We start from the raw sequence: 112,679 nt of genomic DNA on the forward strand, positions 1-112,679 counted from the left end.
TGTTTTTTACTGATACGGCGACCCCCTCGTTCTTCAGTTGCCTCTTCGGCGGCAGCGGCCGATGTGTATAAGACACAGCGCCGCGCCCCCTTCCCTATCGATATTTATCGCCCGCCGAGCTTTAGCATCGAACCGCCAAGGCACCTTGATGGGCGCCCCACTAAAACTTCGAATGGATTCGAATATGTTCAATCCTACCGTCGGCCCGATTGTCGGGCACACGACCACGGACCATGCCCGGATATTCCTGCGCGGCGATCATGGCAACAGCCAGGTATTTGCCGGCATCCGCCACCGACGCCGAGGGGATACAAGCTGGTCGATGGGGCAATTTGTCCAACTGAAGGCCTACCGCGACATGTCCGATGTCATCGTGTTGAAAGGCCTTCAACCCGACACCGCCTACGAATACCAGGCCGGCTGGTTCAGCCCCCTGAGCCCGACCCATACCGTGGAAACTATCCAGGAGCTGCCCTTGCAATGGCCCAGGAACACCTATTGCTTGCGCACGCCGACCGATAAAACCGATGCGCCGCGGGCTTATATCGTGGGCTCGTGTCGCTACTTGCGGATCGTCGCCAACACCCCGCTGCTACCCGCCCTTGGGGATCGCACCTTCGCCGGCATCAATCGCGTCGTCGAACAAGCCGACCCGCCGATCAGCGCGGTATTGATGACCGGCGACCAGGTTTACCTCGATGACTTGAATGTCATCGGCCCGGACCGAGCCTATAAAAACATCCTCTTCAGATACCGAACGGTATTTGCGCAGCCGCAGATCAGCAAGCTGATGGCTGGCACCCCGACCTACATGATCCTCGACGACCATGAAATCGAAGACAACTGGCCCGCCAGGAGAACCGCCCAGGACGACCTCCTGTATGCCAATGCCATGAGCGCTTATCGGCTTTACCAGGCCAGCCACGGGCCCGTCCATGAACTGTCGGGCGACGGAACATTGAACAAGGCGTTGACCCGCTACTGGTACACCTTTGCCCACGGGGATATCCATTGGTTCGTTACCGACAGCCGGACGCAACGCAACCTGTCGGCGGACGACCGGCGCATCCTCGACCATGAACAGGAACAGGCCCTGCTTGAATGGCTCGTCAACAGCCCCGCCCGGGTCAAGCTCGTCGTCACCAGTGTGATGTTTTTCCCAGACAGCAAGCGCAATGACGGCGATGCCTGGCAGGCGTTTCCGGCACAACGGCTGCGACTGCTGGACAGCATCCGCCGTCAGCGGATCAAAAACGTAGTGTTCATTTCGGGTGACGTCCACGGTTCCATGACCAGCCGGCTGCGGCACAGCGAGGATCCTGATTTCGAGGTCAACACCGTCGTTTCCTCGCCGTTCTACAACAGCAAACTGCTGCCTTTTGCAAAAGCCGCGGATTTTATTTTCCACCGGCCCATGGCCCGCACGGACAGCGGTGAGTACCGCTATGAACTGACCAGCGAAGTGGTGAGCCAGGACAACTTCGCCCGCCTGCAGGTCACGGCGCAGAGCCTCCAAGTCACCTTCCACGACCGTGACGGCAGGCCCTTGCAGACGGTCGATATCCCGCTGCGATGAACCTCCATGCCCTCTGATCGGCTGGCGACTGGAGAAATCCCATTGTCGGCCGATATAAGGTTTATAGCACTTGGCCTTCATCTCTCTTGTCAGCCAGTGCCGCAATGATGCAACCTTGCGCCAATCCGTAATAACGAGGGCGTCAGCCCGGCGCGATCAGCATTTTCGAAGCGAGTTTCCCCATGAAAAGCCAACCCGATGCCGCCAGCCGTATGGCGGCCGAGGTAGTGACGCAGTTACCGGTGCCCGCGCGGCTCGGTATGCTGCGTTTCGAACGGCTGAATGAAGCTAGCTGGGCGCTGTTGTTCCTCGATCCCAATTGCGAGCGACACTTTGGCCTGCCGGCGGTAGAGCTGTGCTCGCTGGTCAGTTCGCCCTATGCCAGCCTGATGGAACCCGAAGCGCGCTATCAACTGCATGACGCCATCCAGCAGCAACTGGCCCAGGCCGCGCATTACCAGATTCGCTACACGCTCCACACCGCCAAGGGGCCGATGAATGTGCTGGAGACGGGCGAAGCCTATAAACAGCACAATCGCCATCTGCTGCGCGGCTACCTGCTGGTGGTGGACGATTTGCTGCAAAGCGAACCCTCCATGCCGGCCCTGGACCTGGAAACCCAGAACTCGCGCCTGCAGATCGCCCTGGAACTGAACCAGCGCGCCCAGCAAGAGCAGCTCCAGCATCTGGACCGCGTACGTGCCCAACAGGACCTGATCCTGCTACTGACCCGCCAACGCTACAGCGCCAACAATTCCCTGCTCGAAGCGGCCGAACTCATCACCCGCAGCGCCTGCGACATCTACCAGATCGATTGCGCCAGTATCTGGAACCTCGACGATGGCAAGCTGGTGCCGATTTCCGCCTATAACCGCGCGTCCCAGGAATATTTCCTGCCAGCGGTGATCGCCGCCAACGAGTTTCCCGACTACATGGAGGCGCTGCAGACCTGCCGCGCCATCGACGCCCACAATGCGATGCGCGACCCGCGTACCCGGGAAATGGCCGGGAACCTGCGCGCTCGCGACGTCAACGACATTCTCGACGCCAGCGTGCGTATCGACGGCCAAGTGGTGGGCGTGCTGTGCCTGGAACAAGTGGGCGCCACCCGCGCCTGGCAGTCGGATGAGATCGCCTTTGCCGGCGAGCTGGCGGACCAGTTCGCCCAAGTCATCAACAACCACAACCGACGCACCGCCACCAGCGCCCTGCACCTGTTCCAGCGGGCCGTGGAGCAGAGCGCCAACGCGTTCCTGCTGGTCAATTGCGACGGCGTGGTGGAGTACGTCAACCCAAGCTTCACCGCGATCACCCAGTACACCACCGAGGAAGTCCACGGCCAGCGCCTCTCGGAACTGCCGGCCCTGGAAAACCTCAGCGAACTGCTGTTCGATGCGCCCTCGGCGCTGGCCCAGAGCAATAGCTGGCAGGGCGAGTTCAAGAGCCGTCGCAAGAACCTGGAACCCTACTGGGGCCAGTTGTCGATTTCCAAGGTCTACGGCGACAACCGCGAGTTGACCCACTATATCGGCATCTACGAAGACATCACCCAGACCAAGCTGGCCCAGCAGCGCATCGAGCGCCTGGCCTACACCGACAACCTGACCAACCTGGGCAACCGCCCAGCGTTCATCCGCAACCTCGATGAACGCTTCGCCCGGGACAGTGACTCGCCCATCAGCCTGCTGCTGGTGGACATCGACAACTTCAAGCGCATCAACGACAGTCTCGGCCACCAGACCGGCGACAAACTGTTGATCAGCCTGGCCCGGCGCCTGCGCAACAGCTTGAGCCCCAGTGGCAGCCTGGCGCGCTTCGCCAGTAACGAATTCGCGGTGCTGCTGGACGACACCGATCTGGAGGCCGGGCAGCAGATCGCCAGCCAGTTGCTGATGACCCTCGACAAACCGATGTTCGTCGACAACCAGTTGATCAGCGTGACCGGCTCCGTGGGCCTCGCCTGCGCGCCGCTGCACGGTCGCGACCCGCAGACGCTGATGCGCAACGCCGGCCTCGCCCTGCACAAGGCCAAGGCCAACGGCAAGCACCAGGTCCAAGTGTTCACCGAAGCACTGAATGCCGAGGCCAGCTACAAGCTGTTCGTGGAAAACAACCTGCGACGCGCCTTGCCCCAGAACGAACTGGACGTGTTCTACCAGCCCAAGCTGTGCCTGCGCAGCGGCCGCCTGCTGGGCATGGAAGCGCTGCTGCGCTGGAACCATCCGGAAAAGGGCATGATCCGCCCGGACCAGTTCATCAGCGTGGCCGAAGAAACCGGCCTGATCATCCCCATTGGCAAATGGCTCGCCCGCCAGGCCTGCCGGATGAGCAAACAGCTGACCGCCGCCGGCCTGGGTAATCTGCAAGTGGCGATCAACTTGTCACCCAAGCAGTTCTCCGACCCGGACCTGGTCGCCTCCATCGCCAGCATCCTCAAGGAGGATCAACTGCCGGCTCGGCTGCTGGAACTGGAGCTGACCGAAGGCCTGCTGCTGGAAGCCACCGAAGACACCCACTTGCAGCTCGACCAGCTCAAGCGCCTGGGCCTGACCCTGGCCATGGACGACTTCGGCACCGGTTATTCGTCCCTCAGCTACCTGAAGAAATTCCCGATCGACATCATCAAGATCGATCGCAGCTTCATCCATGAGATCCCCGACAACCAGGACGACATGGAAATCACCTCGGCGGTGATCGCCATGGCCCACAACCTGAAACTCAAGGTCGTGGCCGAAGGCATCGAAACCGCCCAGCAACTGAAGTTCCTGCGGCGTCATCGTTGCGACGTCGGCCAGGGCTACCTGTTCGACCGGCCAATCCCTGGCGCGGAGCTGATCGAAAAGCTCAAGCGCTACCCGCGCGGGCCTCTGGTCTGACAGCTGCGTATAGCTTGCGGCGGCTTTTCTGAGGCACACTGACGGTCTATTTCGCTCAACTCCATCTGACTGAGAGGACTGATCATGGTCTTGCGCTCGGAAATCCTGGTGAATAAAAACGTGCTTCCTACTCCTGATCAAGCTCTGCCTGGCCGTGAAACCCCGATGACCGTGCCGGAAAAACACTTCGTCCACGACGCGCCCCTGCTGGGCCCGTTTGCCATGGACGTGGACTTCGCGATCTTCGGCCTCGGTTGCTTCTGGGGCGCAGAGCGCAAGTTCTGGCAGCGTGAAGGCGTGGTCAGTACCGCGGTGGGTTACGCCGGCGGTTTCACGCCGAACCCGACGTATGAAGAGGTCTGCTCGGGCCTTACCGGCCACAGCGAAGTGGTCCTGGTGGTCTACGAGCCAGCGAAAGTCAGCTACGAAGAGCTGCTGAAGATGTTCTGGGAACTGCACAACCCGACCCAGGGCATGCGCCAGGGGAACGACATCGGCACCCAGTACCGTTCGGTGATCTATGCCACGAACCCGGCTCAACTGGCAGCGGCCAGACACAGCGAGCAAGTCTTCCAGGCTGAGCTGACCAAGGCCGGCAAAGGCACCATCACCACCGAAATCGAAGAAGCGCCGACGTTCTACTTCGCCGAGGCCTATCACCAGCAGTACCTGGCGAAGAACCCTGAAGGCTATTGCGGGATCGGCGGCACCGGCGTGACCTGCCCGATCTGACTACAAGCTTCGCGAGCAGGCTCGCTCCCACAGGTCCAGCGGCATACCCAAAGGTTGCATGCACACCAGGGCCAATGTGGGAGCGAGCCTGCTCGCGATAGCGGTGGGTCTGGAGCGGTAATGCTGAATGTGCCGCCGCCATCGCGAGCAAGCTCGCTCCCACAGGGTTCGGGGCGAACAGAAATACTGGGCACACCTCAGAACCCGTGTGTGGGAGCGAGCTTGCTCGCGATGGCGCCCTTCCAGACACCATCAAACCATCAGCTCTCAGCGATCAACCAATCCATCTGCCACCCACCTTGGGTCTGCCCGAGCTTTTTCGACAGCCACGGCAGCAGCTCACGCAACTCTTCTTCCAGTCCCCACGGCGGGTTGGCAATCGCCAGGCCGGAACCGTTCAGGCTGTTGGGCGTCGCCAGCGGGTGCACCAACAGTTCCACCCGCAACAGCTTCGGCGCGCCCGTGCCAGCCAGGTCCTGGTAGAAGCGGCGTAACATCCGCTGGTCCTTCACCGGGTACCAGATGGCCGCCACCGTCTGGCGCATCCGGCCAATCGCCTCCTTGAGCGAGGCGGCACAGCGCTGCATTTCGTCAAGCTGTTCGAAGGGCGGATCGATCAGCATCAGCGCACGTTTTTCCGCCACCGGCAGCAACGCCCGCGGCACATGCCAGCCTTCACCCAGGTGCACCGCCACGCGACGGTCGCCTTTCATGTTGTCCTTGAGCAACACGCCGTCTTCCGGGTGTTTCTCATTAAGCAGCACACGGTCCTGCGGACGGGTCAGGCGCCGCGCCAGTTCCGGCGAGCCCGGGTAGTAGCGCAATTGCCCGTCCGGGTTCATCTCGTGCAGCACTTGCATGTAGTCGGCAGTCAACGGCGGCAGGTCGCCCTCGCCCCACAACCGCGCGATGCCTTCCAAGTACTCACCGGTACGATTGGCCTGGTCGCCCTGCAAGTCATACAGCCCGATGCCCGCGTGGGTATCGAGGTAGGCGAAGGGCTGTTCCTTGCGCGACATCAGCGCGATGAGGCGGGTCAAGGTCAGGTGTTTGAACACGTCGGCGTGATTGCCGGCGTGGAAGGCGTGGCGATAGTTCATGGCGGCTCCTGCGAAGGGCGACGAGTTTACCTTGAAGCGCGTCGAACGTCAGGGGTTGGCAGCCCGGCGGACACGCCACGATCAGCAAGCTCGCGCAGCAAGTACGCCTGCAAGGGCGCCTTGGGCGCGGCAAGCGGCTTCGATCGCTCAAGAAAGTGGGCAATCTTGCACCGCAGGATGCGCTGGTCGACCCGCTCACACAGAGACGGATGCTCTTCGCCCAGCCATGTAAGCAAGTTATCCACCAGGCAATCCATCGGCCCCTCGGCCATGGTCTCCAGCAGCGCCACCGGTACTTCCCACCAAGGAAAAATCCGGGCCGGCCGCTGGACATCTCCCACGAACTCAAGGGACTGACCGTTGATCAAGCAACGATTGATCACCGGCAAGAGCTGCCCGGCGTCCACCGCCGTCGAATGCAGGATCGGCCCCATGAAGCGCCCATCCCAAAAGCGCAGGAAAACCGCCTTGCCACCCGGCAGCAACACCTGGGTGAGCCCACGTAGATGCTCGGCAAGGTCTTCTTGGCCGGCACGCGACACCGCCAGCCACCCCCAATCGAGTGAGTCGGTGGCTGCTATCCAATCAAGGAACTCACTGTCTGCGCGAACAAGCCCCACATAAGGCATGACCGCTTCCCACCCGGCGTACGGCGTGTCGGCCCAGATCGGCGTGGGCGTCGTGGCCATCGAGCGCCGCCAGGCCGATAACGCCCCGGCGCTGCTGGCGTTGCTGAAAATGGCGAACAGTTGCTCGGACGCCTGCAACGGATGGTGCTCAAGCCATGCTCGGGGAGATGGGTCGCCGTTCATGCACGCCTCCGGCCATTGACAGGTTTATGAATAACCGGCGGCACTGCGCAGACGCCGTTTCTACAACGTTCACATTCCTCACAGAATGGCGCCGAGCCTTGGAAACTGAGGACTTGCGCCACGGAAAGCCGAGGCGCCGCCGCTGGGACCGGTTTCCCGGCGCCGCCCGGCGAACCCGCTGCCGCGTCCATCACCGCCATCGGCGCCCCACCGACCTCGATCGGCACACTGCTGAAAATCCCACCGGCACCGATGTTGATCCAATGGCCGCCAGCCTGGAGGGTCACACTCGCGCCACCGTCCAAAACCACTTGCTGGCCGGCGCTGACATGCAACTGCTGACCGGCATTCAAGACCTGGCTGGTCACACGAATATGCCGCTCGCCACTCACCACCAAGTGATCGTCCTGGCGGACTTCAGCGTGGCGCCTACCGTGGGTGACGCGCTGCTCATCGGCCTTGAGCTCGTGCCGCGCCGTGCCGGTGACAACGATGCTACGCTCGTGATCGACCTGCACGTGCTGGTCGTGCAACACATGCTGGGTCCAGTTTCGCTGGGCCCGCAGGTAGATCTCCTCGGCCCCCTTGCGGTCCTCGATGCGCAGTTCGTTATAGCCTTCGCCACCAGGGCTGCTCTGGCTGCGCCAGATACTGCGGGTCTTGTCCGCCGGCAGTTCCAGCGGCACCGGGTTGGCGCCATTGGGCAGGCAACCGACCACCAACGGCTTGTCCACGTCGCCATCGATGAACCCCACCAGCACTTCCATGCCGACCCGGGGAATCATCACCGCACCGTAGCGATCATGGGCCCAACCCGCGGCCACTCGCAGCCAGCAACTGGAATGCTCATCGCGCTGGCCGTGACGATCCCAGACCAGTTGCACCTTGACCCGCCCGAATTCATCGCAATGGATCTCGCTGCCCTGCGGCCCGGTCACCACCGCTGATTGATAGCCGTGGGCATGGGGCTTTTCGTGCTGCAAGGACGGCCGAAAGCACACGTCCCATGGCGTGGCGAGGAAGGTATTTCTATAACCATGGAATTCATCCGGACTGGAGGAGACTGTTTCTTCCAGCACCTGGGGTTGACGGCCATGATGGTTGATCTGGGTCAGGAGCCACAGATCGTTCCACTGTTCCCGGGGATGGTCCTTGATGCGCATGAAATGCCCACTGACGAAGGCGCTGTCATCGCTGTCGCCCTGTGCCACGCGATAATCGGCGCCGTGACGCTCAAGGGCGCGTCGGGTCAGGTGCTTGCCATCGTCACGGTCGCAGAACCCACCGGGGTAGCGATAGTCCTCAAGGACAGGACGTTGCCGATTGTAGAGCTCGGCTTGCAATGTCACGCCAGGCTTGCGGAAGTCGTAGTCGCGCAACGTCACGGCCGTGGTATGGGTCTGGATTCGCACCGCCAAGCGCTTGATGGCCGGCGCGTCGGCAGCCATGCCGCTGTCGGGAAGGTACAGCGTCGATTCGGGCAGGCAAGGAAACACGGTCTGGTCATCACCGAACACCAGCAGATGACCGTCAGGGCGGTGGCGAAAATGGTAGTGGATACCGACTTCAGCGCAGATCCGCTCAATGAACGCCAGGTCGCTTTCACCGTACTGCACACAGTATTCACGCTCGGGGTATTGCCCTGCGAGGGTGAATTCGTAGGCACCCGCCAGGATCCCGTGATCCTTCAAGACCTGGGCGACGATAGCGGGCACGCTCAAGTGCTGGAAGATCCGCTGGTTGATACGATGGCGCAAGTAGGCCAGGCGCGGCACCAAGGTGACTTGGTAGCGAGTCAGGCGCTTGCCCGAGTCGCCTTGGGCGACGCTATAGAGCTGACCGTGTATGCCACCGTCCCGGTCGTCGAACCCCAGGAATGCCTGACGGTGCAGAAGCTCTTCCAGTGCCAGGTCGGACCGTTCGCTGACCAGTTCCAGGTCAAAGCGATAGGGCTGGCTGATGGCTTCCGTACCCTTGAATTCGAGCACCTTGAGCGCGCTCGGCGGGTTGTCGAGCGTCAGCGTGAATCGCGGCGGGAACATCCTATGTGCCTCTGCTGAATGGAGGCGGATGATTCTGCACGAGCACCAGGGACGTGTATTGGAGGCGCAAAAAAACAGATTTGCCCTACATCCAAGAAGCTAAAAGCTGCTAAGCGTGATGCATTTTCCGATAGACATTCGAAGCATCACGACCAACCGCTACCGTCCTACAAACGAATCAGCAGTTTCTTGCAACGTGCTCGATCTCTGGCCAACAGTGGGCGTGATAACGTGCGCCGGTCGCAAAAAAGCAAAGGACGCAGGACATGACGACACGCTACGCAAAAATCGCAATGACCCTGGCACTCGCTGCATTCGCCTTCCTGACGGTGTTCAACAACCTCACGGACTACCGCTCCAATTTCAATTTCGTCCAGCATGTACTGAGCATGGACACCACCTTCCCCGACAATGCCGCCCGGTATCGCGCCCTCGATAAACCGTGGATGTGGCACGGCGCCTATTGGCTGATCATCTTCGGCGAGGCATTGACGGCGGGGCTGCTGGGCTACGGCGCAGTGAAACTGTGGCAGGCACGCCGGGCCGAGGCCGAGGTATTTGCCCGCGCCAAACGATGGGCCGTGGCCGGCTTGACGGTCGGTTTCTTCGTCTGGTTCTTTGGTTTCATGGTGGTCGGCGGCGAATGGTTCCTGATGTGGCAATCAGAAATCTGGAATGGCCAGGACGCTGCGTTCAGGTTCTACATGGCGATCCTGGGCGTGTTGATCTTTCTCAACCAGCCTGATGCCGAGATGAAGTGATATCCGTGGCGAGGGAGCTTGCTCCCGCTGGACTGCGTAGCAGTCCCTTTTTGTGAGCGCTTCGCACTCAAGCGGGAGCAAGCTCCCTCGCCACATTGGATCACCTGCGGGCTCAAGGCCGCGCAGAAAGTCTTACTGGTTCAGGCGGAAATCTTTCTCGGCTGCTTCGAAGCGCTGCACCATACCGGTGGTAGGCGCGCCCATCTTGCTGACGAAATAGATAGCCAGGCTGGCGAAGATGAAGCCTGGGATGATTTCGTACAGACCCAGCAGCTCGAAATGCTTCCAGACAACGACGGTGATCGCGCCGACCAGGATACCGGCCAGGGCGCCGTTGCGAGTCATGTTCTTCCAGATCACGGAGATGAGGACCACCGGACCGAAGGCGGCACCGAAGCCGGCCCAGGCGTAGCTCACCAGGCCCAGTACACGGTTTTCCGGGTTGGCGGCCAGGGCAATGGCAACCAAGGCCACCAGCAGCACCATGGCGCGACCGACCCAGACCAGTTCCAGCTGGGAAGCGCTCTTGCGCAGGAAGGTCTTGTAGAAGTCTTCGGTCAGGGCACTGGAGCACACCAGCAACTGGCAGCTCAGGGTACTCATCACCGCCGCCAGAATCGCCGACAGCAACACGCCGGCAACCCAAGGGTTGAACAGCAACTTCGCCAGCTCGATGAACACGCGCTCAGGGTTTTCGGTCACGGGACCGGCCACTTCAGGGTGCGCCGAGAAGTAGGCGATACCGAAGAAGCCGACCGCCACGGTGCCGCCCAGGCACAGGATCATCCAGGTCATGGAGATGCGACGGGCATTGGCGATCGACTTGACCGAATCCGCAGCCATGAAGCGCGCCAGGATGTGCGGTTGGCCGAAGTAACCCAGGCCCCAGCCCATCAGCGAGATGATGCCGATGAAGGTGGTGTTCTTCAGCATGTCGAAGGACGAAGGATCTTTCGCTTCGATCGCCAGGAACGTGGTGTCCACGCCACCGGTGGCCAACAGTACGATAATCGGCGTGAGGATCAGCGCGAAGAGCATCAGGGTGGCTTGTACGGTGTCGGTCCAGCTCACCGCCAGGAAACCACCGACGAAGGTGTAGGCGATGGTCGCGGCAGCACCGGCCCACAGCGCGGTCTCGTAGGACATGCCGAAGGTGCTTTCGAACAGACGGGCGCCGGCCACGATGCCGGAAGCGCAGTAGATGGTGAAGAACACCAGGATCACCACCGCCGAGATGATCCGCAGCAGGCCGCTCGTGTCTTCGAAACGGCTGGAGAAGTAATCCGGCAGCGTCAGGGCGTCACCGTTGTGCTCGGTCTGCACCCGCAGGCGGCCGGCTACGAACAACCAGTTCAGGTAGGCACCGACGATCAGGCCGATGGCGATCCAGCTTTCCGACAGGCCGGACATGTAGATGGCACCCGGCAAACCCATCAACAGCCAGCCGCTCATGTCGGAGGCACCGGCGGACAACGCCGTGACCACGCTGCCGAGGCTGCGACCGCCCAGAATGTAATCGGAAAGGTTATTGGTGGAGCGGTAAGCCATCAGACCGATCAGGACCATGGCTGCGATGTAGATCACGAAAGTGATCAAGGTGGGATTACTAACACTCATGAGTTACGCCCTGGCTTTGTTTTTATGATGCGGTGGCAGTTGAAAGCGTCGACAACGCTGAAGTTGTAGCAACGATTTGCAGTCCCGCGAATTTATGACTGATGTTTCCCCAGGAAAGCCATCAGCCGATGCCCCTCGGCTTGGAACCGGTTGCACCTTGGCCGCGAATGCTATTCAACAAATCAAATAAGGTGCAACCAGTTTCGCTCGAATAAGTTGCACCTGATCGGTTTTGTTGCAAAATCGCTGTTTTTTGCTCCCTTTTAGTGCAGTAAACGGCCCTTCTCTAGAAGCCAAAGCACTAAGGCGGTGCAGGAATGGCGGGGCAGTATTTACTTCCAGATGAGCTGCCGGTCATTTCGAGAAAAAAAGGGTTGCACCCGGTTGCACCTCAATCAGCGCGCAGCTAATCTTGCCGCCAGCTGATGCCACGCCACACGTGGTAAACATGAGGATAAAAATATGGCTACCACCACCCTTGGGGTCAAACTCGACGACCCGACCCGCGAACGCCTCAAGGCGGCCGCAACCTCGATTGATCGCACGCCGCACTGGCTGATCAAGCAGGCAATTTTCAATTACCTGGAAAAACTCGAGGGTGGTGCAACCCTGACCGAGCTGAACGGTTCCCCTCGTGCCGACAGCGACGACGCTGGCGATGTACAGGTCGACCACGCTCACCAATGCTTCCTCGAGTTTGCCGAGAGCATCCTGCCGCAGTCGGTCCTGCGCGCCTCCATCACCGCCGCTTACCGCCGCCCGGAGCCGGAAGTGGTGCCGATGCTGATGGAGCAGGCCCGACTGCCGGCCGAAATGGCCGAAGCCACCAATAAGCTGGCGGCGTCGATTGCTGAAAAACTGCGTAACCAGAAGAGTGCCGGCGGCCGTGCCGGTATCGTTCAGGGCCTGCTGCAGGAATTTTCCCTGTCTTCCCAGGAAGGCGTGGCGCTGATGTGCCTGGCCGAGGCGCTGCTGCGCATCCCGGACAAAGGTACCCGCGATGCCCTGATCCGCGACAAGATCAGCACCGGTAACTGGCACCCACACCTGGGCAACAGCCCGTCGCTGTTCGTCAACGCCGCCACCTGGGGCTTGTTGCTGACCGGCAAGCTGGTCGCCACCCACAATGAAGCAGGCCTGACTTCGTCCCTGAGCCGCATCATCGGCAAGAGCGGCGAGCCGATGATCCGCAAGGGCGTCGACATGGCCATGCGCTTGATGGGCGAGCAATTCGTCACCGGCGAAACCATCGCCGAAGCCCTGGCCAACGCCAGCAAGTTCGAATCCAAGGGTTTCCGCTATTCCTACGACATGCTGGGTGAAGCCGCGCTCACCGAACATGACGCTCAGAAATACCTGGCCTCGTACGAACAAGCCAGTCACTCGATCGGCAAAGCCTCCCATGGTCGTGGGATTTATGAAGGCCCGGGCATTTCCATCAAGCTCTCGGCCCTGCACCCGCGCTACAGCCGCGCCCAGTACGAGCGCGTCATGGACGAGCTGTACCCGCGCCTGCTGTCGCTGACCCTGCTGGCCAAGCAATACGACATCGGCCTGAACATCGACGCCGAAGAAGCCGACCGCCTCGAACTGTCCCTGGACCTGCTGGAGCGCCTGTGCTTCGAGCCGCAACTGACCGGCTGGAACGGCATCGGCTTCGTGATCCAGGCGTACCAGAAGCGCTGCCCGTACGTGATCGACTACGTCATCGACCTGGCCCGTCGCAGCCGCCACCGCCTGATGATTCGCCTGGTAAAAGGCGCGTACTGGGACAGCGAGATCAAGCGCGCCCAGGTCGAGGGCCTGGAAGGCTATCCGGTCTATACCCGCAAGGTGTACACCGACGTGTCCTACATCGCTTGCGCGCGCAAGCTGCTGTCGGTGCCGGAAGTCATCTACCCGCAGTTCGCCACGCACAACGCCCATACCCTGGCGGCCATTTACCACATCGCCGGTCAGAACTATTACCCGGGCCAGTATGAATTCCAGTGCCTGCACGGCATGGGTGAACCGCTGTACGAACAGGTTGTAGGCAAGGTCTCCGAAGGCAAGCTGAACCGTCCGTGCCGTGTGTACGCCCCGGTCGGCACCCACGAAACACTGCTGGCCTACCTCGTACGCCGCTTGCTGGAAAACGGCGCGAACACTTCGTTCGTCAACCGCATCGCCGACCAGTCGATTTCCATCCAGGAACTGGTCGCCGATCCAGTGGCCAGCATCGAGCAGATGGCAACCCTGGAAGGCGGTTTCGGCCTGCCGCACCCGCGCATCCCACTGCCACGCGACCTGTACGGCAGCGACCGCGCCAACTCCAGCGGCATCGACCTGGCCAACGAACATCGCCTGGCATCGCTGTCTTGCGCCCTGCTGGCGACCGCCCATAACGACTGGAAAGCCGTGCCGATGCTCGGTTGCGCCGCTAGCGAAGAAAGCCCGGCAGCGGTGCTGAACCCGTCCGATCACCGCGATGTGGTTGGCCATGTGCAGGAAGCCACGGTTGCCGACGTCGACAACGCCATTCCGTGCGCCCTCAACGCCGCACCGATCTGGCAGGCCACGCCACCGGCCGAGCGCGCTGCGATCCGCGCGCGCGCCGCCGACCTGATGGAAGGCGAAATCCAGCCGCTGATGGGCCTGCTGGCCCGCGAAGCCGGCAAGACCTTCGCCAACGCAATTGCTGAAGTACGTGAAGCCGTGGACTTCCTACGCTACTACGCAGTGCAGGCGCGCAACGATTTCACCAACGACGCCCACCGCCCATTGGGCCCGGTGGTCTGCATCAGCCCGTGGAACTTCCCGCTGGCGATTTTCAGCGGCCAGGTCGCTGCCGCTCTGGCCGCCGGCAACCCGGTTCTGGCCAAGCCCGCCGAACAGACGCCACTGGTGGCGGCCCAGGCGGTGCGCCTGATGCGCGAAGCCGGTATTCCGCAAGGCGTCCTGCAACTGCTGCCGGGTCGCGGCGAAACCGTCGGTCCCCGCCTGGTGGGTGCCGAGCGCGTCAAGGGCGTGATGTTCACCGGTTCCACCGAAGTTGCCCGCCTGCTGCAACGCAACATCGCCGGTCGCCTGGACAACCAGGGCCGGCCGATCCCGCTGATCGCCGAAACCGGCGGCCAGAACGCGATGATCGTCGATTCCTCGGCGTTGACCGAACAAGTGGTCATCGATGTGGTGTCGTCGGCCTTCGACAGCGCTGGCCAGCGTTGCTCGGCCCTGCGGGTCCTGTGCTTGCAGGAAGATTCCGCCGACCGCGTCATCGAAATGCTCAAGGGTGCCATGGCCGAATCGCGCCTCGGCAATCCTGAGCGCCTGTCCGTGGACATCGGCCCGGTGATCGACGCCGAAGCCAAGGCCGGCATCGAGAAACACATCCAGGCCATGCGCGACAAGGGTCGCGCCGTGTACCAGATGGCAATCGCCGACAGTGACGAGTGCAAGCGCGGCACCTTCGTGATGCCGACCTTGATCGAACTGGAAAGCTTCGACGAGTTGCAGCGTGAAATCTTCGGCCCGGTGCTGCACGTGGTGCGCTACAAGCGCAAGGAGCTGGATCAGTTGATCAACCAGATCAACGCTTCCGGCTATGGCCTGACCCTGGGCGTGCATACCCGCATCGACGAGACCATCGCCAAGGTCATCGACAATGTGCATGCGGGCAACGTGTACGTGAACCGCAACATTGTCGGCGCCGTGGTCGGTGTCCAGCCGTTTGGTGGCGAAGGCCTGTCGGGCACCGGCCCCAAGGCCGGTGGTCCGCTGTATCTGTACCGCCTGCTGTCGATGCGTCCTACCGATGCGATCCAGCAATCCTTCGTCCGTGGCGATGCGCTGGCGGCACCGGACCTGCGTTTGCGCGAGGCCATGGGCAAACCGCTGGCGGCGCTGCAAGCCTGGGCTGACAGCCAGAAGCTCGCCGAACTGAGCGCCCTGTGCGTGCAGTTCGCGGCTCAGTCGCAAAGCGGTATTACCCGTCAGTTGACTGGCCCGACCGGTGAACGCAACAGCTACGCCATCCTGCCGCGCGAGCACGTGCTGTGCCTGGCCGACGTGGAAGGCGACCTGCTGACGCAACTGGCGGCCGTACTGGCCGTGGGCGGCTCGGCCGTGTGGCCGGAAACCGACACCAGCAAGGCTGTGTTCGCACGTTTGCCGAAGGATATTCAGGCGCGCATCCAGCGAGTGGCGGACTGGACCAAGGACGATGTGCTGTTCGACGCGGTCCTGCATCACGGCGACTCGGATCAATTGCGCGGTGTTTGCCAGCAAGTGGCCAAGCGCGCTGGCGCCATCGTCGGTGTGCACGGGTTGTCCCAGGGCGAAACCAATATTGCCTTGGAACGCTTGGTTATCGAACGTGCGCTGAGCGTCAACACCGCTGCGGCGGGTGGCAACGCCAGCCTGATGACCATCGGCTAAATGCTGTAAGCCAGGCACCTGCAATAGGTGCTTGGCAATAGCAAGCTCGCTCCCACACTTTTTTGATTAGCGTCACCCTCGCTCCTCCATCACCCAAATCAATCATCCTGTTCAGCCTCCATCCCCACGCCTAGACTCGGCCCATTCCAAAAAAAGGTAGGCCGCCATGTCCGAGACGTTGCTCAGTTCCCGCAATCTGGCTTTCGAGCTGTACGAAGTCCTCGATGCCGAGGGCCTGACTCCGCGCGAGCGGTTTGCCGAGCACATTCGCGAAACCTTCGCCGCAGCCCTCGGCACGGCCCGCAGCATCGCCGAGAAATTTTTCGCGCCTCACAACCGCAAGCATGATGAAAACGAACCGCGCTACGAGAACGGCCAGGCGATCCTGATTCCCGAGGTGAAGCCGGCGGTGGATGCGTTTCTTGAGGCCGGCTTCCTCAACGCTGCACGCAGCTTCGAGGCCGGCGGCATGCAACTCCCTACGTTACTGTCCCAGGCGTGTTTTGCGCACTTCCAGTCGGCCAATGCCGCATCGACCTCTTACCCGTTCCTGACCATGGGCGCGGCGAACCTGATCGAAAGCTTCGGCAGCGACGAGCAGAAGCAACGCTTCCTGCAACCGATGATCGACGGCCGCTTCTTCGGCACCATGGCCCTGACCGAGCCCCATGCCGGTTCCTCGCTGTCGGATATTCGCACACGCGCAGAGCCGGCGCCTGACGGCACCTATCGACTCAAAGGCAACAAGCTCTTCATCTCCGGTGGCGATCATCCGCTGTCGGAAAACATCGTGCACATGGTCCTGGCGAAATTGCCGGATGCACCGCCGGGCGTGAAAGGCATTTCGTTGTTTATCGTGCCCAAGTTCCTGGTCAACGACGACGGCAGCCTCGGCCCGCGTAACGACGTGCTGCTGGCCGGGTTGTTCCACAAGATGGGCTGGCGCGGCACCACGTCCACGGCGCTGAACTTCGGCGACAACGGCGAATGTGTTGGTTACCTCGTCGGCAAACCGCACCACGGCCTGAGCTACATGTTCCAGATGATGAACGAGGCGCGGATCGGCGTCGGCATGGGCGCGGTGATGATGGGTTACGCCGGCTATCTCTACTCCCTCGACTATGCCCGAGAACGCCCGCAGGGCCGCGTGCCCGACAGCAAGGACCCGACCACCGCCCCGGTGGCGATCATCCAGCACGCCGACGTGCGACGCATGCTGCTGACCCAGAAGGCCTACGTCGAGGGTTCGTTTGACCTGGGCCTTTATGCAGCCCGGCTGTTCGACGACACCACCACCCTGGACAGCGAAGCCGAGCGACGGCGTGCCCATGAATTGCTCGACCTGCTGACCCCCATCGTCAAATCCTGGCCCTCGGAGTTCTGCCTGAAAGCCAACGAACTGGCGATCCAGATTCTCGGCGGCCACGGCTACACCCGCGAATACCCGGTGGAGCAGTACTACCGCGACAACCGCTTGAATCCGATCCATGAAGGCACCCACGGCATCCAATCCCTGGACCTGCTGGGACGCAAGCTGGCGCAGAACGGCGGTGCCGGTCTCAAGCAGTTGATTCGCCTGGTAGCCGACACCACCGAACGGGCCCAGGCGCACCCATCGCTGACGCCGCTGCGCCAGCCGCTGGAAGCGTTGGTGGCGCGCCTGCAAACCGTCACCCTCGGTTTGCTGACGGACCTGGCCCAGGGCAAGGTCAACGGCAGCCTCGCCAACTCGGCGCTGTACCTGAAGGTGTTTGGACACATGGTGATTGGCTGGCGCTGGCTGGAACAGGCGATTCGTGCCGAGGAAGGCCTGGCCAAGGGCAACGCGGCGGACAGCGACTTCTATAGAGGCAAGCTGCAAGCGGCGCGCTACTTCCTGACCTGGGAAGTGCCGGGGTGTCACCATGAGCTGGCGATTCTTGAGGCGCGGGATGATACGTGCCTGGGGATGCGGGATGAGTGGGGCTGAGCCAGATTTTGCTGCGCTGCTGAATTCATTCGCGAGCAGGCTCGCTCCCACAATTAGCTCACTGCCAGCCCTTGGTCAGACCTGCTGAATCGTCTTGGCAATCACCTCGACCGTGGCGCTGACTTGCTCTTGGTAACGGTCGAGTTCCGCTTGATGCTGCTTCTGCATTTCCATCTGCTGCGAACACAGGTTCATGGCCGCCAATACCAGCAGGCGATCACCGATCAGTGTCGGGTATTTCCTTTTGGTATCGGCCAGTGCGGCCTTGAGCATCGAAGCGGCGTCCAGCAGGGCCTGTTCCTGCCCGGCCGGCGCTTTGATCGAATAGTCTTCTCCCAGGATCGAGATGACCGTCACCCCATCGGCGCCGTGCTTCATGCGCTGACAGGACCGGCGCTGGCGCGCTCGATCAGGGCCTGGATGCGGGCCGCGGTGGCGCCGTGCAGTTCTTCCTGTTCCATCAGGCTCAGTTGCAGGCTTTCGTTTTCATCCTTGGCCTTGGCAAGTTCGGCGCTCAGGGTTTCGTTCAGGCCGGTGAGTTGCAGATTCTGTTGCACCAGGTCGTTGACCAGTTGCTCCAGTTGGCTGAGGGATGCTTCCAACATATTGATTTCCAGGCTTTTCCAAGGGGCGCGTACGATAAAGAAAAGTCACCGCCGATGCCACGCTTTACGCAGTGGCGGCGCTTCGCTCGCGAGCTGTAGAGACTGCGATTCAAGCATCTGGTTCCTACCCTTCGTCGCACAGCGACTGCTGCACTGCGACAAAAGCACGCACGGCACTCAAGACTTCGGTCGCTAGACCGATAAGTCAGTGAAACCAGTCACAGCCCCGCACGGACGCGCTTCTTCACGGTAACTTCCATGTCCCTACGTAATATGAACATCGCGCCGCGGGCGTTCCTGGGGTTTGCCCTGATCGGCGCCCTGATGCTGGCCCTCGGCGTGTTTGCCCTGAGCCAGATGAGCAAGATTCGCGTATCTGGCGACAACATCGCCCAGAACAGCGTCCCCAGTATCAAGGCCCTGAACGACTTCACCCAGCTCACCCTGCGTTTGCGCGTGTTGTCCTATCGCCTGCTGACCAACCGCGAAGCGGATACCCAGCAAAAAACCCTGGATCTGTTCGAGCAACGCAACCAGCAGGTCCGCGCCGCACAGACGGCCTATGAAAAACTCATCAGCGCGCCTGAAGAACGGGCCGCGTATGAGCAGTACGTGCAGCTGCTCAATCAGTACCGCCAGCTCGAAGAGCGGATGAAAACCCTGTCGCGCAACAATCAGGTCAACGAACTGCAAGCGCTGCTCAACACCGAGCTGATGAGCAATTCCGACGCCGTCAACGCCGTGCTGGCTCGCTTGACGGACATCAATAACCAGCAAGCGGAAGCATTCAATAAAAACGCGGCGCAACAATATTCCACCGCGTTCAACTGGGTCGTCACCCTGCTGGTCATCGCCACTTGCCTGACCGTGCTGTTCGCCTGGCTGCTGACCAACAGCATCACCAAGCCGATCGCCAACGCATTGGATGCCGCCGAGGAAATCGCCAAGGGCAACCTGACCCGGCCGATCACCGTTGATGGCAGCGACGAAGCCGGCCGCCTGCTGCGGGCGATGTCGACCATGCAGGAAAAACTGCGCGACACCCTGCAGCGGATCTCTGGCTCGGCCACACAGTTGGCCTCCGCCGCCGAAGAGCTCAACAGCGTCACCGACGAAAGCGCCCGTGGCCTGACCCAGCAGAACAACGAAATCGAACAGGCCGCCACGGCGGTCAACGAAATGACCAGCGCCGTGGAAGAAGTCGCCCGCAATGCGGTCAGCACGTCGGAAGCGTCCAGGAACGCCACTACGTCCGCTGGCGACGGCCGCGACCTGGTGCAGGAAACCGTCGGCGCCATTGAACGCATGAGTGCCGACGTACAAAGCACTGCCTCGTTGATCGGCAACCTGGCCAACGAGTCCCGGGATATCGGCAAGGTTCTGGATGTGATCCGCGGCCTGGCCGACCAGACCAACCTGCTGGCCCTGAACGCCGCCATCGAAGCCGCCCGCGCCGGTGAGGCCGGACGAGGCTTTGCCGTGGTCGCCGACGAAGTCCGTGCCCTGGCCCATCGCACCCAGCAGTCGACCAGCGAAATCGAACGCATGATCGGCAGCATCCAGAGCGGCACCGAACAGGCCGTGGATTCGATGCGCAACAGCACCGAACGCGCCGAATCGACGCTGAACATCGCCCGCGGCGCCGGCATGTCCCTGGACACGATCAACAGCGCCATCGTCGAGATCAACGAACGCAACCTGGTGATCGCCAGCGCCGCCGAGGAACAGGCCCAGGTGGCCCGTGAAGTGGACCGCAACCTGGTGAACATCCGCGACCTGTCGGTGCAATCGGCCACCGGCGCCAACCAGACCAGTGCCGCCAGCGCCGAACTGTCGCGCCTGGCCGTGGACCTGAACAGCATGGTTGGGCGGTTCAGCCTTTAACCGCAAACCCATTGATCGCTCACACTCCGCGAGCGATCAATGCTGTTGTGGCGAGGGAGCTTGCTCCCGCTGGGCTGCGAAGCGGCCCCAAAACCTCAAAAGCGACGACTGCTTCGCAGTCGAGCGGGAGCAAGCTCCCTCGCCACAAGGGCTGCACCCAGAACCCGATCTCCCAACCTTTTTTGACAGCATCACATTTCAACAGGTTAGAATCGCTGGCACGCAGACTGCATGGTCAGTTTGCGCCCGTCCTTCAGTTCTTCCGGAGTAACGCCTTTGACTGCAACGACCATCAACAGCCTGTTCTTGATCGGCGCGTTGCTGGTAGGTGCGAGCATCCTGGTGAGTTCTCTTTCGTCCCGCCTGGGCATCCCGATCCTGGTGATCATCCTGGCCGTGGGCATGGTGGCCGGTGTCGACGGCGCCGGTATTCTTTTCGATAACTACGCCACGGCCTATCTGGTCGGCAACCTCGCATTGGCGGTCATCCTGCTCGATGGCGGCTTGCGCACGCGGGTGTCGAGCTTTCGCGTGGCGCTGTGGCCGGCGTTGTCGCTGGCGACGGTCGGGGTGTTGATCACCACCGGACTGACCGGCCTGGCGGCGGCATGGCTGTTCAACCTCAACCTGATCCAAGGCCTGCTGATCGGCGCCATCGTCGGCTCCACCGACGCCGCGGCGGTGTTCTCGCTGCTGGGCGGCAAAGGCCTGAACGAACGGGTCAGCGCCACCCTGGAAATCGAGTCCGGCAGCAACGACCCCATGGCGGTGTTCCTCACCGTCACCTTGATCGGCATGCTGGCCAGCGGTGAAACCGGCCTGCACTGGAGCCTGTTGGGGCATCTGGTGCAAGAGTTCGGGATTGGCGCCGTGATCGGCCTGGGCGGTGGCTGGCTCATGCTGCAGATGGTCACCCGCATCAACCTGGCCAACGGGCTCTACCCGATCCTGGTCATCAGCGGCGGCCTGGCCGTGTTCGCCCTGACCAACGCCCTGCACGGCAGTGGTTTCCTGGCGGTGTACCTGTGTGGCCTGGTGCTGGGCAACCGTCCGGTGCGCAGCCGCCATGGCATCCTGCACATGCTCGATGGCATGGCGTGGCTGGCGCAGATCGGCATGTTCCTGGTGCTGGGGCTGCTGGTCACGCCCCACGACCTGTTGCCGATCGCCCTGCCGGCCCTGGGGCTGGCGTTGTGGATGATCCTGTTTGCCCGTCCGCTGTCAGTCATGGTCGGCCTGCTGCCGTTCAAGGCGTTCCATGGTCGTGAAAAAGCGTTTATCTCCTGGGTCGGGCTGCGCGGCGCGGTGCCGATCATCCTGGCCGTGTTCCCGCTGATGGCCGGCCTGCCCCAGGCGCAGCTCTATTTCAACCTGGCATTTTTTATCGTGCTGGTCTCGCTGCTGGTGCAGGGCACGAGCTTGCCGTGGGTCGCCAAGTTGTTGCATGTGACCGTCCCGCCCGAGCCACTGCCGATTTCCCGGGCCGCGCTGGAAGTGCACGTCACCAGCGAATGGGAGCTGTTCATCTATCGCCTGGGCAAGGAAAAATGGTGCATCGGTTCGCCCCTGCGGGACCTGAAAATGCCCGATGGAACCCGCATCGCGGCCCTGTTCCGTGGCCAGCAATTGCTCCATCCGTCGGGTAGTACGGTGCTGGAAGTCGATGATTTGCTGTGTGTTATCGGCCATGAACACGATTTGCCAGCCCTTGGAAAACTGTTCAGCCAGGCACCGCAACGAGGCTTGGATTTGCGCTTCTTCGGCGACTTCGTACTCGAAGGAGACGCCCAGCTGGCCGCGGTTGCCGCACTCTACGGGTTGAAGCTGGACGGCATCGATCCAGACATGACCCTGGGCCGCTTCATTGCCCAGAAAGTGGGCGGTGCGCCAGTAGTCGGCGACCAAGTGGACTGGAACAATACCCTGTGGACCGTCGCGGCCATGGACGGGAACAAGATCGGCAAAGTGGGCGTCAGATTCCCCGAAGGAAGTCGCCCGGGTCCCGGCTTGTTCCTCTAAACTGCTCCCACTCTCACTTGCTTGACCGGTCTCTATGCCTACCCTGCGCTCCTTTTTCGCCATTGCCCTGCTCGGCCTGAGTCTTTCCATCTGCACGGTGCACGCCGCCGAGCCGCCCACCAGTGCCTCGGTACAGGCCAGCCTGGACAAGATCGGCGACCGCAAACTGCCGGAGGCTGACCAGAAAGCCCTGCAGGCCGTCTTGCAGAACACGCTGCCCCAGCTCAACAACAAGGCTGATTACGAACAGAAGCTGCAGGCGCTCAAACAGCAACTGGCCCCGGCGCCCAAGCAGAACATCGAGAACCAGCGCGAACTGGCGCGGCTCAAGGGCACCACGGTGGTGCCGGTGGCGCAACGCTATGCCAACCTGCCGATTCCCCAGCTCGCACAAATGCTCACGGAGCGCTCCACCCAGCAGAGCGACCTGCAAAAAGCCCTGGCCGATGCCAACAGCCTGGTCATCACCGCCCAGACCCGCCCCGAGCGTGCCCAGGCGGAAATCTCCCCCAGCCAGACCCGCATCCAGCAGATCAACACGATTCTCAAGGCCGGTCGAGATGCCGGCAAGGCCCTCAGCGCCGAGCAGCGCGACCAGCTCAACGCCGAGTTGGCGGCACTCAATGCGCTGATCCCACTGCGCCGCCAGGAACTGGCCGGCAACAGCCAACTGCAGGACCTGGGCAACGGCCAGCACGACCTGCTGATGGAAAAAATCGCCCGCATGGAGCAGGAAATCCAGGACCTGCAGAACCTGATCAACCAGAAGCGCCTGGCCCAGTCCCAGGAGACAGTGACCCAGCAATCCATCGAAGCCCAGAAGGCCGGTGGCAGCAGCTTGCTGGCGACCGAAAGCTCAGCCAACCTGAAGCTCTCCGACTACCTGCTCAAGAGCACCGACCGCCTCAACGAGGTCACCCAGCAGAACCTGCAGACCAAGCAATTGCTGGACAGCGTGACCCAGACCGACGCCGCCCTGGACGAACAGATCAGCGTGCTCAAGGGCAGCCTGCTGCTCTCCAAGATTCTTTACAAGCAGCGCCAGACCCTGCCGCGCCTGAAGCTGGACCAGACCCTGGCCGACCAGATCGCCGACATCCGCCTGTACCAGTTCGAAGTCAGCCAACAACGTGAGCTGTTGAACAACCCCAGTGCCTATGTCGACAACCTGCTGGCCTCGCAACCCTCGGAACAAGCCACGCCGCAACTGCGCAAGACCTTGCTGGAGCTGGCACTGACCCGCGTCGACCTGCTGGAGCGCCTGAACCGGGAGTTGAGCGCGGTACTCAACGAATCCATCACCTTGCAGCTCAACCAGAAGCAACTGCTCAGCACCGCCCAGAACCTGCGGGCGACGCTTGAAGAGCAGATGTTCTGGATTCCCAGCAACAAGCCGCTGGATTTCGAATGGATGCGTGCCGTGCCGACGCGCCTGGAGAAACAGATCGACTCGCTGCCTTGGGCGTCGAGCCTCAGTGAGCTGGCCGATGGCCTGACCCAGCGGCCCTTGCTGTTCCTGCCCCTGGTGCTGCTGATCGGCGTGCTGCTGTGGCGGCGCAAGAACCTCTACGCCCGCTTGAACAAGGTTCACCAGGACGTTGGCCACTTCAAGCGCGACAGCCAGTGGCACACCCCCCAGGCGATCCTGATCAATATCCTGCTGGCAATGCCGGTCGCCCTGGCGCTGACTCTCTGCGGCTATGCCTTGCAGATCGACGCCCGCGGCCAGAACGCCAACCTCGGCGCGGCGCTGCTGCAGATCGGCCAGGCCTGGCTGGTGTTCTACACAGCCTATCGGGTGCTGGCGCCAGGCGGCGTGGCCGAGTTGCATTTCCGCTGGGAGAAACCCCAGGTCGAATTCCTCCAAGGCTGGATTCGCCGGCTCGGGCTGGTGGTACTGGCGCTGGTGGCCGTGGTGGCCGTGGCCGAGTTGCAACCTTCGACCCTGGCCGATGACGTGCTCGGCATGCCGGTAGTGCTGACCTGCTATGCGCTGATGGCGTGGCTGCTCAGTCGCCTGTTGCTGAGCAGCCCGACGCACAAGAACACTTCACTGTTCCGCAAGGCCGTCGGGGTGCTGTTCACCGCACTGCCGATCGCGCTATTCGTGGCGGTATGCTTCGGCTACTACTACACCGCGCTGAAACTCAGCGACCGACTGATCAATACCCTGTACCTGCTGATGTTCTGGCTGGTGATCGAAGCCACCTTCGTGCGCGGCCTGTCGGTGGCGGCGCGGCGCCTGGCCTACCAGCGCGCCCTGGCCAAGCGCCAGGCGGCCAAGGAAGCCGGCGACGGCGAAGCGGTGGTCGAAGAGCCGACCCTGGATATCGAGAAGGTCAACGAGCAATCCCTGCGCCTGATCCGCCTCGCCCTGCTCGGCGGCTTCATGGCCGCGTTGTATTGGGTCTGGTCGGACTTGATCAGCGTGTTCTCGTACCTGGACAACATCACGCTCTACGAGTACACCAGCGGCACCGGCGTCAACATGAGCATGGTCCCCATCAGCATTGGTGACATGCTCGGCGCGCTGATCATCATCGGCATTACCTTTGCCCTGGCACGCAACCTGCCGGGCCTGCTGGAAGTGTTCGTGCTGTCAAAGCTCAACCTTGCCCAAGGCAGCGCTTACGCGACCACCACGCTGTTGTCCTACGTCATCGCCGGCGTCGGTTTCGTCACTACGCTCTCTACCCTGGGCGTGAGCTGGGACAAGCTGCAATGGTTGGTGGCGGCACTGTCGGTTGGCCTGGGTTTCGGCATGCAGGAGATCTTCGCCAACTTCATCTCCGGCATCATGATCCTGTTCGAACGCCCGGTGCGCATCGGCGACACCATCACCATCGGCAACCTGTCGGGCACGGGCAGCAAGATCCGCATTCGCGCGACCAACATCACCGACTTCGATCGCAAGGACATCATTGTCCCGAACAAGACCTTCATCACCGGGCAACTGATCAACTGGTCGCTGACCGACACCGTGACCCGCGTGACCCTGAAACTGGGTGTGGATTATGGTTCGGACCTGGATCGGGTGCGCGAGCTGCTGCTCAAGGCGGCCCGCGATAACCCGCGCGTGCTAAAGGAGCCAGAGCCGATCGTGTACTTCCTGAACTTCGGTGAAAGCACACTGGACCATGAACTGCGCATGCACGTACGCGACCTGGGCGACCGCAACCCGGTGCTGGACGAGATCAACCGCTTCATCAACCGGGAATTCAAGAAGGAACATATCAATATTTCGTTCCGTCAGATGGAGATCTATCTGAAGAACATGCAAGGCCAGGAATACAAACTGGTGCCTGCAGAGCCCGACAAAAAGACCATTCCGCCCGTGCCTTCGGCGGTCGCCAGCATCAAACCGGTGTCCGAACCTCCGCAGGGTAAACTCGACTGACTTGGGTTGCCTACGGGCGGTCCCGCTGGAGACGGCCATGAAATCGCTGGAAACGCTGACCTTCGATAACCGTTTCGCCCGCCTGGGCGACGGTTTCTCGGCCCACGTGCTGCCCGAGCCCATCGACAATCCCCGGTTGGTGGTCGCCAGCCCGGCGGCCATGGCGCTGCTGGACCTGGATCCTGCAGAAGCCGAGACAGCGCTGTTCGCCGAGATCTTCGGCGGCCACAAGCTCTGGGCTGAAACCGAGCCCCGGGCGATGATCTATTCAGGTCATCAGTTTGGCCACTACAACCCACAACTGGGCGATGGCCGCGGGTTGCTGCTGGGCGAGGTGTACAACGAGGCCGGCGAGCACTGGGACCTGCACCTCAAGGGCGCCGGCCAGACGCCGTTCTCACGCATGGGCGACGGGCGCGCGGTGCTGCGCTCCTCGATCCGCGAATTCCTCGCCTCCGAGGCCTTGCACGCCCTGGGCATCCCCACCACCCGCGCCTTGTGCGTGATCGGCTCGGACACCCCGGTGTGGCGCGAAAAACAGGAACGCGCCGCCATGGTGCTGCGCCTGGCGCCGAGCCATGTGCGTTTCGGCCATTTCGAATATTTCTACTACACCAAGAAACCCGAACTGCACGCGACCCTCGCCGAGCACGTCTTGAACCTGCATTTTGCCGAGTGCCGTGAGCAGCCGGAGCCGTACCTGGCGATGTACCGCGAAATCGTCGAGCGCACCGCCGAGCTGATTGCCAAATGGCAGGCCTACGGTTTCTGCCACGGCGTGATGAACACCGACACCCTGTCGATCCTGGGCATCACCTTCGACTTCGGGCCGTTCGCCTTCCTCGATGACTTCGACGCCAACTTCATCTGCAACCACTCCGATGACCAGGGCCGCTATTCGTTCAGCAACCAGGTGCCCATCGGCCAGTGGAACCTCAGCGCCCTGGCCCAGGCCTTGACCCCCTTCATCAGCGTCGACGCGCTGCGCGAGACCCTCGGGTTGTACTTGCCGCTGTACCAGGCTCACTACCTGGACTTGATGCGCCGCCGCCTCGGTTTGACCGTCGCCGAAGAGGATGACCAGAAACTGGTGGAGCGCCTGCTGCAACTGATGCAGAACAGCGGCGTCGACTACAGCCTGTTCTTCCGTCGACTCGGCGACCAGGCGCCCGAGCACGCCATCGCCACCCTGCGCGACGACTTCGTCGACCTCAAGGGCTTCGACGCCTGGGGCGAACTCTATATCGCCCGCGTCAACCGCGAAGGCCCCGTCGATCAAGACCAACGGCGCGCCCGCATGCACGCCGTCAACCCGCTGTACGTGCTGCGCAATTACCTGGCACAGAAAGCCATCGACGCCGCCGAATCAGGCGACTACGACGAAGTCCGCCGCCTGCACACCGTCTTGAGTCACCCATTCGAAGAACAACCGGGCATGGACAGTTACGCCGAGCGCCCGCCGGAATGGGGCAAGCATCTGGAGATCAGTTGCTCGTCGTAGCGCAGGCCCTGGCTAAAACAGACCTGCCACCAAACACATAACCCCGTGACGAGGGAGCTTGCTCCCGTTGGGCTGCGTAGCGGCCCCAAGCCCTCAAAAGCGACGACTGCTTCGCAGCCGAGCGGGAGCAAGCTCCCTCGCCACAAGAGCTTTGCAACCAGCGCGTTTATTTCGATGTAGGACCATTCAGGAGCAGGCTACGCCGCCTTGCGCCATTGCCTACAACTACGCCAGAATCCGCCGGCTTGTGCGCCTTGGGGTCGGGCTTTATCGTTTCCCCGTCGCTGAAAATCAGCGATCGGGTTTAGCAGCTCGAACAACATCAAGGCACGCCAGTGTCGCCATTCGAACAGTTGATCACCATCGACTTGTCAGCATTATGGCGGCTATGCGTGGGGCACTTCGGTGCGCCGGGTTCCTTGATGCCTGGTCTGCTAACCCGCGTACAGCCGCCACCCTCTTCGTTTAGCAGCGACGGGTGACGACTCCACTCATCAAGGAGTTTCATCTATGTTCAAAGCAACCCCCAACCCGCCAGATACCGACCCAGCCAACCCGAACTCAAAAGAATTCGACGAAACAGCTGACCGCGTCCTCGACTACTACCTCAACCCAAAACCCAGCAAACCCGAGGCCGATCCAAGCCAACTGTTCACCGTCGTCAATGGCGTCGACACCGAAACCCTGCTCGCCAACCTCAGCGAAAACCTGGCCTCGGCCAACGCCATGGTCAGCGACCTGGCATTCGACCTGAAAGGCTCCAGGCGACACATTGCCATGGGCATTCAGCAACTGATTGAACTGAGCAGCTTATTGGCGAACCGGGCACTGGACAACGTCGCGCCCCGCCAGTCGACATAGCGCATCCCCCTGTGGCGAGGGAGCTTGCTCCCGCTGGGCTGCGCAGCGGCCCCAAGCCCTCAAAAGCGACGACTGCTTCGCAGCCGAGCGGGAGCAAGCTCCCTCGCCACAGTTAGTGCGCCAAGCCATCAAATAAAGGTCTCAACCGATACGCCGAAGCGCTCCGCCAGCCAGCGGATCTGCCTTAAATTGAGCTGACGCTTGCCGCTCAATATCTCCGATACCACCGACTGGGTACCGACACCCGGCAAGTCGCTCTGGCTCTTCCCATGCTCGCGCATCAGATAACGAAGCGCCTCAACGCCAGTGGCCTTGGGCATCGGCCGGTGTGGATGATCCCAGGCCTCGATCCATTCACCGATAATGTCCACCAGGCTCATCAGCGGATGGGCTTCTTCTTCGCCAACCAACTCCAACAATTCATCGAGCGCTGCGACCAACCGGTCGTAATCCTCTTCGCTCCTGGGCTTACGCAGCAAGGGAGACACAAACTCCCAATGGGCGGCGACTTGTTCGATCAGTGCACTCATCCCTTTTCCTCCTTCCACTTGCCTCTGTCGTATTCCCGATGGTCAAGCACGCATTTGATATACAGACGCTGCGCTCGGTATCGAATCACCGCAATCAGCCGCAACTTGTTTCCACCGATGTCAAACACATGCAGCGGACCGACCTTATCAGTCGCCGGAAATATGGATTTCATCGCTGCAAAATCAGCCGGGCTATTGCGCTTGATCAGCCGATACCATTGATCCAACGCATTCGCTGAATGTGGCCATTTCTCCTTGGCCTCCCAAATGCGTTTCTCGGTGATCACATGCATGCAACGTCCTTATCGCATTTTGCTATGGGAAAGTTAAACACAAATCTGGCACATCGCAAATTGCGATATAGCCAGATAGACAAATGGTTAGCTCTTGCTGGTTTCCAGCCTAGTCGCCAAGAGCTTTAGGTCTCGGTAAGAAATGTGAGCAGATATGAGTCCTGCTCACCCAACCTTATCGTTCCCCTGCTCAGGCGTCTCGATCCCCGGCTCTGCCTCTTCAACCCCCTTCTCCCTGGGTTTTGCCGGCGGCTTTTCCTCGGGATAACCGGGCATGCCCCGGGCGTCTTCAGGGGTCAGTTCGTCCCGGTCGTGGCGGCGGTCGGTGGCGTAGGACGGGGCGGCGTGGGGGTCCTCGTCGCGGCCGGCGGTGCCGAGGACGAAGCCGTCGTCGTTGGGGTTGTCCACTGCCTGGGGAGTGGCTGGGTCTTGAGGATGGCTCATGGGACCTCCTGAGTCTGCAAACAGGTACGTGGTGTCTTTTTTGAGGCCGTGACAGCGTTTCAGTGCGGCGCACCTGATGAATGGCCCCCTTGATAAATGTCCTTGGAAAAGCCTGGAGTGTGAGTTCCTGTGGGAGCGGGCTTGCTCGCGAAGGCGGCGTATCAGACACATAGATGTTGACTGACACACCGTCTTCGCGAGCAAGCCCGCTCCCACAAGGAGAATCCGGTGGCATTACTGTCTCCGTCCTATGCCATATCACTGTGGCTGAATTCTTCGGCCAGAAAGTCGATCAGCGTACGCACCGACGGCAGCAACCCGCGGCGTGAGGCAAAGATCGCATGGACGATCCCGCATTTCGGCGTCCAGCCCGGCACCAGTTCCACCAGCCGGCCGGCCGCGATGTCTTCGCGCACCACCACGGTGGGCAGGTGGGCGATGCCGATGCCTGCCAGCACCGCATGACGCAGGGCCAGCAGGTCGTCGGTGACCATGCGTGGCGCGTGACGGATCAGCGCGCGGGTGCCATCCGGGCCGAACAACTCCCACTGGTATTCCCGCTGCGCCGCGCCCCAGTGCACGCTGGGCAAGCCGTTGAGGTCCGCCGGGGAGGCCGGTGAAGACAAGCGCTCAAGGAACGCCGGGCTGCCCACCAGGCACTGGGTGCTGTTGCTCAGCACCTTCATGACCATGTCGGTGTTTTCCAGCGGCGGAAAGCGCACCCGCAAGGCGATATCGAACCCTTCATGGATCAAGTCGACCCGGCGGTTGGTGCTCTCGATGAACAACTCCACCCGCGGGTACTTGAGCATGTAGCGGGTCAACATCGGCCCGACCCAACTGTTGAGCAGCGCCGTCGGGCAACTGATGCGCACCAGCCCCTGGGGTTCGGAGCGGTTGCGCTCGATCACTTCCGCCGCGCTCTCGGCCTCGACCCGCATCGCCAGGCAACGCTGGTAATAAGCCTGGCCGATCTCCGTTAGCGTGCAATGGCGGCTGGTGCGATGGAGCAAGCGCACCCCGAGCCGCTCTTCCAACTGGGCGATACGCCGGCTGAGCTTTGACTTCGGCATGTCCAGCGCCCGGCCGGCCGCGGCGAACCCACGGTGCTCGACCACCTGGGTGAAATAGTAAAGCGTGTTGAGGTCTTCGATGATCGTTCTCCAAATAGAACGCTAAGGCTGATTTCCGCAGTCTAGCGCTTCAAAGGTGCCAGTTTTAATCTACACCCATCGAAACGCAACACGGATTCAAACCGGCGCTTCGGCCAGATGAGTCACCCAATAATCGCTGCACCGAATTCAAAACCTTAACCACGCCGAAACCTTCGGCAAACAAAACTTAATGAGGGCTACGCCATGACTGCTTCCTACAACCGTCTCGACAAAGATAACGCCGCCGTTCTGCTGGTCGATCACCAAGCCGGTCTGCTGTCGCTGGTACGCGACATCGACCCGGACCGTTTCAAGAACAACGTACTGGCCCTGGCTGATCTGGCGAAGTACTTCCAACTGCCGACCATCCTCACCACCAGCTTCGAAACCGGCCCCAACGGCCCGTTGATGCCAGAACTCAAGACGCTGTTCCCGGATGCGCCGTACATCGCCCGTCCTGGCCAGATCAACGCCTGGGACAACGAAGATTTCGTCAAGGCAATCAAGGCCACTGGCAAGAAACAACTGATCATCGCCGGCGTCGTCACCGAAGTCTGCGTAGCCTTCCCGGCCCTGTCAGCCCTGGCTGAAGGTTTCGAAGTGTTCGTGGTCACCGATGCGTCTGGCACGTTCAACGAACTGACCCGTCAATCGGCCTGGGACCGCATGTCTTCCTCCGGTGCGCAATTGATGACCTGGTTCGGCCTGGCCTGTGAACTGCACCGCGACTGGCGCAACGACGTGGAAGGCCTGGCGACCCTGTTCTCCAACCACATCCCGGACTACCGCAACCTGATGACCAGCTACAACACGCTGACCAACGGCAAATAACAGCCACACCGATACACCCCTGTGGGAGCGAGCTTGCTCGCGATAGCGGTCTGACAGTCGAGGCAATATTGACTGACACACCGCCATCGCGAGCAAGCTCGCTCCCACAGGGGCTTTGTGGTGGTTTCTATATAGTGTTCAATCTGTGCCAATGATTTTCTGGAGACTGATCTGATGCTGATCCCCTGCCCCCATTGCAACGGGCTCAATCGCATACCCGCCGAACGCCTGGGCGACCAGCCCAAGTGCGGACGCTGCAAGGCCCAGGTGTTATTGAGCAAGCCGTTCGAACTCAAGCAAGGCGACTATGCCAGCCAGATCAAAGGCGATCTGCCGTTGCTGGTGGATGTGTGGGCCGATTGGTGTGGGCCATGCAAGTCCTTCGCGCCCGTGTTCGAACAGGCCGCCGCGCAATTGGCGGGTAAATGTCGGCTGGCCAAGCTCGACAGCGAGGCCAACCAGCAGTTGTCGGCGCAGTTGGGGATCCGCTCGATTCCCAGCCTGATTCTGTTCAAGGATGGCCGGGAGGTGGCGCGCCAGAGTGGGGCGGTTCCCTTGCCTCAATTGATGAGCTGGTTGCGCAGCCAGGGGATTTGAAGCCATGAGAAAAATGTGGGAGCGAGCTTGCTCGCGATAGCGGTGTACCCGTCAATACTGTATCGACTGACAGGCAGCTATCGCGAGCAAGCTCGCTCCCACAGTGATTCTTTCACAGTGGATTCCAATCAGGCACTTTCCAGCAGGCTATGCAACTCCATGAACTGTTGGGTCAGTTTGTGCCGCGGGTCGAGGTGGATCAGCGGCAGGCTGGCCTGGTGGGATTCGCGCATGCGCACCGAACTGCTCAGGTACACCGGCAACACCGGCAGGCCTTCGGCGATCAGTTCGTCGAGGATCTGCTGCGGCAGGCTGGCGCGGGCCTGGAACTGGTTGACCACGATACCTTCGACTTCCAGGCCTTCGTTATGGTCGTCCTTGAGTTCTTCGATTTCCGCCAGCAGGCCGTACAGGGCCTGACGGGAAAAACTGTCGCAGTCAAAAGGGATCAACACCCGATCAGCGGCGATCAGCGCCGAAACCGCATAAAAATTCAAGGCTGGCGGGGTGTCCAGGTAAATCCGGTCGTAATCCTCCTCCAGCTCTTCGAGCAATTTGCGCAGCTTGTTGATCTTGTGCTTGGCCTCGAGCTTGGGCTGCAGGTCCGTCAGCTCCGCCGTGGCGGTGATGACATGCAGGTTGTCGAAGGGCGTTTCGTAGATATCCACCTTGTTCTTTTTCGAGAAAGGCCCGGACGACAGGGTCTGCTTGAAGAAATCGGCAATGCCCATGGGGATGTCATCGCCGGTCAGGCCAGTCAGGTATTGAGTGGAGTTGGCCTGGGCATCCAGGTCTATCAATAGCGTGCGATAGCCTTCGCTGGCGCTGACCGCCGCCAGATTGCAGGCGATGCTGGACTTGCCCACGCCACCTTTCTGATTGAACACCACACGCCGCATGTCAAAACCTCCGTGTATCAAAGATTCCCGAGTGTAGTAGGGCGCGACACCGCTTAGCTACCTTCTGCGTAGAAGGACTACAGCGACGGTGGCTTTTCCAACGATTCAAGCGTCAATTAAGGCCAGTCAATGACAGGAACAACCGACAGACAAACTCGCGATGAGCGCGACAATGGTCTTGCCTGGCATTGAGCGGACCAACCCGTATATTTTGCTGGGCAAAATGTAACCAGTATTTGCTACAAGCCAACCGCACCGGGATAATGCGCGCCACTTGGGTCGCAAGGCCATGCAGGGTTGGACGCGGGTCAAACCACTGAACCGTGACAATAAAAGCCCGCAGGGGTGGGGTGAAGTTTGTGATCAATTTCAATATCGCCCAATGGCGCGCATGGGCCCCTGGGCTCGAAAGCGTGGATGATTGGCAGGCATGGAGCCGACAGCCGGTCGTATTGCCAGCCAGCGATGCCGCCCCTGACGTCTCGTTCCTGCCCGCCATGCAACGCCGGCGCCTCAGTCGCCTGGCGCGGATGGCCTTCAGCGTCGGCTGGCCACTGGCCGAGGGCCGTCCGGCCCTACCGTTGGTCTTTATTTCCCGTCACGGTGAAACCCCGCGCACTTTCGAGATTCTGAAGGACCTGGCGGCCGACCTGCCCTTGTCGCCGACACAATTCAGCCTGTCGGTCCATAACGCGGTGATCGGCCTGTGGTCGATCATGCGCGGCGAAACCAGCGAAATGACCGCCCTGGCCGCCACGGGCGATGGGTTGGAGCACGGCGTGCTGGAAGCCGCAGCGCTGTTGAACGAAGGCTCGCCGGCGGTGTTGCTGGTCATCACCGAGGAACAACCGCCGCAGGTCTACGCTCCGTGGGTCGATGACGTGCCTTTTCCCTATGCCGTGGGCCTGCTGTTGACCCCGGGCGACGATTGGCAACTGGACCTGTCCGCAGAGGCCGACCACTCGCCTGGCAGCGACTGGCCCCATGCCCTGGATCTGTTGCGTACCCTGCTGAACAACGAAACCACCTGCCAACATGTCTGGAAGAATCGTGTATGGACCTGGCAACGCAACCGGTGACCGGCAAACATCGCGACGCCTATTACTGGCGCCTGGTCGCGACCGCCGCCAGCTTCGCCCTGTTCGGGCTGGGCGGGCTGTGCCTGCGTTTGCTGGTGTTCCCGTTGCTGGCCTGGTTGCCCGGGGATGCCAAGGCCCACCGACAAAGGGCCCGTCGCACCGTCGGGCGGTTGTTCTGGTTCTTTATCCGATTCATGGCCCGCACCGGGGTGCTTACCTACCAGATCGATGGCGCCGAACGGCTCGGGCGTCCCGGGCAGATGATCATTGCCAATCACCCGTCGCTGATCGACGTGGTGTTCCTGATCGGGCTGGTGCGCGACGCCAACTGCGTGGTCAAGCAAAGCCTGTGGGCGAATCCTTTCACTCGGGGCCCATTGCGTTCTACCCAATACATCAGCAACGCCGGCAGCATGGACATGCTCGATGCCGCCAGCGATGCCTTGCAAAATGGCCAGACGCTGATCGTTTTTCCCGCAGGGACGCGCACCCAGCCAGGCCAGGCGCCGGCCTTTCATCGGGGGGCCGCGGCCATTGCCCTGCGGGGTGCGAAAATCCTCACGCCCGTCACGATCAAGGTCAACCCCACGACCCTGACCAAGGCCGAACCCTGGTATCGCATCCCTCGGTGTCGCGTGCACTTCAGTTTTCACGTCGGGGCCGATATAGACCCACAGGCGTTCGCTGCGCTCGGCCCGCCACCCCAGGCTTCGCGCAGGCTCAACGATTTCTTGCATCACTATTACATCAAGGAGCTCGCCGAAGATGAGCGATCTGCACCGTGACATCAAACAGCTGATCATCGAAGCCCTTGGCCTGGAAGACATCGGCATCGACGACATCGGCGACGATCAGACCCTGTTCGGCGAAGGCCTGGGCCTGGACTCGGTGGATGCCCTGGAGCTTGGCCTGGCGCTCCAGAAAAAATATGGCATCAAGATCGACGCCGACGCCAAGGACACCCGTAACCATTTCAGCAATGTGGCAAGCCTTGCGGCCTTCGTCCCTGCAAAAAGCGCCTGAGACCGACCATGCAAACTCGTGACGACATTTTCAACACCCTGCGTGATGCCCTGGTCGAACTCTTCGAACTGGACCCAGCACGCGTGACGCTGGAATCGAACCTGTACCAGGACCTGGAAATCGACAGCATCGATGCGGTCGACCTGATCGATCACATCAAGCGCCAGACCGGCAAGAAAATCGCAGCCGAAGAATTCAAGTCGGTGCGCACCGTCAATGACGTGGTCGAGGCGGTCTATCGACTGGTCCAACCGGCCGCATGACCCGGCTGATTGGCCTCGGCCTGCTACTGGCAGGCCTGTTGTACCCCTTTGCGGTGTATTTCGGCATGGAGCATTTCGCCCCGTGGCAGTTCGGGCTGCTGCTGGGGAGCCTGTGGCTGGCCCGGGCGTTGCTTGGCAAGGGCGGCGCCGGCAGCCGTTGGATGGCTGTCACGGCGATCGGTTTTTGTGTGTTGCTCGCGCTGTTCGACAGCCCGCTCCTGCTGCGCTGGTACCCGGTGCTGATCAGCGGGTTCATGCTCGGGCTGTTCGCCCTGAGCCTGAAATACGGCCCGCCGATGATTGAACGCCTGGCCCGCCTGCGCGAACCGCAGCTGCCGGCCAAGGCCGTGGTGTATACCCGCCAGGTCACGGTGGCCTGGTGTGTGTTTTTCCTGTGTAACGGTTTGCTCGCCGCCGCCCTGACCCTCTGGGCGCCGCTGAGCTGGTGGATGTTGTACACCGGCCTGATTTCCTACGGATTGATGGGGCTGCTGTTTGCCATTGAATGGCTCATACGACAACGGGTAAGAGGCCGCCCATGAATTGGATAACACTTGAGCAGATGTTGCTCAGGGCTCAACCGGAACGCACCGTTACGGTCGCTCCGGCGCTGGATCACTCGCAACTGCGGGAGGCGGCGTTGTGCCTGGCGGCGGGCCTGCAAGCCCGGGGCGCGCGGCATGTGGCGGTGCACCTGGACGATGCCGCCGACCTGGCCATCGCCCTGCTCGGCGCTTGGCGTGCCGGAGCGCGGGTCCTGCTGCCCGCCGACCTGCAAGCGCAGACACGCCAGCGCTGGGCGGCGGACGTGGACCTGTGGTTGACCGACCAGCCCGGGGACACCCATCCCGGCGATGTGCGACACGCGCCGATGGATGGCGCCGAACTGAACCTCGATCACTGTTGGCTGAGCCTGTGCACCTCCGGCTCCAGCGGCGAGCCCAAGCGCATCGAGAAAACCCTGCGGCAGTTGAGTAACGAAGTCCAGGCCCTGGAACAACTGTGGGGCGCCGACCTCGGCCCGGCCTGCATGATCGGCAGCGTGGCCGCCCAGCACATCTACGGACTACTGTTCCGGATGCTTTGGCCGCTGTGCGCCGGGCGTCCATTCATGCGTCGGCAACTGGCATTTCCCGAAGACCTGCAACGGGCCAGCCGCGAACAACCGGCGTTCGCCTGGGTTGCCAGCCCGGCATTGCTCAAGCGCATGGGCGACAACCTCGATTGGCCGGCCCTGAGCAGCGTGCGCCGAGTGTTTTCCTCTGGCGGCGCCTTGCCCTCCGAGGCTGCACAAAGCTTGCAGCGACGCCTGGGACAATGGCCGACGGAAATTTTCGGCAGTTCGGAAACCGGCGGCATCGCCTGGCGCCAGGGCGGCGGATTGTGGCAACCCTTTGCCGGCGTCGAGTTGAGCCAGGACAGCGACGGCGCCTTGCTGATTGCTTCGCCCTATCTGCCGGCCGGGCATGTGGAACATACCGCTGACGCAGCGCGGATCGCCGACGACGGGCGCTTCGAGCTGCTCGGGCGATTGGACCGTATCGTCAAGCTTGAAGAAAAACGCATCTCCCTGCCGATGCTGGAACAAGCACTGGTGGCCCACGACTGGGTCAGCGAAGCGCGATTGGGCGTGGTGCAGGAGAATCGCGCCTCCCTTGGCGCGCTGGTGGTGCTGAGTGATGCCGGCCTGCATGCCTTGCGCAACCAGGGCAGACGCGCCGTTACCGAGGGCCTGCGCCGGCACCTGAGCGCCCACTGCGAACCCCTCGCCCTGCCACGGCGCTGGCGCTGGCTGCGGCAGTTGCCGCTCAACGCCCAGGGCAAGTTGTCCCAGGCCGAGGTCGAAGCGCTGCTGCTGGCGCCACGTCCAAAAGGCCCCGAAGTCCTGGAGCGAGTCGAAACCGATGGGGAATGGAGCCTGCATTTGATCGTGCCGCCAGACCTGGCGTACTTCAGCGGTCATTTTCCCACCGCGCCGGTGTTGCCGGGCGTGGTGCAGGTCGCCTGGGGCTTGAGCCTCGGCCGACATCTGCTGGACCTGCCGCCCCGATTTGTCGGCATGGAAGTGCTGAAATTCCTGCAACTGGTGCGCCCCGGCGATGAAATCCAACTGCACCTGCGTTTCGACCGCGAGCGCGGCAAGCTGTACTTTGCCTTCCGCAATGACACGGCGGCGTGCTCCAGTGGGCGGATTGTGTTGGGGGAAAACAATGCCTAGGCAACTGCACAGATCACTGTGGCGAGGGAGCTTGCTCCCGCTGGGCTGCGAAGCAGCCCCTGGTTTTGCAAGAGCGAGCGCTTCGCACTCGAGCGGGAGCAAGATCCCTCGCCACAATGGATTTGTGGAGGGCAGAAAACATGCATAACCCCTGCGCCGTCATCCCGGTCTACAACCACGCAACCGCCATCTCGGCGGTGGTCACGGCGTTGCTCGCCAACGGCTTGCCCTGTGTGCTGGTGGATGACGCCAGCAGCCCGGCGTGTGCCGCGGTGCTGGAACGGCTGGCCGAAGGCGAGCAGGTGCATCTGCTCAGGCTGGCCGTCAACCAGGGCAAGGGCGGTGCAGTGATGGCCGGCCTGCGCGAAGCCTCGCGCCTGGGTTTCAGCCATGCGCTGCAGGTGGACGCCGACGGACAGCACGATCTTGGCGATGTGAAGACGTTCATCGAGCAATCCCGGGCCCACCCGGACGCGGTGATCTGCGGGTATCCGCACTACGACGCCAGCGTGCCGAAAGGCCGCCTGTATGCGCGCTACCTCACCCACGTCATGGTCTGGATCAACAGCCTGTCCCTGCAAATCCGCGACTCGATGTGCGGCTTTCGGGTCTATCCCTTGGCACCGACCCTGGCCGTGATCGACTCGGCCAACATCGGCAAGCGCATGGATTTCGACTCGGACATCCTCGTGCGCCTGGCCTGGCGCAATCAGCCGATGCACTGGCTGCACACCCGGGTCCATTACCCCCAGGATGGGGTTTCGCACTTTCGCCTGTTCCACGACAACGTGCTGATTTCCAGCATGCACACCCGGTTGTTCTTCGGCATGCTGGTGCGCTTTCCCCTGATTCTCTGGCGACGGTGGCGGGCATGAGTCTTCAGGCAGACAAACAGCATTGGGCCGACCGCCAGGAGCGCGGCAGTTACTGGCTGATGAAACTCACCGCCCTCGCCGCCAAGGTGCTCGGCCGGCGCTTGCTGACCCCGGTGCTGTACGGCATCGTCCTGTACTTCTTCATTTTCGGCCGTAGCGCCCGGCAGGCAGCCTGGCAATATCAGCAACGCCTGGCCGACTGGAGCGCACGTCCCGAATTGCGCCCGACCCGCTGGCGGGTGTTCGGGCAGTTCATGGCCTTTGCCGACTCCCTGCTCGATAAACTCGACGTCTGGAACGGCAAGCTGAGCATCGACCAGATCGAGATCGTCGACCCGGCGCTGTTGCGCAATCACCTGCGCGATGCCCGCGGACAAATGCTGGTGGGCGCGCACCTGGGCAACCTGGAGATGTGCCGGGCCCTGGCCGAGCTGGGCGAGAAAGTCACCATGAACGTGCTGGTGCACACCAAGCACGCCGAGCAGTTCAACCGCTTGCTGGGCGAGGCCGGCGCCACGCACCTGCGGCTGATCCAGGTCAGCGAACTGGACCCGGTGATCATGTTGCAGCTGAGCGAACGCCTGGAGCGCGGCGAATGGCTGGCGATTGCCGGCGACCGCGTGCCGCTGCACGGCGGGCGCAGCGTGACCGTGGATTTCATGGGCCACCCGGCGGCATTCCCGCAAGGCCCGTGGTTGCTGGCCGGCCTGCTTAAATGCCCGGTCAACCTGCTGATGTGCCTCAAGCACGAGGGGCGCTATCGCGTCACCCTCGAACCCTTCGCCGATGCCGTGACGTGGAAGCGCAACGAGCGTGAGCAAGTGATCGCCCACTGGGCCGCCCGCTACGCCGAGCGCCTGGCGCAGTACTGCCTCCAGGGCCCGCAACAGTGGTTCAACTTTTACCCTTTCTGGAAGACCGATGACGATGCCCACTCTTGAGCCGGTAACCTTCGGCGAACGCCCCATGCGCATTGAAGACGTGCTGGCCCTGGCCAACCGTCAGGCGCCGACGCAGTTGCAAGATGACCCGGCGTTCCGCCTGCGCATCGCCAAGGGTGCGCAATTCCTCGATTCCCTGCTGGACAAGGAAGGCGTGCTCTACGGCGTGACCACCGGTTACGGCGACTCTTGCGTGGTGGCCGTGCCGCTGCACCACGTCGAGGCCCTGCCCCGTCACCTGTACACGTTCCACGGCTGCGGCTTGGGCAAGCTGCTCGACGCCCAGGCCACTCGCGCCGTGCTCGCGGCGCGTTTGCAGTCGCTGTGCCACGGCGTGTCGGGGGTGCGGGTGGAACTGCTGGAACGCCTCCAGGCCTTTCTCGAACACGACATCCTGCCGCTGATTCCGGAAGAGGGTTCGGTGGGCGCCAGCGGCGATTTGACGCCGCTGTCCTACGTCGCCGCCACGCTTTCCGGCGAACGGGAGGTCATGTTCCGTGGCGAGCGCCGCCTGGCCGCCGACGTGCACCTTGAACTGGGCTGGACGCCGCTGGTGCTGCGGCCCAAGGAAGCCCTGGCGCTGATGAATGGCACCGCGGTGATGACCGGCCTGGCCTGCCTGGCCTTCGCCCGCGCCGACTACCTGCTGCAACTGGCGACCCGCATCACCGCGCTGAACGTGGTCGCCCTGCAAGGCAACCCGGAACATTTCGATGAACGCCTGTTCGCCGCCAAACCACATCCGGGGCAGATGCAAGTCGCCGCGTGGCTGCGCAAGGACCTGGCAATCGACGCGCCGACCGCGCCACTGCATCGCCTGCAAGATCGCTATTCCCTGCGCTGCGCGCCCCATGTGCTCGGGGTATTGGCCGACAGCCTGGGCTGGCTGCGCGGGTTCATCGAAACCGAACTCAACAGCGCCAACGACAACCCGATCATCGACGCCGAAGCCGAGCGCGTGCTCCATGGCGGGCATTTCTACGGCGGGCATATCGCCTTCGCCATGGACAGTCTGAAGAACTTGGTGGCCAACGTCGCCGACCTGCTGGACCGGCAACTCGCGCTGCTGGTGGACGAGCGCTACAACCATGGCCTGCCGAGCAACCTTTCCGGCGCCAGTGCCGAGCGAGCGATGCTCAACCACGGTTTCAAGGCCGTGCAGATCGGCACCAGCGCCTGGACCGCCGAAGCCCTGAAAAATACGATGCCGGCCAGCGTGTTCTCGCGCTCCACCGAGTGCCACAACCAGGACAAGGTGAGCATGGGCACCATCGCAGCCCGGGACGCGATCCGCGTGCTGGAACTGACCGAACAAGTGGCCGCCGCGACCTTGCTCGCCGCCAACCAGGGCGTCTGGCTGCGCAGCCGTGCCGAAGACGCACGTCCACTGCCACCGGCCCTGGCCGCCATGCACCAGCAACTGGCCGAGGATTTCCCGCCGGTCATCGAAGACCGCGCCCTGGAAGGCGAACTGCGCCTGTGCCTGCAACGCATCGCCGAGCAACACTGGAGGCTGCATGCGTAGCCAAGGTGTTTTGCACGTCGACACGCAGATCGTGGTGCCATTTTTCGACGTCGATTCGATGAACGTGGTCTGGCACGGCCATTACGTCAAATACCTGGAAGTGGCCCGCTGTGCCCTGCTCGACCTGATCGGCCACAACTACAACGACATGCTCGAATCCGGCCATGCGTGGCCGGTGATCGACCTGCAGTTGCGCTACGTACGCGGTGCCGTGTTCGGCCAGGCCCTGACCGTGCGCGCCAGCCTGGTGGAGTGGGAAAACCGGCTGAAGATCAACTACCTGATCAGTGACGCCGCGACAGGCGAACGCTTCACCCGGGCCAGTTCAGTGCAAGTGGCCGTGGACATGGCCACTCGCGAGATGCTGCTGGCTTCGCCACGGGTCTTTGTCGAAGCCGTCGAGAGGAAACTGTCATGAAGCGCCTGTTCATCTGGCTGCTGCTGTGCAGCCTGTCGCCGCTGGCCCAGGCGTTCGATCTACAGCAATTAAGTGACCAACTGGCCCGCCCGGAGGTGATCCACGGCCAGTTCATCCAGGAAAAACACCTGCGCGCCCTGCCCCAGCCCCTCACCAGCAGGGGCCACTTCGTGCTGGCGCAAAACCAAGGGCTGCTGTGGTTGCTGCAAACCCCGCTGCAACAGGACTACCGCATCACCGCCCAAGGCATCGCCCGGCGGGACGGCAATGCCTGGCAAATGCTGCCGAACAAGAGCGCCGGCGCCGAGCAGAACCGGCTGTTCCTAGCGGTATTACAGGGCGACAGCAGTGGCCTGCAACGGGATTTCGAGCTGAGCCTGTCGGGCGAGCCGCAGCAGTGGAAGCTCACCTTGACCCCGCGCTCGGTGCTGCTCAAGCAAGTCTTCAACCAGATCAACATTGACGGCGGCGAACTGGTCCAGCGCATCGAACTGCTGGAAACCCAGGGCGACAGCACCGTGCTGCGCATGCTGGACGCTACCGCCGCGCAACCTTTGAGCGAAGCGGAGCAACATGATTTTGCCGAGTGAACGGATGCTGCCCCGGCTGTTCCTGATCCTGCTGCTGGCGGTGCTCGCGCTCGCCGGCTGGCAATGGCGCAACGGCGCGCCCCTGTCGGCCAACCTCATGGAGCTGGTACCGGGCACATCGCCCGATGCCCTGGAGCTGATCGCCGAGCAGCGCATGCAAGAGCCGCTCAACCGCGAGGTGCTGGTGCTGGTCGGCCATACCGATCGCCAGCACGCCATCGCCCTGGCGCAAACCCTGGGCGAGCAATGGCAGGCCAGCGGCCTGTTCGACAAGGTGCAGTGGACGCTGCAGGCCGACTTGCCGGCGCTGCGCGCGCAACTGCTCAACGGCCGGCTGGCGATGCTCTCGGCGGCGGACCGGGCGCAATTGATCGAGCAGCCCCAGGCGTTCATCCAACAGCGGGTGCAAGCCCTGTTCGATCCGTTCAGCGGCTTCAGCCTGGTGCCGAACCAGGACGATTGGCTGGGCCTGACCGGGCGTATCCAGAACAGCCAGCCACAACGCGGCGCAATCAAATTCGACATCGGCAGCGGTGCATTGGTCGCCGATGCCGACGGTAAAAGCTGGGTGATGCTGCGGGCTCGCGCCCAGGGTAACGCCTTCGACATGGACCTGCCGCTGCAAGTGGCCGAACTGCTGCAACTCAGCCGCGACCAGGCTAGCCAGGCCCAAGGGCAACTGCTGGCCGCCAGCGGCCTGCTGTACGCCGCCAGCGGCCAGCAACAGGCATCGCGGGATATCACCTGGGTTGGCGGTGGTGCAAGCATCGGCATCTTGCTGCTGCTGTTGCGCGCCTTCCGGCGCCTGCGTGTGTGGCTGGCGTTCGTGCCGGTGCTGGTGGGCATGCTGTTCGGCGCGGTGGCGTGCGTGGCGTTGTTCGGACGCATGCATGTGATGACGTTGGTACTGGGTTCGAGCCTGATCGGTGTCGCGGTGGATTATCCGCTGCACTACCTGTCCAAGAGCTGGAGCCTCAAGCCATGGCGCAGTTGGCCGGCCTTGCGCCTGACCCTGCCGGGGCTGAGCCTGAGCCTGGCGACCACCTGCATCGGCTACCTGGCCCTGGCCTGGACGCCGTTCCCGGCCCTGACCCAGATCGCGATATTTTCCGCCGCTGGGCTGGTCGGCGCCTACTTGACCGCGGTCTGCCTGTTGCCGGCGCTGCTCAAAGGCACAGACCTGCGTCCGGCCCAGTGGCCGCTGCGGCTGTGCGAATGCCTGCTCCAGATCCGCCAAGCGTTATTGGCGAGGGAGCCCACGCCGGTGCTGCTGGTGCTGTTGCTGCGCTTCTGCGCGGGCGGCCTCTGGCACCTGACCACGAAAAACGACATCCGCCAATGGATCGGCACACCCCAGCACCTCACCGACGAAGCCCGCGACATCGCGCGCATCACCGGCTTCCAGCCCACCAGCCAGTTCTTCCTGATTCGCGCCGATGATCAGCCCCAACTGCTGGAGCGCCAGACCGCCCTCAACGAGCGACTGGACCAGTTGATCGCCCTGGAAAAACTCCAGGGCTACCTGTCGCTGAACCAACTGGTAAGCCCGCCCGCCGACCAGCAGAAAGTGCGCCAAGCACTGGCCCGATTGCCGGACTTCTGGCAACCGCTGCTCGACCTGGGCGTGCCGCTCGCCGCACTGCAAGGGGAGCTGGCGCAATTGCAGGCCTTGCCGGCGACAGACATCAATGCCGCGCTGGCCGGCCCCCTGGCCGAGCCGTACCGCACACTCTGGCTCGGCCCCACGGGGCAAGGCGTGGCCGCCATGATCAGCCTGCAAGGCTTGAACGATGCCGCGCTGCTGCGCGTGCAAGCCTTGGACCTGCCGGGCGTGCAACTGGTGGATCGCCTGGGTGACCTGAACCGGGTCTTCGCCGCCACGCAGGTCAGCGCCGCCGAGTTGAACCTGGCCTCCTGCGTGCTGATTGTGCTGCTGCTGATCTGGCCTTTCGGGGTCAGCGCGGCCTTGCGCATCGTTGCCCTGCCGTTGCTGGCCGCGCTGTGCAGCCTGGCGAGCCTCGGCTGGCTGGGACAACCACTGACGTTGTTCAGCCTGTTCGGCCTGTTGCTGGTGACGGCCATCGGCGTCGATTACGCGATCCTGATGCGCGAACAGATCGGCGGTGCCGCCGTGAGCCTGCTGGGCACCCTGCTGGCAGCGGTCACCACCTGGCTGTCGTTCGGCCTGCTGGCATTGTCCAGCACACCGGCGGTGAGTAACTTCGGCCTGGCGGTGAGCCTGGGGCTGGCCTTCAGTTTCATGCTGGCGCCATGGGCCGGGCGCCAGGAACACCCTATACCTGCTCAAGAAGATCAACGATGACCCAGGATATTCAAGGAATCCCCATGCCTGTCACTGAAACGGAATATCGCCAGGTCGTCATCATCGGTGCCGGCCCCTCCGGTGCCATCGCCGCCGCCCTGCTCAAGCGCAAGGGCCACGATGTGCTGGTCATCGAGCGCCAGCATTTCCCACGGTTCTCCATCGGTGAGAGCCTGTTGTCCCATTGTCTGGATTTCGTTGAAGAAGCCGGCATGCTCGATGCGGTGAATGCCGCCGGGTTCCAGCGCAAGAACGGCGCCGCGTTTGCCTGGGGCGAACGCTACAGCGCCTTCGATTTTGGCGAGACCTTCAGCAACGGCAAGCCCACGACTTTCCAGGTGCAACGCGCCGACTTCGACAAGTTGCTGGCCGACCAGGCCGCCCTGCAAGGCGTGGAAATCCGTTACGGCCAAGCGATCACCAGCGCCGACTTCAGCCTCGCCAAGCCACGCCTGGGCGTGCAGCGCGAAGACGGCAGCGAGTACCTTGTCGAAGCCGACTTCGTGCTCGATGCCAGCGGCTATGGCCGCGTCCTGCCGCGCCTGCTGGACCTCGAGGCGCCGTCGAACTTCCCGGTGCGCCAGGCCGTGTTCACCCACATCGAGGATCGCATCGACGCCCCGGCGTTCGACCGGGAAAAAATCCTCATCACCACCCACCCGAGCAAACGCGACGTGTGGTTTTGGACCATTCCGTTCAGCGGCGGACGCTGCTCGGTGGGCGTGGTCGCGGCGGCGGAACATTTCGCCGGCCGTACCGACGACCTCGATGCCTGCCTGCGCGGTTTCATCGACGAAACCCCGAGCCTGGCCGGCGTGCTGCAGAACGCGGTGTGGGATACTCCGGCGCGGACCATCGGCGGCTACTCGGCTAACGTCAAGACCCTGCACGGCCCGGGCTTTGCCCTGTTGGGCAACGCCGCGGAATTCCTCGACCCGGTGTTCTCCTCCGGCGTGACCATTGCCATGCGGTCGGCGAGCATGGCCGCCGACGTGCTCCACCGTCAGCTGCAAGGTGAAAGCGTGGATTGGCAAAGCGAGTTCGCCGAGCCGCTCAAGCGCGGCGTCGATACCTTCCGCTGCTACGTCGAAGGCTGGTACGCCGGCACCTTCCAGGACGTGATTTTCTACACTGAAGGCTCTGACGACATCCGCCGCATGATCAGTTCGATCCTGGCCGGCTACGCCTGGGATCAGCGCAACCCGTTCGTCAGTGAACCCAAGCGGCGCCTGCGCATGCTCTCGGAAATCTGCGCGAGCCCGGCGCCGAGCCAGCAACCATGAGCTACCTGAGCGACAACTACGTCGAAGAAACCCGCTTCGGCTTCTGGTTCCTGCGCAGCCACACCTGGCAGCACCATGTGTTGCGCGTGGCGATCAACGATCTGCGCAGCCTGTTCAGCACCGCGCTGCCGGCCAACCCGGTACTGCTGGACGCCGGCTGCGGCCAGGGCAAATCGTTCCAGTACCTGCGCCAGGCGTTCGCACCACAACGCCTGATCGGCGTGGATGCCGACCCCCACAGCCTCGACCTGAGCCGGGAGGAAGCCGCGCGCCAGGGCATGGCCGTGGAGCTGATCGGCAGCGACTGCGCGACCTTGGCAGTGCCCGACGCCAGCGTCGACCTGCTGTTCTGCCACCAGACGTTCCATCATTTGGTGGAACAGGAAAAAGCCCTCGCCGAGTTCTACCGCGTCCTCAAGCCCGGCGGCTATTTGCTGTTCGCCGAATCCACCGAAGCCTACATCGACACCTGGGTGATCCGCTGGCTGTTCCGCCACCCGATGCACGTGCAGAAAAGTGCTGCGCAGTACCTGCAGATGATCCGCGATCAAGGGTTCCAGTTCGAAGAACGCAACGTGTCCTACCCGTACCTGTGGTGGAGCCGTGCCAAGGATTTCGGCCTACTGGAGCGCTTGGGCCTACGCCGGCCCAAGCCGTTTGGCGAACGTGAGGAAACCTTGGTCAACGTGGTGGCGCGCAAGCCTCGCGAAGGGGCTGCGGGATGATCCGTGGCCTGCTGATCGCCTGCGTGTTGCTGCTCAGTGCCTGCGCCAGCCAGGCACCACTGCCCGCCCGCACGCCAACCCTGGCATTGCCGATGCAACTGCACATCGAGCGGACACTGGCCGGCCAGCGTCAGGACTGGTTGCTGGTGGTCCAGCGCGAAGGCAGCGGCATCCGTTGGTCGATGATGGACCCGTTGGGCATTCCCCTGGCCCGCCAGCGCCTGGTCGACGGCCAGTGGCAGGCCGACGGTCTGCTGCCCCCCAATGCCGAGGCCCGGGAGTTGTTCGCCGCCCTGCTGTTCGCCCTGACGCCTGAGGTCGAGCTGCCCGGCAACTACCCGGCGGCGCGACAACAGGCGTCGCAACGGACCCTCGAGCGTCGTTGGCAGGTGCGCTACACACAACCGCTGGATTTTGAAATGAGCCTGCCCCAAGGCCTGCGCTACCGCATCACACCGTTGACCGAGAACGCCCCATGACCGCCTATTTGAATGCCCTCGGGGTGATCTGTGCCCTGGGTCGCGACAAACACACCGTCGCGCGCAACCTGTTTGCCGGTGACTGCTCGGGCGTGCGCAGCGAGACTGGCTGGGTGGCCGAACGGGCCTTGCCGGTCGCCGCGGTGCCCGGTGAACTCGCGTCCATCCCCCCGGCCCTGGCAGCGCAACGCAGCCGCAACAATCAACTGCTGCTGGAGGCGGGGCTGCAAATCCGCGCCGAGATCGACCAGGCCATCCAGGCCTACGGTCGCGCCCGCATCGGCATCGTCCTGGGCACCAGCACGTCGGGTATCGACGAGGCCAGCCAGGGCATCGCCCATTACCTGCGCGAGCAACGCTTCCCGGACGGCTATGACTATCAGCAACAGGAGCTCCGCGCGCCGGCCAACTTTCTTTCCGACTGGCTCGGCCTCAGTGGCCCGTCCTACGTGATTTCCACGGCCTGCACCTCCAGCGCCCGCGCCTTGATGAGCGCCCGGCGCCTGCTGGACCTGGGCCTGTGCGATGCCGTGCTGTGCGGTGGCGTGGACAGCTTGTGCAAATTGACCCTCAACGGTTTTTCCGCACTGGAGGCGGTGTCGAACGAGCGCTGCAATCCGTTCTCGGTGAACCGCAGCGGCATCAACATCGGCGAAGCAGCGGTGCTGTTTCTCATGAGCAAGACGCCAGGCGAGGGAGTACCGATTGCCTTGCTCGGCGACGGCGCCAGTTCCGATGCCCACCATATTTCCGCGCCTGAACCCAGCGGTCGCGGCGCGCGCCAGGCCATGGAAAAAGCCCTGCGCTGCGCCGGCCTCGACGCCAGCCAGATCGATTACCTGAACCTGCACGGCACGGCCACCCAACACAATGACGCCATGGAAAGCCAGGCCGTGGCTGGGCTGTTTCCGGCGGGCGTGCCCTGCTCGTCCACCAAGCCCATGACCGGCCATACCCTCGGTGCGGCGGGGGCGTTGGAAGCGGCGTTCTGCTGGCTGGCCCTGAGCACCGAAAACACCGCCCTGGCCCTTCCGCCGCATGTCTGGGACGGCCAGGCCGATCCTGCCCTGCCGGCGCTGGACTGGGTCACCACCCACACCCGCCTGGACCCGGCCACCCCGCGCCGCCTGATGAGCAACTCATTTGCCTTCGGCGGCAACAACGTCAGCCTGATTATCGGAGACGCCCCATGATTGACTGGCCGCTCGCCGAACTGCTGCCCCATGCCGGCGACATGATCCTCATCGACCGGATCCTGTCGTTCGATGACGAACAGATCCACACCCACGCCACCGTCACGTCCGGCGGCTTGTTCAACCGTGACGACGGTGCGCTGCCGGCCTGGGTCGGCATCGAGTTGATGGCCCAGAGCGTCGCGGCGTTTGCCGGTTGCCACGCACGCCAACGCGGCGATGCCGTGGCGCTGGGTTTTCTGCTCGGCACCCGCAAGTTCGAATGCAACGTCGACTGTTTTCCCCTTGGCACCGAGCTGAGCATCCATGGTGTGCGCTCCCTGGAAGACGACAACGGCATGGGCGTGTTCGAATGCCACATCCACGCGCCAGGCATCCATGCCATGGCCCGGCTCAATGTCTTCCGTCCCCCCCAGGCCGCCCATTACCTTCATGAACCGTCCGCAACAGGAAACCCGTCATGACTGAATCCGTACTGGTCACCGGCTCCAGCCGTGGCATCGGCCGCGCCATCGCCCTGCGCCTGGCCCAGGCCGGGCATGACATCGTGCTGCACTGCCGCAGCGGCCGCGCCGAGGCCGAAACGGTCCAGGCCCAAATCCAGGCCCTGGGCCGCAACGCCCGGGTGCTGCAATTCGACGTGGCCGACCGCGCCGCCTGCAAGGCCATTCTCGAAGCCGACGTGGAAACCCACGGCGCCTATTACGGCGTGGTGCTCAATGCCGGCCTGACCCGCGATGGCGCCTTCCCGGCCCTGAGCGAGGACGATTGGGATGTGGTGATGCGCACCAACCTCGACGGTTTCTACAACGTGCTGCATCCGGTGATGATGCCGATGATCCGTCGCCGCGCCGCCGGACGGATCGTCTGCATCACCTCGGTTTCCGGGCTGATCGGCAATCGCGGCCAGGTCAACTACAGCGCCTCGAAGGCCGGTTTGATCGGCGCGGCCAAGGCATTGGCAATCGAGTTGGGCAAGCGCAAGATCACCGTCAACTGCGTCGCGCCGGGGTTGATCGACACTGCCATGCTCGATGAAAACGTACCTGTGGAAGAACTGATGAAAATGATCCCCGCCCAGCGCATGGGCACCCCGGAAGAAGTGGCGGGCGCGGTGAACTTCCTGATGTCCGCCGAAGCCGGCTACATCACCCGGCAGGTCCTGGCCGTCAACGGAGGCTTGTGCTGATGAAGCGCGTCGGCGTCACCGGCATGGCCGGCATCACGTCCATAGGCAGCGACTGGGAGACCATCGCCGCCAACTTCGCCGCCAACCGCAGCGGCATCCGGCGCATGGATGAGTGGGACCGTTTCACCGAACTGAACACCCGCCTGGCCGGGCCCATCGACGACTTCCAGGTTCCGGCCCACTGGACCCGCAAGCAACTACGCAGCATGGGCCGGGTCTCGCGCCTGGCGGTGGGCGCGGCGGAACAGGCCCTGGCCGATGCCGGCCTGCTGGGCGACGAATCGATCAAGGACGGGCGCATGGGCGTGTCCTGCGGTTCGTCCACCGGCAGCACCGACGAGATCAAGGCGTTCGGCAACATGCTGCTCAACAGCGTGGCCGAAGGGTTGCACGCCAACTCCTACGTGCGAATGATGCCCCACACCACGGCGGCCAACATCAGCATCTTTTTCGGGCTGACCGGACGGCTGATCCCGACGTCCAGTGCCTGCACCAGCGGCAGTCACGGCATCGGCTATGCCTACGAAGCCATCAAGTTCGGCCGCTTGCCGCTGATGCTCGCCGGCGGTGCGGAAGAACTGTGCCCGACCGAAGCGATGGTCTTCGATGCCCTATACGCCACCAGCCTGAAAAACGATGCGCCGCAAACCAGCCCGCGGCCCTACGACAAGGGTCGCGATGGCCTGGTGATCGGCGAAGGCGCCGGCATGCTCGTGCTGGAAGAACTGGAGCACGCCCTGGCCCGGGGCGCACGGATTCACGCCGAGATCGTCGGCTTTGGCAGCAACGCCGACGGCCAGCACGCCACCCGCCCCGAACTGATCACCATGCGCCGGGCCATGGAACTGGCCTTGGAAGACGCCGGCCTCGAACCCTCGGCCATCGGCTACGTCAATGGCCATGGCACCGCCACCGAACAGGGCGACATTGCCGAAACCCAGGCCACCAGCAGCCTGTTTGGCGAACACATGCCCATCAGCTCGCAGAAGAGTTTCCTCGGCCACACCCTGGGCGCCTGCGGAGCGCTGGAGTCCTGGTTCAGCATCGAAATGATGAACCGCGACCTCTACGTGCACACGTTCAACCTCGATGAAGTCGACCCCCAGTGCGGCAAGCTCGATTACCTGCGCAACGAATTCCGGCCGATGAGCCATGAATACGTGATGAACAACAACTTCGCCTTTGGTGGGGTCAACACCTCGCTGATTTTCCGCCGCTGGCACTGATAACCGCTATCCCTGGTCAAGGAGACTGATGATGTCATTGAAGAAAATCGCTGTTACCGCCGCCCTGTTGCTCAGCGCCATGCCGACCCTCAGCCAGGCCCGTGATACCACGCTTTACCTGCCTTTCGACAAAGTCGTCAACGAAGCCATCCGCACCGGCAAGATCGACCGCAGCGTGAAGTTCTACCTGGCGGGCGACGAGCCACAGGGCAAAGTCAGCGTGCTCAGCGCGGGCGAGGTCACCAATAAAAAAACCAACGCCTTCAACAAATCCGACGTAGAAGCCTGCGAATGGGTGGTGCAATCGGCGCTGATCAGCCTGCACCAAGCCGCCAAGGCCGCGGGCGCCAACGCCGTCATCAACATCGTCAGCTTCTACAAGCGCAACGAACGCCGGGATGCCACCACCTATGAATGCCACGCCGGCGCGATCATGGCCGGCGTTGCGTTGAAAGGGGATCTGGCGAAGGTGCAATAAAAAAAGCACCTCGGCCATGCCCTTGCGATCTTCGCTGGAATGTAGGAGCTGTGTAGGAGCTGTCGAGTGCAACGAGGCTGCGATCTTTCCCCAAACACTTGAGTCCCAAGTGAAAGATCAAAAAATCAAAAGATCGCAGCCTTCGGCAGCTCCTACAGGGTCCGATAGCGGTGGATCAGCGATGGTGATGTTGGCTATGCTGCCGTCATCGCGAGCAAGCTTGCTCCCACAGGGCTTGGTGGCGTGCCCAGATACTCCGAACACCCAAAATCCACTGTGGGAGCGAGCTTGCTCGCGATAGCGGCGGGTCAGTACCGGTGATGTTGGCTGTACAGCCGTCATCGCGAGCAAGCTCAGCTCCCACAGGGTTTGGGCTTGACGCCTCGGTGCTCTTCAACCTGTTTGGAGAATCCCAGCAGTCCGTGTAACAGCCATGAATCTTGCTCCCGCTGGGCTGCGCAGCAACCCCTGTTTTATTAGCCGTTCTCCTTCATCGCATTCGGGTGCAGGTAATAAACCTCCGCCAACCTAAGCGCAGGTAAAAAGTCCTCCGCCATCGGCACCCCCTCCCGCACGATGATCATGAAACGTTTCTGCAGCGTATTAATAATCTCATCGCCATTGCTCAAGCGACTGCCGACCAGCGCAATGTCGCTATTGTTTTTCCCGGCGCCAGTGATGATCCGTGCCGTGCTGCCATCGGCATATACCACCTCATCGCCTTTCTGCGCGGCGCGTACTTTCCAGCCATTATCCAAGGTGAACGTCAACGACGACGACACCTGCTGGATCGTCCCGCCGTCACGCGTCTGGCTGCCCTCTGTGGCCACTCGGTAGATGGCGATGGGCGGATGAGCTTCGACGAAGGCTTTTTGTCGGTTCATGAATGCCGCGACTTCTTCGCCGTAACCCTCCAGTTGGCGTGGCTCCAAGTACAAGTCATCCAAATGACGAAGTGATTCCTGGGAGATTTCGTTGGTGTAAGGGGCATCCAAAGATGAGTGCATTTCCAAGGGCCTTATTCATGGGCTTCAGGCTGCGTTCCTTTGCGCCGGGAATGCGCACTGAGCCGGACGATTCGGAATGATGAATAAGACGTTGCTGGGCAGGTGAGTCGCAATCCCAACGGCGTGGCATCTGGGACAAATAGGAAGTGTCGTAACCGGAAATGCGCACTTTCCTACAATCTCGATGCAACGCGACCATTCCCGGGGACGGACGCTGGCCGAGCAGGCTACTTTTATCGCCGCGCAACCGCACTCACTGACATTGATAAACACCGGGCACTGGTTGCTTGAAGAGCAATCACAAGCCACCCGCGACGCGATCCTGGCGTTCCTGCGGTACAAAGAATATCCGCGATCCCTGAAACTCGTGACTCCACACTGACAACTGCACTGCCGCCCTTCCTTCGTGCGGTATCTATTTACCGCTCCTGCGTCGGTTTTCCCCAATAGCTTGTCTTTTCCGAAACTTTCCCAGGAAGAGACTATGTTGGATCACGACTTATCGGGCCAGATCAACGCCTCGCAGCAACGAATAATAAACCTGAGCAAAGCCGCGCCACGGCCTTCTGAGGTCACCCGGCAGCACCTGGACTATTGGCTCAAACGAAGCTTTCCCATCCTGGCGGGCGACATGACGGTGGACAAGCTGTCCGTGCGTGTATCGCAAAAAGCTTCCGTCCCTCAATCGGACGGTGAGCCCAACGGGTCAAGCTCCGAACCAACGGATAAAGACATCACCAGCCTTGAGATCTTTTTCTGGCGCGCCATCACCGGCCAGATCGATATCAGCGACAGCTTGGCGGATCTGGATAACCTTGAAATAGTCCAGGAATTGGACAGTTCCAAGCGAGTGCCCACCCTTCTGAACAGTCATCGGGCGAAAGAAAAATTCCGTCAACTGCTCAATACCACGCCAGTCGCTTATGAACAGCTGCTCACGATGTCGCTGGATAACTTCTGGGATAGGCCCGCCGCGTTCAGCCAGGGACAAAGCGTCAACGGCTGGTTGGCGGACGAACTCGCTACGCAACTCAAGGCACTGGCGGACCTTCATCTACACGACAAGACGCTGAGCCGGCAGATGCACAAGGCGATAATGGACTCGCTGTCGGCGCCGGACGCGGCGTCTCGAAACAAGCTGGCGGAACGTTACAGGCCCTGGGTGTACAGCCTGAGCGCCATCTACCTTGATTGGGGATTGTCCGTTCCGGTGACCAGCGCCGTTGCCCTGTCCCGGCACAACGCAGATACGGATTGGGGCGGAGCCGTACTGTACCGTCCCGGTAAGCCGTTGGAGATCTACGAGAATTTGCAGCAACTGAAGACCTCGTTCATAGGCGACAGCGCCGCCGATGAGGTGGAGCTCGTGCCGTTGGCGCAAAACTTCCTGACGCGTTTGGCCACGGACGTGCGTACGGCGCAAAAAGCCGCCATTCGCGATGCTTTGTCGGATGACATTGTCGAAGGGGAAAACATCTCCAGTTGGGTGCATCGGCTGGACGCCGCAGCGGACCTGGGTATTCGACTGGATCTGGCTGGCGTCCTGGACGAACGTGAGTTTCGGCTGAAACTGGCAAGCCTCGATCATTGGCTCCACGCCAACCCGCACATCATCGGCAACGATCGCCTGGCATGGTGGAAAGCGACGCAGGCCCTGCAGAACACCATCGCCGATACGCCAGCACCGCCGGACCCAGTGTCGATGGCCACTCCAGAGGCCATTCGAGACCAGGCCCGCACGCTACTCGCCGGCTACATCAAGGAAAAATACCCACCTGCCGACCCTGAAGACATCACCCTGAGCATTCGAAAAGAGGCGCTTGATCCGCACGCACCGACGGGCCATTCACCGTTCGGGTCCGGGGTCTCCATGGGCAGTGCGCAAGCGTTCCATGACGACAGGCGCTCCCTGACGGACTGGGCGATGTCCAACCTGACAGATGATGAACGCCAGGCAGCTCACCACACCGTGGTCGGCCCGTTGAGCTTCCCGCAGATTGTCGAGGTCATCGAGCGGGCAGACGTGGGTGCGCGCCTTCCGGTGGTGCTGCAACGCATGGCACGGGAGCGACAGACTCAATGGATGAGTGTGAAAGCAACGCAAATGCGGGCCGAGGTGTGGGCGGCCCACATCTCGGGAGACTTGCGACACGACAAGGACAACACCGGCGTGAAGCTGGTCTTGGCGGCGCTGGATTGCCCTGGGTCGGCGGGACGTGACAAGGTCAACGGGCACGAAGTGGTCGTCCGGCAATTGCATTGGGGCGACAGCGTGCTGAAGGACCTGCTTGCGTTCGGAGTGAAGTCATTCGCCAGCCGCCCTTCGTTGACCTTGTACACGCCAGGTGCGCCGGATGGAAAGACCTTCAGGGACGTGGATACATCAGGCAGCGGTCGAGCGCTGCAGACGGCGTTGGCGCAGACCCTCACGGCCACACCGCAAATGACCCGCTGGCTGATCTCCCAACTTCCGCTGCTGGAGCAAGCCGCACAGCTCGCAAGCCTGTTGCCGGCAGAGGACAACCTGACCATCCCAGAGAAAATCAAGAAGGTCACGCAATCTGTTTTCACTTGGTCGAAGGACAGGACGCGAAGCGATTTCGCCTTGAAAGTCACTTCACCCGTGGTCGAGGGAGACCTGTTCAAGGCACTGCATGAAACGCAAATAACCCATGCCCTCAAAACGGTACAGGCCCTGACAGTGACCAACGCCGAACGCGACAGCGCGGCGGCTCGGGAAGGGCGTCGCAACGGTGTAGCCCTGTTGACGGGGGCTATGTCGATGGCACCGGCAGGCCGCTTGGCTGGGACAGTGGGACGCGCAATTCTACCGACCATGGCAGGCGGTGCCGCCGTCTCGGCGATACAGGATGAAGGCGGTAGCGTCAGCCAGTGGGCAAGCGATTTCATCCGCGGGCTGGGTGAGGTGCTTGCCGAAGGCGGGCAAGATTTGATCATGGCCCGCGCGACGCGGCCCAGAGGCAACGCCTACCCGGCCTTGGCATCGCTGCCTCGCATGCCGGACCCGCGGTTGGAGGCATTCCAACTGAAAGGCTTCGAGGGCAAGGGCCTGGTGCCGGAGGGGCGCAACCGCTATAGGGATTTGCACGGGCAGGGTTATCTGAAGCTAGGCAAAGATTATTTCAAGAGGGCTTTCCAGGACGGCGAGCAAGTCATCTACGCGCCGAACAACCGCACGGACCAGCGCACAGTGACGTGGGAAAACGGCCAATGGACCGTTCAGGAGCGCCGGCGTTTGCTCGGCGGTGGTGTGTATTGGAGTCGACCCCAAGAACGTCCGGAAGACAAGAAACACAACGCCTTGGTGGAAGGGGTCCTGCCCAACGGGCATGACCTCCCCAGTGAGGCAGTCGATGTGATGAAACGTGTGATTCACTCAATGCCGGAAACATTGCTGGACCGCGTACTTCAAGAAAGCATGAACGATATAGGCGCCCCCAATATCGAAAGCTACCGCTTGCACTTGAAACAGATCAATCGGCAGAACGCTAAAGATTACGAACCCAAACGTAAACATCTACTTCATAAGCTTGGCATTTGGGATCTTGTCGAACAAACGAGTGGTACGCTTCAAAAAGAAAAAAACCTCTCCCTGAGCCTTCCGCAAAAATATCGACTTTATGACACGCTCATCCTGCACAAGGAGGAATTCATCCTCGAAGGACGCCTGAAGGCCAGTGCAACTATCCTGCCGGATAACGTAACCGGTGCGAAATACATTGTGATCACTCCAAGAAACGGGCGAAAAAAAGACGCCGTCGACAAAATATCGAAAGACATCAGCGACACAGTCCAAGTTGTCGAGAAACGGCTGGAATCCAAACTTGACACCTTGTTCCCTGGAGACGAACCCTCCGTGGTTGCTGCAAGAGAGGCCTATATCGAATCACCGGAATATCGAATCGACAATATTGATGAGTTTCGAAAAGAGCGACTGCGCCGACACAAGCCCGGGCTGCTCACGGAGATCAGGAACTACAAAATTCGCCATATCATCATTAACCGGGGCAAGACACAGCGAAGTGCGCATCTCACCACCGAAAATGACATCGATACCTTCACCCGCTCCCTCAAAAACTACAGCCCATTCGATATCGAGCTGGTCACCCAAGCCGCCTCCCACAAGGGGACCGGACAAGCAGCCTCTTCGGCTCCTGCCCCTGCCGCGGCGAAGCCCTCGACGGTTATCCCTGAGTACACGGTGACAGTCAGTCCCCTGGCTGACGCGCAGATGTCATATGACAATTTCCCGGCCCCCGCCCGGGCGAAAGTCAGCGAAATCATGGATGACCTCCGAGCCGGCAGAATCACCACTAAAAAAATCAACCGCTATTACTGGTACGACATGGCACAGTTGGCTCCCGGCGGCGGACGGGGCGCATGGCGCGCCGCATTCGAACGTCAAGGCAATACCTGGATTCTCCAAGGCTTCTACGACTATCACGCCACCAGACACGCCACGTTTTGGGGGGACTAAGCCAAGCGCAAGGCCAGCCCCGGGAGTTGGGCAAACAGGCGCGGCCTGCGTCGAATGCCATCGTTAGGCACTGGATGATTGCGCTCCGTCGGTCAACAGCCCTATGAATGCTTGTGCCATCGGCGAACGCTGGTCCTTGCGCTGGACCAGCCACACCGCCGAAACCGCCGCCGGGTCGAGCAGCGGCCGATAGACCACGCCGTCGATACGCATGCGTTGGTAAGATGCCGGCCGCTCCGAGCCCCCGCGGCCAGCCGCCACCAGGCCGATGATGGTCATGGCCTCCCCGGCTTCCGGGGCGAAGTGCGGGCTGAAACCGGCGTCGCGGGCCAACGATAAAAGCGGGGCGTACAGACCGCTGCCGTAGCTTCGTGGGAAAAATACGAAAGGCTCGTGGGCCAGCGCCGACAAGTACAAGCCTTCGTCGCTGCGCTGGGCGAGCGGATGCTTGGCGCTGAGCACGGCTACCAGCGGATCGCGGCTGAGTTCGATTTCCCTCAGGGTATCGGGCAGGGGCAACGGCCGCATGATGCCCACCTCGATGGCTTCGTCCACCAACGCATCCGAGACCTGGGTGCTGCTCATTTCCCGCAGGTTAAGGTGAACGGCCGGGAAGCGTTGACGGAAGGCGAAGATGGCTTGGGGAATGGTCGAGTTGAACGGTGCCGAGGACGTGAAGCCGATCTTGAGTTCGCCTAACTCCCCCAGTTGCGCACGGCGGGCCACGTCGGCGGCCTTGTCGACCTGGGCCAATACCCGTCGCGCTTCTTCAAGGAACAACCGTCCGGCCTCGCTCAATTCGACCCGACGATTGGTACGCTCGAACAGCCGCGCGCCAATCTCCTGCTCCAGTGCCTGGATCTGCTGGCTCAACGGCGGCTGGGAGATCCCCAGGGCCAGCGCGGCGCGGCCGAAATGCAGTTCTTCGGCAACGGCGATGAAATAACGCAGGTGACGCAGTTCCATGGGCCCCCCAATAGGTCGTTTAACGTCTTAAACAGGTCGAACAATATATTGGATAGAAACATTAGCCGGCTATATGCTTTTTTCATCGCCTGCCTGATCGTGTCCTTGCGAGGTCCACCGTGAAAACTGCTGTCGCTCCACTGGCCCATGAAATCCCGCCGCGTGCGCAGGACGTCGCCGTCGAACTCAAGGACATCTATATCGAGAAAGGCACGCCGTTGTTCATGCGCACGGTGCTGGCGCTTTTCTGCGGTGGCTTTGCGACCTTCGCCCTGTTGTATTGCGTGCAACCGATGATGCCGCTGCTGTCCAAGGAGTTTTCCATAAACGCGGCGCAGAGCAGCCTGGTCTTGTCGGTGGCGACCGGCCTGCTCGCCATCGGCCTGTTGATCACCGGTCCGATTTCCGACCGCATCGGCCGCAAATCGGTGATGGTCACGGCGTTGTTCGCCGCGTCGCTGTGCACGATTGCCAGCGCGATGATGCCGACTTGGGAAGGTGTACTGCTGCTACGCGCCTTCGTCGGGCTGTCGTTGAGCGGGTTGGCGGCGGTGGCGATGACTTACCTGAGCGAGGAAATCCACCCCAAGCACATTGGCTTGGCGATGGGGCTGTACATCGCCGGCAACGCCATCGGCGGCATGTGCGGACGCCTGATCGCCGGGGTCTTGATCGACTTCGTCAGCTGGCACACCGCGATGCGGGTGGTAGGTGGCCTGGCGCTGATTGCGGCGGCGGTGTTCTGGCGGATTCTTCCCGAGTCACGCAACTTCCGTCCCCGTTCCCTGCATCCGCGCAGTCTGTTGGACGGTTTCACCCTGCACTTTCGCGATGCCGGGTTGCCGCTGTTGTTTCTCGAAGCGTTCGTGCTGATGGGCGCATTCGTGACGCTGTTCAACTACATCGGCTATCGCCTGCTGGCCGAGCCTTATCATCTGGACCAGGCCTTCGTCGGGTTGCTGTCGGTGGTGTACCTGTCGGGTATCTACAGCTCGGCAAAAGTCGGCGCACTGGCGGACCAGCTCGGTCGGCGCAAAATGCTCTGGGCGACCATCGCGCTGATGCTCGCGGGCCTCTTGCTGACCATGGCCACGCCGCTGTGGCTGGTGATCCTGGGCATGCTGGTGTTCACCTTCGGTTTCTTCGGCGCCCATTCGGTGGCCAGCAGTTGGATCGGCCGCCGCGCCCTCAAGGCCAAGGGCCAGGCCTCGTCGCTTTATCTGTTCAGCTATTACGCTGGATCCAGCGTTGCAGGGACGGCGGGCGGCGTGGCCTGGCACCTGGGCGGCTGGAACGGGATCGGTTTGTTCATTGGTGGCTTGCTGGTGATGGCGTTGTGGGTGGCGGTGAAGCTGGCGAAATTGCCGTTGTTGCCGGGGAATGTGCAGGGCTAGCCCTCACTTCCACCTCCGGGACAGCGTGGCTACTTTGTGGCGAGGGAGCTTGCTCCCGCTGGGTGGCGCAGCCGCCCCAAAAACAGAGACCGCGGTGCAACAGGTACGCCCTGCAAACCGGTCTACGGCTGCTGCGCAGCCGAGCGGGAGCAACCTCCCTCGCCACAAAAGCTCATATTCCTGATCAACGTTGTTGTGCGTTCGGTGAGTCATTGACGCAACACCACCCGAGCACTCAGCACACCCTCTTCCACTTCCAGCGTCAGCGATCGCAGCACCGCCCCCTCCCGCTCTTGTTGATCCAACCACTGCAGCAACGCACTCGCATCGCCACTGACAGCGAGTCGCAACGAGTCGCCGTCGGCCTCCATTTCCGCCATGTCCAACCCCGCTGCCGTCGCGCTTGCATTGACGCGCACCGACAAGGGTCGGGTGGCGGCAGTCCTATGCCGGGAGGGTTCGGCGCGCTGGATCCGGGCGGTCAGTACGGCTTGTTGGCGATGCTGTCGTTCGGCAACCTCCAGTCGTTGCCGGGTCGGTTGGCAAATCGCGGTGTAGGCCAGCGCCACCGACAACACTCCGGCCAGCCCCCGCAACAAGCCTTGCTCTCGGCGCGAGAGGTTTCCCCAGGCCTGTTTCAAGACCCGCCATCCATCGATGTTCATCAACGGCTCTCCAGTGTGAGGATGGCCTGCACGCGGTTGTTTTGCTTGCTGGCGCTGCCCAGGGTGACGGGCAATCCGTTTTGCTGTCCGCGTTCACGCAGTTGTTCAAGCTCGACAAAACTGTTCGCCGTCAGCTGGATTTTCCAGCCTTCGCCTTCGCGGAAATCGATGCGCTGCACCTCAACGTTGCTGGCACCGATCACCTGCTCGGTCAGCCGGGTCAGACGCGCAACCTGAGTGTCCGGACCTGGCCCACGACGGCTCTGCAATGCCTGGAACTGCGCCGCCAGGTCGACGATCCGTTCCTGCTCCGGATGCAACGACTTGAATCGCTGTTCGCTTTGGACGTACAGACGCCGGGTTTCACTTTCAAGAAAGCCTATGCGCGCTTCACTGAAGGCCCAAGTGAGCATCAGCGCGCCGAGCGCAGCCACCGAAGTGCCCCGCCACGGCAGCGGTGGCCGGCGCCGACGGAACTCGCCCTGCAGCAGGTCAATGGGATGTCCGCCCGTGCTCAACAGCCACTCATCGATGCCTTGGCGATCACGCTCCTCGTCCAGCCAGTGCATCTCTTCAGGCAAGCCAGGCTTGAGCGTTGCCAAGCCCTGTACCGACAACGACATCCGCGCCGACAGTCCTCCACCCAACAGCCAGCGGCCGAACCAGCGCACCCCAAACGCCAGGTCATCGGCAATCAGATCAGCATCGACATGCACCGCACGGGTATCGATGCCTTGTTCGGCGAGCAGCGCCAACAGCGCCTGGAACCGGCCCCGCGCCGTCACCATCAGCGGATAGCGGTGCTGACGGTCCCGCGGGCCGATGCTGATGTGCAGCGCCTCCAGGTTTTCACTCAGTTGCTCTTCGATGGCGAATGCGAGGGCCTGGGGCCGGGGCTGGCGTCGAGACGGCCACGGATCGCTGCGCAACCAACTGCACATTTCCATTGGCAACAGCACATCGACGGGCCGGCCGTTCAACTCGCCGGCCGCCTCGTGCAACGGCAGGCGACGACGCTCGCCGGTTGGCGACCACACGCAGCATGGCCAGTTGGCGCAAGGCGCGTCCAGGCCTTCAGCGGTCAGGTAAAGCCAGGCTTTCATCAAGGAAACTCGCTGGGGCTGAAGGGTAAGAAACGACGCTGACGAACCGTCCAGCGCCCACTGACAGAATCGCGCTCGATATCCGAGGCCAGGCGCAGACGGCGGTCGCCATGGATCACGCTCACCGTGATTCGAAACCAGCGGCTGCCCACGCCCAACCCATGGCTGTTGAGGCCGACTCCGGACAGCAACGGGTCGTTGGTAAACGCCTGCACGCCGGCGTATGGCGCGTGACGACGCTGGTTGACCAATGCCTGGGTGGGCCCGGCTTTCATCCCATCGAGGGTCATCAGCACACGCTGCGAGGCGGTATTGATGTTCAGCCGCGCGTCCTTGGGCAGCAACACCACCCAGGGTTCCAGGCGCTGCAGCGTCTGGCCGTCGACGCCTGGCAGCAGACGCAGTTGACTCAACTCCTGCACCGGCCCGACCTGGGGCAACGTCAGTGGCGGCAGATCCAGCACGGCCAGCAGGCGACTCCAGCGACCGAGGCTGACCTGATCGATTTGCCCCAGGGCCAGCAGCGTGTTGAGATTCAGGCGCCCGGACAAATCCTCGATAGCGATGCGCAGCTCGGCGCCGTCCACCTCCAACACGGGTTCGAGCCGAGCCCAATCCTGGCTCAGGTCAACGGGCCCGGACGACGTGATCCCACTGCCTTCCAACACCACCCGCGCCCAGTCTTCCCCCGCCAATCCCAATTGCCGCAACTGGACCTGTTGCAGTTGCTGCGCGCTGCTGTGCAACAACAGGCGATGGCTGCGCAACAGGCTACCGACCAGCAGCAAGGCCAGGCTCAGCACCAGCAGCACGCTGATCAGCGCCACGCCGCGTTGGCGCCTCATGGCAGCGCCTCTGGCAACAGCAACACTCGACGGATCTGCTCGAAACGCCCCGCCGACACGATCAATTCCAGCGCCAGCGGCGCGCTGCCCCTCGCGGTTTCGCGGTGCCAGCCCTGCTGGCGGTCGAACACCCGCCAGCTCAGGCTGTGGACGTCGTCGAGCAATTTCTGCCGCTGCGCAAGCGTCGTGCCTTCACCGACTGTCTCGCGCCATAACGCGCCGCCCTGGAGCTGATAGCTCACCGCTTGCCGTTCGCTGCGCGGCTGGTCCAACGGGTTGCGCCAATGGCTGCGCTGCAAGCGCAAGTGCCCCGGCGCGAGCACGACCGAGTCGACAACCGCCTGCCACACATCCCGTTCGATCACGCCGACAGCGCGCTGCAAGGCCCGGATGTCGCGCTCATGCTGACCGGCTCCCTGTTGGGTCCGCACGACGCCATCGAACAACCGCCAACTGGCCAGGCCGAGCAAGGCAAAAATGCCGATGGCGATAACCAGCTCCAACAAGGTGAAACCCGACTGCTTATTCATGATGGCTTCGGATCCACCCGATGGTGCGGTACGCGACGGTCGCGCTGTCGCCGCGGCGAACCTGGATCTCGACCTGCAACAGCCGCCCATCACGAGCCGGGGCGATCCGCTGTTGCAAGACCCAATCGCGGCGATCAAGGTGCCGGCTCAGTCGCTGTTGTCCGGGCGGTGTGACGGCTTGCAGGCGCAGTTCGCTCAACTGATTGTCCGCCAGCCAGGCGCCGAACAGACGGTCCTCCAGGCCAGCGCTTTGCTTGAGCACGAACTGGCTGGCCGAAAGCACGGCCGCCGCCAGCGTCGCGAAAATCGCCAGGGCGATCATGACTTCCAACAGCGTGAACCCCCGGCAATCGGCGGCCTGCCCGCGCGCGTTACTCATCGATCAGCAGCTCCGCCAGGCCATCGCTCGAGACCCGGGCAATCGACTGGCCAGCGACTTTGATCAGCAGCCTGAACGGGCTGATCTCGTCACTGCTGAGCATCAGCAATTGCGGCGGGCCTTGGACGTCGTCGAGGCGCAGGACATGACCCTCCTGCTCCAGCCCGAGCGTCAGGCCCTCGGGCAATCGATGCAACGCCGATACCGCCGTCCAGTCCTGGGCTTGGAGTCGCAACGCCTGATAACCGCCAGGCTGCACACGCACACCGTATTCCTGCCCGCCCAATACCGCCCGCTCGCGCAGCTGCTGCACCACTGCGGCAAATTCCCGGGCTTGCTGCCGGGCCTCCCGGGCCGGGCTCGGTCCCGTGGCGAAGCGGACCATGCCCGCCAGGACGCCGATCAAGACGATGACGACCATCAGCTCCAGCAAGGTGAAACCCCGGCAACGATGCTGCATGTTCACTCGGCCCAATTGCCGATGTCGGCCGCCATCCCTTCACCGCCCAGTACGCCATCGGCGCCCAGGGAGTAGAGGTCATAGCTGCCATCGACAGATTTGTGCCCAGGGTTGAGGTACTGGTAGGGCGTGCCCCAGGGGTCGATCGGCAGGCTTTTCAGATATCCCTGGGGGTTCCAGTTCCTGGCTACGGGCGTGCCGGACGGGCGTTTGCTCAAGGCCTCCAGGCCTTGTTGGGTCGAGGGGTACTGGAGGTTGTCGAGACGGTACATTTCCAGGGCCGTGGCGATCGCCTGGAGATCGAGGCGGGCGGCCGTGACCTTGGCTTGGTCGGGTCGGCTCATGAACTGCGGCACCACGATGGCGCCCAGCACGCCAATGATGACCACCACCACCATGATTTCGATCAGGGTGAAGCCGCGTTGTGGATAACGTGCGGATCGGTTGCTTTGGAGTTTCATCGTTCAAATCACCAATTGGTTGAGACTCAGGATCGGTAGGAGGATGGCGATGACGATCAGCAGCACGACGCCGCCCATCAACACCAACATGGCCGGCTCGAATAGGCTCACCACCAGCGCGATACGCGCCGCGAGGCTGGCCTCCTGTTGTTCGGCGGCCCGGGCGAGCATGTTGTCGAGTTCGCCGGCCCGTTCACCGCTGGCGATCATGTGCAGCATCAACGGCGGGATATCGCCGCCCTGCTCCAGGCCACGCGTAAGCGTCCCGCCTTCGCGGACCGAACGGGCGACGTCGGCCATGCGGGCGCGGATCGTCAGGTTGCCGATCACCTGCGCGGCGATGTGCAAGGCATCCACTAAAGGCACGGCGCTTTTGCTCAGGATCGCCAAGGTGCTGGCAAATCGCGCCGCCTCCATCGCCCGCAGCACTTCGCTCAACACCGGCAGCCGCAACAGCAAACGATGCCAGCGCAGGCGCCACGCCGGCTGGCGCAGGCTCCAGCGCCACAGCCCGAACAGCCCGGCCAGCGCACCGAGCATCAACAGGCCATAGCGGCGCAAGCCATCGCTCACGGCGATCAGCGCCTGGGTCAGCCAAGGCAACGGCTGGCCGCTGTCGATGAAAATCTTCACCACATCCGGCACCACGTAGCCCAGCAGGAAGCCAACAATCGCGACACAGGCCAACATAAGGATCAGTGGATACACCAACGCCAGTTGAATGCGCTGGCGCGATGCCTGCCGCGCTTGGGTGTAGCTCGCCAACTGCTCCAACACTTGCCCCAGGTGCCCGGATTGCTCGCCCGCCGCGACCGTGGCGCAGAACAGCTCGGGGAACGCCCGGGGAAAGGCCCTCAGGGCCGTCGCCAATGCGTGGCCTTCCATCACCCGGCTGCGCACCGCCGCCAGCAGGTGGGCGACGCGGCGCTTCTGGCTCTGTTGCGCCACCGCTCCCAGGGATTCTTCGAGGGGCAGGCCGGCCTGGATCAAGGTGGACAACTGCAACGTCAGCAATGCCAGATCTGCCGGGCTCAAACGCGCTCCGGCATGCCGCCCGCCCAAGGTTCGCGGTTCCTTGGCTTCAGCCAGTTCGCTGGGCAGCAAGCCGCGCTCGCGCAGCAACTGGCGAGCATGGCGCGGGCTATCGGCTTCCACACGGCCCTTGCAGCGGCGGCCCTGGGCGTCTTCGGCCCGATAGTCGAAGGTCGGCATGGTGCTAATCCTCCTGGGTGATGCGCAGCAGTTCGTCGACGCTGGTCAGGCCTTCCAGCACCCGCTGGCGACCGTCCTGGAACAGGCTGCGGGAGGTCTTGCGCGCCTCGGCGGCCAGCGCCTGCTCGGTGGCGCCCTGGTGGATCAGTTGCGACAGGACGGCGCTGACATTCACCAGCTCATAGATCCCGAAGCGCCCGCGATAGCCTTTCTGGCATTGCTCGCAGCCCTGGGCCTTGAACACCCGGGGCGCGGCAGTGGCGTCGAGGCCCAGGCGCCGGCAGGTGGCGGCGTCAGCCACGTACGGCGTCTTGCAGGACGGGCCCAGACGGCGCAGTAAGCGCTGGGCGACGATGCCAGCCAGGGACGACGCTAGCAGATAGGCATCCACGCCCATGTCCACCAGCCGCGGGACGGCGCCGACGGCGGTGTTGGTGTGCAGGGTCGAGAGCACCAGGTGCCCGGTCAGCGACGCCTGGACGGCGATTTCGGCGGTCTCGCGGTCGCGTATTTCACCGACCATCACCACGTCCGGGTCCTGGCGCAAAATGGCTCGCAAACCTCGGGCGAAGGTCATGTCGACTTTCGAGTTGACCGGCATCTGACCGATGCCCGGCAGGTGATATTCGATGGGGTCTTCGACGGTGAGGATGTTGCGGCTCTGGTCATTGATGCTGCTCAGCGCCGCGTACAGGCTGGTGGTCTTCCCCGACCCCGTGGGCCCGGTGACCAGCACAATGCCGTGGGGCTTGCCGAGCAACTGGCGCAGACTCGCCAAGGTGTCGTCGGGCAGGCCCAGGCGTTGCAGCTCCAGGCGCCCGGCCTGCTTGTCGAGCAGGCGCAACACCACGCGCTCGCCATGGGCCGAAGGCAGGGTCGAGACCCGCACATCGACTTCGTGGCCGGCCAGGCGCAAGGCCATTCGCCCATCCTGGGGCACGCGTTTTTCGGCGATGTCCAGGCGCGCCATGACCTTGATCCGCGACACCAGCAGGTTCGCCAGTTCCCGGCGCGGCCGGAGCATTTCCTGCAACTGACCGTCGATGCGCATGCGCACCGACAGGTACTGTTCGAACGTTTCCAGGTGCACGTCCGAGGCGTGCTCGCGGACGGCCTCGCTGAGCAAGGCATTGATCAGGCGGATGATCGGCGCATCGCCCTGCTGCTCCAGCAGGTCGGTGGTCTGCGGCATCTGGTCGGCCAGGCTGAGCAGGTCCAGTTCCTCGTCCAGGCCCTGGGCGACCTGTTCGGCGGCGCTCTGGCCCTGGCGATAGACGCTGGCCAGGCGCGCAGCGAACTGTGCCGGTTCCAGTATCTGGATCGGCAAGTCCCGCCCGCACAGACGCTGCACTTCGGCCACGGCGGTGAGCGGTGTATCGCGGCGCATGACCAGGCTCAACGTCGGCCCCGCGCCTTCCAGCATCACGCCCAGGCGCCTGGCGAAACCAAAGGGCAACGGGGCTTGCGGGTCAGTCACAGGGCACCCGAGCGCCGTTGCGGATCAACCGCCGGTGCATCGGTGGATGACTCGAACAACTGGTGGGCGTCCCGGGGCAGCAGCAGCGAATTGTTTTTCCGCGAGCCGGGTTTGCTCAGCTCCCGGAGCGCGTCGTAGCGCTGGCGGCTGACCTCGGCCAGGTCTTCGTTGCTGCGCACGATGGTCGGGCGCAGGAACACCATCAGGTTGCTCTTGGTCTGGGTGTCGCGGTTCCAGCGAAACAACGCACCCAAATACGGAATGCTGCGCAACAGCGGCACACCGCTTTGCTGGGTGCGGACACTGTCGCGGATCAGGCCGCCGATCACGATGATCTCGCCATCGTCCGCCAGGATCGTGCTCTTCAAGGCGCGCTTGTTGGTGATCAGGTCGGAGGAGTCCACGCCGGAAACAGACGGCGCGATGTCCGAAACCTCCTGCTCCACTTCCAGGCGCAAGGTCGAGCCTTCGTTGATGTAGGGCTTGACCTTGAGGCTGATGCCGACGTCCTTGCGCTCCACGGTGGTGAACGGGTTGTCCGCGCCGTTGCCACTGGTGGCGTAGGAGCCCGTCTTGAACGGGACGTTCTGGCCCACGATGATTTCCGCTTCCTGGTTGTCCAGGGTCAGCAGGCTGGGGGTGGACAGCAAGTTGCTGTGAGTGTTGCTCGCCAGCGCCGAGACCAGCGCACTGAAGCGGTCGCCGCCCAGCCGCAGGATCGCACCTTCCGGTCCTTTATCCAGCTCACTGAGGTTCAGGTTGCCGATGATCGGGATGTCGGTACCCGGAAAGTTGATAAACCCGGCCGCGCTGCCGCTGTCGAGGCCCCACTGGACGCCCAAGGCTTCGGTAATGTCCCCGGAAACCTCCACGATGGCCGCGTGGATAAGCACTTGGGCCCGAGGTTGATCCAGTTCACGGACGATGTTTTCGATGATACGAATCTGGGCAGGGTCGGCGATCAGCACCAGGGCATTCTGGCTTTCATCGGCCTTGATCATGAACGGGCGGGTGGCGGCAATGTCTCGCTGGCCCGCGAGTGCCGGCGTGGAGTTTTTTTCCTGCCCGACGCCTTCCAGCACTTCGGCCAATTGCTTGGCGTCGCTGTGGCGCAGGCGGATGACCCGGGCGTTGTCCTGGGATGCCGCAGCCGGGACATCCAGGCTCCGGGCCAGGTCGCCCAGGCGCTGGCGCACCGTCGGCGGGCCGATGATCACCAGGCGATTGCTGCGGGCATCAGCGATCACCACGCCCGCCATGTCACCCTCGCGCTTGCCGACGGAGGCTTCCATCAGCGGCGCGATGTCCCCGGCCTGGGCATGCCGCAACCGCACCGCCACATGATTGCGGTTGCGCCCTGAGTCCAACTGCCGAACCACGTCGGCGAGGCGCTGGACATTGGCAGCGGTGTCGGTGACCACCAGGGCGTTGGACGATACCGAAGGGCCGACGTAACCATTGGCCGACACCAAGGGCCGGATCAACCCGGCGACGTCGGCGGCGATGCTTGATTGCAGGTCCAGGACCCGGGTGACGCACTGCGACGGCGTGGCGCTTTTTGCATCCGCGATTGCGGCGCGCGTCTTCGCATCGCTGACCGGCATGATCAGGATGCGCTCGCCCTCGTCGATCACCGTGAAGTTATGCGCATCGAGGACCGAATAGAACAACCGACGCACGCCTTCGCGGTCCAGCGCCTCGCGGGACATGACGGTAATGCGTCCTGAGACTCTGGGATCGAGCACCACGGTCTTGCCGAGGATCGCTGAGAACTCCTCGACCACGTCGCGCAGTTCCGCGTTGTTCATCGCCAATTGCCAATGAGTCTCTTCGGCTTGCAGTGCACTGGCGAACGCCAATGGACAGGACACGGCAAGACAGAACAGGACGCGCGATACACGATCCCGGATAAAGCTATTCATGATTCGATCACTCTGATTGCCCCGCCACCGGGCGTAGGTATTGCGAGGAATGCAGCGCGGCATGGCGCCCGTCTTCGAGGCCCAACCGACGCAGCAAGGGCTTGGCCGCTGGTTGCAGGGCCAACCGCTCTTCCCGGCCATTGCGCCACAACGTCACATGGCTGGCCTCGACCCGGCGCAGCACGCTGCCACCGGGCAAGCGCTCTCCGACCTGGTACACACGCGGGCCGGCGGCGTCCGCCAGCAAGGCCCGGGACAATCCCTGGTCGGCAACAAAACTGGCTTGTAAGGTAATGGGCTCGGCGCTCGGCGCCTGGGCACCTTCAGGCGCCAGGCCGAGCACGGTCGCCACCGCTTGTACGTTGGGCAAGTCACGGGCCGGCGCCACGGGCGAGTCGGCGACTACCGGCACGTTACGGTCCAATGCCTGGCGAAAACGCCACTCTTGCCCCGCCAGGAATACGCCATAGAGCAGCGGCACCAGCACCAGCGCCAACTTCGGCAAACGGTTGCCGGCCCACAAAGACAGGCTCACCTTTGCGCTCGCTGGAGCGTGCCCGCAGGCTTGGCGAAGAACATTCGCCGCACCACCCTGCGGCCGGAAAGCTCATGCCAGAGCACGGCGCACAGATGCAGCGCGACCAGCAGCGAAAGCGTCGTCAGCGACACGTTGAGTGACCCGACCCAATGCTCGGTCGAAGCCGAGACCGGGTTGAACGCCACATAAAAACCGGACGCCAACGCCCATAAGATAATGGCCGCCGACAACCAGTGCAGCAGCACCCGCCGCCTGGAGTAATGGATAGACATCACTGCGTCCTCGTGTGAAAGCCCCAGGCAACCCTTACGGATCGGCTGGGGCCATGCTTGTAGGACTTACAGCTTGTCCCAGGCGCTCTGCCAGGACGCACCGACACCAGGCTCAAAGCCGTTCGCTGTCGGGGAGTACTGCTTGCAGTAGCCGGACGCGGGGAACGGCTTGCATTCGAAGACTTCGTCAGTCTTGGGTTGCAGCACTTTCGTACCTGCGGTGTAGTCGCTGATGCCTTCAGGGAACACGAAGTCGTATTCGATACCCGCGCCTTCACCGGTCAGAGTGACCGACTTGGTATCCTGGCGAGTAGTACGCCCGTCTTCGGTGGTACCCACCAGCGTCAGGGTATGAACCCCCGGGGCGCTGCGCACGTCCAGGCTCAGCCCGGTGCTGCCTTCACCCACCTTGCTCACGACACCCACTTGCTTGTTCTTCTCATCGAACAATGTGGCTTCGAGGTTCATCCGGCGGTTTGTCTGCGCGGTGAACGCCATGCTGACCCGACCCTTGTCGAGTACGTACTCCGGCTGCAGGGAGGAAATCCCCATGCTGGCGCCGGCGTCTTCCTGCATTTCCAGTTGCACTTCATAGCGGGTCACACCGCTTTCTTTCTGGGCATAGAGGCTGTTGGTGCCCTTGATCGGCGTGATATTGCCGTCTTCGTCACGAATGCCGGCACGAATGAGTGGATAGGCACTGTTAAGGGCCTCGGCCAATTTGAACGACCAGTTTTCAGCCTTGCCTTCCTCAGCGTTGTCGATGCTGATCTCCAGGCTGTACTCGGCATTTTCGCCGGTGGCGGAAAATGCCCGGGCCTTGACCTTGTCACCCACCAGGAGTTGGGTCGATGGCGCAATACTGCCCACCGGCGACCAGCCACCCGGCAACGCGGCTTCGGCGAGGATGTTCACATCCACCGGGTTGTAGAAGGCGGCATCGGTATCACCCACTGTCCAGACACCCAGGATGACGTGATGACCCGATTTACTGTCCGGAATGACGCAGTTGTGCGGGGCTCCGCTCACCGGGAGTTGATTACCGCCATCCACCGTACAGAACGGCGTGCTATCGAACGAGGCACGCTTGAGCGCTTCGTTCGGGCTCCAACCGTCGCGGGTAATGAAGTATTCATGCTTGGTCGCCGGATGCACCGCGCTATAGCGCCATTGGAAGGCAATGTTGCGGTCCTTGATTTCGGTCAGGTGCCAGCGCGAAGACGATTGCGCATCGAGTGCAGAAAAGTTGGCCTTGCCGCCGCTGGCGATTTTACCGTCGATAGGGCCCTGCAACGGCCCGCCGCCTGCACCATTCGGGAAACCCTTGAAGGTTTCGCCGGTACTCTGCGGTTCGTATTGCGCCCCGCCACAGTTCAGATTGACACCTTGCTGGCACAACAGTGCACGGGAAGGCGGTACTTCGACGAAACCATGGGCCAGTACACTTTGCGATGCAGCCATGGCCGACAACAGAACTAATGAAGACGCACACCCCGTTAATACATTGCCCTTGTTGAAGTTATTTTTCATATAAATCCCAGACTAGTCATCAAAATGAAAGACGTGTCACCGCCTGCTCGAAAGGCGCGCCAGACGGCTCAGCGCCCGCCCTTACAAGTGCCCGGAACCTTATAGAAACTTGAGGATTCTCTATGTAGGATAAATCTCTCAACATAGAAGGAATGATCTCTGATTCGATTTCCCCTACATAATTAGAGAAACATCTTACGAACAAAAATCCCCAACAAACAAAAGCAAACAAATACACCAAAAATAATCGACTGGTTATAGGTCCAACGGTTAACCGCGGACAAAAAAAAGCCTGTCCGGCGCGGGGCCGGACAGGCTGGGTGACGGGAAATCAAACGTGGTATTGCGCCGACAACTCATGCACCGCCCGCAGGAAAGCACCGGCGTGTTCCGGGTCGACTTCCGGGGTGATGCCGTGGCCGAGGTTGAACACATGGCCGCTGCCACTGCCGTAGCTGGCCAGGATCCGCCCGACTTCAGCGCGGATCGCTTCAGGCTTGGCGTAGAGCACGGTCGGGTCCATGTTGCCTTGCAGCGCAACCTTATGGCCAACGCGCTCACGAGCGTTGCCGATGTCGCAGGTCCAGTCCAGGCCCAGGGCGTCGGCGCCGGTATCGGCGATGCTTTCCAGCCACAGGCCACCGTTCTTGGTGAACAGGATCACTGGGACTTTGCGGCCTTCGTGCTCGCGGATCAGGCCGCTGACGATCTTGCGCATGTAGGCCAAGGAGAACTCCTGGTACGCCGCCGCCGACAGGTTGCCGCCCCAGGTATCGAAAATCTGCACCGCTTGCGCACCGGCCATGATCTGGCCGTTGAGGTAGGACGTGACCGACTGCGCCAGCTTGTCCAGCAACAAGTGCATGGCTTGCGGGTTGTCGTAGAGCATCGCCTTGGTCTTGCGGAAGTCCTTCGACGAGCCGCCTTCGACCATGTAGGTCGCGAGGGTCCACGGGCTGCCGGAGAAGCCGATCAGCGGCACACGGCCGTTGAGTTCACGGCGAATGGTGCTGACCGCATCCATGACATAGCCCAGGTCCTTCTGCGGATCGGGAATCGGCAGGGCTTCGATGTCGGCCAGGGTGCTGACGACTTTCTTGAAGCGCGGGCCTTCGCCGGTCTCGAAGTACAGGCCTTGGCCCATGGCATCGGGAATGGTGAGGATGTCGGAGAACAGGATCGCCGCGTCCAGTTGCGGGTAACGGTCCAGTGGCTGCATCGTGACCTCGCAGGCGAACTGCGGGTTCATGCACAGGCTCATGAAGTCGCCCGCCTTGGCGCGGCTGGCGCGGTATTCCGGCAGATAGCGACCGGCCTGACGCATCATCCACACCGGGGTGACGTCTACGGGTTGCTTGAGCAGGGCGCGAAGGAAACGGTCGTTCTTCAGGGCAGTCATGTCGGCATCCGGAAAAAAAGTGCGGGCATTTTCTCAGAGCGCGACGCAAAAGGCACGGCAAGAGCCGTGCCTTTTATCTATCGGGGCAATTTGTCGCGGTGCCACGCAGTCTCCTAACACCACAAAACAACTGTGGGAGCGAGCTTGCTCGCGATAGCGGCTTGTCAGCCAATACATCTGGCGACTGATCTACCGCTATCGCGAGCAAGCTCGCTCCCACAGGGTTGGGTGTCGTTCGGTCAGACCTGCAGGTAATCCAGGATCCCTTCCGCCGCATTGCGGCCTTCGAAGATCGCCGTCACCACCAGGTCGGAACCCCGGACCATGTCGCCACCGGCGAAGATCTTCGGGTTGCTGGTCTGGTGTTTGTACTGGCCCTGTTCCGGTGCCACGACACGGCCCTGGCTGTCGGTCTGGATGCTGAACTGCTCGAACCACGGCGCCGGGCTCGGGCGGAAGCCGAAAGCGATGACCACGGCGTCGGCCGGGATGATCTCTTCGGAGCCCGGGATCGGCTCGGGGCTACGGCGGCCCCGGGCGTCCGGCTCGCCGAGACGGGTCTCGACCACCTTCACGCCTTCGACCTTGTCTTCACCGACAATGGCGATCGGCTGGCGGTTGTAGAGGAACTTCACGCCTTCTTCCTTGGCGTTCTTCACCTCTTTGCGCGAGCCGGGCATGTTCGCTTCGTCACGACGATAGGCACAGGTCACCGACTTGGCGCCCTGGCGAATCGACGTGCGATTGCAGTCCATCGCCGTGTCGCCACCGCCGAGCACCACGACCTTCTTGCCCTTCATGTCGACGAAATCTTCCGGCGACTTTTCGAAGCCCAGGTTGCGGTTGACGTTGGCGATCAGGAAATCCAGCGCGTCGTAGACGCCCGGCAGGTCCTCACCGGCAAAGCCGCCCTTCATGTAGGTGTAGGTACCCATGCCCATGAAGCCCGCATCGTATTCTTCGAGCAGTTGCTCCATGGTCACGTCCTTGCCCACCTCGGTGTTCAGGCGGAACTCGATGCCCATGCCGGTGAAGACTTCGCGGCGATTGCTCAGCACAGTCTTTTCCAGCTTGAACTCGGGAATGCCGAAGGTCAGCAGACCGCCGATTTCCGGGTTCTTGTCGAACACCACCGGGGTCACGCCACCGCGCACCAGTACGTCGGCACAGCCCAGGCCCGCCGGGCCCGCGCCGATGATCGCCACGCGCTTGCCAGTCGGCTTGACCTTGGACATGTCCGGGCGCCAGCCCATGGCGAACGCGGTGTCGGTGATGTATTTCTCCACCGAACCGATGGTCACCGCGCCAAAACCGTCGTTGAGGGTGCAAGCACCTTCACATAGACGATCCTGGGGGCATACCCGGCCGCAGACTTCCGGCAGGGTGTTGGTCTGGTGGGACAATTCGGCGGCCTGGAGGATGTTGCCCTCGGCCACCAGTTTCAACCAGTTGGGAATGAAGTTGTGCACCGGGCACTTCCATTCGCAGTACGGGTTACCACAACCCAGGCAGCGGTGAGCCTGGTCGGCCGACTGCTGGGGTTTGAAAGGCTCGTAGATCTCCACGAACTCTTTCTTGCGTTGACGCAACAGTTTCTTCTTCGGATCCTTGCGCCCGACATCGATGAACTGGAAGTCGTTATTCAGACGTTCAGCCATTGTTAAAACCTCATCAAACTCTTCAGGCGCATATCACTGCGGGTTGGCACGAGTGCTGGAAAGCAACGATTTCAGGTTGGCAGCCTTGGGCTTGACCAGCCAGAAACGGCGCAAGTAGTCATCGAGGTTCTCCGCGAGCTCACGACCCCACTCGCTGTCGGTTTCCGCGACGTACTCGTTCAGCACGTTTTGCAGATGGCTGCGGTAGGCCTCCATCGCCTCGCCGCTGATCCGCTGGATTTCCACCAGTTCGTGGTTGACCCGGTCAACGAAGGTGTTGTCCTGGTCGAGCACGTAGGCGAAACCGCCGGTCATGCCAGAGCCGAAGTTATAACCGGTCTTGCCCAGCACGCAGACAAAACCACCGGTCATGTACTCGCAGCAGTGATCGCCGGTGCCTTCCACCACGGTGTGGGCGCCGGAGTTACGCACGGCAAAACGCTCGCCCGCGGTGCCGGCGGCGAACAGCTTGCCGCCCGTGGCACCGTAGAGGCAGGTGTTGCCGATGATGGCACTGTCCTGAGTCTTGTAGACGCTGCCCTTGGGCGGAACGATGACCAGCTTGCCGCCGGTCATGCCCTTGCCCACGTAGTCGTTGGCATCGCCTTCCAGGTACATGTTCAGGCCACCGGCGTTCCAGACGCCGAAGCTCTGGCCCGCGGTGCCCTTGAAGCGGAAGGTCACCGGTGCCTTGGCCATGCCCTGGTTGCCGTGCTTGCGCGCGATTTCGCCGGAGATCCGCGCACCGATAGAACGGTCGCAGTTGCAGATGTCCAGTTCGAACTCGGCACCGCTCAGGTCGTTGATCGCCGCAGCGGCCATGTCGACCATTTTCTCGGCCAGCTCACCCTTGTCGAATGGCGGGTTGCGATCAACCTGGCAGAACTGAGGCTTGTCTGCCGGAATCAGATCGCTGCCCAGCAAAGGGGTCAGGTCCAGGTGCTGTTGCTTGGCGGTCTGCCCCTCGATGATGTCCAGCAGATCGGTACGGCCGATCAGCTCTTCAAGGGAGCGCACGCCCAGCTTCGCCAACCACTCGCGGGTTTCCTCGGCCACGTAGGTGAAGAAATTCACCACCATGTCGACGGTGCCGATGTAGTGGTCCTTGCGCAGCTTGTCGTTCTGGGTCGCCACGCCGGTGGCGCAGTTGTTCAGGTGGCAGATGCGCAGGTATTTGCAGCCCAGGGCGATCATCGGCGCGGTGCCGAAGCCGAAGCTCTCGGCGCCGAGGATGGCGGCCTTGATCACGTCCAGGCCAGTCTTCAGGCCACCGTCGGTCTGCACCCGGACCTTGCCGCGCAAGTCGTTGCCGCGCAGGGTCTGGTGGGTTTCGGCCAGGCCCAGTTCCCACGGCGCACCGGCGTACTTGATCGAGGTCAGCGGTGATGCACCGGTGCCGCCGTCGTAGCCGGAGATGGTGATCAGGTCGGCATAGGCCTTGGCCACGCCAGCGGCGATGGTGCCAACGCCCGCTTCCGCCACCAGTTTCACCGAGACCAGCGCCTTGGGGTTCACCTGCTTGAGGTCGAAGATCAGTTGCGACAAGTCTTCGATCGAGTAGATGTCGTGGTGCGGTGGTGGCGAGATCAGGGTCACGCCGGGAACCGCATAGCGCAGCTTGGCAATCAGGCCGTTGACCTTGCCACCGGGCAGTTGGCCGCCTTCGCCGGGCTTGGCACCCTGGGCGACCTTGATCTGCAGCACTTCAGCGTTGACCAGGTATTCCGGAGTCACACCGAAGCGGCCGGTGGCCACCTGCTTGATTTTCGAACTCTTGATGGTGCCGTAGCGCGCCGGGTCTTCGCCGCCTTCACCGGAGTTGGAACGCGCACCGAGGCGGTTCATGGCTTCGGCCAGGGCTTCGTGGGCTTCCGGGGACAACGCACCGAGGGAAATACCGGCCGAATCGAAGCGCTTGAGCACCGATTCCAGCGGCTCCACTTCACTGATATCCAGCGGCGTGTCGAGGGTCTTGACCTTGAGCAGATCGCGGATCATCGACACCGGACGGTTGTCCACCAGCGAGGTGTATTCCTTGAAGTTGCTGTAGTCGCCCTGTTGCACGGCGGCTTGCAAGGTGTTGACCACATCCGGGTTGTAAGCGTGGTATTCGCCACCGTGAACGAACTTCAGCAGGCCGCCTTGCTGGATCGGCTTGCGCGGGCTCCAGGCTTCGGCGGCCAGGGCTTTCTGTTCGGCTTCGATGTCGACGAAGCGCGCGCCCTTGATACGGCTCGGCACGCCACGGAAGCTCAGCTCGCAGACTTCCTCGGACAGGCCGATGGCCTCGAACAGTTGCGCGCCACGGTACGAGGCGATGGTCGAGATCCCCATTTTCGACAGGATCTTGAGCAAGCCCTTGGTGATGCCCTTGCGGTAGTTCTTGAACACCTCGTAGAGGTCGCCCAGCACTTCACCGGTGCGGATCAGGTCGCCCAGCACTTCGTAGGCCAGGAACGGGTAGACCGCCGAAGCGCCGAAGCCAATCAGCACCGCGAAGTGATGCGGATCACGTGCGGTAGCCGTTTCCACCAGGATGTTGGAATCGCAGCGCAGGCCGTTTTCGGTCAGGCGATGGTGCACCGCACCCGTGGCCAGCGAGGCGTGGATCGGCAGTTTGCCCGGGGCGATGTGACGGTCGGTCAGCACGATCTGGGTACGCCCGGCGCGCGCCGCTGCTTCAGCCTGGTCCGCGACGTTGCGGATCGCCGCTTCGAGGCCGATGTTCTCGTCGTAGTTCAGATCGATGACCTGACGCTCGAAGCCGGGACGGTCAAGGTTGGTCAGCGAGCGCCACTTGGCCGGGGAAATGACCGGCGAACTGAGGATCACCCGCGAGGCGTGTTCCGGCGACTCTTGGAAAATGTTGCGCTCGGCACCGAGGCAGATTTCCAGGGACATCACGATCGCCTCACGCAGCGGGTCGATCGGTGGGTTGGTCACCTGGGCGAACTGCTGGCGGAAATAGTCGTACGGTGTGCGCACGCGTTGCGACAACACGGCCATCGGCGTGTCGTCGCCCATGGAGCCGACCGCTTCGTAGCCCTGCTCGCCCAACGGACGCAGCACCTGGTCACGCTCTTCGAACGTCACCTGGTACATCTTCATGTACTGCTTGAGCTGGTCGACGTCATAGAAAGCCGAACCGTGGTCGTTGTCTTCCATGGTCGCCTGGATGCGCAGGGCGTTCTTGCGCAGCCATTGCTTGTACGGATGACGGGACTTGAGGCGGTTGTCGATGGCATCAGTGTCGAGGATCTGGCCGGTCTCGGTGTCCACGGCAAAGATCTGGCCCGGACCTACGCGGCCCTTGGCGATGACGTCCTGGGGCTGGTAGTTCCAGACGCCGATTTCCGAGGCCAGGGTGATGAACCCGTTGGTGGTGGTGACCCAGCGCGCCGGACGCAGACCGTTACGGTCGAGCAGGCAGACGGCGTAGCGACCGTCGGTCATGACGATACCGGCCGGGCCGTCCCACGGCTCCATGTGCATGGAGTTGTATTCGTAGAAGGCGCGCAGGTCCGGGTCCATGGTCTCGACGTTCTGCCAGGCTGGCGGCACGAGCATGCGCACGCCACGGAACAGATCGATGCCACCGGTCACCATCAGCTCGAGCATGTTGTCCATGCTCGAGGAGTCCGAACCCACGCGGTTGACCAGCGGGCCGAGCTCTTCGAGGTCCGGCATCAGGTCGTTGGCGAACTTGGTGCGACGGGCCACGGCCCAGTTGCGGTTGCCGGTGATGGTGTTGATCTCGCCGTTGTGGGCGAGGAAGCGGAACGGCTGGGCCAGCGGCCATTTCGGCAGGGTGTTGGTGGAGAAGCGCTGGTGGAACACGCAGATCGCGGTTTTCAGGCGCTCATCGCTGAGGTCTGGATAGAAGGCGGTGAGGTCCGCCGGCATCATCAGGCCTTTATAAATGATGGTCTTGTGGGAAAAGCTGCAGATGTAGTGATCGGTGTCGGCGGCATTGGCCACGGACGAACGACGACGGGAGCTGAACAGTTTGATCGACATGTCCTGGTCGCTCAGGCCTTCGCCCGCGATGAACACCTGCTCGATCTGCGGCAGGCGCTCGAGCGCCAAGCGGCCGAGGACGCTGGTGTCGATCGGCACTTTGCGCCAGCCAACCAGTTGCAGGCCGGCGGCCAGGATCTCGCGATTCATGTTTTCGCGAGCCGTCTCGGCCTTCACCGGGTCCTGGTTGAAGAACACCATGCCCACGGCGTACTGCTTGGGCAGGGTTACCCCAAACGTTTCCTGGGCTACGGCACGCAGGAACTCGTCGGGTTTTTGAATCAGCAAGCCACAACCGTCACCGGTCTTGCCGTCGGCGTTGATCCCACCGCGGTGGGTCATGCAGGTCAGGGCCTCAATGGCCGTTTGCAAAAGGGTATGACTGGGCTCGCCCTGCATGTGGGCTATCAGGCCAAAACCGCAGTTATCCTTGAATTCATCTGGTTGGTACAGACCTGCTTTCATAGACACTTTCTCACCAGGCTGCCTCTTATCGAGACAAATTTCTTTTCAATTCAACCAGTTGCATGCCGCGCCGAACGTACGCCAGCTTTGCGGGGGCAAAAGGGAGGTCATTGTACACACCGACACAGGGGCTCACAAATTTGACGACGAACTGTCGCAAATCCATGTCGCATTTGTGAAAGGTTTAAAGCTATATGCTGTGCTAGTCAAAACTTTTTTGGGTTCGACCGCTACGACTCAAACGCTACTGTGACGCAGACACCACAAGGCGCGCGGCCTGAAAGGCCGCCCGCCCTTGCGGAAATTTTGAGGTTGCCGGGAGAGGCGGCCTGGGTAAGGCCGCCGAATCTTCAGCGAGTTGCTGCCAGTTCCTGTTGGACGCTGGCGACAGTGCGAGGCCAAGGTTTACCAGCCTGAACCTTCGCTGGCAAGGCCTTGATGGCGGAAACGGCTGCATCACGGTTGGCAAAGCTGCCATAGGTGATGACATAGAGCGGCTTGCCGTTGAGCACTTTCTTGAAATAACGGTACTCGCCGCCCTGCTCCTTGACGAAGTTCTGCGCCGCAGTTTCGGAGCTTGTGCCGAGGATCTGCACCACGTAGTTACCCGGTGCCTGGCCGGCGTACCAGCCACCGCCCGCGGCCTTCGCCGGGGCAGCGGCAGGCTGGGCCGCCGGTGCTGGCGCTGCCGGCTTGGCCGCAGGCGCTGGAACCGGTGCCGGCTTGGCGGTGGCGACCTGAGTGGGCGCTGGGGTCGGTTTGGCGGCTGGAGTCGGTGCAGGCGTCGTCGGCGCAGGACCGGCCGGTACGCCCGCAGGCGGCGCGGTGGTGGTCACGGTAGGTGGCACGTCGCTGGTGTCTTCGATCGGAGGCGGCGCACCGTCGTCACCCTCGGTGATTCCACCTGCGGCTTCCGCCAGGGGCCCGCGCATGACCGGTTGCGAGTTGCCGACCAGCGGCAGCGGCATCGGCTGGGTATTGCCGGCGAATTCCACCGCCGGTGCACCGCCGTTGGGTTGCGGTGTACCTTGGCCAAGGGGCAGTTGCGCCTGTTCGTTGGCAGGTGCGCCGGTGGTTGGCGCCTTGCTGCGACCCGGCATCAGCCAGGCGGCGGCAACCGCAACCACGACGACGGCGGAAATTGCCAATACGTGTTTCTTCGGCATGTTGAACCCCATACTTGGACGCTTCACCGCTGAGCGGCTGGCAATCATGACTTCGATGAGAGCATCGCGGGCAACCTGGTTGATGTTGCCAGGCCAACCGTCGGAGCTTTCGTGAATCTCAGAGATCTGATCGGCAGTGAAAAGTTCGATGCCCCGCCCCGCACCTTCAAGACGCTGGGCCAGGTATTCACGCGTTTCTTCCTCGGTGTAGGGCGCCAGTTCGATGACGTGGAAGCGCTCTTCCTCGAGGTTCACCTGGTCCAGGTCGGCGATCAGCGACGACTCGCCGAACAGGAACACATGAGGGCGCCCCTCCGGCGCACCGGCCGCCAGGGCCAGCAGGGCTTCGAGGGCCGACTCGTCGAGTTGCTCGGCATCGTCCACCAGCAGATAGACTTCCTGCCCGGTCAGCGCCAGTTGCACGATCTGATCGAGAATGGCACCGACTTCAGCCTGGGCGACGTTCAGCGCCTGGGCCACCTGGCGCAACACGCCGGCGGCATCGCCAGCGCCACGGGCCGATACCACCACGCTTTGCACCGACTGTTTGTTGGTGCTGGCCACCAGGGCCTGGCGCAACAAGGTCTTGCCGCTGCCCTGGGGACCGGTGACCACCAGGAGCAACTGGCTGTAGCGCGCCAGGTGATGCAACTGGCCCAGCACCGGCTTGCGCTGGGCGGGGAAGAACTTGAAGCCCGGGACCCGTGGGGCAAAAGGGTCATGACTCAATTGGAAATGGCCGAGGAAAGCCTCGTCGGCATGCAAACTAGTCATCGCAGTCTTATTAACCTTTAAGCTGAGCCAGGGCGCGGTAGTCCGCTCCCAGCGTGGCCTGTAGAACTTCTTTCGGATAATCGTCGGTCACCACCGCTTCGCCCATGTGGCGCAGCAGCACCAGGCGCAGACGACCGTCGATCACTTTTTTGTCGATTGCCATGTGTTGAAGAAAATCCGCCTCGCTCATTTCCTCGGGCGGAACCACCGGCAGCCCGGCGCGCTGGAACAGACGAATACCGCGATCGCGCTCCTGCTCGCTGATCCAACCCAGGCGCGCGGACATCTCCAGGGCCATGACCGTACCGGCCGCAACCGCTTCACCGTGCAGCCAGACACCATAGCCCATGTGGGTTTCGATGGCATGGCCAAAGGTGTGCCCCAGGTTGAGCGTGGCGCGCACCCCGGACTCACGCTCGTCGGCACCGACCACGGCGGCCTTGGCGGCGCAGGAGCGCTCGATGGCGTAGGTCAGCGCCGACTGGTCCAACGCACGCAGGCGGTCGACGTTCTCTTCGAGCCAGCCCAGGAACGGGTCGTCGCAGATCAGCCCGTACTTGATGACTTCCGCCAGCCCCGCAGACAGCTCGCGAGCCGGCAAGGTATTGAGTGTGGCGGTGTCGATCAGCACCACGTTGGGCTGATAGAACGCACCAACCATGTTCTTGCCCAGCGGATGATTGATCCCGGTCTTGCCGCCCACCGACGAGTCGACCTGCGACAGCAGCGTAGTGGGGATCTGGATGAAATCGACACCACGCTGGTAGCAGGCGGCGGCAAAACCGGCCATGTCGCCGATCACGCCGCCACCCAGGGCAACCACCGTGGTGCGGCGATCGTGACGTGCGGTCAGCAGGCCGTCGAAAATCAGTTGCAGGGTTTCCCAATTCTTGAAGGCTTCGCCGTCGGGCAATACCACGGAAATCACCGAGAAGGTCGACAGGCTGCGGGTCAGACGTTCCAGATACAGGGGCGCGACGGTTTCATTGGAAATGATCGCCACTTGCCGCCCGGCGATATGCGGCGCCAGCAGTTCGGGCTGGTCCAACAAGCCTTCGCCAATATGAATCGGGTAGCTGCGCTCGCCCAGGTCGACCTTAAGTGTCTGCATGTGTCCCCACAGTGAAGATGGAATCAGGCGTCCTGCCTGCAATTAACGAAAGTCCACGGTGCCTGCCCTGACGCCAGTTAATGGCCATACGCCACGCCCCAGACGGACCAAAACGGGACGTCGAGGATAGCGCATTTCGCCAGGCGCATTAACGGGGCGGCAGTTGCTGAAGGCGATCGAGAATGTCCAGCACCACCATCCGCGGCGGCCGCTCGTCGGTTTCCACTACCAGGTCGGCGATCTCCCGATACAGCGGATCACGCAACTCCAGCAGGTCGCGCAGGGTCTTGGCCGGGTCAGCGGTGCGCAACAGCGGCCGGTTGCGGTCCCGGGCGGTGCGGCCGACCTGCTGCTCGACAGAGGCGTGCAGATAGACCACTCGTCCGCCGGCATGCAGCGCCCGACGATTGGCTTCGCGCATTACCGCACCACCGCCGGTGGCCAACACCACGCCCTCGAACGCGCACAGCTCGGCAATCATCGCCTGCTCACGGTCGCGAAAGCCCGGCTCGCCTTCCTTATCGAAGATCCATGGGATATTGGCACCCGTGCGCAATTCAATTTCCTTGTCGGAATCTTTGAACGGCAGGCGCAGCTCTTTGGCCAGCAAACGGCCGATGGTGCTTTTTCCAGCGCCCATCGGCCCAACAAGAATCAAATTTCGCACAGAATCAACGACTCACAGCAATCGCCTGGTTATTCATGATACGCGGAGTGAGGAACACCAGCAGCTCGGATTTTTTCTCCGAAACCACATCACGCCGGAAAAGGCGGCCAAGATACGGCACATCGCCAAGAAATGGCACCTTATCTACGACCTTGCTCTGAGTATTTGAGAAAACCCCGCCAATCACAATGGTCTCGCCATCATTGACCAAGACCTTGGCATTGACTTCGTTTTTCTTGATCGGCGGCACATCCTGCACCTTGTTCAGGTAGTCCGGCTCATCCTTGGTGACCTTGACCTCCATGATGATGCGGTTGTCCGGGGTGATTTGCGGGGTCACCTCCAGGGACAGCGAGGCCTCCTTGAACGACACCGAGGTGGCGCCGCTGGAGCTGGCTTCCTGATAAGGAATCTCCGTGCCCTTGAGGATCTTGGCCGTCTCCTTGTCGGATGTCACCACCTTGGGCTGGGAGACGATTTCCCCGTTACCGGTTTTCTCCATGGCCGTCAGTTCAAGGTCCAGCAATACGTTGTCGGTGATGAACGCAATGCCGATCCCCGAGGTATTGCCCGAGGCACCCAGGTCCACGAACGGCTGATTGGTGCCGGTACTGCCCGGCGTGCCGATGGTGGTGGAGGTGCCGGTGGTCACCCCCGAGGAGTTCCAGTTGCCCTTGTTCTGGATCGAACCGCCCCAGCGCACGCCCAGGCTTTTGTCGTAGTCGACGTTGGCCTCGACAATTCGCGCCTCGATCATCACCTGGCGTACCGGAATATCCAACTGCGCCACGATCCGGCGCAGTTCGTCGAGCCGGTCCTGGGTCTGGTAGGCAATGATGTTGTTGGTTCGCTCATCCACCGTGATCGTGCCGCGCTCGTCGGCTTTCGCCTCGGCGCTGGTCACCGATTGGAACAGCTTGGCGATGTCCGCAGCCTTCGCATAGTTGACCTGCAGCAGCTCACGCCGCAGTGGCGCCAGGTCGGCAATCTGCTTTTGCGACTCCAGCTCCTGGCGTTCCCGCGCTGCGATTTCATCGGCCGGGGCCACCAGCAGCACGTTGCCGACCTTGCGCTTGTCCAACCCCTTGGTCTTGAGCACCAAGTCCAGCGCCTGGTCCCAAGGCACATTCTGCAAGCGCAGGGTGATACCGCCCTGCACCGTGTCGCTGGCCACCAGGTTCAGGTTGGTAAAGTCGGCAATCAATTGCAGGACCGAACGCACCTCGATGTCCTGGAAGTTGAGCGAGAGTTTTTCGCCGCTGTAGGCAGCGCGGTCGGCGTTGCGTTTTTGCAGGTCGTCGACGGTCATGGGCCGGACGCTGACGGTGAGCTTGTTGTCGGTCTGGTAGGTCGAGTAGTCGAAGGTACCGCTGGGTTCGATGCTGATGGTCGCCCGGTCGCTGCCGGCGCTGGCATTGACGAACTGCACCGGGGTGGCGAAGTCCTTGACGTCCAGGCGCACCCGCAGTGGCTCGGGCAATTGGGTCCTGGCGAAATTGAGGATGATCTTGCCGTCGCGCTCCTGGATGTCCGGGGCGATGGACGGATCGGACAAATCGATCACCACGTTGCCTTCGCCCTGGGTCCCGCGCTGAAAATCCACCCCACGGATCGCCTTGCCCACCGGCGCACTGCTCCTGGCAGGCGCCGCGCTGGCCACCGCCGGGCGTGGAGCCTGGGCGGTGCCGTTGCGGGCAGTGCTCTTCGGGGCGGCGCCCTTGCCGACCACCACGAACAGGTTATTGCCTTCGATCCGGGTGTCATACGGCGCCAGTTGAGTCAGGCCGATGATCAACCGGGTGCGATCCCCCGCCTCGACCACGGTGGCGCTACGCGCGTTGCCCCCTCCCAGGTCGCGGCTTCTACTGGCCAGTTGATTGGTCACACCCGGCAGGTCCAGCGCAATCCGGGCCGGTTGTTCGGTGGTGTAGCCCCGCGGTGTCGGCGGCGGTCCGTCGAAGGTTAGTTTCAACTCGACACGGTCCCCCGGCAACGCCGCCACATCCAGCGTTTTCAGGCCGGCCCCAAGCACCATCGGCGACAACAGCGCTGTCCATAGCGAAATACCGAGGGCTGAAAAAAACCTGTTCATTGTTCGACTTCCACTATGAATGCTCTTTCAAAGGAATGGTCCGGGGTCGCTCCAGCCAGGCACCCTCGCCATCGGGAACGATTTCGACCACATCGACCTGGGTGGCGCTGATGGCGACGATTCGTCCGTCGTTGCGTCCCAGATAGTCACCGACCTTGAGCCGGTGCACCCCGCCCGCGCCCCGCAGGAGCGCGAAGGAGCCAGCGGCGTTGGAGATCGTACCGACCATTTCGAACTGCTCGATGTTGAAGCCTTCCAGGTACTGCTTGACCCGGTTGGGGTCTGGCCGGACGTTGCGCGAGCCGCGCTGCCGGTCAGCCTGGTCCACACGGACCTGCCGGGAAAACGGGCTGCGCAGGTTGGCAGCGCTGTAGGTAAAGGTCTCCTGGGGCCTGCACGTCGGCGTCGGCTCGATCTTGCCGGGCGGGCGCAGGCGCACTTCGTTCATGTAGGCGTCCAGGTCGCTGAACCCGCTGTCATTGTTGCAGCCCGCCAACACGACCAGGCCCGCCAGCAGACAGAGACGGCACACCATCAGCCTCATGGCTGCGCCTCCTGCTCGTTGTAGCGGTAGGTCTTGGCCTGGATGCTCATGCGCAGTTTCGTGCCTGCCTCGGGCTCCATCGGGGCGATCTCGAAATCATGCAGCGTGACGATCCGGGGCAGCCCCGCCACCCCACTGACGAACGTCGCCAGGTCGTGGTAGCCGCCGGTCACGGTGATCTGGATCGGCAGCTCGATATAGAAAGGCTGGGTGACTTCCGGCAGCAGCTTGATTTCCTCGAACTCCAGGCCGCTGCCCAACCCGGTGCGGGTAATGTCTTCCAGCAGGCCCGGCACCTCGGTATCGCTGGGCAATTGCCGCAACAGCACACCAAAAGACGTTTCCATCTGTTTCATCTGCTCGGTGTAGCGTTCCAGGTTCGCGGCCATGTGGGCCTTGCCCGCGAATTGCGCCTTGAGCGTGTTCTCTTCCTCGCGCACCTGCTGCAATTGGTTTTCCAGGTCACTCAAGGCAAAGTTATAGCCCAGCCCCAGCACCAGGGCCACCAGCAGGATGCCGGCCAACCACTTGATCGGTGCCGGCCAGGAGCCAATGTTGTTGGTGTCCAGGTCACTGATGTCGATCTTGCGCAGCGCGTCGAACCACTCCCCCGGCTTCATTCGGCGTCCTCCACTTCGACCGGGCGGGTCTGGCGAACCGTCAGTTGGAAAACGTTGGCCTGGTCGAGCTGGCCAGCGGTGGTCGCCTTGACCTCCGTCAAACTGGGCGCATCGAACAGGTCCGATGAGTCCAGGTTGCGCATCAGGTCCGAGACCCGGTTGTTCGATTCCGCAGCGCCCTTGATGAAGAGCGTCCGGTCTTCCATTTTCACTTCGGTGAAGTACACGCCATCCGGCAAGGTCCGCACCAACTGGTCGAAGATGCGCCCGCTGACCGGTCGATTTCCTTGCAAGTCCTGGATAATGCGCATGCGCTCCAGCAATTGCTGGCGACGGGCTTTCAATTCGCTGATCTGCTTGATGCGCTCATCGAGCACGGCGATCTGGCCGGAGAGATGGCTGTTGCGAGCGACCTGATGGTCGATGGCGTTGTCGATGTAGCGGACGGCGACCAGAATCACCCCGACCGCTCCGACGAGCGCACCCACCAAGGCCAGCAGAAAGCGTTTGCGCCGCTCTTCGCGCAGCTCTTCGCGCCAGGGAAGCAGGTTGATCCGCGCCATCAGTCGAAACTCCTGAGGGCCAGCCCGCAAGCGATCATCAGCGCCGGCGCATCACTGGCCAGGGCACCGGCATTGACCTTGCTGCTCAGGGCCATGTTGGTGAACGGGTTGGCCACCTGCGTCGGCGTGCCCAGGCGTTGCTCGATCAGCCGGTCCAGGCCAGCGACGGAAGCCGTGCCCCCGGCCAACAGAATGTGATCCACCGCGCTGTACTGGCCCGAGGCGAAGAAAAATTGCAGGGAGCGCGAAACCTGCTGCACCAGGGCCTCGCGAAAAGGTTGCAACACTTCGCCGAGATAATCGTCCGGCAGCCCACCCTGCTTCTTTGCCAGGCCCGCCTGCTCGGGCGTCAGGCCGTAGCGACGCTGAATTTCCTCGGTCAACTGGCGGCCGCCGAACAGTTGTTCGCGGGTATAGATGATACGCCCGTTGTGCAGCACGCTGAGGGTGGTCATGGTGGCGCCGATGTCGATGACCGCCACTGTCAGCCGCTCCTGGGACGCGGCCAGTTGCGTGGCGAGCAGGCCAAACGCCCGTTCCAGCGCATATGCCTCCACATCCACCACCCGGGCCGTCAGCCCGGCGAGCGCCAACGCCGCCTCGCGGACCTCGACGGTTTCCTTGCGACAGGCCGCCAGCAGTACTTCGACGCGTTCGGCGCTGCGGGGCGAAACGCCCATCACTTCGAAATCGATGGCCACCTCATCCAGCGGATAAGGGATGTATTGATCGGCCTCGATCTTGAGCTGGTTCTCCATCTCGTCGTCGGACAGGCCGGCGTCCATCTCGATGGTCTTGGTGATCACCGCCGAGCCCGCCACGGCCACCGCCACGCTGCGCAGGGGTGTCCTGGCCTTGGCCAGCAGCCGCGACAACGCCTGCCCCACCCCTTCGAGTTCGGCGATGTTCTTCTCGATCACGGCGTTGGCCGGCAACGGTTCGACCGCGTAGGACTCGACGCGGTATCGCTCGCCCTGGCGACTCAACTCGAGCAGCTTCACCGACGTCGAACTGATGTCGATCCCCAGAAGCGCATGGGCTTTTTTATTGAAGAGTCGTAGCACTACCAATTCCCTATGACTATCCGTGAGTTACGGACTCTCTAATATGCATTGCGTTCAATCACGGCCGTCCGACGGACGTGCGTATGGCATGCCTGACGAAAAAAAATGCTTATAATGCCCAGCGTTTTTTTCGCTTTGTTGCAAGCACGGGTCCATCCCTGCACCTGGCGCCTTTTTCATTCTTTGCCTGGATATCCAAAAGCCTTGATTCGTCTGCTGAAATTTTTCGGATGGTCCATCGTCGCCGTTTTCTGCGGACTGCTCTTGGGCCTGAGCGGTGCTTTTCTTTACCTTAGTCCGGGTTTGCCGTCCGTGGAGGCGCTGAGAAGTATTCAGTTGCAGATTCCTTTGCGGGTATACAGCAGCGACGACAAGTTGATCGCCGAATTTGGCGAAATGCGCCGCACACCGATCCGTTTCGCCGACATTCCCCCCAATTTCATCAATGCGTTACTAAGTGCTGAAGACGATAACTTCGCCAACCACTATGGCGTCGATCCTGGCAGCCTGATGCGCGCGGCCAGCCAGTTGGTCAAGAGCGGGCACATCCAGTCCGGCGGCAGCACCATCACCATGCAAGTGGCCAAGAACTTCTTCCTGACCAGCGAGCGCAGCTTTTCGCGCAAGACCACCGAGATCCTCCTGGCCCTGCAGATCGAACGGCAACTGACCAAGGATGAAATCCTCGAGCTGTACGTGAACAAGATTTACCTGGGCAACCGCGCCTACGGCATCGAGGCGGCGGCGCAGGTGTATTACGGCAAGTCGATCCGCGATGTGAGCCTGGCGCAGATGGCGATGATCGCCGGCCTGCCCAAGGCCCCGTCGCGCTTCAACCCGCTGGCCAACCCGACGCGCAGCAAGGAGCGACGCGACTGGATCCTGGGGCGTATGTACAAGCTCGGCAAAATAACCGAGGCCGACTACACCGCCGCGATCAACGAGCCGCTGAACGCCAGCTATCACGTGCCGACGCCGGAAGTGAATGCCCCGTACATTGCCGAGATGGCCCGCGCTGAGATGGTCGGGCGTTATGGCAGCGACGCCTACACTGAAGGTTTTCGCGTGACCACCACGGTGCCGAGCAACTTGCAGGAAATGGCCAACACCGCGCTGCACGAGGGCCTGATGACCTACGACCAGCGCCACGGCTACCGTGGCCCTGAATCGCGCCTGCCGGGCAAGACCAAGGAAGCCTGGGCCCTGGAACTGACCAAGCAACGCACCATCAGCAGCCTGGAGCCGGCGATCGTCACCTCGGTGGACAAGGACGGCATCAAGGTGCTGACCCGCAATGGCGAGCAGGAAGAACACGTAGCCTGGGACACCATGAAATGGGCCCGCCCATTCCTCAACACCAACAGCATGGGCGCCAACCCACGGCAACCGTCGGATGTGGCCCAGGTCGGCGACCTGATCCGCGTCCAGCGCCAGGCGGACAATACGCTCAAGTTCAGCCAGATTCCGGCCGCCCAGGGCGCGCTGGTGTCCCTCGACCCACAGAACGGCGCGATCCGCTCGCTGGTGGGTGGCTTCGCCTTCGAGCAAAGCAATTACAACCGCGCCTTGCAGGCCAAGCGCCAGCCAGGCTCGAGCTTCAAGCCGTTTGTCTACAGCGCCGCCCTGGATAACGGCTACACCGCCGCCAGCCTGGTGAACGATGCGCCGATCGTGTTCGTCGATGAGTACCTGGACAAGGTTTGGCGACCGAAGAACGACACCAATACCTTCCTCGGCCCGATTCGCCTGCGCGAGGCGCTGTACAAATCCCGCAACCTGGTCTCGATCCGCTTGCTGCAAGCGCTGGGCGTGGACCGCACCATCGACTACATCAGCAAGTTCGGCTTCAACAAGCAGGACCTGCCGCGCAACCTGTCCCTGGCCTTGGGCACCGCGACCTTGACGCCGATGGAAATCGCCATGGGCTGGAGCACGTTCGCCAACGGCGGCTACAAGATCACCCCGTACATCATCGACAAGATCGAAAGTCGCAATGGCGAGACACTGTTTGTTGCCAACCCGCCACGGGTTCCCACGGGCGAGCAGGCCAGCGATGGCGTCGCCGCACCGTCCACCGAGACGTTCACGGTCAATGCGACACCAGGTGAAGCCGCGACGGCCCCAGGCCTGCCGCAAGCGCCCGCCATCGCGGAGCGCATTGTCGATGGCCGCACCACCTACATTCTCAACAGCATGCTGCAGGACGTGATCAAGCTCGGCACCGGCCGTCGCGCCCTGGCCCTGGGCCGCACTGACCTGGCGGGCAAGACCGGCACCACCAATGAATCCAAGGACGCCTGGTTCTCCGGCTACAACGCCGACTACGTGACCACCGTCTGGACCGGTTTCGACCAGCCTGAAAGCCTGGGTCGCCGCGAGTTCGGCGGCACGGTGGCGCTGCCGATCTGGATGAACTACATGGGCGCCGCCCTCAAGGACAAACCGCCGCACACCCAGCCGGAGCCGGAAGGTATCCTCAGCCTGCGGGTCGACCCGGTCAGCGGCCGCGCGGCCACGCCAGGTACCCCGGGTGCGTACTTCGAACTGTTCAAGAGCGAAGACACGCCGCCGTCGGCCAACGAGCTGGGCAACGGCGTCGCACCGGGTAGCCCGCTGCCGGCGGACGAAGCGGCGCCGATCGATCTGTTCTGACCCATCCACATCCCTGTGGGAGCCAAGCTTGCTCGCGATGGCGCCAGCCCAGGCAACCCAAAACCCGTGGCGAGGGAGCTTGCTCCCGCTGGCCTGCGCAGCAGGCCCCTGCACGCCTATAGACCGACCGCATTGCCCGGTTTGCGACTGCTGCGCAGCCGAGCGGGAGCAAGCTCCCTCGCCACAGGGCTGGATTGAGGCTCGAGCGTTGGGCTGAGAGGCCTGGGGTGAATTGAAGATCGTCATCGCGAGCAAGCTCGCTCCCACAGGGGGATTTGTGGCGGTCACACAATCAACGTCCACCACCGAACCAATGTGGGAGCGAGCTTGCTCGCGATGGCGTCAGCCCAGGCAGCCCAAAACCCGTGGCGAGGGAGCTTGCTCCCGCTGGCCTGCGCAGCAGGCCCCTGCACGCCTATAGACCGACCGCATTGCCCGGTTTGCGACTGCTGCGCAGCCGAGCGGGAGCAAGCTCGGCTCCCACAGGGATCTGCGACGGTCGTACAAAATCGGCAGGCATTAAAAAGCCCCGACTCACAGAGCCGGGGCTTTTTCGTTGAAGCGCGCTACAACGGCTTAGCCGTTGAACACGTCATCCACGCTCTTGAGCGGGTAGTTCTTTGGATACGGCAGTGTCGCCACGCCCGTCTCGATGGCGGCCTTGGCCACGGCATCGGAGATCAGGGTGATCAGGCGGGCGTCCATTGGTTTCGGGATGATGTACTCACGACCGAATTCCAGCTTGATGCCGCCGTAGGCGTCGCACACTTCCTGAGGCACCGGCAGCTTGGCCAGTTCGCGCAGGGCGTTGGCGGCCGCGACTTTCATTTCTTCGTTGATGCGCTTGGCGCGAACGTCCAGGGCACCACGGAAGATGAACGGGAAGCCCAGTACGTTGTTGACCTGGTTCGGGTAGTCCGAACGGCCAGTGGCCATGATCACGTCGTTGCGGGTCGCGTGAGCCAGTTCCGGGGAGATTTCCGGGTCTGGGTTCGAGCAGGCGAACACGCTTGGGTTCGGTGCCATGCGCAGCAGGTTTTCCGCGCTCAGCAGGTTCGGACCCGACAGGCCGACGAATACGTCGGCACCGTCCAGCGCATCCGCCAGGGAGCGCTTGTCGGTCGCGTGGGCGAACACGGCTTTGTACTGGTTCAGGTCGTCACGGCCGGAGTGGATCACGCCGGTACGGTCGACCATGAAGATGTTTTCGATCTTGGCGCCCATGCTCACCAGCAACTTCATGCAGGAGATGGCCGCAGCGCCGGCACCCAGGCAGACGATCTTGGCTTCCGGCAGGGTCTTGCCGGCGATTTCCAGGGCGTTGATCATGCCGGCCGCGGTGACGATGGCGGTGCCGTGCTGGTCATCGTGGAAGACCGGGATGTCGCACTGTTCGATCAGGGCGCGCTCGATCTCGAAGCACTCAGGTGCCTTGATGTCTTCCAGGTTGATGCCACCGAAGGTGATGGAGATGCGCTTGACGGTGTCGATGAAGGCTTGCGGGCTCTCGGAATCGACTTCGATGTCGAAAACGTCGATACCGGCGAAGCGCTTGAACAGCACGCCCTTGCCTTCCATGACTGGCTTGGAAGCCAATGGGCCGAGGTTACCCAGGCCGAGGATCGCGGTGCCATCGGAAATGACTGCAACCAGGTTGCCTTTACCGGTGTATTTGTAGGCCAGTTCAGGGTCGCGAGCGATTTCGCGGACTGGTTCGGCTACGCCGGGGCTGTAGGCCAGCGACAAGTCGCGAGCAGTAGCGGTGGCCTTGGTGAGCTCGACACTCAGCTTTCCTGGACGAGGATGAGCGTGATATTCGAGAGCGGCAGTTTTCAGATCAGACATGTGGGCATTCCGCTTTTTACTGTGTTGGACAGACGGACCGCCGAGGATACGCGCCTCGCAAAGTCCCTACAAGACTGACCAGTCACTGCTGTCAAGCGCCCTGCCCTACGACTTTGGGCCAAGAGCCGCGAAACACAAGGGCTACATGCATACAATATAGCGACAAAATGTCTACAATTTTTTACTACAGAACCGCTTCCAGCATGGCCGGATCAGTCAACGGCAACATCCATCGCGCTTGACCGGCTTTATTCCCGCCACGCCGGGCGCGGTCGATAACCCAGCCACGCGCCTCGATTGTCCGCCCTTTGAGCCGCTCCAGGGCCGAGGCATCAAAACGTCTTTGCAAATTGGGGCCAATGTGCAGGACAACCGCCCCATGCAATTCAATCCAGATACCACCGCGATTGCGTTGCACGCTTTCTACCCGCCCACGGGTCAGTACGAAGCCGGGGGCATTGATCTGCTCCGCTCGCACCACCGGGGATTTTTTCCAAATACCTGATCCGGCTTGGCGCGCATGACGTTCGGCCATTTGCTGACAACCGACCAGGTCGACGTTCGGCGCGACTGCCACCAGAAACCCCAACCCTTCGGCAATCAGGCGCTCTTCGAGATTCTCGCCCTGGGCGTTGTAGACATGGGCCAGGGTGCGACCGTAATCCTCCCGGTCGTCCTCGCCAGGCAATACGCCCACCCGGCCACCGCTGGCAGCCACCAGGGCCTCGAGTCGCTGGCGCGCCGCCACGGCAAACGGCTCGTCGGCGCGGCCGCGCTTGCCCAGCTCAGGGCTGTTGAGGCCGATCATCCGAATGCGGCGGCCATCCTCCAGGTACAAGGTGTCGCCATCCACCACGCGCTGCACCGCCACTTGGGACAGGTTGCCCGGCGCAGGACAGGCGCCCTGGGCACCGCAGAGCCAAATCGCAGACACAAAAAAGGCGCCCACGAGGGACGCCTTCTTTATCAGTCTGGAGCAGTCGAGACGACCATTCAAAATGATCAGCCTCAGGCTTTTGGAGCAACTTTGCCGAAAGCACCGAAACGATCGGCGAACTTCTGAACACGGCCGCCGGTATCCAGAGTCTTTTGCTTACCGGTGTAGAACGGGTGGCATTCGTTGCAAACGTCGATCGCCAGGGCTTTGCCGTAGGTCGAACGCGTTTCGAACTTGTTGCCGCAGCTGCAGGTTACGGCAATTTGCGGGTATTCCGGATGGATATCGGTTTTCATGCTGTTTTCCTCAGGCTAGCGTGCCGCCACCCAACACTATTGTTGAATACCGCACGTAATTAGGCCGCGGATTCTACCAGACATCGTCATTCGCGCAAGCTATGCCTTGTACCAACCGTCTGCTAGGCTCCCGGCCTCATGCGCGATCCTTCTTGTGGGACTTGTGGGAGCGGGCTTGCTCGCGAAGGCGGTGTGTCAGGCACATCATTTCTGCCAGATAATCCGCCTTCGCGAGCAAGCCCGCTCCCACATCCAGCGCCAGCCTCACCCAATGTCTGTTTATTGAGATTGCCCCGCGTGCCCGACGCCATCCTGCGCCTCGCCCTGCCTTCGCCCCTGCGCCGCCTGATCGACTACCGCGCCCCGGCCGGGGTCCTGCGCGCCCAGTTGCAGCCGGGCATGCGCCTGCGGGTGCCGTTCGGCCGCCGGGAAATGATCGGCATCCTGGTGGAAGTCACCGACCACAGCGAAGTCCCGGCCGACAAGCTCAAACCGGCCCTGGCGCTGCTCGATGCCACGCCGCCGCTGCCCGCCTCGCTGTTCAAGTTGTGCCTGTGGACGTCCCAGTATTACCAGCACAGCTTCGGCGATACCCTGAGCTGGGCGCTGCCGGTGCTACTGCGCCAGGGCGAGCTGGCCGAGGCGCGCCAGGAGCGGTTCTGGTCGGTGGCCCCGGGGGCCTCGCTGGACGATCCGCGCATCGCTCGAGCCCCGCGCCAGCGCGAAGCCTTGGCGACCCTGGCCCAACACCCCCATGGCGTGGCCCATCAACTGCTAAGCAAACTGATGCTCAGCAAGGACAGCCTGGACCTGTTGCTGGCCAAGGACCTGGTCCAGGTGGAAATCCGCCGGCACGCCCCCGGCGCCCGCCATGAACATTGGCTGGCCCAGCCGGAACTGCCGCTCAATGCCGAGCAGCGGGCCGCTTGCGAGGCGATTCGTGCAGGTTTCGACAGTTATCACGCCTTTCTGTTGGCAGGCGTCACCGGCAGCGGCAAGACCGAAGTCTACCTGCAACTGATCCGCCAGACCCTGGAGGCCGGCAAGCAGGCCCTGGTGCTGATTCCGGAAATCAACCTCGGCCCGCAAACCCTGGCGCGCTTCGAGCAACGCTTCAATGCGCGGATCGCCCTGGTGCACTCGGCAGTCAACGACCGTGAACGCCTGGAAGCCTGGCTCGCTGCCCGCGATGGCGAGGCCGACATCATCATCGGCACCCGTTCGGCCCTGTTTACGCCGATGAAGAACCCTGGCCTGATCATCATCGACGAAGAGCACGATGGCTCTTATAAACAGCAGGAAGGCCTGCGCTATCACGCCCGCGACCTGGCATTGGTGCGCGCCCGCCAGGAAAACATCCCGATCGTGCTCGGCTCGGCCACGCCCTCGCTGGAAAGCCTGCACAACGCCTACACCGGCCGCTACGGCCTGTTGCGCCTGAACGAACGGGCCGGCGGTGCCAAGCAACCGCGTTTCCTGCGCCTGGACGTGAAAAGTCGCCCGCTGGACAGCGGTATTTCCGGACCGATGCAGCAAGCCATCGGCCAAACACTGGCCGCCGGGCAACAGGTCCTGGTGTTCCTCAATCGTCGCGGTTTTGCCCCGACCCTGCTGTGCCACGACTGCGGCTGGATGTCTGGCTGCGAACGCTGCGACGCGCGGATGACCGTGCATCAACGCCATGGCGAGCTGCGTTGCCACCATTGCGGCCACGTCGAGCGCGTGCCAAGGCATTGCCCACAGTGCGGCAAAGTGGACTTGCGCCCGGTCGGCGCCGGCACCGAACGCGCCGAAGAGCGGCTGGGCATCCTGTTTCCGGACTACCCGGTGTTGCGGGTCGACCGTGACAGCACCTCGCGCAAGGACGCGATGAACCAACTGTTCGCGACGATCCAGAAGGGTCAGCCGTGCATATTGGTGGGCACGCAGATGCTCGCCAAGGGGCATCACTTCCCACGGGTCACCCTGGTGTCGATCCTCGACGCCGATGGCGGGCTATTCTCCGGCGACTTCCGCGCCAGCGAGCGCATGGCGCAGTTGATCGTCCAGGTCGCGGGCCGGGCCGGGCGGGCCGAGGAACCGGGCAAAGTGATCATCCAGACGCACCTGGCCGATCACCCGCTGCTGATCCAACTGACCGAGCAGGGCTACTTCGCCTTCGCCGAGCAAGCCTTGAGCGAACGCCGCAGCGCCGGCCTGCCGCCCTTTGCCCACCTGGCGCTGTTGCGGGCCGAAGCCCACAAGCCGGGGCAGGCCGAAGGTTTCCTCGATGAGGCTTGCAGCGAGGCGGAGCGTCTGCTGGCAGAGCAGAGCCTCACCGGCATCGAACTCCTGGGGCCGGTGCCGGCGCCGATGGAGCGGCGAGCCGGGCGCTATCGCGCGCAACTTTTATTGCAGGCCAATGCCCGGGCGCCGCTGCATCGACTGCTGAGCGCCTGGCTACTGGTACTGGAACAGATACCCAGCGGGCGGGCGGTGCGCTGGTCGCTGGATGTGGATCCGGTGGATTTGTATTGAAAGGGTCGCAAAGCCTGGCACCTGTGGGAGCGAGCTTGCTCGATAGCGGCCTGGCATTCAACATCACGCAAGCTGACCCGCCGCCATCGCGAGCAAGCTCGCCCCCACAGAGGATTGCGTACATCCAGGCCAGCAAGAATAGTCACCACACATCCCCAACCAACCCGCTACAGTTGGCAAGCTCGCCCGCGCCACGGATAATGCCCAGTTTTTCCACCAGCGCATCGAAGCGCCGCCGCGCCTGCGGTTGAAAGAGAAGACCATGAAAGACACCATTCGCCAGCTCATCCAGCAAGCCATCACCCAACTCGTCGCTGAAGGTGTGCTGCCAGAAGGCCTGTCGCCGGCGATTCAGGTCGAGAACACCCGCGACAAGACCCACGGCGACTTCGCCAGCAACATCGCGATGATGCTCGCCAAGCCGGCCGGCATGAAACCTCGCGACCTGGCGGAAAAAATCATCGCCGCGCTGCCCGCCGACGAAAACGTCAGCAAGGCCGACATCGCCGGCCCCGGGTTCATCAATTTCTTCCAGAACACCCAGGCCCTGGCTTCGCGCCTGGACGCGGCCCTGGCCGACGAACGCATCGGCGTGCGCAAGGCCGGCCCGTTGCAGCGCACCGTCGTCGACCTCTCGGCCCCCAACCTGGCCAAGGAAATGCACGTCGGCCACCTGCGCTCGACCATCATCGGCGACGGCGTGGCCCGGGTCCTGGAGTGTCTTGGCGACACCGTGATCCGCCAGAACCACGTCGGGGACTGGGGCACCCAGTTCGGCATGCTGATGGCCTATCTTCAGGAAACCCCGATCACCAGCGCCGCGCTGTCGGACCTGGAGAACTTCTACCGCGCCGCCAAGCAACGCTTCGACGAGTCGCCGGAGTTCGCCGACCGCGCCCGTGGCCTGGTGGTCAAGTTGCAGGCCGGCGATGCCGAGTGCCTGGCACTGTGGACCAAGTTCAAGGACATCTCCCTGTCCCATTGCCAGAAAATCTACGAGCTGCTGAACGTCAAATTGACCATGGCCGACGTGATGGGCGAAAGCGCCTACAACGACGACCTGGTCAACGTGGTCAACGACCTCCGGGCCAAAGGCATGCTGGTGGAAAGCAACGGCGCCCAGTGCGTGTTCCTCGACCAGTTCAAGACCGCCGATGGCGAGCCGCTGCCGGTGATCATCGTCAAGGCCGACGGCGGCTACCTCTACGCCACCACCGACCTGGCGGCCGTGCGCTACCGCAACCGCGTGCTCAAGGCCGATCGGGTGCTGTATTTCGTCGACCAGCGCCAGGCCCTGCACTTCCAGCAAGTGTTCGAAGTGGCACGCCTGGCTGGTTTCGTGACCCATCCGATGGAGATGGAGCACATGGGCTTCGGCACCATGAATGGCGCCGACGGTCGTCCGTTCAAGACCCGCGACGGCGGCACGGTGAAGCTGATCGACCTGCTGACCGAAGCCCAGGACCGCGCCTACAGCCTGGTCAAGGGCAAGAACCCGGACCTGGCCGAAGACGAGCTGCGCAACATCGCCAAGGTCGTCGGTATCGACGCGGTGAAGTACGCCGACTTGTCGAAGCACCGCACCAGCGACTACAGCTTCAACTTCGACCTGATGCTCAACTTCGAAGGCAACACCGCGCCGTACCTGCTGTACGCCTATACCCGCGTGGCGGGCGTGTTCCGCAAACTCGGCAAAGGCTTCAATGAAATAGACGGCCAGATTGTGCTCGAAGCGCCGCAGGAGCAGGAGCTGGCGGCGAAACTGGCGCAGTTCGGCGAAGTGCTGAACAACGTCGCCGACAAAGGCACGCCGCACACGCTATGCGCCTACCTGTACGATGTCGCCGGCCTGTTCTCCAGCTTCTACGAGAACTGCCCGATCCTCAACGCGCAAACCCCGGAGCAAATGCAGAGCCGCCTGCGCCTCGCCGCACTGACCGGGCGCACGCTCAAGCAAGGCCTGGAACTGCTCGGCCTGGAAACCCTGGAGCGCATGTAAGTTGGCCGCCAAGAAAAAACCTGCACCCAAGCGCGGCGCCAGTCGTTACCAGCCTCCGGCCAAACAGCCGATTCCGGGCTGGTTGTGGATGGCCATCGGCCTGACCGTCGGCGCGTTCATTGTGTTTTTGATGAAGCTGGAGCCGGGCCAGGGCGCTGACGTCAAGCGCGTCCGCCAAGAGCAGCAGAAAGCCACGCGCATCGCCGAGGCCCACAAGACCCCGCCGAGCCCGACGCAGCCGGGGAAGCCGAAGTACGACTTCTACACCCTGCTGCCGGAATCGGAAGTCATCGTGCCGCCCGATGCCGTGCCGGAGAAAACCCTGCCGACGCCGCAAGTGCCCCAGGTGCCCACCACACCGGTGACCCCGGCCGAAGCGGCGAAAATCGACACCGCCCGCGCCCAGGCGGCCCTGGCCGGCATCACGCCGCCACCAGCCCCGCCGGTGCAGAAAGCTGCGCCGGTGACGAAGTTCTTCCTGCAAGCCGGTTCGTTCCGCAAGGAAGCCGACGCCGACAAGGTCCGGGCGCAGATCATTCTGCTGGGCCAGTCGGTGTCGGTGGAGTCCGGTACGGTGAAGGATGAAACCTGGTACCGGGTACTGGTCGGCCCGTTCAGTAACCGCGAGGAACTGACCAAGGCCCAGAAACAATTGGCGGGCAGTGGTTTCAGCAACCTGTTGTTACAACAACGCCAGAGCCGCTGACTTTCGCTGAGCCCCTGTAGCCGGGGGGGCTTTTGTGGCGAGGGAGCTTGCTCCCGCTGGGCTGCGTAGCAGCCATAAAAGCTTGGGACCGCTGCGCGGTCCAGCGGGAGCAAGCTCCCTCGCCACAAAGAAGTCCCCTGCCAAAAACAGCGAGGGACCACTCATCCCCTCCGCACCCTTGCAGTTGAAAAAACCCACGCCACCCCCATATGAGTTCCATCCGGGCATTTTCGCCCCGCTGCGTGGAGACTCTTCCCTTGACCACCATCGTTTCAGTCCGCCGTCATGGCAAAGTCGTCATGGGCGGCGACGGCCAGGTTTCATTGGGCAACACCGTGATGAAAGGCAACGCGAAGAAAGTTCGTCGCCTGTATCACGGCGAGGTCATCGCCGGTTTCGCCGGGGCCACTGCCGACGCCTTCACGTTGTTCGAACGTTTCGAAGGCCAGCTTGAGAAACACCAGGGCCACTTGGTCCGCGCCGCCGTGGAGTTGGCCAAGGAATGGCGCACCGACCGCTCCCTGAGCCGCCTCGAAGCCATGCTCGCGGTCGCCAACAAGGACGCCTCGTTGATCATCACCGGCAACGGCGACGTCGTTGAGCCCGAGGATGGCCTGATCGCCATGGGTTCCGGCGGTGCCTACGCGCAGGCCGCGGCCAGCGCCCTGCTGAAAAAGACCGACCTGTCGGCCCGCGAGATCGTCGAGACTGCCTTGGGCATCGCCGGCGACATCTGTGTCTTCACCAATCACACCCAGACCATTGAGGAGCAGGACCTCGCGGAGTAAGCCCTTCCAGGCCCAGACTTCTGCTTGAGGACCGCCAAATACTATCTCCATGACTCCCCGCGAAATCGTCCACGAACTCAACCGCCACATCATCGGCCAGGACGATGCCAAGCGCGCCGTCGCCATCGCCCTGCGTAACCGCTGGCGCCGGATGCAGCTGCCCGAAGAGCTGCGCGTCGAAGTGACTCCCAAGAACATCCTGATGATTGGCCCGACCGGTGTCGGCAAGACCGAAATCGCCCGACGCCTGGCCAAGCTCGCCAATGCGCCGTTCATCAAGGTCGAAGCCACCAAGTTCACCGAAGTCGGTTATGTCGGCCGCGACGTCGAATCGATCATCCGTGACTTGGCCGACGCTGCGATCAAGTTGCTGCGCGAACAGGAAATCACCAAGGTCCGCCATCGCGCCGAAGACGCCGCCGAAGAACGCATCCTCGATGCGCTCCTGCCGCCAGCGCGCATGGGCTTCAACGCCGACTCCGCCGCGACACAGGATTCCAACACCCGCCAGTTGTTCCGCAAGCGCCTGCGCGAAGGCCAACTGGATGACAAGGAAATCGAGATCGAAGTGGCCGAAATGGCTGGCGTCGACATTTCCGCGCCGCCGGGCATGGAAGAAATGACCCACCAGTTGCAGAGCCTGTTTGCCAACATGGGCAAGGGCAAGAAGAAGAGCCGCAAGCTCAAGGTCAAAGAAGCGCTGAAACTGGTGCGCGACGAAGAAGCCGGTCGCCTGGTCAACGAAGAAGAATTGAAGGCCAAGGCACTGGAAGCGGTCGAGCAGCATGGCATCGTGTTTATCGATGAAATCGACAAGGTTGCCAAGCGCGGCAATGTCGGCGGCGCCGATGTGTCCCGCGAAGGTGTGCAACGCGACCTGCTGCCGCTGATCGAAGGCTGCACGGTCAACACCAAGCTGGGCATGGTCAAGACCGACCACATCCTGTTCATTGCGTCCGGTGCGTTCCACCTGAGCAAACCGAGCGACCTGGTGCCGGAGCTGCAGGGTCGCCTGCCGATCCGTGTCGAACTCAAGGCGCTGACGCCGGAAGACTTCGAGCGCATCCTCAGCGAGCCCCATGCGTCCCTGACCGAACAGTACTGCGCGCTGCTCAAGACCGAAGGCCTGAACATCGAGTTCACGCCAGAAGGCATCAAGCGCCTGGCCCAGATCGCCTGGCAGGTCAACGAGAAGACCGAGAACATCGGCGCCCGTCGCCTGCACACGCTGCTCGAACGCTTGCTCGAGGAAGTGTCGTTCAGCGCCGGCGACCTGGCCAGCGCCCACAACGAAGCGCCGATTCTTATCGACGCCGAGTACGTCAACAGCCACCTGGGTGAACTGGCGCAGAACGAAGACCTGTCGCGGTATATCCTGTAAGCCACCGACAGGTTCCCCGGACCTGTGGGAGCGAGCTTGCTCGCGATGGCGGCATAACAGTCAGCCCATGTGTTGACTGTCAAACCGCTATCGCGAGCAAGCTCGCTCCCACATGGCCCGCGGCGTTTCGCAGATCAACGCGTCCTTCAGAGACGGATCACAGCCCATGACCAACCTCCCCCCCGCCATCAACCTGCACAAAGCCTCCAAGACCCTGACGCTCAAATACGCGCCGGACGAGGAGTACCATCTGCCCGCCGAGTTCCTGCGGGTTCACTCGCCTTCCGCCGAGGTCCAGGGCCACGGCAAACCCATCCTGCAATACGGCAAGCTCAACGTTGCCCTGACCAAGGTCGAACCCGCCGGCCAGTACGCACTGAAACTGACCTTCGACGACGGCCACGACAGCGGTTTGTTCACCTGGGACTACCTCTACCAGTTGGCGGTGCGCCAGCAAGACTTGTGGAACGATTATCTTGACGAACTCAAGGCCGCCGGAAACACCCGCGATCCGAACGAGTCCGTCGTCAAGCTGATGCTCTAACTCAAGGGCTGGCGCTTTAGGGCGAATTTTCTAGACTCATCTGCTTGAATGCCCGCGCAGCAACGTCAATGACTGGCCTGCTTGCGAAAAAAATTAAACTCGGGTAACCAATGGAGCTGGCAAGTTCCCTGCAAAGGAACCGGCGAGTTCCTGGCACACGTTTCCTCATTGCCCTCGATGCGGAATTTATGGTCACCCCGAGCAGCGTACCTGGTATTGGCCTTGCGGCTTCATGGCACGATCCCGGTACTCGTCTGAAGGACAATGGAGCGTCGTAGATGAGCAACAAGAACAACGATGAGTTGAAGTACCAAGCCTCGGAAAACACCCTGGGCTTGAATCCCGTCGTCGGCTTGCGCAGGAAAGACCTGCTGGCCTCTGCCCGGATGGTGCTGACCCAGGCCATCAAGCAACCACTGCACAGCGTCAAGCACGTCGCCCATTTCGGCGTCGAGCTCAAGAACGTCCTGTTCGGCAAGTCCGGGCTGCAACCGGCCGGCGACGATCGTCGCTTCGCCGACCCGGCGTGGAGCCAGAACCCACTCTACAAACGTTACCTGCAAACCTACCTGGCGTGGCGCAAGGAGCTGCACGCCTGGATCGACGACAGCAACCTCCCGCCCGCGGACATCAGCCGCGGGCATTTCGTGATCAACCTGATGACCGAAGCCATGGCCCCGACCAACTCGGCGGCCAACCCGGCGGCGGTCAAGCGCTTCTTCGAAACCGGCGGCAAGAGCCTGCTCGACGGGCTGTCCCACTTGGCCAAGGATATCGTGCACAACGGTGGGATGCCGAGCCAGGTGAACATGGGCGCGTTCGAGGTCGGCAAGAGCCTGGGCGTGACCGAAGGCGCCGTGGTGTTTCGCAACGACGTGCTGGAGCTGATCCAGTACCGGCCCATCACCGAGCAGGTCCACGAGCGACCGCTGCTGGTGGTGCCACCACAGATCAACAAGTTCTACGTCTTCGACCTGAGCCCGGACAAGAGCCTGGCGCGCTTCTGCCTGCGCAGCAACGTACAAACGTTCATTATCAGCTGGCGCAACCCCACCAAGGCGCAGCGCGAGTGGGGCCTGTCGACCTACATCGAGGCGCTCAAGGAAGCGGTGGACGTGGTCACGGCCATCACCGGCAGCAAGGACGTGAACATGCTCGGCGCCTGCTCCGGCGGCATCACCTGCACCGCGCTGCTGGGCCATTACGCCGCCCTCGGCGAGAAAAAGGTCAATGCCCTGACCTTGCTGGTGAGTGTGCTCGACACCACCCTGGACACCGACGTGGCGCTGTTCGTCGATGAGCAGACCCTGGAAGCGGCCAAGCGCCACTCCTACCAGGCCGGCGTACTCGAGGGCCGCGACATGGCCAAGGTCTTTGCCTGGATGCGCCCCAACGACCTGATCTGGAACTACTGGGTCAACAATTACCTGTTGGGCAACGAACCGCCTGTGTTCGACATCCTGTTCTGGAACAACGACACCACACGGCTGCCGGCGGCGTTCCACGGCGACCTCATCGAAATGTTCAAGAACAATCCACTGATCCGCCCCAACGCATTGGAAGTGTGCGGCACGCCCATCGACCTCAAGCAGGTCACCGCCGACATCTTCTCCCTGGCCGGCACCAACGACCACATCACGCCATGGAAGTCCTGCTACAAGTCCGCGCAATTGTTCGGTGGCAAGGTGGAGTTCGTGTTGTCCAGCAGCGGTCATATCCAGAGCATTCTCAACCCGCCCGGCAACCCCAAGTCGCGCTACATGACCGGCGAGGACATGCCGGCCAAGGCCGAGGACTGGCAGGAAAACTCCACCAAGCACACCGACTCCTGGTGGCTGCACTGGCAAGCCTGGCAGGCCGAGCGCTCGGGCAAACTGAAAAAGGCCCCGACCGTGCTGGGCAACAAGGCCTACCCGGCCGGTGAAGCGGCGCCCGGCACCTATGTGCATGAGCGGTAATGGATGCAACTCGTCTGCTGGGGCGTGGGCTTGCTCACGAATGCACTCCGGCAGCCGACATGGACATGTAAGGCCCACAGCGCTGGCGAACGCAAACTCATGTTCACAGCAGATCCAATGTGGGAGCGAGCTTGCTCGCGATGACGGTGTGTCAGCACATATGGATGCTGGATGTACCGCTGCCATCGCGAGCAAGCTCGCTCCCACAGGGATCGGGGGAAAAATGAAAGACAGCGACCCAACCCACAGGGCTTGAAGCATGCCGCAACCGTACATCTTCCGTACCGTCGATCTGGATGGCCAGACCTTGCGCACCGCGGTACGTCCCGGCAAGCCTCACTTGACGCCATTGCTGATTTTCAACGGCATCGGCGCCAACCTGGAGCTGGTGTTCCCGTTCATCCAGGCCCTGGACCCGGACCTGGAAGTCATCGCCTTTGACGTGCCTGGCGTCGGCGGCTCATCGACGCCCAACCGGCCGTATCGCTTTCCGGGCCTGGCCAAACTCACCGCGCGGATGCTCGATTACCTCGACTACGGGCAGGTCAACGTGATCGGCGTGTCCTGGGGGGGCGCCCTGGCCCAGCAGTTCGCCTACGACTACCCGGAGCGCTGCAAGAAGCTGGTATTGGCGGCCACGGCGGCCGGGGCGGTGATGGTGCCGGGCAAACCGAAGGTGCTGTGGATGATGGCCAGCCCCCGGCGCTATGTTCAACCGTCCCACGTGATGCGTATCGCGCCACTGATCTATGGTGGTTCGTTCCGCCGCGACCCGAGCCTGGCGGCCAGCCACGCAGCCAAGGTGCGTTCGGCGGGCAAGCTCGGTTATTACTGGCAACTGTTCGCCGGCCTGGGCTGGACCAGCATCCACTGGCTGCACAAGATCCACCAGCCGACCCTGGTGCTGGCCGGCGATGACGACCCGCTGATTCCATTGATCAACATGCGCATGCTGGCCTGGCGCATTCCCAACGCCCAATTGCACATCATCGATGACGGTCATCTGTTCCTGATCACCCGGGCCGAGGCGGTGGCGCCGATCATCATGAAATTCCTGGAGGAAGAACGTCAGCGCGCGGTGATGCATCCGCATCCCTCGCCGCTGGGCGGTGGCTGAAACCGCCCATTAGCGCCTGGCAGGACGCCGGATTGCGCAGCAACCCGAAACAGCGACTATGTTGTCTGGTTCGGTGTGTTTGTTTTTAGCCTGATGACGAAGGAGTTGACTCATGCGCGACAAACCGGCGAAGGGTTCCATGCCCGCACCTGCCAGTTTCATCAACGCACAAAGTGCGGTCACCGGACTGCGTGGCAGGGACCTGCTGTCCACCTTGCGCAGCGTGGCCGTACACGGCTTGCGCAACCCGGTGCACAGTGCCCGGCATGCGTTGAAACTGGGCAGTCAGTTGGGCCGTGTGCTGCTGGGCGAGACCCTTCACCCCACCACCCCCAACGACCCGCGTTTCGCCGATCCCACCTGGCAGCTCAACCCCTTCTATCGCCGTAGTTTGCAGGCCTACCTGAGTTGGCAAAAACAGGTCAAGAGCTGGATCGACGAAAGCGACATGAACGAGGACGACCGCGCCCGCGCCCACTTCGCCTTTGCCCTGCTCAACGACGCCGTAGCGCCGTCCAATACCTTGCTCAACCCGCTGGCGGTCAAGGAGCTGTTCAACTCCGGTGGCTCCAGCCTGGTCCGCGGCATCAGCCACCTGGTGGACGACCTGCTGCACAACGACGGCTTGCCGCGCCAAACCACGCCCCACGCCTTTGAGGTCGGCAAGACCCTGGCGACCACACCCGGCGCGGTGGTGTTTCGCAACGAACTGCTCGAACTGATCCAGTACCGGCCCATGAGCGAAAAGCAGTACGCCAAGCCATTGCTGATCGTCCCGCCGCAGATCAACAAGTTCTACATCTTCGACCTCAGCCCCTCCAACAGCTTTGTCCAGTACGCCCTGAAAAACGGTTTGCAGGTCTTCATCATCAGTAGGCGCAACCCGGACGTACGCCACCGCGAATGGGGCCTGTCCAGCTATGTCGAGGCCACCGAAGAGGCGATGAATGTGTGCCGGGCGATCACTGGCGCTCGCGAGGTCAACCTGATGGGCGCCTGCGCCGGTGGCATGACCATCGCCGCCCTGCAAGGCCACCTGCAAGCCAAGCGCCAGCTACGCCGGGTCGCCAGCGCCACGTACCTGGTGAGCCTGCTGGACAGCCAGATCGACAGCCCGGCCACGCTGTTCATCGACGAGCAGACCCTCGAAGCCGCCAAGCGCCGCTCCTACCAGAAGGGCATCCTCGATGGTCGCGACATGGCCCGCGTGTTCGCCTGGATGCGCCCCAACGACCTGATCTGGACCTACTTCATCAACAACTACCTGCTGGGCAAGGAGCCGCCAGCCTTCGACATCCTCTACTGGAACAACGACTGCACGCGGCTGCCGGCGGCCTACCACGGCGACCTGCTGGACTTCTTCAAGCACAACCCACTGACCCATCCCGGCGGCCTGGAAGTGTGCGGCACGCCCATCGACCTGCAAAAAGTGACGGTGGACAGCTTCAGCGTGGGCGGTATCAACGACCACATCACGCCTTGGGACGCGGTGTATCGCTCGACCCTCCTGCTGGGGGGCGAAAAACGCTTCGTGCTCTCCAACAGCGGCCATGTCCAGAGCATCCTCAACCCGCCAGGCAACCCCAAGGCCAACTATATCGAAAGCGCGAAACTGAGCAGCGACCCGCGAGCCTGGTACTACGACGCCACGCATGTCGAAGGCAGCTGGTGGACGCAATGGCTGGGCTGGATCCAGGCACGCTCCGGCGCCCAGCACGAAACCCAGATGACCTTGGGCAACGTTAATTACCCGCCGCTGGACGCTGCCCCTGGAACCTATGTTCGCGTGCGCTGAAGGCCTCACGCCACGGCCAGGCGCTTGGCCGTGGCACGACTTGACCATTAAGAAGACCGGATGAAAACCCGCGACCGCATCCTTGAATGTGCCCTGCAATTATTCAACGAAAAGGGCGAGCCGAACGTATCGACCATGGAAGTTGCCAACGAAATGGGCATCAGCCCGGGCAACCTCTACTACCACTTCCATGGCAAGGAACCACTGATCCTCGGGCTGTTCGAGCGCTTCCAGAGCGAGCTGGCGCCGCTGCTCGACCCACCGGCGGACGCACAGTTGGCACCGGAAGACTACTGGCTGTTCCTGCACTTGATCGTCGAGCGCCTGGCCCAGTACCGGTTTCTGTTCCAGGACCTGTCCAACCTGGCCGGACGCCTGCCAAAGCTGGCCAAGGGCATCCGTCAGTTGCTCAACGCCCTGAAGCGAACCCTCGCCTCACTGCTGGCGCAACTCAAGGCGCAGGAGCTGCTGGTCAGCGATACCCAGGCCCTGGGGCAGTTGGTGGAGCAGATCACCATGACCCTGCTGTTCTCCCTGGACTATCAGCGGATCCTGGATCGTGAGGGCGAGGTTCGATTGGTGGTCTACCAGATCATGATGCTGGTGGCCCCGCACCTGCCGCCTGCGACCAAAGTGGCGACCGAACGATTGGCGCTGCGATACCTGGAAGAGCACGACTAACCACGGGCAGGGGCAGGGGCAGGTCCATTGTGGGAGCGAGCTTGCTCCGGGCGGCGATCCGACGATGACTGCGGCACCTCCAACATCAATGTGGCTGACCCACCGCTATCGCGAGCAAGCTCGCTCCCACAGGTTGACCTGCGTACAAATAAAAAAGCCCGGCCTACATAGACCGGGCATTTTTGTCAGCCCTGGATATCAGGACTGGGTAGATGGCGGCGTTGGAGCCTGCGCCGGTGCTGGAGTGGCGACCGGGGTCGGAGCCGCGGCGGAGTTCGTCGTGGTCGCGGTTGCCGGTTTGGCGGCCGCGGTGGGTGCCTTGGGTGCGGCAGCTTTTGGCGCGGCCGGTTTTTTCACGGCAGGCTTTTTCGCCGCAGCTGGTTTGGCCGCCGCTTTTGCCGCAGGCTTGGCAGCGGGTTTAGCCGCTGGTTTAGCCGCAGCAGGTTTAGCTGCTGCCGTCTTGGCCGCCGGTTTGGCTGCAGGTTTTGCAGCAGGCTTGGCGGCCGCTTTCGCCGCTACCGGTTTGGCTGCCTTGGCAGCGGGTGTGGCCGCTGCGGTTTTAGCCGCTGGCTTGGCCGCTGCTTTCACCGCAGGTTTGGCAGCGGGTTTTGCCGCTGCCTTGGCCAGTGGCTTGGCTGCCGTTTTAGCGGCCGGCTTGGCCGCCGCCGTCTTGGTCGCCACCGGTGCGACTTTGGCGCCGGTGAGTTTTTCGATCTGCTTGGTCAGTGTGGCGACCTTGCTGTGCAGCGCCTTGACTTCATTACGGCTCGGCACGCCCAGGCGGGAGATCGCACTGTTCAGGCGCTTGTCGAAAGCCCCCTCCAGTTCGTCCCATTTGCCCAGCGCACGATCTTTCACGCCGCCGATTCGCGACTTGGCGGACTCGGCAGAGTCCTTGGCTGCATCGACTTGTTTGCCGACCGCCGTCTTGGTGAGTTTTTCGGCCTTTTCGCCGTCCTTAACCAGAGACTCGAAGAGCTTGCTGCCGTCAGTGTCGATCTTCGAGTACACGCCTAAACCAGCCAGCCAGATTTTGCGGGAATACTTTTCAATCTTCCCGGCCCACGAGCTGCCTTCTTTTTCTGTGATTTTTTTACCAGCCATCCCGTTCTCCTTAATGTTTACGCGCGACACGTTCGAGCAATGCTGTCAGCTCATCGAGCTTAGCAGAGAGTGCCTCAACGTCATGTTTAGACGGAATGCCGATACGATTCAAGGCACTTGCAACACGGGCATCGAATACCTTCTCGACTTTATCGAGTTGTACTTCAACCCGGGCCTTGAAAGTATTGACGTCGGTCTTGGCTTCAATCAATTCGCTGTTGGCCGCTTCAAGTTTCCCGGCAATTTTCTTTTTGCCTTTGGTTTCAATAACTTCGCCAGCTTTTACCAACTCTTGAAAATACTCGCCGCCTTCCTGGCCGACCTTCGTGTAGGCGCCCAGACCCGCCCGCCAGATCTTGCGCGCGTACGTTTTCACGTCGCCGAGCGTGGAAGATTCAACGTCTGTTTTTTTCTTCAGGATAACTTTGGCCATGGTGCACCTCACTCGAAAAAGGTTTGAGGAACTGCCCGCACAGGGACGGGCTCAGGCACAAAGTAGTGACAATAATTAGAAACGGCACCCTAACAACTGACACATATTCCGAAGGCGATGACTGCCATTGTGGGAGCGAGCTTGCTCGCGATGGCGGAGTGTCAGCCAAGCTTGATGTGACTGAACCAATGCAATCGCGAGCAAGCTCGCTCCCACAGGGTTGGGTGGTGAACCTTAATTTGCATTCGCCACCCTTCGGTCAATCAAGCCAACGCCTTATCCAGCGCCTTTTCGATTTCACCTTTGATCGTGCCGCTCATGGCCGACATCAACATGCCCAGCTCCACGTCGACGCGGATCGAATCCTCGCCCACGTGCACTTCGCCCTTGACCCCGGAACGCTTGAGTTTCAGGGTATCGCCCACCCACTGCGGCTCCAGGCCATAGCTGTCGGACAACTTCTGCGCCAGCTTGTCGGCCTTCTCTCGCGCCGCTTCCTTGCCCAGGCCATGGGCACGTTCAACCGTTATACGGGCCATCGGATGACTCCTGTTTTATCGGGACTTGCCTGAACGTTTCAAACCCTGGCTGCGTCAAAACGTCCCGGCGGTTGCCCATCTTACCTTCAGCCTTGCCAAGACAAAGCCCTCCACCGGGATTAGAATGTCCCGCATTCTTTTTTGGTGACCGGGATATGACTGATCAGCGCAAAGGCAGCGATGCCGAACCCACCACTCACTTCGGCTTCAAGAACGTGCCGGAAAGCCAGAAGGCGGAAAAAGTCGCCGAGGTTTTTCACTCCGTGGCCGCCAAGTACGACTTGATGAACGACCTGCTCTCGGGCGGCATGCACCGCCTCTGGAAGCGTTTCGCGATCGAGCTGTCGGGCGTGCGCAGCGGTAACCGCGTGCTGGACATCGCCGGCGGCACGGGCGACCTGACGAAGAAGTTCTCCCACATCGTCGGGCCGACCGGCCAGGTGGTCCTGGCCGACATCAACGAATCCATGCTCAAGGTCGGTCGCGACCGCCTGCTGGACCTGGGTGTGGCCGGCAATGTTGAATTCGTCCAGGCCGACGCCGAGAAGCTGCCGTTCCCCGACAAACATTTCGACTGCGTGACCATCGCTTTCGGCCTGCGCAACGTCACCCACAAGGAAGACGCCCTGCGTTCGATGCTGCGCGTGCTCAAGCCCGGCGGGCGCCTGCTGGTGCTGGAGTTCTCCAAGCCAACCAACGCGCTGATGTCCAAGGCCTATGACGCCTACTCGTTCGCCTTCATGCCGCTGATGGGCAAGCTGATCACCAATGACTCGGAAAGCTACCGCTACCTGGCCGAATCGATCCGCATGCACCCGAACCAGGAAACCCTGAAGTCGATGATGGTCGAGGCCGGTTTCGACCGCGTGACCTACCACAACATGACCGCAGGCATCGTCGCCCTGCATCGCGGTATCAAGCCCTGATGTTGCTCACCGGCCTGCTCGCCAGCGTCGAACTCGGCCTCAACCGGGTGCTGCGCCTGGACAGCACGGCGCTCCCGCGCCTGGCGCACTTGAGCGGCAAAGTCATCGCCGTCGACTGCCGTAGCCCGGCGTTGCGGTTGTTCATCCTGCCCAGCGACGAAGGCCTGATGCTCGCCGCCCACTGGGAAGCCGAAGTGGACTGCACGCTGCGCGCCCCGGCGTCGAGCCTGCTGAACCTGGCCCTGGGCAAGGACAAGAGCGCGGTGCTGCACAGCCCCGACGTCGTGCTCGACGGCGACAGCGGCGTACTGCTGGAACTGGCGGCGATTCTCCAGGACCTGGAGCTGGACTGGGAATACGAAGTGTCCCGTTGGATCGGCCCGGTGGCGACCCAGCTGCTCAGCGGCCATTTGAACAGCCGCCGCCGCTGGTATCGCCAGGGCTTCGCCAGCCTGGGACAGAATCTGAGTGAATACCTGGCCGAAGAATCGCGTACCCTCGTAGGCCAACGCGAGGCCCAGGCCCGTTTTGATGAACTGGACCAGGTCAAGCTTGACCTGGAACGCCTCGAGGCGCGTTTCGAGCGCCTTTCCCGATCCCTTGAAACCAAGCGATAACGCATGAAGCTGCTTGCCGTCCGCCGTTTGTTGCGCATCCAGCGCGTCGTGATCCGCTACCGCCTCGATGACCTGCTGTTCGCCTTGCCGTTGCCCTGGTTTCTCCTGGCGCTGCGCTTCGTGCTGCCGTGGCGCTGGTTTCCCCGGCGAACCCTGGACCTGACGCGCGGCGCGCGCTTGCGCCTGGCTCTGCAGGACCTGGGACCAATCTTCATCAAGTTCGGGCAGATCCTCTCGACCCGTCGCGACCTGTTGCCCGAAGACATCGCCGACGAGCTGATGTTGCTGCAAGACCGCGTGCCGCCGTTCGATTCCAAGCTGTCGGTGGCGCTGATCGAGGAACAGCTGGGCAAGAAGATCAGCGAAGTCTTCAGCCGTTTCGATGTCGAGCCCCTGGCCTCGGCTTCCGTGGCCCAGGTTCACGCCGCGCAACTCAAGAGCGGCGAAGAAGTGGTGGTCAAGGTCATTCGCCCGGGCCTCAAGCCGATCATCGCCCAGGACCTGGCGTGGCTGTTCATTCTCGCCGGTGCCGCCGAGCGGCTGTCGGCCGATGCCCGCCTGCTGCACCCGGTGGACGTGGTCCAGGATTACGAAAAAACCATCTACGACGAACTCGACCTGCTGCGCGAGGCCGCCAACGCCAGCCAGTTGCGCCGCAACTTCGAGGGCTCGCCGCTGCTCTATGTGCCGCAAGTCTATTGGGACTGGTGCCGGCCGAAAGTATTGGTGATGGAGCGCATCTACGGCATCCAGGTGACTGACCTGGCGACCCTGGCAGACCAGCGCACCGACATGAAACTGCTGGCCGAGCGCGGCGTGGAAATTTTCTTCACCCAGGTGTTTCGCGACAGTTTCTTCCACGCCGACATGCACCCGGGCAACATCTTCGTCAGCACCGTGCAGCCATGGAGCCCGCAATACATTGCCATCGACTGCGGCATCGTCGGCAGCCTGACCCCTGAGGACCAGGACTACCTGGCACGCAACCTGTTCGCCTTCTTCAAGCGTGACTACCGTCGCGTCGCCCAACTGCACATCGATTCAGGCTGGGTGCCGGCCGAGACCATGCTCAACGAATTCGAAGCGGCGATCCGTACCGTGTGCGAACCGATCTTCGAAAAACCGTTAAAAGATATTTCCTTCGGCCAGGTACTGATGCGCCTGTTCCAGACTGCACGTCGCTTCAACATGGAGGTCCAGCCGCAGTTGGTGCTGTTGCAGAAAACCCTGCTGAACATTGAGGGTTTGGGCCGTCAGCTGTACCCGGACCTCGACCTGTGGAACACCGCCCAACCGTTCCTCGAACGCTGGATGCGCGAGCGCGTCAGCCCGCGCACCTTGCTGGGCAACGTGCAGAGCCAGTTCGAGCAGATCCCGCACCTGGCCAACATGACCCGCGACCTGCTCGAACGCATGTCCCAGCCCCACGCCCACGACCCGGCGCCCCCGTGGCACCGACGCAAGGACGACTGGCTGTTGCGCCTGCTTGGCGCGGCTCACCTGGGTGGCGGCGCGGTGCTGGCGACCGGCGGGCCGCTGAGCCAACTGGGCCACTGGCCGGCCGGTATCATGGTGGTGGTCGGTCTGTATCTGGTCGTTCGTCGATAGCCAGCACCGGTTCACGCTGGCACACTGTTTCAACGCTGGGCCCGCCGATTCCAGGTGCGCGGCCCATGGTCGGAGTCAACGATGAAAAACTGGCAGGACGAGATCAAGTGGGACGCTGACGGCCTGGTGCCGGCCATCGCCCAGGACCACAAGACCGGGCGCGTATTGATGAGGGCCTGGAGGAACCGCGAAGCACTGGCCCTGACCGCTGCCGAGAACCGCGCCATCTATTGGTCACGTTCCCGTGGCAAGCTGTGGCGCAAGGGAGAAGAGTCCGGCCACGTGCAGCACCTGCATGAGATGCGCCTGGACTGCGACGGCGACGTCATCATCCTGATGGTCGAACAGGTCGGCGAGATTGCCTGTCACACCGGCCGTCAAAGCTGCTTTTATCGCGTCTTCGAGAACGGCGACTGGAAAACCGTCGACCCGGTGCTCAAGGACCCGCATGCCATTTATTCAGGACATACCCATGAGTGACACCCTGACCCGCCTGGCCCAGGTGCTGGAAGAGCGCAAGGGCGCCGCGGCTGACAGTTCCTATGTCGCCAGCCTTTACCACAAGGGCTTGAACAAGATTCTGGAGAAAGTCGGCGAAGAGTCGGTCGAGACCATCATCGCAGCCAAGGACGCCGCCATCAGCGGCGACTGCAGCGACGTAATCTACGAGACCGCCGACCTGTGGTTCCACAGCCTGGTCATGCTGGCCCAACTGGGGCAGCATCCGCAGGCCGTACTGGATGAACTGGACCGTCGTTTCGGTCTGTCCGGGCACGTCGAGAAAGCCTCGCGCCCGTCCGCCTGATCAATTTTTGAGAGGAGTAGCCACATGGGTATCTTTGACTGGAAACACTGGGTCGTCATCCTGGTCGTCGTGGTGCTGGTGTTCGGTACCAAGAAACTGAAAAACCTCGGCACCGATGTCGGCGAGTCGATCAAGGGCTTTCGCAAAGCCATGAACGATGATGAAAAACCGACCGATCCGCCGACCACCCAAGCCCAGCCCGGCCAACCTGCCCAACCGGTACACCCGCAGGCCACTCAGCCTGTGAATGCACCGAATACCATCGATGTGCTGGCCCAGAAAGTCGAAGAGCCCATCCGCAAAGACTCGTGAGCACTGACTAATGTTTGGGATCAGCTTCACTGAACTGCTGCTCGTCGGCCTCGTCGCCCTGTTGGTATTGGGCCCCGAGCGCCTGCCGGGCGCTGCGCGCACTGCCGGTCGGTGGATCGGGCGCCTGAAGCGCAGCTTCAATGCGATCAAACAGGAAGTTGAACGTGAAATCGGTGCCGACGATATCCGTCGGCAACTGCACAACGAACATATTCTGTCCCTGGAGCAGGAAGCGCGGAAAATCTTCACGCCGACCCAACAGGAACCGACGCCGGTCCAGCCCGTGGTCGAGCCGACGATGGCTTCCCAAACGCCAGAAAGCGGCGTGCCGGTGGCAGAACCGGCGCCAGCGACACCGACGGTAGCGGACACAGCCTCCACCGCTGCGCCTGCGCCTAACGACCCTACTTTGCCGCCGCGAGCCCCATGAGCGATATCCCCGAAAACGACCAGCCGATGCCGCTGGTATCGCACCTCACCGAGTTGCGCACCCGCCTGCTGCGTTGCGTCGCGGCGGTTTTCATCATCTTCGCCGGGCGGTTTTCCTTCACCCAGCAGATCTACACCTTCGTCTCCACGCCGCTGCGCCAGTACTTGCCGGTAGGGGCGACGATGATCGCCACCGACGTGTCGTCGCCGTTCCTGACGCCACTGAAGCTGACGATGATGGTCTCGCTGTTCCTGGCGATCCCGGTGATCCTGCACCAGATCTGGGGCTTCATCGCACCTGGCCTGTACAAGCATGAAAAACGCATCGCCGTGCCGCTGCTGGTGTCCAGCATCCTGCTGTTCTACACCGGCATGGCCTTCGCCTATTACCTGGTGTTCCCGCTGATCTTCAAGTTCTTCGCCGCCGCCACCCCGGCGGGCGTGGAAATGATGACGGACATCAGCAGCTACCTGGATTTCGTCATGACGCTGTTCTTCGCCTTCGGCGTGGCGTTCGAAATCCCGGTGGCGGTGGTGCTGCTGGTGT

The 112,679-nt window shown here is 62.3% G+C and carries 95 protein-coding genes and 3 pseudogenes; 55 read left to right on the plus strand and 43 right to left on the minus strand.

Annotated elements, in window-relative coordinates; all coding sequences use genetic code 11:
• Positions 1–184 precede the first annotated feature (184 nt).
• From HGO40_RS05725 to msrA, 3 genes are all read left to right on the plus strand, one after another.
• Complete coding sequence (locus HGO40_RS05725; protein WP_250962243.1) at positions 185–1,576, plus strand: alkaline phosphatase D family protein; 1,392 nt, start codon at positions 185–187, stop codon at positions 1,574–1,576.
• 182 nt (positions 1,577–1,758) lie between these two features.
• Positions 1,759–4,452: a putative bifunctional diguanylate cyclase/phosphodiesterase gene (locus HGO40_RS05730; protein WP_250962244.1), complete on the plus strand. Its 2,694-nt coding sequence runs from the start codon at positions 1,759–1,761 to the stop codon at positions 4,450–4,452.
• 84 nt (positions 4,453–4,536) lie between these two features.
• Positions 4,537–5,184, plus strand: coding sequence for a peptide-methionine (S)-S-oxide reductase MsrA (gene msrA / locus HGO40_RS05735; protein WP_186706022.1), 648 nt, complete (start codon positions 4,537–4,539; stop codon positions 5,182–5,184).
• A gap of 260 nt (positions 5,185–5,444) precedes the next feature.
• Here msrA and HGO40_RS05740 read toward each other — a convergent pair whose 3' ends face one another.
• From HGO40_RS05740 to HGO40_RS05750, 3 genes are read right to left on the minus strand one after another with little or no spacing between them, the layout of a single operon-like run.
• Complete coding sequence (locus HGO40_RS05740) at positions 5,445–6,284, minus strand: 23S rRNA (adenine(2030)-N(6))-methyltransferase RlmJ (RefSeq protein ID WP_250962245.1); 840 nt, start codon at positions 6,282–6,284, stop codon at positions 5,445–5,447.
• A 26-nt stretch (positions 6,285–6,310) separates the two neighbouring features.
• A complete protein-coding gene (locus tag HGO40_RS05745) occupies positions 6,311–7,096 on the minus strand; it encodes a DUF4123 domain-containing protein (protein ID WP_250962246.1) in 786 nt (261 codons plus the stop codon).
• Positions 7,093–9,138, minus strand: a complete 2,046-nt coding sequence (locus tag HGO40_RS05750; protein ID WP_250962247.1) for a type VI secretion system Vgr family protein — start codon at positions 9,136–9,138, stop codon at positions 7,093–7,095. The genes HGO40_RS05745 and HGO40_RS05750 overlap by 4 nt, the downstream gene beginning before the upstream one ends.
• 266 nt (positions 9,139–9,404) lie before the next feature.
• Here HGO40_RS05750 and HGO40_RS05755 point away from each other — a divergent pair, with 266 nt between their 5' ends.
• A complete protein-coding gene (locus HGO40_RS05755; RefSeq protein WP_250962248.1) occupies positions 9,405–9,899 on the plus strand; it encodes a DUF2165 family protein in 495 nt (164 codons plus the stop codon).
• Between the two features lie 132 nt (positions 9,900–10,031).
• Here the strand turns inward: HGO40_RS05755 and putP are convergent, their stop codons facing one another.
• Entirely contained in the window at positions 10,032–11,516 is a 1,485-nt protein-coding gene (putP, locus tag HGO40_RS05760) for a sodium/proline symporter PutP (protein ID WP_250962249.1), read from the minus strand.
• A gap of 462 nt (positions 11,517–11,978) precedes the next feature.
• On the opposite strand from putP, the gene putA reads away from it, so the two are divergent.
• The gene (gene putA / locus HGO40_RS05765; protein WP_250962250.1) at positions 11,979–15,932 is read left to right on the plus strand and encodes a trifunctional transcriptional regulator/proline dehydrogenase/L-glutamate gamma-semialdehyde dehydrogenase; all 3,954 of its coding nucleotides are present in this window, start codon (positions 11,979–11,981) and stop codon (positions 15,930–15,932) included.
• Between the two features lie 166 nt (positions 15,933–16,098).
• A complete protein-coding gene (locus HGO40_RS05770) occupies positions 16,099–17,901 on the plus strand; it encodes an acyl-CoA dehydrogenase (protein ID WP_250962251.1) in 1,803 nt (600 codons plus the stop codon).
• 75 nt (positions 17,902–17,976) lie between these two features.
• Here the strand turns inward: HGO40_RS05770 and HGO40_RS05775 are convergent, their stop codons facing one another.
• Positions 17,977–18,279, minus strand: a complete 303-nt coding sequence (locus HGO40_RS05775; RefSeq protein WP_186706030.1) for a cell division protein ZapA — start codon at positions 18,277–18,279, stop codon at positions 17,977–17,979.
• A complete protein-coding gene (locus HGO40_RS05780; RefSeq protein ID WP_250962252.1) occupies positions 18,276–18,506 on the minus strand; it encodes a hypothetical protein in 231 nt (76 codons plus the stop codon). Before HGO40_RS05780 ends, HGO40_RS05775 begins: the two co-directional genes overlap by 4 nt.
• 324 nt (positions 18,507–18,830) lie before the next feature.
• On the opposite strand from HGO40_RS05780, the pseudogene HGO40_RS30775 reads away from it, so the two are divergent.
• From HGO40_RS30775 to HGO40_RS05805, 6 genes and pseudogenes are all read left to right on the plus strand, one after another.
• A pseudogene (locus tag HGO40_RS30775) lies at positions 18,831–19,487 on the plus strand (MCP four helix bundle domain-containing protein); the annotation flags it as partial.
• 303 nt (positions 19,488–19,790) lie between these two features.
• A pseudogene (locus tag HGO40_RS30780) lies at positions 19,791–20,390 on the plus strand (methyl-accepting chemotaxis protein); the annotation flags it as partial.
• A 276-nt stretch (positions 20,391–20,666) separates the two neighbouring features.
• Entirely contained in the window at positions 20,667–22,409 is a 1,743-nt protein-coding gene (locus tag HGO40_RS05790; protein ID WP_250962254.1) for a potassium/proton antiporter, read from the plus strand.
• A 34-nt stretch (positions 22,410–22,443) separates the two neighbouring features.
• A complete protein-coding gene (gene mscK / locus HGO40_RS05795; RefSeq protein WP_250962255.1) occupies positions 22,444–25,806 on the plus strand; it encodes a mechanosensitive channel MscK in 3,363 nt (1,120 codons plus the stop codon).
• A 37-nt stretch (positions 25,807–25,843) separates the two neighbouring features.
• Positions 25,844–27,307 (plus strand): protein adenylyltransferase SelO, encoded by a 1,464-nt coding sequence (gene selO / locus HGO40_RS05800; protein WP_250962256.1) that lies wholly within the window; start codon positions 25,844–25,846, stop codon positions 27,305–27,307.
• 510 nt (positions 27,308–27,817) lie between these two features.
• Positions 27,818–28,168: a DUF6124 family protein gene (locus HGO40_RS05805; protein ID WP_250962257.1), complete on the plus strand. Its 351-nt coding sequence runs from the start codon at positions 27,818–27,820 to the stop codon at positions 28,166–28,168.
• Between the two features lie 128 nt (positions 28,169–28,296).
• On the opposite strand, the gene HGO40_RS05810 is transcribed toward HGO40_RS05805, so the two are convergent.
• The 4 genes from HGO40_RS05810 to HGO40_RS05825 all read right to left on the minus strand — a co-directional run bounded on the left by HGO40_RS05810 (position 28,297) and on the right by HGO40_RS05825 (position 30,589).
• Positions 28,297–28,698 (minus strand): helix-turn-helix domain-containing protein, encoded by a 402-nt coding sequence (locus HGO40_RS05810; RefSeq protein ID WP_250962258.1) that lies wholly within the window; start codon positions 28,696–28,698, stop codon positions 28,297–28,299.
• Positions 28,695–28,991 (minus strand): type II toxin-antitoxin system HigB family toxin, encoded by a 297-nt coding sequence (locus HGO40_RS05815; RefSeq protein ID WP_053117759.1) that lies wholly within the window; start codon positions 28,989–28,991, stop codon positions 28,695–28,697. The genes HGO40_RS05810 and HGO40_RS05815 overlap by 4 nt, the downstream gene beginning before the upstream one ends.
• A 165-nt stretch (positions 28,992–29,156) precedes the next feature.
• Positions 29,157–29,435, minus strand: a complete 279-nt coding sequence (locus HGO40_RS05820) for a hypothetical protein (RefSeq protein ID WP_250962259.1) — start codon at positions 29,433–29,435, stop codon at positions 29,157–29,159.
• Between the two features lie 248 nt (positions 29,436–29,683).
• Positions 29,684–30,589, minus strand: coding sequence for a LysR family transcriptional regulator (locus HGO40_RS05825; protein WP_217884362.1), 906 nt, complete (start codon positions 30,587–30,589; stop codon positions 29,684–29,686).
• 204 nt (positions 30,590–30,793) lie between these two features.
• Here HGO40_RS05825 and ycaC point away from each other — a divergent pair, with 204 nt between their 5' ends.
• Together ycaC and trxC are read left to right on the plus strand one after the other, a co-directional pair.
• Positions 30,794–31,420, plus strand: coding sequence for an isochorismate family cysteine hydrolase YcaC (gene ycaC, locus HGO40_RS05830; protein ID WP_250962260.1), 627 nt, complete (start codon positions 30,794–30,796; stop codon positions 31,418–31,420).
• A gap of 174 nt (positions 31,421–31,594) precedes the next feature.
• Entirely contained in the window at positions 31,595–32,017 is a 423-nt protein-coding gene (gene trxC, locus HGO40_RS05835; protein ID WP_250962261.1) for a thioredoxin TrxC, read from the plus strand.
• 128 nt (positions 32,018–32,145) lie between these two features.
• Here the strand turns inward: trxC and HGO40_RS05840 are convergent, their stop codons facing one another.
• A complete protein-coding gene (locus tag HGO40_RS05840; protein WP_186706040.1) occupies positions 32,146–32,916 on the minus strand; it encodes a ParA family protein in 771 nt (256 codons plus the stop codon).
• 359 nt (positions 32,917–33,275) lie between these two features.
• Between HGO40_RS05840 and HGO40_RS05845 the strand changes: the two genes are divergently transcribed.
• The 20 genes from HGO40_RS05845 to HGO40_RS05940 all read left to right on the plus strand — a co-directional run bounded on the left by HGO40_RS05845 (position 33,276) and on the right by HGO40_RS05940 (position 50,744).
• Positions 33,276–33,995, plus strand: coding sequence for a beta-ketoacyl synthase chain length factor (locus HGO40_RS05845; RefSeq protein ID WP_250962262.1), 720 nt, complete (start codon positions 33,276–33,278; stop codon positions 33,993–33,995).
• On the plus strand, positions 33,971–34,780 hold the full coding sequence (locus HGO40_RS05850) for a lysophospholipid acyltransferase family protein (RefSeq protein WP_250962263.1): 810 nt from the start codon (positions 33,971–33,973) through the stop codon (positions 34,778–34,780). Before HGO40_RS05845 ends, HGO40_RS05850 begins: the two co-directional genes overlap by 25 nt.
• Positions 34,761–35,018: a phosphopantetheine-binding protein gene (locus HGO40_RS05855; protein WP_250962264.1), complete on the plus strand. Its 258-nt coding sequence runs from the start codon at positions 34,761–34,763 to the stop codon at positions 35,016–35,018. The genes HGO40_RS05850 and HGO40_RS05855 overlap by 20 nt, the downstream gene beginning before the upstream one ends.
• Before the next feature lie 8 nt (positions 35,019–35,026).
• On the plus strand, positions 35,027–35,281 hold the full coding sequence (locus tag HGO40_RS05860; protein ID WP_186706044.1) for an acyl carrier protein: 255 nt from the start codon (positions 35,027–35,029) through the stop codon (positions 35,279–35,281).
• Positions 35,278–35,823 (plus strand): COG4648 family protein, encoded by a 546-nt coding sequence (locus HGO40_RS05865; protein WP_186729475.1) that lies wholly within the window; start codon positions 35,278–35,280, stop codon positions 35,821–35,823. Before HGO40_RS05860 ends, HGO40_RS05865 begins: the two co-directional genes overlap by 4 nt.
• The gene (locus tag HGO40_RS05870; RefSeq protein WP_250962265.1) at positions 35,820–37,499 is read left to right on the plus strand and encodes an acyl-CoA synthetase family protein; all 1,680 of its coding nucleotides are present in this window, start codon (positions 35,820–35,822) and stop codon (positions 37,497–37,499) included. Before HGO40_RS05865 ends, HGO40_RS05870 begins: the two co-directional genes overlap by 4 nt.
• A gap of 140 nt (positions 37,500–37,639) precedes the next feature.
• Positions 37,640–38,374: a glycosyltransferase family 2 protein gene (locus tag HGO40_RS05875; RefSeq protein WP_250962266.1), complete on the plus strand. Its 735-nt coding sequence runs from the start codon at positions 37,640–37,642 to the stop codon at positions 38,372–38,374.
• Positions 38,371–39,315, plus strand: coding sequence for a lysophospholipid acyltransferase family protein (locus HGO40_RS05880; protein WP_186706048.1), 945 nt, complete (start codon positions 38,371–38,373; stop codon positions 39,313–39,315). The genes HGO40_RS05875 and HGO40_RS05880 overlap by 4 nt, the downstream gene beginning before the upstream one ends.
• Positions 39,296–40,840, plus strand: a complete 1,545-nt coding sequence (locus HGO40_RS05885; protein ID WP_250962267.1) for an HAL/PAL/TAL family ammonia-lyase — start codon at positions 39,296–39,298, stop codon at positions 40,838–40,840. The genes HGO40_RS05880 and HGO40_RS05885 overlap by 20 nt, the downstream gene beginning before the upstream one ends.
• On the plus strand, positions 40,833–41,258 hold the full coding sequence (locus tag HGO40_RS05890; RefSeq protein ID WP_186706050.1) for an acyl-CoA thioesterase: 426 nt from the start codon (positions 40,833–40,835) through the stop codon (positions 41,256–41,258). Before HGO40_RS05885 ends, HGO40_RS05890 begins: the two co-directional genes overlap by 8 nt.
• The gene (locus tag HGO40_RS05895; RefSeq protein WP_250962268.1) at positions 41,255–41,848 is read left to right on the plus strand and encodes an outer membrane lipoprotein carrier protein LolA; all 594 of its coding nucleotides are present in this window, start codon (positions 41,255–41,257) and stop codon (positions 41,846–41,848) included. The genes HGO40_RS05890 and HGO40_RS05895 overlap by 4 nt, the downstream gene beginning before the upstream one ends.
• Complete coding sequence (locus tag HGO40_RS05900; protein WP_250962269.1) at positions 41,832–44,171, plus strand: MMPL family transporter; 2,340 nt, start codon at positions 41,832–41,834, stop codon at positions 44,169–44,171. Before HGO40_RS05895 ends, HGO40_RS05900 begins: the two co-directional genes overlap by 17 nt.
• A gap of 23 nt (positions 44,172–44,194) precedes the next feature.
• Positions 44,195–45,454, plus strand: a complete 1,260-nt coding sequence (locus HGO40_RS05905) for an NAD(P)/FAD-dependent oxidoreductase (protein ID WP_186729470.1) — start codon at positions 44,195–44,197, stop codon at positions 45,452–45,454.
• Positions 45,451–46,179 carry a class I SAM-dependent methyltransferase gene (locus tag HGO40_RS05910; RefSeq protein WP_250962270.1) on the plus strand — a complete coding sequence of 243 codons (729 nt, stop codon included), beginning with the start codon at positions 45,451–45,453 and terminating at the stop codon, positions 46,177–46,179. Before HGO40_RS05905 ends, HGO40_RS05910 begins: the two co-directional genes overlap by 4 nt.
• Complete coding sequence (locus tag HGO40_RS05915; protein WP_250962271.1) at positions 46,176–46,658, plus strand: DUF3261 domain-containing protein; 483 nt, start codon at positions 46,176–46,178, stop codon at positions 46,656–46,658. Before HGO40_RS05910 ends, HGO40_RS05915 begins: the two co-directional genes overlap by 4 nt.
• The gene (locus tag HGO40_RS05920) at positions 46,655–47,851 is read left to right on the plus strand and encodes a beta-ketoacyl-[acyl-carrier-protein] synthase family protein (RefSeq protein WP_250962272.1); all 1,197 of its coding nucleotides are present in this window, start codon (positions 46,655–46,657) and stop codon (positions 47,849–47,851) included. The genes HGO40_RS05915 and HGO40_RS05920 overlap by 4 nt, the downstream gene beginning before the upstream one ends.
• On the plus strand, positions 47,848–48,315 hold the full coding sequence (locus HGO40_RS05925; protein WP_250962273.1) for a hotdog family protein: 468 nt from the start codon (positions 47,848–47,850) through the stop codon (positions 48,313–48,315). Before HGO40_RS05920 ends, HGO40_RS05925 begins: the two co-directional genes overlap by 4 nt.
• Complete coding sequence (gene fabG, locus HGO40_RS05930) at positions 48,312–49,040, plus strand: 3-oxoacyl-ACP reductase FabG (RefSeq protein WP_003197011.1); 729 nt, start codon at positions 48,312–48,314, stop codon at positions 49,038–49,040. The genes HGO40_RS05925 and fabG overlap by 4 nt, the downstream gene beginning before the upstream one ends.
• Positions 49,040–50,266, plus strand: a complete 1,227-nt coding sequence (locus tag HGO40_RS05935; protein WP_250962274.1) for a beta-ketoacyl-ACP synthase — start codon at positions 49,040–49,042, stop codon at positions 50,264–50,266. The genes fabG and HGO40_RS05935 overlap by 1 nt, the downstream gene beginning before the upstream one ends.
• A gap of 31 nt (positions 50,267–50,297) precedes the next feature.
• Positions 50,298–50,744 (plus strand): excinuclease, encoded by a 447-nt coding sequence (locus HGO40_RS05940; protein WP_250962275.1) that lies wholly within the window; start codon positions 50,298–50,300, stop codon positions 50,742–50,744.
• Positions 50,745–51,220: 476 nt separating this feature from the next.
• On the opposite strand, the gene HGO40_RS05945 is transcribed toward HGO40_RS05940, so the two are convergent.
• On the minus strand, positions 51,221–51,751 hold the full coding sequence (locus tag HGO40_RS05945) for a hypothetical protein (RefSeq protein WP_250962276.1): 531 nt from the start codon (positions 51,749–51,751) through the stop codon (positions 51,221–51,223).
• A 484-nt stretch (positions 51,752–52,235) separates the two neighbouring features.
• Here HGO40_RS05945 and HGO40_RS05950 point away from each other — a divergent pair, with 484 nt between their 5' ends.
• Entirely contained in the window at positions 52,236–56,249 is a 4,014-nt protein-coding gene (locus HGO40_RS05950) for a dermonecrotic toxin domain-containing protein (protein ID WP_250962277.1), read from the plus strand.
• Between the two features lie 63 nt (positions 56,250–56,312).
• Here HGO40_RS05950 and HGO40_RS05955 read toward each other — a convergent pair whose 3' ends face one another.
• Positions 56,313–57,215 carry a LysR substrate-binding domain-containing protein gene (locus HGO40_RS05955; protein ID WP_250962278.1) on the minus strand — a complete coding sequence of 301 codons (903 nt, stop codon included), beginning with the start codon at positions 57,213–57,215 and terminating at the stop codon, positions 56,313–56,315.
• A gap of 140 nt (positions 57,216–57,355) precedes the next feature.
• Between HGO40_RS05955 and HGO40_RS05960 the strand changes: the two genes are divergently transcribed.
• Positions 57,356–58,609 carry an MFS transporter gene (locus HGO40_RS05960; protein ID WP_502943215.1) on the plus strand — a complete coding sequence of 418 codons (1,254 nt, stop codon included), beginning with the start codon at positions 57,356–57,358 and terminating at the stop codon, positions 58,607–58,609.
• 209 nt (positions 58,610–58,818) lie between these two features.
• On the opposite strand, the gene HGO40_RS05965 is transcribed toward HGO40_RS05960, so the two are convergent.
• The 24 genes from HGO40_RS05965 to HGO40_RS06080 all read right to left on the minus strand — a co-directional run bounded on the left by HGO40_RS05965 (position 58,819) and on the right by HGO40_RS06080 (position 86,143).
• The gene (locus tag HGO40_RS05965; RefSeq protein WP_250962280.1) at positions 58,819–59,274 is read right to left on the minus strand and encodes a type II secretion system protein M; all 456 of its coding nucleotides are present in this window, start codon (positions 59,272–59,274) and stop codon (positions 58,819–58,821) included.
• Positions 59,274–60,377, minus strand: a complete 1,104-nt coding sequence (gene gspL, locus HGO40_RS05970) for a type II secretion system protein GspL (protein ID WP_250962281.1) — start codon at positions 60,375–60,377, stop codon at positions 59,274–59,276. The genes HGO40_RS05965 and gspL overlap by 1 nt, the downstream gene beginning before the upstream one ends.
• The gene (locus HGO40_RS05975; RefSeq protein WP_250962282.1) at positions 60,377–61,222 is read right to left on the minus strand and encodes a type II secretion system protein GspK; all 846 of its coding nucleotides are present in this window, start codon (positions 61,220–61,222) and stop codon (positions 60,377–60,379) included. The genes gspL and HGO40_RS05975 overlap by 1 nt, the downstream gene beginning before the upstream one ends.
• Positions 61,219–61,752, minus strand: coding sequence for a type II secretion system protein GspJ (locus tag HGO40_RS05980; RefSeq protein WP_250962283.1), 534 nt, complete (start codon positions 61,750–61,752; stop codon positions 61,219–61,221). The genes HGO40_RS05975 and HGO40_RS05980 overlap by 4 nt, the downstream gene beginning before the upstream one ends.
• Positions 61,745–62,131 (minus strand): type II secretion system minor pseudopilin GspI, encoded by a 387-nt coding sequence (gspI, locus tag HGO40_RS05985; RefSeq protein ID WP_250962284.1) that lies wholly within the window; start codon positions 62,129–62,131, stop codon positions 61,745–61,747. Before gspI ends, HGO40_RS05980 begins: the two co-directional genes overlap by 8 nt.
• A complete protein-coding gene (gene gspH, locus HGO40_RS05990) occupies positions 62,124–62,591 on the minus strand; it encodes a type II secretion system minor pseudopilin GspH (RefSeq protein WP_250962285.1) in 468 nt (155 codons plus the stop codon). The genes gspI and gspH overlap by 8 nt, the downstream gene beginning before the upstream one ends.
• A 2-nt stretch (positions 62,592–62,593) precedes the next feature.
• Positions 62,594–63,052 (minus strand): type II secretion system major pseudopilin GspG, encoded by a 459-nt coding sequence (gene gspG, locus HGO40_RS05995; RefSeq protein ID WP_250962286.1) that lies wholly within the window; start codon positions 63,050–63,052, stop codon positions 62,594–62,596.
• Between the two features lie 3 nt (positions 63,053–63,055).
• A complete protein-coding gene (gene gspF / locus HGO40_RS06000; protein ID WP_250962287.1) occupies positions 63,056–64,264 on the minus strand; it encodes a type II secretion system inner membrane protein GspF in 1,209 nt (402 codons plus the stop codon).
• Positions 64,265–64,268: 4 nt separating this feature from the next.
• Positions 64,269–65,741: a type II secretion system ATPase GspE gene (gspE, locus tag HGO40_RS06005; RefSeq protein WP_353050713.1), complete on the minus strand. Its 1,473-nt coding sequence runs from the start codon at positions 65,739–65,741 to the stop codon at positions 64,269–64,271.
• Positions 65,738–67,663, minus strand: coding sequence for a type II secretion system secretin GspD (gene gspD, locus HGO40_RS06010; RefSeq protein ID WP_250962288.1), 1,926 nt, complete (start codon positions 67,661–67,663; stop codon positions 65,738–65,740). Before gspD ends, gspE begins: the two co-directional genes overlap by 4 nt.
• Before the next feature lie 7 nt (positions 67,664–67,670).
• Entirely contained in the window at positions 67,671–68,198 is a 528-nt protein-coding gene (locus HGO40_RS06015; protein ID WP_250962289.1) for a type II secretion system protein N, read from the minus strand.
• Positions 68,195–68,473 carry a hypothetical protein gene (locus HGO40_RS06020; protein ID WP_250962290.1) on the minus strand — a complete coding sequence of 93 codons (279 nt, stop codon included), beginning with the start codon at positions 68,471–68,473 and terminating at the stop codon, positions 68,195–68,197. Before HGO40_RS06020 ends, HGO40_RS06015 begins: the two co-directional genes overlap by 4 nt.
• A 66-nt stretch (positions 68,474–68,539) precedes the next feature.
• Positions 68,540–70,003: an N-acetylglucosamine-binding protein GbpA gene (gene gbpA, locus HGO40_RS06025; protein WP_250962291.1), complete on the minus strand. Its 1,464-nt coding sequence runs from the start codon at positions 70,001–70,003 to the stop codon at positions 68,540–68,542.
• A gap of 331 nt (positions 70,004–70,334) precedes the next feature.
• The gene (gene hemE, locus HGO40_RS06030; RefSeq protein ID WP_250962292.1) at positions 70,335–71,402 is read right to left on the minus strand and encodes a uroporphyrinogen decarboxylase; all 1,068 of its coding nucleotides are present in this window, start codon (positions 71,400–71,402) and stop codon (positions 70,335–70,337) included.
• A 239-nt stretch (positions 71,403–71,641) separates the two neighbouring features.
• The gene (locus HGO40_RS06035) at positions 71,642–73,060 is read right to left on the minus strand and encodes a glutamate synthase small subunit GltD family protein (RefSeq protein ID WP_250962293.1); all 1,419 of its coding nucleotides are present in this window, start codon (positions 73,058–73,060) and stop codon (positions 71,642–71,644) included.
• Between the two features lie 33 nt (positions 73,061–73,093).
• Positions 73,094–77,542, minus strand: a complete 4,449-nt coding sequence (gene gltB, locus HGO40_RS06040) for a glutamate synthase large subunit (RefSeq protein ID WP_250962294.1) — start codon at positions 77,540–77,542, stop codon at positions 73,094–73,096.
• Positions 77,543–77,892: 350 nt separating this feature from the next.
• On the minus strand, positions 77,893–79,482 hold the full coding sequence (locus HGO40_RS06045; RefSeq protein ID WP_250962295.1) for an AAA family ATPase: 1,590 nt from the start codon (positions 79,480–79,482) through the stop codon (positions 77,893–77,895).
• Positions 79,483–79,492: 10 nt separating this feature from the next.
• Complete coding sequence (aroB, locus tag HGO40_RS06050) at positions 79,493–80,593, minus strand: 3-dehydroquinate synthase (protein ID WP_250962296.1); 1,101 nt, start codon at positions 80,591–80,593, stop codon at positions 79,493–79,495.
• 148 nt (positions 80,594–80,741) lie between these two features.
• Positions 80,742–81,260: a shikimate kinase AroK gene (gene aroK / locus HGO40_RS06055; RefSeq protein ID WP_060739556.1), complete on the minus strand. Its 519-nt coding sequence runs from the start codon at positions 81,258–81,260 to the stop codon at positions 80,742–80,744.
• Positions 81,261–81,264: 4 nt separating this feature from the next.
• On the minus strand, positions 81,265–83,352 hold the full coding sequence (locus HGO40_RS06060; protein WP_250962297.1) for a type IV pilus secretin PilQ: 2,088 nt from the start codon (positions 83,350–83,352) through the stop codon (positions 81,265–81,267).
• Between the two features lie 13 nt (positions 83,353–83,365).
• Positions 83,366–83,887 (minus strand): pilus assembly protein PilP, encoded by a 522-nt coding sequence (locus HGO40_RS06065; RefSeq protein ID WP_250962318.1) that lies wholly within the window; start codon positions 83,885–83,887, stop codon positions 83,366–83,368.
• Between the two features lie 5 nt (positions 83,888–83,892).
• Positions 83,893–84,516, minus strand: coding sequence for a type 4a pilus biogenesis protein PilO (gene pilO, locus HGO40_RS06070; protein ID WP_053117658.1), 624 nt, complete (start codon positions 84,514–84,516; stop codon positions 83,893–83,895).
• Entirely contained in the window at positions 84,513–85,079 is a 567-nt protein-coding gene (locus HGO40_RS06075; RefSeq protein ID WP_186706084.1) for a PilN domain-containing protein, read from the minus strand. The genes pilO and HGO40_RS06075 overlap by 4 nt, the downstream gene beginning before the upstream one ends.
• A complete protein-coding gene (locus HGO40_RS06080; protein ID WP_250962298.1) occupies positions 85,079–86,143 on the minus strand; it encodes a pilus assembly protein PilM in 1,065 nt (354 codons plus the stop codon). The genes HGO40_RS06075 and HGO40_RS06080 overlap by 1 nt, the downstream gene beginning before the upstream one ends.
• A gap of 207 nt (positions 86,144–86,350) precedes the next feature.
• On the opposite strand from HGO40_RS06080, the gene HGO40_RS06085 reads away from it, so the two are divergent.
• Positions 86,351–88,795 carry a penicillin-binding protein 1A gene (locus HGO40_RS06085; protein ID WP_411387453.1) on the plus strand — a complete coding sequence of 815 codons (2,445 nt, stop codon included), beginning with the start codon at positions 86,351–86,353 and terminating at the stop codon, positions 88,793–88,795.
• Positions 88,796–89,371: 576 nt separating this feature from the next.
• Here HGO40_RS06085 and HGO40_RS06090 read toward each other — a convergent pair.
• From HGO40_RS06090 to rpmE, 3 genes are all read right to left on the minus strand, one after another.
• Positions 89,372–90,640 (minus strand): malic enzyme-like NAD(P)-binding protein, encoded by a 1,269-nt coding sequence (locus HGO40_RS06090; protein WP_250962300.1) that lies wholly within the window; start codon positions 90,638–90,640, stop codon positions 89,372–89,374.
• Positions 90,641–90,824: 184 nt separating this feature from the next.
• Positions 90,825–91,637, minus strand: a complete 813-nt coding sequence (locus HGO40_RS06095) for a thermonuclease family protein (protein ID WP_250962301.1) — start codon at positions 91,635–91,637, stop codon at positions 90,825–90,827.
• A gap of 11 nt (positions 91,638–91,648) precedes the next feature.
• Positions 91,649–91,873: a 50S ribosomal protein L31 gene (rpmE, locus tag HGO40_RS06100; protein WP_245143549.1), complete on the minus strand. Its 225-nt coding sequence runs from the start codon at positions 91,871–91,873 to the stop codon at positions 91,649–91,651.
• Between the two features lie 297 nt (positions 91,874–92,170).
• Here rpmE and HGO40_RS06105 point away from each other — a divergent pair, with 297 nt between their 5' ends.
• The 10 genes from HGO40_RS06105 to HGO40_RS06150 all read left to right on the plus strand — a co-directional run bounded on the left by HGO40_RS06105 (position 92,171) and on the right by HGO40_RS06150 (position 105,359).
• Complete coding sequence (locus HGO40_RS06105; RefSeq protein WP_250962302.1) at positions 92,171–94,390, plus strand: primosomal protein N'; 2,220 nt, start codon at positions 92,171–92,173, stop codon at positions 94,388–94,390.
• Between the two features lie 262 nt (positions 94,391–94,652).
• Complete coding sequence (gene argS, locus HGO40_RS06110) at positions 94,653–96,389, plus strand: arginine--tRNA ligase (protein ID WP_250962303.1); 1,737 nt, start codon at positions 94,653–94,655, stop codon at positions 96,387–96,389.
• 1 nt (position 96,390) lies between these two features.
• Entirely contained in the window at positions 96,391–97,095 is a 705-nt protein-coding gene (locus HGO40_RS06115; protein WP_250962304.1) for an SPOR domain-containing protein, read from the plus strand.
• 257 nt (positions 97,096–97,352) lie between these two features.
• On the plus strand, positions 97,353–97,883 hold the full coding sequence (gene hslV / locus HGO40_RS06120; RefSeq protein WP_003196958.1) for an ATP-dependent protease subunit HslV: 531 nt from the start codon (positions 97,353–97,355) through the stop codon (positions 97,881–97,883).
• 43 nt (positions 97,884–97,926) lie between these two features.
• The gene (gene hslU, locus HGO40_RS06125) at positions 97,927–99,264 is read left to right on the plus strand and encodes an ATP-dependent protease ATPase subunit HslU (RefSeq protein WP_250962319.1); all 1,338 of its coding nucleotides are present in this window, start codon (positions 97,927–97,929) and stop codon (positions 99,262–99,264) included.
• A gap of 166 nt (positions 99,265–99,430) precedes the next feature.
• Complete coding sequence (locus HGO40_RS06130) at positions 99,431–99,808, plus strand: gamma-butyrobetaine hydroxylase family protein (RefSeq protein WP_250962305.1); 378 nt, start codon at positions 99,431–99,433, stop codon at positions 99,806–99,808.
• Between the two features lie 278 nt (positions 99,809–100,086).
• Positions 100,087–101,766 (plus strand): class II poly(R)-hydroxyalkanoic acid synthase, encoded by a 1,680-nt coding sequence (phaC, locus tag HGO40_RS06135; protein WP_250962306.1) that lies wholly within the window; start codon positions 100,087–100,089, stop codon positions 101,764–101,766.
• Positions 101,767–102,025: 259 nt separating this feature from the next.
• Positions 102,026–102,883, plus strand: coding sequence for a poly(3-hydroxyalkanoate) depolymerase (gene phaZ / locus HGO40_RS06140; protein WP_003186648.1), 858 nt, complete (start codon positions 102,026–102,028; stop codon positions 102,881–102,883).
• A 112-nt stretch (positions 102,884–102,995) separates the two neighbouring features.
• Positions 102,996–104,678: a class II poly(R)-hydroxyalkanoic acid synthase gene (gene phaC, locus HGO40_RS06145; RefSeq protein WP_250962307.1), complete on the plus strand. Its 1,683-nt coding sequence runs from the start codon at positions 102,996–102,998 to the stop codon at positions 104,676–104,678.
• Between the two features lie 60 nt (positions 104,679–104,738).
• Positions 104,739–105,359, plus strand: a complete 621-nt coding sequence (locus HGO40_RS06150; RefSeq protein ID WP_250962308.1) for a TetR/AcrR family transcriptional regulator — start codon at positions 104,739–104,741, stop codon at positions 105,357–105,359.
• 198 nt (positions 105,360–105,557) lie between these two features.
• Here the strand turns inward: HGO40_RS06150 and HGO40_RS06155 are convergent, their stop codons facing one another.
• The 3 genes from HGO40_RS06155 to HGO40_RS06165 all read right to left on the minus strand — a co-directional run bounded on the left by HGO40_RS06155 (position 105,558) and on the right by HGO40_RS06165 (position 107,435).
• Positions 105,558–106,463, minus strand: coding sequence for a phasin family protein (locus tag HGO40_RS06155; protein WP_250962309.1), 906 nt, complete (start codon positions 106,461–106,463; stop codon positions 105,558–105,560).
• Positions 106,464–106,473: 10 nt separating this feature from the next.
• Positions 106,474–106,896 (minus strand): phasin family protein, encoded by a 423-nt coding sequence (locus tag HGO40_RS06160; RefSeq protein ID WP_250962310.1) that lies wholly within the window; start codon positions 106,894–106,896, stop codon positions 106,474–106,476.
• A 263-nt stretch (positions 106,897–107,159) separates the two neighbouring features.
• On the minus strand, positions 107,160–107,435 hold the full coding sequence (locus HGO40_RS06165; RefSeq protein WP_053117622.1) for a polyhydroxyalkanoic acid system family protein: 276 nt from the start codon (positions 107,433–107,435) through the stop codon (positions 107,160–107,162).
• A 155-nt stretch (positions 107,436–107,590) separates the two neighbouring features.
• Here HGO40_RS06165 and ubiE point away from each other — a divergent pair, with 155 nt between their 5' ends.
• The 8 genes and pseudogenes from ubiE to tatC form a co-directional block, all read left to right on the plus strand.
• The gene (gene ubiE / locus HGO40_RS06170) at positions 107,591–108,361 is read left to right on the plus strand and encodes a bifunctional demethylmenaquinone methyltransferase/2-methoxy-6-polyprenyl-1,4-benzoquinol methylase UbiE (RefSeq protein WP_250962311.1); all 771 of its coding nucleotides are present in this window, start codon (positions 107,591–107,593) and stop codon (positions 108,359–108,361) included.
• Positions 108,361–108,985: pseudogene (locus tag HGO40_RS06175) on the plus strand (ubiquinone biosynthesis accessory factor UbiJ). The gene ubiE and the pseudogene HGO40_RS06175 overlap by 1 nt, the downstream one beginning before the upstream one ends.
• The gene (gene ubiB, locus HGO40_RS06180; RefSeq protein WP_250962312.1) at positions 108,982–110,586 is read left to right on the plus strand and encodes a ubiquinone biosynthesis regulatory protein kinase UbiB; all 1,605 of its coding nucleotides are present in this window, start codon (positions 108,982–108,984) and stop codon (positions 110,584–110,586) included. The pseudogene HGO40_RS06175 and the gene ubiB overlap by 4 nt, the downstream one beginning before the upstream one ends.
• 81 nt (positions 110,587–110,667) lie before the next feature.
• The gene (gene hisI, locus HGO40_RS06185) at positions 110,668–111,066 is read left to right on the plus strand and encodes a phosphoribosyl-AMP cyclohydrolase (RefSeq protein WP_250962313.1); all 399 of its coding nucleotides are present in this window, start codon (positions 110,668–110,670) and stop codon (positions 111,064–111,066) included.
• Complete coding sequence (locus HGO40_RS06190; protein WP_003186671.1) at positions 111,059–111,391, plus strand: phosphoribosyl-ATP diphosphatase; 333 nt, start codon at positions 111,059–111,061, stop codon at positions 111,389–111,391. The genes hisI and HGO40_RS06190 overlap by 8 nt, the downstream gene beginning before the upstream one ends.
• Positions 111,392–111,415: 24 nt before the next feature.
• On the plus strand, positions 111,416–111,703 hold the full coding sequence (locus tag HGO40_RS06195) for a twin-arginine translocase TatA/TatE family subunit (RefSeq protein WP_250962314.1): 288 nt from the start codon (positions 111,416–111,418) through the stop codon (positions 111,701–111,703).
• 10 nt (positions 111,704–111,713) lie between these two features.
• Positions 111,714–112,133 (plus strand): Sec-independent protein translocase protein TatB, encoded by a 420-nt coding sequence (tatB, locus tag HGO40_RS06200; RefSeq protein ID WP_250962315.1) that lies wholly within the window; start codon positions 111,714–111,716, stop codon positions 112,131–112,133.
• The coding region (gene tatC, locus HGO40_RS06205) for a twin-arginine translocase subunit TatC (RefSeq protein WP_250962316.1) at positions 112,130–112,679 on the plus strand (550 nt) is incomplete at its 3' end. The genes tatB and tatC, both read left to right, overlap by 4 nt.

The sequence above is a fragment of the Pseudomonas sp. CG7 genome, assembly GCF_023701885.1.
In the GTDB taxonomy this organism is placed as follows: domain Bacteria; phylum Pseudomonadota; class Gammaproteobacteria; order Pseudomonadales; family Pseudomonadaceae; genus Aquipseudomonas; species Aquipseudomonas zanjanensis.

Coding starts and splice junctions, on each gene's coding strand:
- gspG (WP_250962286.1), bottom strand. CDS start 63,052: ATGAAACTCCAAAGCAACCGATCCGCACGTTATCCACAACGCGGCTTC.
- aroB (WP_250962296.1), bottom strand. CDS start 80,593: ATGCAGACACTTAAGGTCGACCTGGGCGAGCGCAGCTACCCGATTCAT.
- hemE (WP_250962292.1), bottom strand. CDS start 71,402: ATGACTGCCCTGAAGAACGACCGTTTCCTTCGCGCCCTGCTCAAGCAA.
- tatB (WP_250962315.1), top strand. CDS start 111,714: ATGTTTGGGATCAGCTTCACTGAACTGCTGCTCGTCGGCCTCGTCGCC.
- HGO40_RS05770 (WP_250962251.1), top strand. CDS start 16,099: ATGTCCGAGACGTTGCTCAGTTCCCGCAATCTGGCTTTCGAGCTGTAC.
- phaC (WP_250962306.1), top strand. CDS start 100,087: ATGAGCAACAAGAACAACGATGAGTTGAAGTACCAAGCCTCGGAAAAC.
- HGO40_RS05775 (WP_186706030.1), bottom strand. CDS start 18,279: ATGAAGCACGGCGCCGATGGGGTGACGGTCATCTCGATCCTGGGAGAA.
- HGO40_RS05950 (WP_250962277.1), top strand. CDS start 52,236: ATGTTGGATCACGACTTATCGGGCCAGATCAACGCCTCGCAGCAACGA.
- HGO40_RS06090 (WP_250962300.1), bottom strand. CDS start 90,640: ATGTCTGATCTGAAAACTGCCGCTCTCGAATATCACGCTCATCCTCGT.
- HGO40_RS05915 (WP_250962271.1), top strand. CDS start 46,176: ATGATCCGTGGCCTGCTGATCGCCTGCGTGTTGCTGCTCAGTGCCTGC.
- HGO40_RS05810 (WP_250962258.1), bottom strand. CDS start 28,698: ATGAGTGCACTGATCGAACAAGTCGCCGCCCATTGGGAGTTTGTGTCT.
- HGO40_RS06130 (WP_250962305.1), top strand. CDS start 99,431: ATGACCAACCTCCCCCCCGCCATCAACCTGCACAAAGCCTCCAAGACC.
- gspF (WP_250962287.1), bottom strand. CDS start 64,264: ATGCCGACCTTCGACTATCGGGCCGAAGACGCCCAGGGCCGCCGCTGC.
- HGO40_RS05840 (WP_186706040.1), bottom strand. CDS start 32,916: ATGCGGCGTGTGGTGTTCAATCAGAAAGGTGGCGTGGGCAAGTCCAGC.
- gspH (WP_250962285.1), bottom strand. CDS start 62,591: ATGCAGCATCGTTGCCGGGGTTTCACCTTGCTGGAGCTGATGGTCGTC.
- HGO40_RS05855 (WP_250962264.1), top strand. CDS start 34,761: ATGAGCGATCTGCACCGTGACATCAAACAGCTGATCATCGAAGCCCTT.
- gspD (WP_250962288.1), bottom strand. CDS start 67,663: ATGAATAGCTTTATCCGGGATCGTGTATCGCGCGTCCTGTTCTGTCTT.
- selO (WP_250962256.1), top strand. CDS start 25,844: ATGAAATCGCTGGAAACGCTGACCTTCGATAACCGTTTCGCCCGCCTG.
- gspL (WP_250962281.1), bottom strand. CDS start 60,377: ATGAAAGCCTGGCTTTACCTGACCGCTGAAGGCCTGGACGCGCCTTGC.
- HGO40_RS05910 (WP_250962270.1), top strand. CDS start 45,451: ATGAGCTACCTGAGCGACAACTACGTCGAAGAAACCCGCTTCGGCTTC.
- gspI (WP_250962284.1), bottom strand. CDS start 62,131: ATGAGTAACGCGCGCGGGCAGGCCGCCGATTGCCGGGGGTTCACGCTG.
- HGO40_RS05730 (WP_250962244.1), top strand. CDS start 1,759: ATGAAAAGCCAACCCGATGCCGCCAGCCGTATGGCGGCCGAGGTAGTG.
- HGO40_RS06155 (WP_250962309.1), bottom strand. CDS start 106,463: ATGGCTGGTAAAAAAATCACAGAAAAAGAAGGCAGCTCGTGGGCCGGG.
- HGO40_RS05880 (WP_186706048.1), top strand. CDS start 38,371: ATGAGTCTTCAGGCAGACAAACAGCATTGGGCCGACCGCCAGGAGCGC.
- HGO40_RS06165 (WP_053117622.1), bottom strand. CDS start 107,435: ATGGCCCGTATAACGGTTGAACGTGCCCATGGCCTGGGCAAGGAAGCG.
- HGO40_RS05975 (WP_250962282.1), bottom strand. CDS start 61,222: ATGAGGCGCCAACGCGGCGTGGCGCTGATCAGCGTGCTGCTGGTGCTG.
- HGO40_RS05905 (WP_186729470.1), top strand. CDS start 44,195: ATGCCTGTCACTGAAACGGAATATCGCCAGGTCGTCATCATCGGTGCC.
- HGO40_RS06150 (WP_250962308.1), top strand. CDS start 104,739: ATGAAAACCCGCGACCGCATCCTTGAATGTGCCCTGCAATTATTCAAC.
- pilO (WP_053117658.1), bottom strand. CDS start 84,516: ATGAAGCCGGGGGAGTGGTTCGACGCGCTGCGCAAGATCGACATCAGT.
- HGO40_RS05885 (WP_250962267.1), top strand. CDS start 39,296: ATGACGATGCCCACTCTTGAGCCGGTAACCTTCGGCGAACGCCCCATG.
- HGO40_RS05940 (WP_250962275.1), top strand. CDS start 50,298: ATGTCATTGAAGAAAATCGCTGTTACCGCCGCCCTGTTGCTCAGCGCC.
- rpmE (WP_245143549.1), bottom strand. CDS start 91,873: ATGAAAACCGATATCCATCCGGAATACCCGCAAATTGCCGTAACCTGC.
- phaC (WP_250962307.1), top strand. CDS start 102,996: ATGCGCGACAAACCGGCGAAGGGTTCCATGCCCGCACCTGCCAGTTTC.
- HGO40_RS06075 (WP_186706084.1), bottom strand. CDS start 85,079: ATGGCGCGGATCAACCTGCTTCCCTGGCGCGAAGAGCTGCGCGAAGAG.
- HGO40_RS05900 (WP_250962269.1), top strand. CDS start 41,832: ATGATTTTGCCGAGTGAACGGATGCTGCCCCGGCTGTTCCTGATCCTG.
- ycaC (WP_250962260.1), top strand. CDS start 30,794: ATGACTGCTTCCTACAACCGTCTCGACAAAGATAACGCCGCCGTTCTG.
- hisI (WP_250962313.1), top strand. CDS start 110,668: ATGAAAAACTGGCAGGACGAGATCAAGTGGGACGCTGACGGCCTGGTG.
- HGO40_RS05875 (WP_250962266.1), top strand. CDS start 37,640: ATGCATAACCCCTGCGCCGTCATCCCGGTCTACAACCACGCAACCGCC.
- putA (WP_250962250.1), top strand. CDS start 11,979: ATGGCTACCACCACCCTTGGGGTCAAACTCGACGACCCGACCCGCGAA.
- HGO40_RS05890 (WP_186706050.1), top strand. CDS start 40,833: ATGCGTAGCCAAGGTGTTTTGCACGTCGACACGCAGATCGTGGTGCCA.
- HGO40_RS06060 (WP_250962297.1), bottom strand. CDS start 83,352: ATGAACAGGTTTTTTTCAGCCCTCGGTATTTCGCTATGGACAGCGCTG.
- HGO40_RS05865 (WP_186729475.1), top strand. CDS start 35,278: ATGACCCGGCTGATTGGCCTCGGCCTGCTACTGGCAGGCCTGTTGTAC.
- HGO40_RS05725 (WP_250962243.1), top strand. CDS start 185: ATGTTCAATCCTACCGTCGGCCCGATTGTCGGGCACACGACCACGGAC.
- HGO40_RS05750 (WP_250962247.1), bottom strand. CDS start 9,138: ATGTTCCCGCCGCGATTCACGCTGACGCTCGACAACCCGCCGAGCGCG.
- ubiE (WP_250962311.1), top strand. CDS start 107,591: ATGACTGATCAGCGCAAAGGCAGCGATGCCGAACCCACCACTCACTTC.
- HGO40_RS06190 (WP_003186671.1), top strand. CDS start 111,059: ATGAGTGACACCCTGACCCGCCTGGCCCAGGTGCTGGAAGAGCGCAAG.
- ubiB (WP_250962312.1), top strand. CDS start 108,982: ATGAAGCTGCTTGCCGTCCGCCGTTTGTTGCGCATCCAGCGCGTCGTG.
- HGO40_RS06020 (WP_250962290.1), bottom strand. CDS start 68,473: ATGTCTATCCATTACTCCAGGCGGCGGGTGCTGCTGCACTGGTTGTCG.
- gbpA (WP_250962291.1), bottom strand. CDS start 70,003: ATGAAAAATAACTTCAACAAGGGCAATGTATTAACGGGGTGTGCGTCT.
- HGO40_RS05925 (WP_250962273.1), top strand. CDS start 47,848: ATGATTGACTGGCCGCTCGCCGAACTGCTGCCCCATGCCGGCGACATG.
- putP (WP_250962249.1), bottom strand. CDS start 11,516: ATGAGTGTTAGTAATCCCACCTTGATCACTTTCGTGATCTACATCGCA.
- HGO40_RS05955 (WP_250962278.1), bottom strand. CDS start 57,215: ATGGAACTGCGTCACCTGCGTTATTTCATCGCCGTTGCCGAAGAACTG.
- HGO40_RS05740 (WP_250962245.1), bottom strand. CDS start 6,284: ATGAACTATCGCCACGCCTTCCACGCCGGCAATCACGCCGACGTGTTC.
- fabG (WP_003197011.1), top strand. CDS start 48,312: ATGACTGAATCCGTACTGGTCACCGGCTCCAGCCGTGGCATCGGCCGC.
- phaZ (WP_003186648.1), top strand. CDS start 102,026: ATGCCGCAACCGTACATCTTCCGTACCGTCGATCTGGATGGCCAGACC.
- HGO40_RS06065 (WP_250962318.1), bottom strand. CDS start 83,887: ATGGTGTGCCGTCTCTGTCTGCTGGCGGGCCTGGTCGTGTTGGCGGGC.
- HGO40_RS06045 (WP_250962295.1), bottom strand. CDS start 79,482: ATGACTAGTTTGCATGCCGACGAGGCTTTCCTCGGCCATTTCCAATTG.
- trxC (WP_250962261.1), top strand. CDS start 31,595: ATGCTGATCCCCTGCCCCCATTGCAACGGGCTCAATCGCATACCCGCC.
- HGO40_RS05870 (WP_250962265.1), top strand. CDS start 35,820: ATGAATTGGATAACACTTGAGCAGATGTTGCTCAGGGCTCAACCGGAA.
- HGO40_RS06195 (WP_250962314.1), top strand. CDS start 111,416: ATGGGTATCTTTGACTGGAAACACTGGGTCGTCATCCTGGTCGTCGTG.
- HGO40_RS05755 (WP_250962248.1), top strand. CDS start 9,405: ATGACGACACGCTACGCAAAAATCGCAATGACCCTGGCACTCGCTGCA.
- HGO40_RS06160 (WP_250962310.1), bottom strand. CDS start 106,896: ATGGCCAAAGTTATCCTGAAGAAAAAAACAGACGTTGAATCTTCCACG.
- HGO40_RS05920 (WP_250962272.1), top strand. CDS start 46,655: ATGACCGCCTATTTGAATGCCCTCGGGGTGATCTGTGCCCTGGGTCGC.
- HGO40_RS05805 (WP_250962257.1), top strand. CDS start 27,818: ATGTTCAAAGCAACCCCCAACCCGCCAGATACCGACCCAGCCAACCCG.
- HGO40_RS05745 (WP_250962246.1), bottom strand. CDS start 7,096: ATGAACGGCGACCCATCTCCCCGAGCATGGCTTGAGCACCATCCGTTG.
- gltB (WP_250962294.1), bottom strand. CDS start 77,542: ATGAAAGCAGGTCTGTACCAACCAGATGAATTCAAGGATAACTGCGGT.
- HGO40_RS05780 (WP_250962252.1), bottom strand. CDS start 18,506: ATGTTGGAAGCATCCCTCAGCCAACTGGAGCAACTGGTCAACGACCTG.
- HGO40_RS05895 (WP_250962268.1), top strand. CDS start 41,255: ATGAAGCGCCTGTTCATCTGGCTGCTGCTGTGCAGCCTGTCGCCGCTG.
- mscK (WP_250962255.1), top strand. CDS start 22,444: ATGCCTACCCTGCGCTCCTTTTTCGCCATTGCCCTGCTCGGCCTGAGT.
- HGO40_RS05820 (WP_250962259.1), bottom strand. CDS start 29,435: ATGAGCCATCCTCAAGACCCAGCCACTCCCCAGGCAGTGGACAACCCC.
- msrA (WP_186706022.1), top strand. CDS start 4,537: ATGGTCTTGCGCTCGGAAATCCTGGTGAATAAAAACGTGCTTCCTACT.
- HGO40_RS05860 (WP_186706044.1), top strand. CDS start 35,027: ATGCAAACTCGTGACGACATTTTCAACACCCTGCGTGATGCCCTGGTC.
- HGO40_RS06035 (WP_250962293.1), bottom strand. CDS start 73,060: ATGGCTGAACGTCTGAATAACGACTTCCAGTTCATCGATGTCGGGCGC.
- HGO40_RS05980 (WP_250962283.1), bottom strand. CDS start 61,752: ATGAATAAGCAGTCGGGTTTCACCTTGTTGGAGCTGGTTATCGCCATC.
- HGO40_RS05965 (WP_250962280.1), bottom strand. CDS start 59,274: ATGAACATCGATGGATGGCGGGTCTTGAAACAGGCCTGGGGAAACCTC.
- HGO40_RS05815 (WP_053117759.1), bottom strand. CDS start 28,991: ATGCATGTGATCACCGAGAAACGCATTTGGGAGGCCAAGGAGAAATGG.
- HGO40_RS05945 (WP_250962276.1), bottom strand. CDS start 51,751: ATGCACTCATCTTTGGATGCCCCTTACACCAACGAAATCTCCCAGGAA.
- HGO40_RS05850 (WP_250962263.1), top strand. CDS start 33,971: ATGGACCTGGCAACGCAACCGGTGACCGGCAAACATCGCGACGCCTAT.
- HGO40_RS05935 (WP_250962274.1), top strand. CDS start 49,040: ATGAAGCGCGTCGGCGTCACCGGCATGGCCGGCATCACGTCCATAGGC.
- argS (WP_250962303.1), top strand. CDS start 94,653: ATGAAAGACACCATTCGCCAGCTCATCCAGCAAGCCATCACCCAACTC.